Here is a 115,343-nt window from a genome sequence, read left to right on the forward strand (position 1 = left end):
CCGGTTGTAGCGCTCGAGGTCTTCGTCGACCACGGAGGCGAGGCTGCCGATGGCGCCATTGTTGACCAGCGCGTCCAGCCGTCCGTATTGCCGGCGCACCGCGTCGACGCTCTCCCGCCACTCGTCCTCGCGGGCGATATCGAGCGGCCGGGTGAGGTGCCGGTCCGGCTCGTCCAGGCCGGCGACGAGTTCGGCGCAGGCGGACTCGCCGAGATCGGTCACCACCAGCACGGCGCCTTCCGCGGCGAGACGGCGCACGATCTCCACGCCGATCCCGCCCGTCGATCCGGTCACCAGGACGACCTTGTCCCGAAGCCTCGCGGCACCCGTTGTCATCGCGACCCTTTCTGTTCCGGTGACGGCAGAGAGCTCCCGCGTCACAGTTTGTTCAGGACGTTCCGGCCGCCCACCAGCATCGCGACCGCGACGCCGCCGGTGGTGACCGCGGTCATCAGCAGGGCCATGGCGGCGACCAGCGGATAGGACCCGTTCTGCCACAGATCGAACAGCAGGGTGCCCATCACCTGGGTGGTCGAGGCCCGCACCAGCAGCGACGCCGCGAATTCGTGGGTCAGCAGGATGAACATCAGCGCGACGGCGCTGAGGATGGTGGGTCGCATCAGCGGCAGCATGATGCGCAGGTTCGTCGCCAGCGGTGACGCGCCGCTGGTCGCCGACGCCTCACTGTAGGTGTTGCCGAGCGAGAGCATGGCCGTCATCTGCATTCTGGTCGCGTACGGCAGCATCAGGACGATGTAGACCAGGATGATGACGGTTTTGGTGCCGTACAGGATCAGCGGCGGTTCGGTGTAGGTGAGCAGGAATCCGACACCGAAGATGACCGCCGGAATTCCCAGTGGCAGCGCGGTGACGAGATCGGCCAGCAGGGCGAGCACCTTGAACTGCCGTCCCCGCACCAGCAGGGTCGCCATCAGATAGCCCAGTGGTACGCAGATGACCACGGCGGCCAGCGAGGTCGACACGCTGGTGAGCACCGATTCCACGATGGCGTTGTCGGCAGCCAGCGTGCGGAAGTTGTCCAGTGTCAGCAGATCCCACGACAGCGATCCCGACCAGTAGGGCGTCAACGACACGATGACCAGACCGATCAGCGGGATGACCAGCGCGAACAGCGCGTAGACGATGATGGTGAGGGTGGCCCACAGCGACCGCCCACCAGCCGGCGCAAAGGCCTTTCCGCCGTGGGTGACGAACCGGGACTGATTGCCCAGCAGGCCCTTCTGGATCAGCACCAGCACCAGACCGAAGATCACCAGCGGGGAACCGGCCGCCGCGGCGGCGGCGAAATCCGAGGGTGATTCCGACACCCGCCGGTACATCTCGGTGGTCAGCACCTGCACGCCGTAGTTCTGGCCGAGCAGCAGGGGGCCGGTGAACTGTCCCAGCCCGAGCAGCAGGGCGATACCGCCGCCGTAGATCAGCGAGGGGCGCAGCAGCGGTAGCACCACCCGGAAGAACACGCCGACGGTCGACGATCCGCTGATCTGCGCGGCTTCGAGATGTTCAGCGCTGATGTTCTGCATTCCGGCGCTGACGAACAGGTACACGAACGAGGTCAGGCCGAAACCGGTCAGGATGATGATCCACGGCACCGTGTAGACATCGATCGGCCCGGAATCCGAACCGCTCCACCACGGTAGCTTCCGCAGCAGCACATTGAGATACCCCGGGCCCGGGGACAGCAGAAACGCCCAGCCGACGATATTGGCCACCGCCGGCATCACGATCGGCAGGATCGGAATGATCCGCAGGAAGCCGAGCCGGTCGGGCAGCCGACTCGCGGCGAAGGCCAGCAGGGTGCCGAGCACCATCGCGATCACCAGCGATCCCAGCGCCAGTGCGATGGTGGTCTGGATGGTCTCGCCGATATCGAAGCGGGTGTACTGCGCGCGATAACCGCGGGCGCCGTCCTCGAAGGCCAGCGATTGCAGCCGAATCATCGGCAGCACCACCAGATACCCGAGGACGGCCAGCAGTGCCAGGTAGCCGAGGCGTGACCGCCACTGTGCCGGGACGGCGAACGAGCGGCCCGCGGCTGTCGACAGAGTGGCCATCAGGAGTTCCCTCCCGCCGTGGCGGCCACCGGTTCGGGGGCCTCGGCCGGAGTTTCGCCCGAGGTCGGGAAGACCCGCAGACTCGCGGGCGAGAAGCTGACCACCAGCGGTGCTCCCGGCCGGCTCCCGCGCAGCGCCGAACTGTGCTGGGCCGCGGGCGCGCGCAGAATCAACTGTTCGCCGCCGGTTTCGACGGTGACATCGAAGTAGCGGCCGCCGTACTCATAGGTCACGAGTTCGGCATGCAGCGCCACACTGCCCAGCGGTACCTCGTCGGTCGTGGCATGCAGCAGGACATCGTCGGGGCGCAACCGGGCCACCGCGGCGCTGTTCTCGTCGGCACGCGCACGAACCACCGCGTGGGTGAGATCTATCGGATCTCCCGCCGCGGTGCTCCACCCGTCGTGGCCGCGGCGCAGCGACAACCGGTTGCTCATCCCGATGAACGCGGCGACATAGTCCGAGATCGGGTTCTCGAATACTCGCTCCGGCGTGTCGTACTGCTCGATCCGGCCCGATTTCATGATGGCCAGACGGTCGCCGAGCGCGAATGCCTCGGACTGATCATGGGTGACGAATACCGCGGTGAAACCGAGCTGCTGATGCAGCCGGTGGATCTGGGTGCGTACCTGGTCGCGCAGGCGGGCGTCCAGATTGCTCAATGGTTCGTCGAAGAGCACCAGATCGGGCCGCGCCACCAGGCCGCGGGCCACCGCGACCCGCTGCTGCTGGCCGCCGCTGAGCTGTGAGGGGTAGCGGTCGAGCAGTTGCGCGCAGTCGACCATGTCGGCGGCGGCCTCCACCGCGCCTTCCGCGACGGCGTCCTTCATCTTGCGCACCTTCAGCGGATAGCCGATGTTCTTGCGCACCGTCATATGCGGCCACAGCGCATACGACTGGAAGACCATGCCGATATTGCGTTTGTGCGCGGGCACGTTCACCCGGGCCGCGGCGTCGAACACGGTGTGGTCCTTGAACGTGATGGAACCGCCCTGCGGGTTCTCCAGGCCCGCCAGACACCGCAGGGTCGTGGTCTTCCCGCATCCGCTGGGCCCCAGCAGGACCAGGAATTCACCATCTTCGATGGTGAGGTCCAGCTGGTCGACGACGGTATTCGCGCCGTAGGTCTTGGTGAGGCCGGAAACGGTGAATTGCGACGTCATCTCATGCCTTCTGAGTCGAGAGTTTGGGGGTGCGGACACCGGCGGCGGTCCCGCCGTCGACCAGGAGGTCGATACCGGTGACATAGCTGCTGTCGGCGGTCGCCAGGAAGGCGATCACCGCCGCCACCTCCGCCGGGGAGCCGCGGCGCTGCATCGGAATACTGCGGACATATGTCTCCATATCGTCGGCGGCGAAACCGGGCGCCGAGGTGATCTCGGTGGTGATACTGCCGGGACAGACCGAATTGACCCGGATCCCCTGCTCGGCCAATTCCAGCGCCGCGACCTTGGTCAGTGCGCGGACCCCGGATTTCGCCGCCCCGTAGGCGCCGAGTTCGGCGGTTGCCAGGACACCGCGCAACGACGAGATGGTCACGATGGCACCCCCGCCGGTCATGGCCGCCGCGGCGGTCCGCAATCCGAGGAACGTTCCGACCAGATGCTGGTCGATCATCCGGCGGAACTGCGCGAGCGTCGTCTGCGCCAAGGGCGCCTTCAGTGCGGTCCCGGCACTGTTCACCAGTACGTTCATCGGATGCCCGGCCTGCTCCATCGCGGTCGCCACGGCGTACCAGTCGCCCTCGTCGGTGACGTCCAGATGGTGGTAGTGGGCCCGGGGGCCGAGCGCCAGCGCACGTTTCCGGCCCGCGATATCGTCCACATCGGTGAGGTGGACGGTCGCGCCCCTGGCGGCGAAGAGTTCGGCGGTCGCCCCGCCGATTCCCCCGGAGGCCCCGGTCACCAGCACGTGGGTGTGCTGCAGGGGCTCGGCCCTGTTGTCCATAGCGGTCCTTGTCGGTCGGTGTGAATCGGAGCCCGATCAGCCCTGGAAACGGCGCGCCCATTCCTGCGAGTACTCGGTGACCTTGCCCGGGGTGAGGTCGGCGGTATCCGGGGCGGCGATCTCCTGCGCCTGCACGACCGCGCCCGGGATATCCGGCAGCGCCGCGGCGTATCCGTCGTTGAGGGCGGTCTGGCCCTCGCGGGTCGTCATGTAGTCGACCAGGACCTGCGCCGCGTTCGGATGCGGCGCGACACTCAGCGCGTGGGTGTACCACGGTGTGCCCCAGGGCTGCGACGGCAGCGCCCAGTCGACCGGAGCACCGGCCGCCACCTCGGTGACCAGCGGCTGTACCGACGGGGTCGCCACGATCTCACCGGAGGTGAGCGCCTGGGCGATACCGAGCGCGCTCGGATAGATGCGCGGTTTCAACTCCGCGATCCGGTCCCAGTAGTCCTCGCCGTAAGTTCGCGCGTAGAAGCGGTAGAGATCGACGTAGGACGCGATACCGGTGGGGTTGACGATGCCGATCTTGCCCCGGTACTTCGGATCGAGCAGGTCCTGCGGGGATCGCAGACCGCCCGGTACCGCGGCGGTGTTCCAGCCGAGCGCGAAGACGGCCGCGCTACTCAGCGCGAACCGGTTCTCCAGCACACTGGTTTCCGGCCGGTACTCCGGCGCCTGCAGATGGGGACCGACCAGGTCGGCCGAATAGCTGCCCGATTGGGCCGCATTGGCGACCCAGGTCGCGTCGGTGAGCATATGGACGTCCGCCGTGCCGCGCCCGGTGCGGTTCTCCGTTTCCACTCGCGGGTTGATATCGGCGTCGGTCCCGCGCGCGAACTCGAGGTCTATGCGCGGGTACTTCGTTTCGAACGCCTTCTCCAGCCGTTCCAGGTTGGCGGGTTTCTGGCTCGAGTAGAGCAGAACGCTGCCCTCTTTTTCGGCGGCCGCCTCGACGTCGGACCAGGCGCCCGATACGGGCCCGGTGGCGCCCGGGCTCGAGCCGCACGCCGTGAGAACCGATATGACAGCGAGGGCCGTCGCGGCCGCCGTGACCTTGAACAACAACTTCATGGTGCGAATACCCACATCCCGCGAACTGAACTGATGTCAGTTTGAAACTATGCCATACCCATTGTGGTGTCAATCACTGTGTGGCAATAATATGAAGTGAATCCAGTTCAAGGAGGAACGGTGGGCTCCCCTCATATGTCGTCCCCGCTGCGGATCGGCTCCCTGACGCTGCGCAACCGTCTCGTGGCCACCGCGCACGGGTCCGGGGCGGTCAGCGCGGGTACGGCCCAGCCCGGCGACGAGGACTACTGGCGGCGCTGCGCGGCCGGCGGCGCGGCCATGGTGATCGCCGGCGGCACCGTGGTCGGCCCGGATTCGGGCAACCGCACCGGCAATATCACCGACGCCTCCGATCCCGCGGGGCTGCCCGGACTGCGCCGGCGCGCCCGGGCCATCACCGAGGAAGGCGCGGTGGCGGTCTGCCAACTGGTCCACCTGGGACGCGAAACGCTGGGCGCGGAAATCTGGGAGCATCCGGTGGCGCCCTCGCCCGTTCGCTCCCCCCGCGAACCGGTGCGGGCGCGCGTACTGTCCGACGACGATATCGACGCGCTCGTCGAAGCCTTCGTGCTCAGTTCCCGGCACGCCGCGAAGGCGGGATTCGCCGCGGTGGAACTACACGCCGCGCACGGATACCTGCTGGCCCAGTTCCTGGCCGCGGCCTCGAACACCCGACCGGACGCGGGCACCCTCACCGGACGGGCCGCGATCCTGCACCGGCTGCACACCGCGATCACCGCGTCGTGCCCGGAACTCGCACTCGGCGTGCGCGTCTCGATCGACGGCGCCGAAGAGGCCGGGCTGGACACCGACGGCCTCTGCGAACTACTGCCGCGGCTGGGCATGTTCGACTACATCAATGTGACGGTGGGCGTCCGTACCACCTACGTCCGCGATATGGCGACCGCCGGACCTCCACTGCTCCCGGAACTGCACCGGTTACGGGCGGCCACCGACCGGCCGCTGCTGGTCTCCCAGGCGTTCCGGTCCCGGGCGGATATCGAGGCGGCACTCGCCGCGGGCGCCGACCTGGTAGGCATGGCGCGGCCCTTCGTCGCCGACCCCGATATCGCGCGGAAGCTGCTGCGCGGGGAAGACAGCCGGATCCGGCCGTGCGTCTCCTGCAACGAGGACTGCCGATCGTTCACCCCGGTCCTGCTCTGCTCGGTCAACCCGGATCTGGCGCCGCCCGGGCAGCCGGCCCGCCCGGCTCGGCCGTTGCGGTTCGGTCCGGCACCGGGCCGGGGGCCGCGGGTGGCGATCGTCGGCGCCGGGCCCGCGGGATTGGAAGCCGCCTTCCGGCTGGCCCCGACCCACACCGTCACCGTCTTCGAAGCGACCCGCTGGATCGGTGGCCAGTTGCGCACCGCGGCGCAGGCGCCGAACCGGACCGGCTGGTCGGCGCTGCTGCGCTACTACCAGGAAAATCTCGGCGGCACCGCGCTGGAACTGGGCTACCGCGCGCGACCGGCGGATCTCACCGGATACGACGAGGTGATCGTGGCGACCGGCGCCACCGAAACCGCGACCCCCGGCACCGCGACGACCACCGCGGCCCTGATCGACCCCTGGCAGATATGGCCCGGTGACCGGGTGGTGGTCGTCGACGACGGTTTCGGCTACTGGCCGGCCCTCGGCGTGGTGGAGGCCGCCCTCGCGGGCGGCGCAAGCCAGGTCACGGTACTCGTGCCCGGACCGGCCGTCGCCGCGAGCATCCCGGCGGAGAGCCGGGTCCAGCTGCGGCGGCGCTTGGCGGGCCGCCCGGTGGAGTTCGTCGTCGAGGCCGCGGTGGCGGAGGTGACGCGGCATGAGTCGCAGACCGTGGTGAGCTACCGGAATCTCCTCTCCGGCCGCACGACCGAACTGATCTGCGACCGGGTGGTCGTGGCGGGCGAACGACAGGCCACCGACTGGCAGTCGTTCTCACAGGAACCGGCGCACACCCGAGTCCAGATCATCGGCGACGCGGTGGTGCCCCGGCGGGTCTCCCATGCGATCGCCGAGGGCCGTGCCGCCGCGGCTGCCGTGCTCGGCAGCGACCGCCGCTCCCGCGTCCGGGCCGGGTGATCGCCGCCGGAGCCGACCCACCTACTTCCGGAGATCGAACCCGCTCCGGTCCCCCGAGACCACCTGTCCCACGGTATCGATATCCCTTGGAGAAGACCATGACGGCAGCACAGTTCGGCGACACGGTGGCCCTGGTGACCGGAGCGGGTTCGGGTATCGGCGGCGGTGCGATCGTCACCGTGGGATCGTCGGCGGCCTTCGACACCGGCCCCGGATCCACGGCGGGCGCCCACCCGCGTAACGAGCGACAAGGAAACACGTATGCGGACAATCGACACAGATGTACTGGTGATCGGCGCGGGAATGGCCGGCCTCACCGCCGCCGCCCGATCCCTCGACCGGGGACGCTCGGTCGTGGTGGTGGAGAAGGCCGATAAGGTCGGCGGGTCGGCACGGTATGCCGGCTACGCCTGGACCGCGCCCACCCGCGCGGTGATGGACGAGGTGAACCCGGACGGCGATCCGGCACTGCGCCACGCGCTGGTCGACGGGTTCCCCGCGGCTCTCGCGTGGATCCGCGCGCTCGGGGTGCAATGCGGTGATCCGGTCCCCGTGCTCCGGTACGGGGTCGGGCATCAATTCGACACCAACCAGTACATCGACGAATGCCGGCGCCGGGTCACCGCCGCCGCGCGATTGTTCACCGGCACCGAGACCGTTCGGCTGCTGACCGAACGCAATGCTGTGACCGGCGCCCGGGTCCGCCGCCCGGATGGGACCGAACTCGAGATCCGCTGCACCGCAGTCGTACTCGCCACCGGCGGGTTCCAGGCCGATGCCGGACTGGTCGCCGAGAACATCCATCCGCAGGCGCCGGCCATGCAGTTGCGCTCCAATCCGGCGAGCGCCGGAGACGGACTGCGACTGGCCACCGGGGTCGGTGCCGCCACCGGTACACCGAACTCCGGGTTCTACGGGCACCTGGTGCCGACGCAGGTTCCGTTCCGCGACCCCGCCGATTTCGTGGCACTGTCGCTGTACTACAGCGAACACGCCCTGCTGTTCAACCTGGACAATCGGCGTTTCACCGACGAAACCCTGGGCGACCACTTGACCGCCATGCGGCTGCTCGAGCAGCCGGAGGCCCGGGGGCTGCTCGTCGCCGACGAACGGGTCTACCGCGACCGGGTGCTCGGCAGCTATGTCGAAGGCGCGGTGGCGGTCGACAAATTCGATCTCACCCGGCGCCGCGAGGGGCGTTGCGGAATCGCCGAAACCCTGGACGATTTCGCCTACCTGCCGGCGGAATGGGGTTACGACGGGGACGCCATCGCCGAACAGATCCGTGCGGTGAACGCCGCCGGGGACGTGGTGGCCCCCGCCCGCACCTACGACGCGCAGCCGCTGGACCGAGGCCCCTACTACCTCATCGAAACCTGTCCGGCGCTGACCTTCCCGTTCCACGGGATCCGCATCGACGCCGCCGCCCGGGTGCTCTCCACCACGGGCGACCCGATCGACGGTCTGTACGCGGCGGGGTCCGATACCGGCGGTCTCTACGACAACGCGTACGCGGGCGGTATCGCGCCGGCACTCGTCTTCGGCCGCGCCGCGGCCGATACTGCGGCAGACCGGCCGGTAGCGGTCTGAGCGCAGTCCCGATCGCTTTCGGGACGCAACTTTCGGAGTAGGGGCGGAGGGCACCGGCCACCCGCAGTCGCCGGGCGCCCCGCTCCGCGCCCGCGGCGCAGGCCCCGCGGGCTCACCACGGCAGCCGAGCGGCCGGTCGGGTGCGACGCGGCACCGAGGGCTCGGCCGTGGCCGGTGGCCCTACACCCGTCGCGTAGGAGACCGCTTGCACAGCAGCAGCCATTCCACATCGGCGGTGTCGTAGACCCGGCGCCCGCCCGCCGTACGCGGAATCGGCCGCCGGAAAAGCCTCTGTGGACGCTGTCGGTCGAACTCACCGGGGTGGACGGGTTCGCCGGCTCCCCGGCTCGGTACCGATGAGACCGGGCGCGGGTGCCTGTCGCGTACGCCCCCGGCCGGTACTGTGCCGGCTATGACCGAGACAAGTGGACTGCCGGATACCGCCGAACCGTTGAATGCGCGGTCGGAGGTCGAAAGGGTCCACTCGCTGCTGGCCACCTGGCTCGGCACACCCGCGTCTCCCCAGGTGCTGGACGGATTCGCCGCCGCTCAGCACGACGAATTCTCGATGGTGACGGTCGCGGGCGCGGTGGTGCGGAAAACCGAACTGCTCGCGGGACTGCACCGGGCCCGCAACAGTCGGCCGGGTCTGGTCATCGAGGTGTCGGATGTCGAGACAGTCCGCGGCTCGGCCGATCTCACCGTGGTGCGCTTCGTGGAAGAGCATCGCGACGGCGACACCAGCGAGTATCGGCGGACGACCGCGGTACTGCGCGCCGACCCGGACGAGAACCGGTACCGCTGGCTGACCGTTCACGAAACGGCGCTCGGGCCGGACGAGGTCCAGCGCTCCCTCAGCTGACCGGGTGCCCTGCCCGGGTGCGTCCCGCTGCGCGGCCGGCAGCCGGACGGCCGCACACTCACACGGAAAAGTAGGCGTCGACCCCGGCGGCGGCGAGGGCGATAACCGTGGCGGCGGCGACCGCCAGGTGGGTGCGGCGATAGTGGGTGGTCAGGACGGCCGCGAACTCGCGCAGGAAAGCGGCGGGGATGAAGTAGCGCGCGGTGCGGGCGCCGACGACCTGGGCCCGGATACCGAGCCGACGGGTCAGCGCCGCGGCGCGCAGCACATGGAAGTTGCTGGTGACGACTGTGACCCGGGCGTCGGCGGTGTCGAGCCCGTACCGGTGGAGCAGGTCCACGGTGTTGCGCAAATTCTCCTCGGTATTGCGCGAGCGACGTTCCCGGAGGATCGATGTCTCGGCGACTCCGGCGGCGACGAGGTAGGCGGCCATCGCATCGGCCTCACTGAGGGCCTCGTCGCTGCCCTTTCCTCCGGAGGTGACGAGAACCGGCGTACGCCCGGCCGCTGTTTCGGCGCGATAGACCTGGATCGCGCGATTCAGGCGGGCCGCGAGCAGCGGGGTGACCCGGTTCCGGTTCAGGCCGCAGCCGAGGACCACCACGGCGTCCGCGCCCGTCTCGTCCGGGAGTTTGCCGTAGAGCACGGCGTGCCCGGCGAAGGCGAGCAGATGCGCCAGCAGGTAGATGCCCACCAGGGTGGCCGTGGCGGCGATGAGCATCAGCCAGTGCGGTACGGCGGGTCCGCGCCGGAGGGTGAGCAACGCCGCGAGAGGCAGCACGACGAGACCGAGGCCCACGACCACCGGGGTCATGGTGATCGGCCGCACCCCTTCACGCCGGGCGACGGTGATGCCGTTTGTGAGCAGCCCGAGGCCCACCACGATCACACCGAGCGAGAACAGTGCGCCCAGGAGCACCGAAACCGATTCCGGGCCGGACGGGTCGGCCAGCCGCGCGACCGCGGCTCCCGCACCGGCGAGGACCAGCGCGACCGCCGCGAGCAGGAAGAATCCCGTGGACAACCGGCGCGGCTCCCGGCCGAGCCGGGTGGCGCCGAACACCCCGGCCGCCCAACCCGTCACGAGCAATACCGCAGGATCCACTCTCTCTCCTCCTCCACCGTTACGGTCGAAGCTGCCGCTACTCCCGCCGTATACCCGGAAAGTTGCCCGTCCTTCGCCTCAGCGCGGAGTAGGTAAGGCCCCGTGCGGGTGTGGGTCGTCCCGAAACACTCGACCGCTCGCGCACCCTCGTATGCTGCCCGCAGTACGAAGCCCGCCGTCACGTTCCCGGATCCCGCTCGGCGGAACGGATCCGGGTGCGTGCGGCGAGACGGAGGGATGTGGTCGATGCGGTGCTACAGCGCAATTGCGCGCCCGGTGTTGCCGGTGGTGGTGTCCGTGCTGATGGTGGCCGGTAGCGCCGGGTCGGCGGCCGCGGGCCCGGCGATCCCCGACCTCGGCCCGGCCGAACCTTGCTGATCCACGGCGATCTCGCCGCCACCGACAGCACCGGGCACCCCGGTCGATCGGGTCGCCGAGGTGGAGGGCCCGTGACCGGGCCGGCGGTGCCGGACCCGCGGCGGCCCGCTCGACGGGTGCCGGCAGCGGTCAGGAGCGGCGGGCGGCCCACACGGTCACGGTGAACAGGGCGACACCGAGGGCTGCCAGGCCCGCGCCGACCAGGGCCGGCGCCGTATAGCCGTAACCGGCCGCGATCACCAGACCACCCAGCCAGGCGCCGGCCGCGTTGGCGATGTTCAGGGCCGCGTGGTTGAGGGCCGCGGCCAGGGTCTGCGCGTCGGCGGCCACATCCATCAGCCGGGTCTGCAGTCCGGGCGCCAGCGCGGCGCCCGTGGCCCCGACCAGCAGGGCACCGATTCCGGCGGTGATCGGGTTGTGGGCCGCGGCGACGAAGCCGAGCAGCACGACCGTCATGGCGCCCATGGCCACGAAGATCGATCGGTCCACCCCGCGATCGGCGAGCACACCGCCACCGATATTGCCCAGCACCATACCGACACCGAAGAGCGCGAGCACCAGCGGCACCAGGCCCGGTCCCATACCCGCGACATCGGTGAGGGTGGTGCTCACATAGGTGTAGACGGCGAACATGCCGCCGAAGCCGATAGCGCCCACCGCGAGGGTCAGCAGGACCTGCGGCCGGCGCAGCGCGCCGAGCTCGGTGAGCGGATCGGTGGTCACGATCGCCGTCAGCGGCGGGACGAAGCGCAACAGCGCGACCACCGTGGCCACCCCGATCACCGCGACCACCACGAAGGCGCTGCGCCACCCGAGATGCTGCCCCAGCCAGGTCGCCGCCGGGACCCCGACCACATTCGCGGTACTCAACCCGAGCATCACCGCCGCCACGGCCTTGGCGCGCTGCCCGGCCGGGGCCAGGCTCGCCGCCGCCAGCGAGGCGACACCGAAATAGGCGCCGTGCGGGAGCCCGGAGACGAACCGAGCGGCGACCATGGTGGCGAAGTTCGGCGCGAGCGCCGAGGCGAGATTGCCGATCGCGAAGGCCGCCATAAGGACCACCAGCAGCCGCTTCCGCGCCACCTTCGCGCAGGCGGCCGCGATCACCGGCGCACCGACCACCACTCCGAGCGCATAGGCGGAGACCGCGTGCCCGGCGGTCGGCTCGGAGACCCAGAAAGCCCCGGCGATCTCGGGGAGCAGCCCCATCGTGACGAATTCGGTGGTGCCGATACCGAAGCCGCCGAGCGCGAGGGCCAGCATCGCCGGTACATGCCAGCCGGTGCGCGGAGAAGCAGCGACAGCTGTGCTCGCCGTGGTGGTAGCGGTGGAAGTCACGCTCTCGTGCAACAGGCGACCGGCGGCGAGGTTTCCGCACACCACTGTGAGTTGGGGCACCCGCGACCCGGCGCGAGTGACCGGTATGTCCGGTAGGAACGGCGTTATTCGAGGCGAGACGAATCAGCGATCATCCCGAGTGCGGCGCGGGATGATCGTGGTCACGACCGCTGGTCCCGCCGCCAACCTGCTCGCCTTCGTGGCCGCCGCCACGCTCATCCGTCGCAGTCCTCGGGCTCGGCGTGCTGTTCACCATCGGGCTCGACCTCCGGGTCGATCGATCTGGTCCGGGCAGAGCCAAGAGGAAGGCGCTGACCACTCGCGCCGCGGTCGGCGATACCGGGCCGGCGCCGGGCCGCGGCAGTCCGGCGATACCATCGCCGGGACCGTACGGCGGCGAGCCGGCGGTGCACGCGATACGTGAGCCCCGCGGACGCCGTCCGGGCGGGGCAGGATTCGGATCGAGGACTATGGATGGGCGACACGCAGATCCGTGACAGGCACCTTTCCGGACTCCGGGGCCGGATACCGATCCGCGAGTATCTTCCCGCCACGCCGGACCCGGCGGCCCCGCCGCTGCTGTGGATCCACGGTGGGGCATTCGTCTCGGGCGGGCTCGATCAGTTGGAATCACATGCGGTGGCCCTGCGGGTCGCCGCATCCGGGCGCCGGGTACGGACCGTCGATTACGCGCTGGTCCCTCGGTTCCGGGCGTGGGGGCCGCCGAAGTACCAGCCGTCGGACAACCGGTATCCGGCGCCGCTCGACGATGTACTCACCGCGGTCGCGGACCTGATGGCCGACGAACCCCGGGCCGTGCTCGGCGGTGCCAGCGCGGGCGCCTGCCTCGCCGCATCCGCCGCGCTACGGCTACGCGACTCGACTGGGCCGGGACCGGCCGGGCTGGTCCTGGCCTACGCCACCCTGCACGCCGAACTCCCCCGCCTTCCGGAACCGGTGCGCGCCCGGCTGCGCGGACGGCGCCGGATCGGCACTTTCACCCCGGACGTCATCCGGCGGATGAATCTCAACTATGTGGGCTCGGAAGAACTGCTGCGCGATCCGGACGTCTTCCCGGGCGGGGGCAAATTGACCGGGCTGCCGCCGGTGCTGCTGCTCGACGCCGCCTACGACTCGTTGAGCGCGTCGAGTACGACCTTCGCCGGGGAACTCACCGACGCCGGGATCGAAACCGAGCATGTGATCGTGCCCGGCACGCGGCACGGTTTCCTGAACCGGCCCCGATCCGCCGGGTTCCGGGACGGGACCGAGACCCTGGTGCGGTGGCTCGATCGGCTGACCTAGTGTTCCGGCCCGCCTCTTCATCGAACCGGCCGGAGCACCGTGCTCAGCGGGCGGCCGCGGCCGTCTGCCCCTCGGCCGGATGGACACCGTACTGATCGGTTTCCATCAGATGCGCGATATCGCGGCCGGCCGGGGTCATGGTCAGGTCCGACCTGGTCTCGATGAGGAATGCGCGGTACCCGGGCTGCACATCCTCTTCGGGCCCCTGGTGCAGCAGGCCCTTGGGCGTCCAGGTGACGGTCCCGGGCGTATCGACCGAACCCCACGGCGACGGCCCCATGGCGTAGCAGATGACCTCGTCGAAATCGGCGTTGTGATGGACCGGCGGGCGGCTACTGCGCCGGCTACCGGTGCCGAAGATGAAATCGTTGCCCGAGGTGCTGCTCATGAGCCGCGCGGGGGCGAGACCACCCTCCGCCACGGCGAGGCCCTGCACATGTTCGAGGTTGAAACGAACGACGAGTGGGGCGCCGAGTACATCGAGGCACGGAATGGGATCGACATCGTAGAAATACGAGGTGAAGGTATCGCCGGTGCGGACGACCACCTCGTATTCGTCGTCGACCGGTAGCCCGGGGCGGCCGTGCGGAGTGGGCCGGTCCAGGTGCAGATCGGGATTGAAGGTGCCGGGCGCGCCTTCGGGGTCGAGGTGGAGTTCGGAGGCGGTGACCACGATGAACTCGTTGATCTCTTCGGCGATCTCACCCCACCGGTAGGTGACCGCGCGCGGGATCAGGACGATATCCCCGGCCCGCACGTCGAGCGTGCCCACCTCGGTATCGAGTTCGCCGCGCCCGGACACGATGTAGTGCAGTTCGTCGGACCGGACATTGACATAACCGAAGGACATCGCGGCCGAGCGCCGATTCAGCTCGAAACCGATGCCGTCACCCTCGAGAATCGGGACCGGTAGGGCTTTCGGCTCGGCGAACACACCGGCGGGTAGGTCCCAGGTGTGGAAGCGCCGCGGCACGTATTCGCCACGGGCGTGCAGGAAACGGGGCCGGTACTGCGCGCGCACGATGGTCGTGTTCGGACCGGCGAAACCGTTGCGGGAGAAAAGCTCGATGTTGGGCGCCAGGACTTCGTCCGGCATGCAGCACCTCCGAAACTCGTTGTGCCACAGATCCTAGACCCGCCCCGGACCCCGCGCGCACTTTTGCGAACTCATCTTTGCCCAGGTATCTGTCACCGAAAGTACACTCCCCGCAGGGATTCCGGGTCAGCGCCGGAACGGCGGTACCGGCAGATCGTCACCGAAGATGTCCGGCAGATCGCGCGCCACACTGTCGGGATACCGCGCGGGCCGCTTCTCCAGAAACGACGACACGCCTTCCTTGGCGTCGGCGCTGGCACCCCGGCTGTGGATACCACGCGATTCGACCCGATGCGCGATCATCGGATGATCGGCGCCCAGCCCGCGCCACAGCATCTGCCGCGACAGCGCCACCGAGACCGGAGCGGAATGCTCGGTGATCCGGCGCGCCAGCGCATAGGCCTGTTCCAGCAGGCTCTCCGCCGGATACAGCCCGTAGAACAGTCCGGCCTCATGGGCTTCGGCCGCATCCACGAGCCGGCCCGAATACACCCAGTCCAGCGCCTTCTGCATGGACACCAGGCGCGGGAGGAACCAGCTGGAACAGGACTCCGGGACGATACCGCGCCGGTTGAACACGAAACCGATGCGAGCGTTGTCGGCCGCCAGCCGGAAATCGGCGGCCAGCGTCATGGTGATGCCCACCCCGACGGCCGGACCGTTGATCGCGGCGATGATGGGTTTACGCGATTCGAACATCCGCAGCACCAGTTCCCCGCCACCATCACGGAAGTCCTCGGTCGCCGCGCCCTCGGGGGCGACGAAGGTCTCCGCGCCGGCCGACAGATCCGCGCCGGCGCAAAAGGCGCGTCCGGCGCCGGTGAGCAGCACGGCACGGACCGCGTCGTCGCGGTCGCAGGTGTCGAAGGCCTCGATCAGCTCGTAGCCCATTGCTGTGGTGAAGGCATTGAGTTTGTCCGGGCGGTCGAGCGTGATGGTGGCGATGGAGTCGGAGATATCGAGGCGAATAGCGGCCATACGGGACAGCATGCCATCCGTGTCCCGGATATGGATCGGTTCACCGTGCGGTCGCGCACCGCACGAGAATTTCCGCCGCATCCACCGGCGGGTTGCCGCGCCGCCAGACGGCACGGAACTGCCTGGTCAGCACTACCGAATCGGCCAGCGCGACCTGATACAGCGCACCGGCGGCCAGTTCCGGCGCGGCGACCAGAGTGCTGAGCACCGCCGGCGCCATCCCGCTCCGGGCGGCGGCGACGATGGCGACCGCCGAGCCGAGTTCGGCGGCGGGCGGCGCCGGCGGACCGTAGGAGCTCAAGATCTCCTGGACCGTTTCCCGGGTCCCGGACCCGGATTCGCGCCACAGCAGTGGGGTCGTCGCCAGCTCGCGCAGGCTCACCGGATGGGTACGAGCGGCCCACGGATGTGTGGGTCCCACCACCACCAGTAGTTCGTCCGCGCCGAGCACCCGGCCGCCGAGACCGGGCGGCGGATGCGGGCCCTCGACGAATCCGATATCGGCCGCACCCGTACGCACCATGGCCTCCACCTGGGCCGTGTTGTCGACCTCCAGCGACACCGCGATATCCGGACGGACCCCGCGCAACTCGGCGAGCCACTGCGGCATCCGGTGGTCGGCAATGGTTTTGGAGGCCGCGATACGCAGCCGAGGCGTATCGGCGGTATGCAGGGCGGCGACGGTCTCGTTGAACGTCCGGGCCGCGGCGAGCACCGTGCGCGCCTGATCGACCACGGCGCGACCGGGCTCGGTGAGCGTGGAACCGGTGGGTCCCCGGTCGAGCAACCGTAACCGCAACCGCCGCTCGAGGGCACTGATCCGCATGCTCGCGGCGGGCTGGGTCATCCCGTGCCGCCGGGCCGCGGCGCCGAGGCTGCCGGTATCCGCCACGGAGACCAGCAGGTCGAGCACCGCGAGGTCGGGGGTGGTGGGCGGCAGGGTCACGACATCGATTATGGAACGCCGGTCATCAGGTTTTCTTATGAGGTCCTCCGGAATCGGTGGCTACCGGCGCGCGCCGACGTTCAGCAAGGTCACAGGGGTGAACCAGGTGTATCGCACGTTTCCGGGCCTGACGCTGGCGGCCGCGCTGGCAACCGTGGCCAGCGCACTGGCCGTTGCCGTCCCACTCGCGGGGGCTCCGGTACTGGCCTTGGCCTGCGGGGCGGTCCTGGGTGGCCGGGTCGCACGGTCGGACCGGTTCGGCCCCGGACTGGACTGGGCACGGCAGCATCTGCTGGGCGTCGCGATCGTCCTGATGGGCCTCGGCCTGCCCTTGGACGCGGTGCTCACCGTCGGCCGGGAAACCGCTGTAGTACTGCTGGGCACGCTGGGCGTGGCGGCCGTGACCGCGGTCGTGGTGGGCCGACTGCTGGCGCTGCACCGTGAATCGACGGTACTGATCGCGGCGGGGTCCGCCATCTGCGGCGCGTCGGCTATCGCGGCCGCCACCGCGGTCCTGAAACCGGACCGCGAACGGGTGGCCTACGCGCTCGGCACCATTTTCGTCTTCAATATCGCCGCGGTGCTGGTCTATCCGCCGCTCGGCCGGCTGCTGGGCATGTCGGAGCGGGCGTTCGGACTGTGGGCGGGTACCGCGGTCAACGACACCTCCTCGGTGCTGGCCGCGGGTATCGCCTTCGGCCCGGCGGCGGCGAGTTTCGCGGTGATCGTGAAACTGGTGCGCAGCCTGATGATCGTCCCGCTGTGTCTCGGCCTGCACCTGTCCGCCCGCCGCGCCGCGCCGTCGGCACCGCGCGCTCCGCTGTGGCGCAGTGTTCCGCTGTTCGTCGTGCTGTTCGCCGCGGCATCGATCGTCGCCGGGATCGGCGTGCCGCCGGTCGGCTGGACCGACGGGCTCACCGGCCTCAGTACCTGGCTCGTCGCCGCGGTCCTCGCCGCGATCGGCACCTCGCTCACCTGGCGGCGACTGCGCGCGGCCGGACCGCGCCCGCTGCTGTTCGGCGCCGTCCTCACGGTGACGCTCGCGGTGTCCGCGCTGGGATTGCAGTACGCGACGGGATGGCGCTGACATACACCGCGACGGCCGGCCCGTTCCGTCTTCCGGAACGAGCCGGCCGAGTGTTACTACTCCGGCCGCCCTACGGCGTACTGGGCCGGCAGGCCGGATGCTCCGGCGGGCACGGCGACAGAATGGTCGAGAAGTACTGGAAGGCAGCGAATACGGCGACCGGACCGCCGATGAGGAAGGCGCCGATGATGCCGCCCGCGGCGCCGAGTGTCGCCGCGCCCGCCACGCAGCCGCCGATGGTGGCCCCGACGAACGGCACCAGCAGCAGGGCGATCGGGCTGGACACCAGCGCGCCGGTCGCGGCGCCCAGGACACAGCCGAGGCTGCCGCCGAGCACCGCGCCGATCGCTCCGGCGATGGCGGCGCTCATGGTCGCGCGCTGGGTGAACACACCCAGCGCCTGCAGATCCCGCGGGGTGAACTGCTCGGCGATCTCCGTACCCGCCTGCTCGGGAGTGATCACCGGTGCGTGCACCGGCGCCACCGGGACGCCGCGGTCGCGCTGCGGGGTGAGCACCGCGATGCCGCCGTCGATCCGGGCCGCGATCGGGTAGGCGAGACCGTCCTTGCGGTAGGTCAGCGGGACCGTGGTCAGCGGTGTGTCGTCGACGGCCTTCAGGATCAGCTGGTCACCCGCCTGCTGCCATTTCCCGTTCGTGTCCACCACCGCGGAGGCACCCTCCTGGGTGATCTCGTAGGTGAGTTCCCGCGGTACGGGCGCGGGCTGGGCGTAGGCCGGGGTGGCCGCCGCGCCGAGGGAGGCCACCGCTACCGCGGCCGTCGCTACGCTGGTTCGGAATTTCATGGTGTATGTCCTCATCACTTGATCGAGGCGGGCCGCCGGCGCCGGATCGCGCCGCGGACGTATCGGTGGGCGGGGGTCACCGGCCCGCGGTGTCGACGAGATCGCCGGCGAGCACCCAGCGGTCCCCTTCGAACCGCTGGATCCGCATGGCCTCCATGGGGAATCCGTCGCCGTCGCCGGTGCGCAGGGTGATCCCGGGCAGCAGCAGATCGATCGCGACATCGTCGAGCGAGCGCATGGCGTCGCGCAGCCCCTCGCGGGTCTTGCAGGACGCGGCGTCGAATGTCTTGTGGAAGCTCTGGGCCATGGCCCAGCCCACGAGGGTGTAACCGTCGGCGGGGTCGGCGCCGGGCTGGTACCGGGCCACCTTGTCCCGGTACAGCTTCATCCCGGGATCGCCGGCCCACTGCGGATCGGCCGGGTCCTTGACGAACACCGAGGTGACGACGTTCTGCACATTCGGAAAACCGACCGGAGCGAGCACGCTCATGGTGCTGGAGACCTGGGTGAGGATGTGCAGCGGATTCCATTCGGGATTGCGCGCGTCGGCCGCCAGGGTCTGGGCGGCGAACTTCGGGGTCGCGAAGTTCAGCAGCACATCGGCGTTCGAACCGGCGAGATTGCGCAGCTGCGGATCGACCGTGGGGTCGGTGACCTCGTAGCTCTGTTCGGCGATCACCCGGACCCCGCTGCCCGCGGTGGCCTCGGTGAAGCTGGCCAGCAGATCCTTGCCGAAATCGTCGTTCTGGTAGAGGACGGCGACGGTCGCGTCCGGTTTCCGCTCCCGCACATACCGGGCGAACACCTGCCCTTCCGCGCGGTAGCTGGGCTGCCAGCCGATGGTCCACGGGTGCGCGTCGCCCACACCCCATTGCGTGGCACCACCCGCCACGAAGATCTGCGGGACCTCGCGCTGGTTCAAGTAGTCCCAGACGGCCGCCGACGTGGGCGTGCCGAGGGTGGACAGAACCGCGAACACCTCGTCCTGCTCGACCAGCCGCCGGGTCTCCTCCACGGTCTTGGGCGGCTGGTAGCCGTCATCGCGCAGCAGGTACTCGACCCGGCGCCCGTCGATCCCGCCCTGTTCGGCGTTGATGTAGTCGAAGTAGGCCTGAATCCCCTTGGGGAGTTCGGCATAGGCCGACGCGGGACCGGACAGCGGGAACACACCGCCCAGCTTCATACCGGTCTCGGTGAGCCCCGTGGTCTGCTGCCCGCGGCAGTCACCGGAGGCCACGGGGCCGCCGGCCTCCTCGCGGTCACCGCAGCCGGCGACCGCGAACAGTACCGCGGCCGCGACGGCCACAGCCTGTATCGCTCTAGTGCGCATGGGATCTTCCTTTCCCTGCTCGGTGTCCGAGCCAGTGCGCCGCCCGGCCGACGAGTCCGGCCGCTCCATTCGGCGCGAGGTACATGACCGCGATGATCAGTAGTCCGAAGACCACTCCCGGCGCGGCCTGATTGACGTCCTGGGCGATATTCGGGACGTACATGACGAACAGGCCGCCCAGCAGCGGCCCCCAGTGCCCGCCGAGACCGCCGACGACGAGCCCCGCGAGCAGCGTGATGGAGAGGGTGAGGGTGAACGAATCCGGTGAGACGTAACCGATCACCCAGATGTGGACACAGCCGGCGACCCCGGCGAACATCGCGCCCCAGGCGAAGGCCAGGGTCTTGTAGAACGCCGGTCGCACCCCCATCACCTCGGCCGCGATCTCGTTGTCCCGCACCGCGTGCAACGCCCGGCCCACCCGGGACCGCAGCAGCCCGGCGACCAGCAGGTAGCTCACCACAGTGACCGCGAGCGCCAGGAAGTACAGCCACTGGTCCTCGGCCAGGCCGCTCCAGGTCGGCGGCCGCGGTGTGTCCAGGGTCAGGCCCATGGATCCGCCGGTCACCGATTCGAACCGTTTGAGCAGTGGAACCAGGAAGATCGCGATCGCCAGCGTGACGAGGGCGAGGTACAGTCCGCGCAACCGCAACGCCGGAACACCGAGCGCGAGGCCGAGGACGAAGGCCACCGCGGCCGCGGCCGGCAGGGCCACCGCATACGGAAGGTCCCAGCGGTCCATCATGACCGCCGCGGTGTAGGCGCCGACCGCGAAGAACGCGCCGTGGCCCAGTGATATCTGCCCGGTATGCCCCACCAGCAGATTCAGCCCGAGCAGCGCGACCGCGTAGACCATGGCCAGCGACAGCTGGAAGGTATGGAACGGGGCCAGCTCGAACGGCGCCCAGCAGGCGGCCGCCAGCAGCACCGCCGCGGCAGGCCAGGACGTACCGATCCGCCTCGCCCGGACGCGCGGCACCGCCCGATCCGGGGCCGGAGCCGCCCGATCCGCTCCCACGGTGGAGTGACGAGTTCCCATATCGCTCATACCCTTTCCACCGTCGCGGTGCCGAACAGTCCCTGCGGCCGCAGCAGCAGCACGCCGAGGATGATCATCAGCGGGACACCGATCTTCAGTTCGGTGCCGATCACGTCGAGATAGGCGCCGGCCAGGGTTTCCGCGACACCGACGATCAGTCCGCCGGCCACCGCCCCGCCGGGACTGTCGAATCCACCGAGAGTGGCCGCCGCGAAGGCGTAGATGAGGACCCCGCCCATCATGTTGGGTTCCAGGAACAGCAGTGGCGCCGAGAGCACGCCCGAGACCGCGCCGACGGCGGCGGCCAGACCCCAGCCGAGCGCGAGTACGGTGCCGACCCCGATACCCACCAGCCGCGCGGATTGCGGGTTCGCGGCCACCGCCCGCATCGCCAGGCCGATCCGGGTGTACCGGAACAGCAGGTACAGCAGTGTCATCACCACCGCCACCACGACCAGAACGCCGAGGCTGCCGTAGCCGGCGGTGACACCGCCCATCCGCAGCGACCCGTCCGGGAACGGGTTGGGAAACGATTTCAGCTGATACGACCAGATCCAGCCCGCGGCCGCGTTGACGAAGAAGAACAGTCCGACGGTGACGATCACGAGGGTGAGTTCCGGGGCTCCCTCGACCGGCCGGATGACGATCCGCTCGATGAGCATGCCGCCGGCGAAGGATATGGCGACGGTGATGGGCAGCGCAGCCCAGAACGGCATCCCGTTCTCGACCAGCTGCCAGGCCAGGAAGGCCGAGAACATGGCCAGTTCGCCCTGCGCGAAGTTGACGATGCCGGTGAACCGGTAGATGAGGACGAGCGCCAGCGCCATTCCGGCGTAGAGGGCGCCGGCGCTGAGGCCTTCGACGATCTGTTGCGCGAATCCGGTCACGGTCCCACCCGATATCCCAGGTAGGACTGTGCGACCTGGTCGTTCGCCGCGATCTCGGCAGCGCTGCCGGCCAGCACGATCCGCCCGCTCTCCAGTACGTAGGCCCGGTGCGCGGTACGCAGGGCCAGCGCGGCGTTCTGCTCGACCACGATCACGGTGGTGCGTTCCGCCGCGTTGATATCCCCCACGATGCGGAAGAGCTCCTGGGTCACCAGCGGCGCGAGTCCGAGCGAGGGTTCGTCCAGGAGCAGCAGCCGGGGTCTGGACAGGAGGGCGCGGGCGAGGGCCAGCATCTGCTGCTGTCCGCCGGACAGCTGACCCGCTGTATCGCGCAACCGCTCGCGTAGGACCGGGAAGTAGCCGAGGACCCGGCGCAGATCGGCTTCGACACCGGCGCGGTCGCGCCGGGCGTAGCCGCCCAGGCGCAGGTTCTCCGCCACGGTGAGCGGGGCGAAGGTGCCGCGCCCCTCCGGGACGTGCGCCACCCCCATCCGCGCCAGTTTCTCCGGCGCCCGGCCCGCGACCTCGGTACCCGCCAGGGTCACCGATCCACGGACCGCGATCATCCCGCTGAGCGCGCGGAGCAGGGTCGTCTTCCCGGCGCCGTTGGGCCCGAGTACGGCACACACCTCCCCCTCGGCGATCGACAGCCCGATGCCGTGCAGTACCCGGGCCGCGCCGTACCCCGCGGTGAGATCGGTGACGGTGAGCAGGGGTTCGGCGTTCATGCCGCCGTCCCCAGGTAGGCCGCGACGACGGCGGGGTCGCGCTGGACCGCCGTCGGCGCGCCGTCGGCGATGACCCGGCCGAAATCCAGGCAGACGACGCGCTCACAGAGCCCCATCACGAAACCCATATGGTGTTCGACCACGAGCACGGTGAGATCGAAATCGAGGCGCAGCCCGGCGAGCAGCTCGGCGAACACGCCGACCTCCCCGTGACTCAGCCCGTTGACGGGTTCGTCGAGCAGCAGCAGCCGGGGTCCGGCGGCCAGTGCCCGGGCCAGTTCGATGCGTTTGAGCGTGCCGAAAGGCAGTCCGGCCGCGGGATGGTCGGCGACCTCGCGCAACTCGAGGCGTTCGAGCAAACCGTCCACCTGGGCACGTAGCCGGCGCTCCTCGGATCGGACGGCCGGGAGGAAGAGTCCGGCGCCGAGGAAACCCGCGCGGGCACGGTGGTGCGCACCGACGAGCACGTTGTCCCGCACGGACATACGGGTGAAGAGCCCCAGGTTCTGGAAAGTGCGGGCGATGCCGAGCCCGGTCAGGCGGTCGGGGCGCACGGTCAGCAGATCGGTGCCCTGATAGCTCACCGTTCCGGAGGTGGGGGCACAACGCCTGGTCAGGCAGTTGAACAGGGTGGTCTTCCCGGCGCCGTTGGGGCCGATGAGGCCCAGCATCGCCCCGGTGTCCACGGCGAATCCGACATCGTCGAGGGCTGTGATACCGCCGAATCGGACGGTGAGGCCGGATATGTCGAGCACAGTTCCTCCGGATGATGTGAGCGTGAGCGAAATCCTGTGTGACAGAGCACAGTCCGCCGGACCGGCTATGGGTGAGGTCAGCGTAAGAGCGGCCAGAATGAAACACATCAGCCTCCGCGTCCCAATTATCGACGGCGGAGTTGTCCACCGCGAACAAACGAACTGGGCATAATTTGATACAAACACCCGTTCGTGTTGACTTTCGCCGCGCGGCCGTGGACGATCCCCCTATGTCAGCTGGATCACAGACGGTCGACAGCCCACTTCCCGAGCGGGTGCGCATCGAGCGCACCCGGATCGCCGGCAGTATCTACGAACGCGCCGACGAAATCGCCGACCTGGGTCTTTCCGCGATACTCGCGCAACTCCCCGGATACACCGGCCGCGACGCCGAATTCCACACCGATGTGCACGAGCAGGTCGCCCGGCTGTGCCGTACCGGACTGGGCGCGCTACTGGCCACCCGCCGCGTCACCGCCGCCGATCTCGCCGATACCCGGCGCGCGGCGGTGCGCCGGGCCCGTGCCGGGCTGCCGCTGACCGACTACATCACCGCGTTCCGCCTCGGCCAGCAGACGTTCTGGAAGTCGCTGGTCGCCCACGCCGGCGACGCACCGGACGCCCGGGAGGCGACCCTGTCGATGGTCCTGCCGCTGACCCGGTATTGCGATCTGGTGAGCACCCAGGCCACCCATGCGTATCTGGAATTCCAGCGGCACCGCTCGGCCGACGCGGGCCGCGACGACCGCGAACTACTGGAATGCCTGCTCGACGGCACGCTGCCCGATCGCGGGCCGCTTCCGGCCACCGCGGCCACGCACGGGATCGGGGTGGCCCATCCCGACCGCCTCGTCGTCGTCACCGCGGCGGTGTGCGGTAACCGGGAACACCGCGCCGACACCACCGGCACCGAGGCCGCGCACCGCGTCTCCGTCGCACTCGCCCGTACCACGGTCAACGGACACCGCACGCTGGCGGTGGTCCGCGACGCCGGCACCCGCGCCCCCGAGATCGTCGCCGTCGCCGCCCTCGGCCGCACCGGGACCGCCGAGGAGCTGTGCGCGCGGCTGAAACGCACCCACGAAACCCTTACCGGTGAGGGGATCACGACCGCCGTCGGCGTCAGCACCGTCAGCGCCGGGGTCGAGTCCCTGCCCCGCGCCCGGCAGGAGGCCCGCGCCGCGCTCGACCTGCTCCCGGATGACGGCGGAGTGCTGGCACTGCCGGAGTTGAGCCCGTTCCGGTACCTGGTGCTGCGCTCCGACGAGACCGCACGCAACCTGGTCGATCCACGGATCGCTCGGACGCTCACCGATGATCAGGCCAAGGGCGCGGTCCTCGCGGACACCATCCGCGCGTTCGCCGACGCCGATATGAACCTGCGCGAGGCGGCCGAGGCCCTGCGCATCCACCACAACACCGCCAAATACCGGCTGCGGCGCATCCAGCAACTCACCGGCCGCAATATCCGAAGTGTCACCGATCTGGTGGACCTGCTGGTCGCCCTCGAACTCCGAGCCACTCCGCGGCCGGCCACCCGCGGTCTCTAGCCGCGCCACGCACCGGGCCGAAACCCGCCGCCGGGCACCGTGGGTGCGCTGCGCCGCCATGAACGGCATCCGCACCGCGGTCGACTATGCCCGTGCCCACCCGGACAGGAAAGCGATGGCGATCTGCCTCGAGCTGATATCGAATGGTTCCGGCGACATTCCGCGGCGGTGTGCACCGATTTCCATCTCTTCGAGAACTACCTCGGCTCGACCGACCGGATATCGACGACGAGGTGCGGTGTTACCTGGCGGAACTGCAGCTCACCGACAAGGTCGAGGTGCGGGACGGCCGGTGGTCCACCCTCACGCTGTCCCGAGGTCAGCGCAAACGACTGGCGCTGCTTACCGCGCTGCTCGAGGACCGTCCGATCTACGTGTTCGACGAATGGGCGGCCGACCGGGAGCCCCGGTTCCGCGAGGTCCTCTACCGGGAGATCCTGGACGGGTCGCGAGGGCACGGGAAAACGGTTGTCGTGATCACCCATGACGACCGGTATTCGATTGCGCCGACCGCATCGTGAAACGCGATGTCGGCCGGGTGGTGACACCGGTCGAGGCGAGGGAGAACTGATCACCGGCGCCCCGCGGCGGGACCGGGCAGACGAGGCCGAAACGCCGGGCGGTTCCCATACACTTCCGCAACGGCCTGGGTATCATCTCTCGCCAGACGCGAAAGGCGTACCAGCCGAGCGCTTTCGAGCAGGGGAACCCGCTGCGGCCGGTAAACAGTCGCGCCCGGTTACCGGGCGCACGACCTCAGGGGGTACCTCGAGTGACAAGGCCGAACCGGCTGCAGCCGGCGCACAGACGCGGTAGACACGCCGCCGCCGAGACCAGCGCGTCCCGGATCCCCCTCTACACCGACGAGTTCGCCGCCGATCCACACGGCTGCTACCGGCGGATGCGCGCCCGGTACGGATCGCTGGCCCCGGTGGACCTCGCCCCCGGGGTACCCGCCACCCTGGTCCTCGGCTATCGCACCGCCCTGCGCATCCTCGCCGATCCCACTCATTTCCCGGCCGACCCGCGCGCCTGGCAGCAGAAGGTACCCGCGGGCCTGCCCATCGTCGCGATGATGCGCCATCGCCCGAATACGCTGCGCACCGACGATACCGAGCACGAGCGCTATCGTTCGGTGACGGTCGCGGCGCTCGCCGGTCTCGATCCGCACGCGCTGCGCGCGATGACCGCACGGGCGGCGGTCGACCTGATCAACGAGTTCTGCGCCGCCGGCGGCGCCGATCTCCTCGACCGGTACGTCACCCCGCTGGTGTTCCGGGTGCTCGGCGAATCGGTCGGTTGCCCACCCGCCCTCGCCGACCGGCTGACGCCGGCGCTCACCGCCGTATTCGCTATGCGCACCGACGAGGACGCCGAGGCCGCGGCCGAGGCCGCCCTCGCCGAACTCGTCGCGGCCAAACGCGCCGAACCCGGTGACGACATCACCACCCGCCTCCTCGAGCATCCGGCGCAACTGTCGGACGCCGAACTGGTCGACCAACTGCTCGCCGTCTATCAGGCGGGGGTCGAGCCGACCCGTGATCTCATCGCCAACACGCTGCTGCTGATACTCCTCGACCCGCGGTTCACGACCAACCAGGTGGGCTTCGCACCGCCCACCAGGGCGGCGCTGGAGGAGGTGCTGGCGACCGACCCGCCGCTGGCACATCACAGCATCGTCTATCCCCCGCTTCCGGTGCTGATCGAGGATGTGTGGCTGCCCGCCGATCAGCCGGTACTCGTCAGTCCGGCGGCCTGCCACGACGATCCCGAACGCACGGCCGCCCACCATCCGGGTCACGGCACGGATCTGGCCTGGGGCGCCGGCGCGCACGCCTGCCCGGCGCAGGCTCGGTCCATCTCCTACCTGCTCGCCGAAGAGGCCGTCGACCAGTTGCTGGACGCCCTGCCGGATCTCCGCCCGGCATTCGGCCCGGACGAACCGGTTTGGCGCCCGGGACCGTTCCAGCGGGCGCTCACCGCCCTCCCGGTCACCTTCCCGCCCACCCCGGGCATGACCGTCCTCTGACCCGGTGGCCGCTGTTCATCGCGCATCCTCCGGCTGCCCGCCGGCCGCTGAGCCGGCCGTCCCCTGCCGCGCCGCCGGCCTGGACGGCGGTCGGTGGTCCCAGGCCGGACGCACCCCCGGCACCGCGTCCTCGACCACGTAGGAGGCGCGGGTCGAGATCGGCGCACCCGGACGGCTCACATAGGGCAGCACCCGGAAGTCGGTGCGCCATTCCTGCGCGTCCACCTCGACCCGGAGGTAACCGCGCTGCCCGTTGCAGAACTTCAGATCGGGATTGGCGGCGAGCAGTTCGGTGCCGCGACCGCCGATATCGATACCGTCGCCGCCACTGGTGATCGAGGTTCCGGTGAACTCCGCCGCCACCACCGGGGTACGGGGGTCGACGGGGTCGGCCCGTAGATCGGCGGCGTAGTTCTCGTGCCGGTCGCCGGTGAGCACCACCAGGTTGCGCACCGACCGCGCGGCGGCGGCCAGCACGGCAGCACGTTCGGCGGGATAGCCGTCCCAGGCGTCGGCGGACAGCACCGCGGCGGACCCGGCATCGTGATCGGTGCGACCGAGCACCACCTGATTACCCAGAACCTGCCAGCGCGCGGCGGAGTTCGCGAAACCGGCCACCAGCCAGTCCCGCTGGCGCGCTCCGAGTATCGAGTCACCACGACGGAACTGGCGGGTGTCCAGCATCGTGAACTCGGCCAGATCGCCGAATCGGTAGCGCCGGTGCATCCGGATCCGCGGACCGGCGGGCATCTGCGCCAGGCGCAGCGGCTGATGTTCGTACATCGCCTGGAACGCCGCCGCCCGGCGGGCCCGGAAGATCGGCGCCAGCCGATCGCGATCCACCGATACGCGTGCCGCCTCGCCCGCCCAATCGTCGGCCAGTTCGTGATCATCCATGGTGATCAGCCACGGGAACGCGGCGTGCGCGCGGAGCAGGGCGGGATCGGCTTTGTACCAGGCGTAATGCATTCGATAGCCGGCGAGGTCGCGTGGCTCGTGGCGCAGCCCGGGTTCGATCGGGGTGCCCGGGCGGCCACGTGCGATCGGATATTCGTAGAGGTAATCGCCGAGGTGCACGACGAGGTCCAGGTCTTCCGCGGCCATATGGTCGTAGGCCGTGTAGTGCCCATCGTTCCATGCCTGGCAGGAGGCTATCGCGAAGCGCAACCGGTGGACCGGATGCCCGGCCGCGGGCGCGGTCCGGGTGCGGCCGGTCGGGGAGATCGCCGGCCCGGCCCGGAAGCGGTAGTAGTACCAGCGGGCCGGTTCGAGGCCGCGGACCTCCGGATGCACCGAATGTCCCAGGGCACGGTCGGCGACGACGGCACCGCGGTGCACGACCTGCCGGAACCGGTCGTCGTGGGCGACTTCGTAGTCGACGGTCACCGGCGCGCGGCTCATCCCACCCGAACCGTCCGGGGCGCCGGGGTCGGGAACCAGCCGCGTCCACAGGACCACCCCGTCGGGGGCGGGCTCACCGGAGGCGACCCCCAGCGTGAACGGATCACCCAGGAGCCGGGGCGCCCGGAACCGCGCGCTGCCCGCCGCCGTCGTTCCGGCGAGCAGCAGGGACGCCGCGGCGCCCCCAGCGAGGAAGCGCCTGCGTGTGGTGTCCATGTTTTATGGATCTCGCACCCGGGCGACCACCCCGTGGCGCCCGGATGACGACGCGGTGACCATCGGACGAGCGTTGCCGGAGCTGTCGCGCGGCGGACTCCGGCCGCTAGGACGACACGGAGTTTCGCCTGGTGTAAAGTATCGGTATTCGCCGGTTCTCGGCCCCTCCATCCCCGTTCCGAGCATTCGATTTATGTGTAACCGTCGGTTACACATAAATATCGCTTTCGCGCCACGAGGCATGTGCCCCACACCACCCGGAGCCACCGGTCCATCGACCGCCACCACCTCCGGGCCGTTCCACCGCCCTCCACGACGGTCGACGGCCCGTACCGAACGCCGGAACTCGAGATCGGGCAGACGAACGTATTGTCGCCCATCAAATCGGCCCCCGCGCGAGGGATCCGGCTAGTACGGTATAGCCACCGCATTGCTGCGGGGTCAACGGGAGCGGTGGGAAAGGCGGGGCAGGATATGTTCGATCCGGTATCGTCGTCAACCGGAGTTGTTCCGTCGCAGGCTGATATGCCCGCTTCGGCACCGCGTGCCGGACAACTACCGAGGTATCTACGCCGGATGCGCCTCGATGCCACACCGTTGCTGGCGGGCGACACGCTCGACACGCCGACCGCCACCGGGGCCCCGACGGACCCCCTGACCGATGATCCGGCCCTGGCGTTCCGCTATCGCAGCGCCGAACCGATCGACTGGGAGGGCACCACGGTCCACCCGCTCTACAGCGAGCAGTTGTCCACCACGACAGCGGCACTCACGGTCACCCTGCTGTCGGCCACGCCGCCCGCCGGGCTGACCGGTGTCGGCATCGGTCTGTCCATGGTGGACGGGTACATCGATATCGACGGTCGCCGGCTGGCCGGTGTCGACATCTGGCGCGACGCCCTGGAGCGGGGGATCACCTTCGATCTGACCGCGAACTCCCCCGGCACGCTCTTCGTACTGACCCCGGTCTGGGCCGATGCCACCGGGGAAGCGCGGTCCTGGTCGGGAAACTACGGCATCGTGGTCGAACGCACCGATAACGACCGCACCGTGCTGTGGTGCAGTATGGGCGAGGGGCCACCGCATTTCGCGGATCTGGTGGTCGAGGTCCGCAGTACCCCGCTAATTCCGAATCCGCGGCTGTCCACTCCGGGGACAGGCATCGTACCGTCGGTATCCGTGCCCGCCACGCGCGACGCGTCCGGCGGGGGAAGGATTTCGCGCCCGGCCGCCGGCGGTACGACCACGGTCCCCGCCGGCCCGGGACATCGCGCCGCGGGCGCCGGGCACCCGGTCGCGGACAGCGGCGAACCGGAAGGCTACCCGTGCAGTCTCGCGGATCTGGTCCTGCATTCTCCGGACGTCGGCGGTGCCGATATTCTCATCGAGCCCTTGGAAGGCATCGACGAATTCTTCGACTACTCGTCCCTGTTCGACGAACCGGTCCCCGACCCCCTGCCCGCGCTCACGTTTTCCGGTCCGGCGACGCTGCTCACCGGCCCCGAACAGTGGTATCTGCGGACCTCCGAGAACAATACGGACGCCGATCCGGCCGCCACCCACGGCTGGGCCGACTCGCCGGACCAGACCGGCCTGGTCCCGGTGATCAGCGGGGCAGACCTGCCGGATTACGGCCCGGAACCGGTCCGGGAGCCGCGCACCGGCGGCGAACCGTCCGTATTCCCCCTGCCCGCCGCCTATTTCACCGTGTCGCGAGCAGCCCACGGCATCCCGGAGGATGAACCGACGGCCACCGGCGACGAATCCTCGGCGGCCGATACCATCGCCGACGGTTCACTCGCCCCGTTTCCAGCCGACAACAGCGCAGCCGCCACCGGCAGCCCGGACCGGCTCTACGATCTGGGCGCGGCGCGGTGCGCGGCGGGAGACGACGAGCAGGCCGCGCGGTGGTGGGCCGAAGCCGCCGATGCCGGGCATCTGGACGCCGCCTACGATCTGGGCGCTCTCTACTACCGGCACGACGAATTCGATGCCGCGCAACGCTGGTGGCGGGTCGCGGCCGGGCGCCGGCACATCCGAGCCATGGCATGCCTCGCCGATCTGCTCGAGCAGCGCGGCGCCGTCCCCGAGGCGCGGATGTGGCGGACCCAGGCCGTCGCCGAAGAGGTCCTCGCCAATGCCGCCCAGATCACCGACTCCTTCGCAGTGCCGACCGCGGGCCGGTGAGCGCCACCGAGCGGGCAGTTCCGCGGGCAGCGCTCATTTTCGGTGGCGGCGGCGGTCAGAGGTGGTGATACTTCCGGCAGGTCACCCCTTGACCTGAACCAATGTCGAGGTTGTTGAGTACATGACTATGGAATCCACCCGGCGCTCCGCCGCCGAGCCCGCGGCCCGTCTCGATTTCGGCGACCCCACCGTGCGAACCTTCGCGCAACTACTGGTGAACGTGCTGCTGGTGTCGTTCATCAACTTCACCGTCTGGTTCGGCATCACATTCTTCGTGTACCTGGAGACCCGATCGGTCTTCGCCACCGGGATGATCGCCGGCATCTTCCTGGTCGCCATGGCCGGCACCGGGGTGTGGTTCGGCAGCATCGTCGACCACCACCGCAAGAAGAGCGTTATGCAGGTGTCCGCGCTTGTCTCGCTGGGAATCTATGCCGTCGCGCTGGTCTACTATTCGATCACCCCGGCCGAGGAATGGCGTGATCCGGCGAGTGTCCGGCTGTGGGTCTTCGTGGTTCTCGCGATGAGCGGGGTGATCGCCGGTAGTCTGCGCACGATCGCGCTGCCCACCGTGGTCACCGCCATGTTCGACGAACGCCACCGGGATCGGGCCAACGGGCTGGTCGGGACGACGACCGGTATCTCCCACCTGGTCACCTCGGTGGCCAGTGCGCTGCTGGTGGGCTGGAACGGCATGCTGGGCGTGCTGGTACTGGCCGTCGTCGTGCTCACCGTCGCGGTGGTGCACCTGCGCGGATTGATACTGCCGGAATCGCTGGCCCAGGCCGCCGCCGCGGGCGAACCGCAACGGGTCGATCTGCGCGGGACCGTCCGGGTCATCCGCGGGATCCCCGGTATGGTCCCGCTGATCGTGTTCTCGGCGTTGAACAACCTGCTGTTCGGCGGGCTCATGGCCCTGATGGACCCGTACGCGCTGTCGATGATGTCGGTCCAGGCGTGGGGCGTCATCTGGGGAGCGCTCAGCGCGGTGATGATCGTCGGCGGGCTGCTGGTGGCCCGCACCGGGACGTCATCGAACCCGGTGCGGTTGATCCTGCTCGTCAATCTGGCCCTGTGGGCGGTCATGCTGATCTTCCCGATCCAGGATTCCGTCCTGCTGCTGATCGGCGGAATGGCCGTGTTCATGGTGCTCATGCCGTTCGCGGAGGCCGCGGAGCAAACCGTGCTGCAGAAGGTTGTGCCCTATCAGCGCCAGGGCCGGGTCTTCGGCTTCGCGCAGAGCGTCGAACAGGCCGCCTCGCCGCTCACCGCGTTCCTGGTCAGCCCGCTGACCCAGTTCTTCTTCATCCCGTTCATGACCACCGGACCGGGCGCCCGCTCGATCGGCGGCTGGTTCGGCACCGGCGAGGCCCGCGGTATGGCACTGGTCTTCGTACTGCTGGGTCTGCTCGGTCTACTCTTCACCGGCTACGCGCTGAGCAGCCGGCACTACCGGCGACTGAGCCGTAGCTTCCGCGCCGGTGCGGAGGCCGCGGCGACGACCGGCGCGGCGGGCCCGGTCGCCCCGGTCGAGCCCGGGCTCGCGGAACCGGGCGCCCTGCCCGGCCGGCGGCACGACATACCGTGCCCGCAGGGCGCGGAAACCGCCTGATCTCTCGCGGCGACGAGCCTGCGGGCCCGGCGGCCGGCGGCACCCGAAATTCGGTGGACCGGTCCGCCGGGCCTGCCTAGGGTAAGGCCCCATGGGATCTTTGGGCAGCAACGGAGTGTGCGCGGTCGGCGCGCATTACATCCGGCAGCGCACGGCAGCTCGGACTCTGCCGGTGCACCCCACACTCCGCTGACCGATCCGGGCAGTCCCCATCGCGGGACCGCTCGGCGGTAAACGGCGCCGGTTCACTCGAACCGGCGCCGTCGCGATCGTTCGGCGCCACTGCGCGCCGCCTCCTGCCCCGGCATGGGTCCGGGCGAATCAGCGTCTGTCGATTCGGCCCACTCCTCGGAGGATCCCATGTCCCGCCCTGCCCAGGGTCCGCGTGCCCGCACGTCCGCGACCCGCAAGCGGCTGTCCCAGAATTTTCTCACCGACCCCCGGATCGCTCGCCGTATCGTGCGGGCCTCCGGTATCGGCCGCGACGATCTCGTCCTCGAGATCGGTCCCGGGGACGGTATGCTCACCCGCCATCTACTCCCCGCCGCGGCCCGGGTGGTGGCCTACGAGAAGGACCCGCACTATGCCCGCCGGCTCGCCGTCCGGTACGGCGGTGACCGCCGTATCCACGTGCGGAACCAGGATTTCCGCTCGGTCGTCGCACCGCGCGAACCGTTCGCCGTGGTTGCCAACATCCCCTTCGCGGTGAGCACCGATATCGTGCGCTGGTGCCTGGCCGCGCCGCGGCTGACCTCGGCGACACTGCTCACCCAATACGAATTCGCACGTAAGCACAGCGGCGACTACGGCCGATGGACCAAATTGACCGTCACCCACTGGCCGGAGTCGGAACTGACGCTGGGCGACCGCATCGACCGCCGGGAGTTCTTCCCGATTCCGCAGGTGGACGGGGCGGTGCTGCACATCGCGCGGCGTCCCACTCCGCTCCTGCCCGCCGCGTCCCACGCGCAGTACCGGCGCCTGGTCGAACTCGGCTTCTCCGGCGTCGGCGGGTCGCTCGCCGCCTCGTTGCGTCGCGTCCACCCCGCGCGCGTGGTCGCCGCGGCGTGCGCCGCCGCCGCGATACCGACCGACGCGCCGGTGGGCCTGGTGCCGCCGGACGCGTGGCTCACGCTCTATCGACGGCTGCACGGCACGCGCGATCCCGGCCGGGGCACCGCGCGCCACTGACCCGGACACGACGACGGGGACGAACCCCGAATGGATTCGTCCCCGTCGTCCTGGGCAAGTGTCCCGTCTACACCGGCGTGAACTCGCGATCGGCGATATACGCCGGCCGCCGGGCCGGCGCGGCGAACGGTTTCTCCAGCGTGTTCTCGACACTGTTGAACACCAGGAAGATATTCGACCGCGGGAATGGCGTGATGTTGTTGCCCGACGCGTGCATGATATTCGAATCGAACAGTAGCGCCGAACCGGCCGCACCGGTGAACTGGGTTATCCCGTACTTATGGGCCAGGTCGGTGATATCGGCCTTGGTCGGCACTCCGGTCTCCTGCTCACGCAACGACTCCCGATAGTTGTCCGCCGGCGTCGCGCCCTGGCAGGGCACGAACGTCCGGTGCGACCCCGGCATCACCATCAGGCTGCCGTTGTACGGGTAGTTGTCGGTCAACGCGATGGACAGGCTCACCGCCCGAGGCGAGGGCATGCCGTCCTCGGCATGCCAGGTCTCGAAATCGGAATGCCAATAGAAACCGGTGCCGAATCCGGGTAGATAGTTGACCCGGCTCTGGTGGATGTACACATCCGATCCCAGTACCTGCCGGGCCAGGTCCACGACCCGTGGTTCCCGCACCAGCTCCGCCACCACCGGACTCAGTTTGTGCACCTCGAAAACCGAGCGCACCTGCTGCGACGATTTCTCCACGATGAGCCGGTCATCACCCCGCAGATCAGGATCGCTTGCCAGCCGGTCGATCTCGGCGGCGTACTCGGCTACCTCCTCGGGGGTCAGCAAACGATCCATGATCGCGAAACCGTCGGTATCGAACGCAGCCAGCTCCGCGTTGCCGATCCGGCCCCACACAGTCGCGTCGTGCCGCTCCTGCAGCGGCAGACGCTCGGCGGTTCTGGTCGGATAGCGATCGATCCGATTGTCTACCAACGTCGTTCGTCCTTCCTCTCAGTCGGCCGGAACGGCGATCAACGGATAAACGCCGTTCTCGTCGTGCACCTCCTGCCCCGTGACAGGAGGATTGAACACGCACAGCATCCGCATCCGTGTCCGGGTCCGCACCTCGTGCTTTTCGTGCCCGTCGAGCAGGTACATGGTGCCCGGGGCGAGGTCGTAGGTGCGGTCGTTGGTCAGGTCGTGGAGGGTGCCTTCACCCTCGACCAGCCAGACCGCTTCCACATGGTTCTGATAGTGGAAGACGTGAGAGGTACCGGCTTCGATGGTCGTCTCGTGAAACGAAAATCCGACTCCATCACCGCCCAGCACGATCCGCTTGCTCCGCCAGTTCTCGGCGCCGACATCGCGGTGGGTGCCGGTGATCTCCTCGGTGGTGCGCACGATCATCGGTAGTCTTTTTCCTTTCAGCTGCAAACGGTTTCGACGGCGTCGCTCAGAATGTGCAGGCCCTGGTCCAGTTCGTCGTCGGCGATCGTCAGCGGCGGGAGCAGTTTGACGACTTCGTCGGACGCACCCGAGGTCTCGGCCAGCAGGCCACGCTCGAACGCGACCTGGCAGACCTTCCCGGCCTGCGAGGCGTCGTCGAAGACCAGCCCGTGCACCAGGCCACGGCCCCGAGTGGACACCCCCGGAACGGCCCCGGCGATCTCCTCGAGCGCCGTGGCCACCCGCTTGCCCTTGACGAGGGTGGACTTCTCCAGTACATCATCGGACCAGAAGTGCTCCAGCGCCACCTGCGCGGTGGTGAAAGACGGATTGTTACCGCGGAAGGTGCCGTTGTGCTCACCGGGTGACCACACGTCGTGCTCCGGCTTGAACAGCACCAACGCCATCGGCAGGCCGTAACCGCCGACAGACTTGGACAGCGTCACGATATCGGGGGTGATACCGGCCGATTCGAAGGAGAAGAACGGGCCGGTCCGGCCGCAACCCATCTGGACGTCGTCGACGATGAGCAGGATGCCACGGGCGGAGCACAACGAGGCCAGATGCCGCAGCCATTCGTCGCGTGCCAGGTTCACCCCGCCCTCGCCCTGCACGGTCTCCACGATGACGGCGGCCGGACGGTCCATACCGGAGGACGAATCGTCGAGCACCCGTTCCATCCATAGGAAATCGGCGGTGGCGCCGTCGAAGTAACCGTCGTAGGGCATCGGGGTGGCGTGGTTGAGCGGGACGCCGGCGCCTGCCCGCTTCATAGCGTTACCGGTCACCGACAGTGCGCCCAGCGTCATCCCGTGGAAGGCGTTGGTGAAGCTCATGATGGTCTGCCGGCCGGTCACCTTACGGGCGAGTTTGAGGGCGGCCTCGACCGCGTTCGCACCGGTCGGTCCGGGAAACTGCACCTTGTAGTCCAAGCCGCGGGGTACCAGCAGGGTATCGCGGACGGTCTCCAGTAGTTTGCGCTTGGCAACTGTCGACATATCCAGGCCGTGCGTAATTCCGTCACCGGCGATGTAGTCGATCAGCGCCGATTTCAGCACCGGGTGATTGTGCCCGTAGTTGAGCGCGCCCGCCCCCGCGAAGAAGTCGAGAAAATCTCTACCGGACTCATCGCGCAGCCATGCGCCCTGCGCGGTCTCGAAGACCGTCGGCCAGGAACGGCAGTAACCTCGGACATTCGATTCGATTTCGTCGAAGATCGTCGTTTCGGCGGCAATCATGAGTGTTCCCTTTCGGTTTTACGGGCGATCGGGGAAATGTGGTACAGATCCTCGGCGGCATGGCTGTCCGGAAATACATTCGGTTCGAACAGCTCGCTGCGCACCATTTCGGCGCCACGGCGGCGGGCCAGCGACGCGAACATGGCGATCGAGGCGGGATTGTCGGGGGAAACGGTGGTCTCCAGCGCCTCGACGGCGCCGCCGGTCGGATGACCGGGCGCGGTGACGGTGGATACCAGCCAGTCCAGCATGGCGACCCCCAGGCCACGGCCACGCTGGTCGGCGTCCACGGCGACCTGCCAGACGAACAGGGTGCCGGGCGCCTCGGGTCTCAAATAGCCGGTCACGAATCCGACGACTCGGCTTTCACTCTCGACGACTACCGAACTGGCGGCGAAATCGCGGCACCACAGCAGGTAGGCGTAGCTCGAATTGACATCCAATACTTGCGACTCGTCGGCGATCTGCCACAGCCGCGCGGCGTCGGTGATCCGCGGTGCCCGCAGGACCACGCCGGTACTGGCGGGCTCCGCATCGGTCGCGGCGGACGAAGTGGCCGAGCCGTTGCCGGCAGTGCCGGCGGTCTGCGTGGACTCAGTGTGTAAAGACATACAACTCCGATGTCTGCGTGCAGTACTTTCCCAGGCTCACGAATTGACTCCGAGGCGACTGGTCGAGCTCTTTACAGTCGTGTTACGGGCGTGTTAACTGGCCCCTTTCGTTGAATAACCGGAATTCGGAGAACGAAACGCCCGATTCGGCGGGGCGCTCCTCACATTCCACCCCGCCGCGGCATGCGGCCGCTGTCCATGCGACCGGAGACGGTCCGCGGCCGTGCCGGACCGGGCGCAACGGCGGCCCGCGGTTACCGCTCCACGCGATACCGGCGGATCGGCGCACCACGGGCCCGAGTCGGCGGCCGCCGCGGCCACCTGCCGCACCCGCCGCGACCCGTCCCCGCTACGCCACTCCAGTAGATCCACAGCAGCGGCCGGCGCCGTCAGGGGGGTGCGGAGTTCGTGACGCTCGTCACCGGAGGGCCGCGGTTTCCGGCGGAGGCGCGCACGGACAGCCGTCGCCGCTCCGGCGGACTCCACGACAGCGGTGTCCCTCCATTTGCGCAGCTTTCGGCCACCCGCATCGGGTCCGATGCGGATCGCGCTCGTCGCGCTGTCCATGATCTAGCGCTGGACGTCCAGCCGGTGACCGAGACCGGGGACGGAGGCCACGGTTCGCGGGTCGGAGAGATCCCGCACGGCTCTGCCGCCGGGCCGACGATCGGCGATCGTCGCGTCATGGACGCCGATCGCACACAGGTGGGTAAGCGCGGCCACGGCTTCTTCGGCCACCGCGACGTCGTAGCCCTCGTTCTCGACGGCCGGGCGCACAGTACCCCGGACCCGCTCGCCGTCTTCCACGATCATCAGGTTCGCGCTCAATATTCAATCCCTTGCAGACGCACGTGGCGTGCCGCGGCGCGGGCTCGCATCCCCGTACCGACGCGACAGCCCGCTACTCAGCTTACTCGAGCAACCTTTCGGTTATACGAGTAGCCAGAATGCCCGCCGGGTAAACCCGCATAGTGAAATGCCTCACGTTCAGATGTCGCCGACGCGTTCCAAACGGAAGAAATTGCTGGGCGTGCCGTCCGGACGCATCTCCTGGTACCGGAAGTTCAGTTTCCGGGCATCGAAGGTTGCGAACCAGTCCGCCCAGCTGACCGGCTGCAGTACCGCACCGCCGTAGTGCGGGAAATCCAACCGCAGGACGCCCACCTCGCCGTCGTACTGACTGCCGGGTGTCGTTGCCGGGTTCGCACCGCGCCGCTGGGCCCACTGGCGAATGACCTCATGATTCGTGGTGACCATGGTCGTTCCGGGAGCGGCGGACAGGCCACCCTTCATGACGAACCTCCTTGCGGTAGGTGCGTACGTACTCTCCCGGCGCGACCTCGGTAGCCGCACCGGCTTTCCCGTCTTGTACCCGACTTCGCACTCTTGCAAACACAGCGGACACCGAGGTGTCCGCTGTGCCCGCCGCTCCGTCCCCCACCCGGAGTCGCCGCCGCTGCGACCGGTTCACCACGTTGCCCGAGATTTGCCGGAGCCGCTTATCGAATCATCCGGCGGCAGGAATCGGGGTCAGCGCGACTGTGATGTTATCGCTGCCACCACAGACGACGGCGTAATCCACGAGCGCCCGCGCGCCCTCGGCGATCGGCACGCCGAGCACCCGCCGCGCCAGATCGGCCGCGCCGGGCAGATAGTTCCACAGCCCGTCGGTGCACAGCAGCAGCGATCCGGGTGTATCCACGTAGTAGGTACGGATACTGTCCGCGGACCACGGCTGCTGACCGGCGTCGGCCCCCAGCCAGCGCATCAGGGTGTGCGCCCGGGGATCGGCCATGGCGGCTTTCTCGTCCATGGCGCCGGCTTCCACCAGCGTCTGTGCCCACGAATCGTCCAGGGTGAGCTTCTGCGCCCCGGCCAGCAGCTCCGGATGGCCCGATCGGGCCGGTTGTGGGGCCGCGGGCTCGCCCGCCGCCAGCCAGTAGGCACGGCTGTCGCCGATATTCGAGACGGTGATCGAGATACGCCCGCCGGTCTCGGTGCGCACGATCGCCGAGACGTAGGTGCACGACGGCGCGTCGCCATCGGGGCCGACCAGATTGCGCACCGCCTCCGAGGCCGCCGCCATCCCCGCGGCGGTGGCCTCCTCGGCCGTACGATCACCGGCCAGCGCCGCCACACACGCATCGACCCCGGTGCGCACGGCAGTGCCCGACGCGGCCTGCGGATCCGGCGAGGAGGAGACTCCGTCGCAGACCACCAGCACGATGGTCCCCGGCTCCCCGTTCTCGTCCGGTACCACCGCGGCGGCCACGGCATCTTCGTTGCGCGCGTGCAGGATTCCGCGATCGGTGACCAGACCGGCGACACCCAGATCGGCCTCGAACCGGTCCTGGACGCGGTGTGGATGCTCACAGGTGGGACAGCGTGGGCCCCGGCTCTGCGTCCCGCAGTTCACGCACACCACTTCGGCGAGCTCGTCGTCCGGCAAAGCGATCCGGTGGACACCCGAGCCCAGCGACTGCCGCGGCACGGTCGCTTCCGCGGCGGCGGCACGGCGACGGGTATCGAAGGTTTCCCGCACTCGCGGTACCGGCTCGGTCACCGCGTCGAGAATATCCGCCGGGTCGGCGCCGCCGGCGTTCGCGTCAGGGTTCATCCGGCCGCCACATTCATGAGTAGTTTCCGGTGCTCGCCGATCCGGACGAACCGGATGTCTCGGGTCCGCACACCGACCCCCTTCGTTCGACCCGTTCCGTACTGACGATCGACGATAGTACGCGGTACGCCGATGAGTGAGTTCACCCGCGCTCCCGCACCGCTCGCACCGCTTTGCGCGCCGCCACCAGCACCGGATCCCATACCGGCGAGAAGGGTGGCGCATAACCGAGATCCAGTGTGGTCATCTGCGCCACCGTCATTCCCGCGGTCAGCGCCACGGCCGCGATATCGACCCGTTTGCCCGCGCCTTCCCGGCCCACGATCTGCACCCCCAGCAGCCGGCCGCTGAGTCTTTCCGCCAGCATCTTCACCGTCATCACGGGCGCGTCCGGTAGATATCCCGCGCGACTGGTGGATTCGATGGTCGCGGTGACGTACTGCAGCCCCACCGCCCGGGCATCTTTCTCCCGCAGGCCCGTTCGCGCCACCTCGAGGTCGCAGACCTTGCTGACGGCGGTGCCGACGACACCGGGGAAGGTCGCGTACCCACCACCGATATTGGCGCCGATGATCTGACCGTGCTTGTTCGCGTGCGTACCCAGCGCGATATGCCTGCGCATACCCGAGACCAGGTCCAGCACCTCGACACAATCTCCGCCGGCCCAGATGTTGTCGTACCCCGTTACGCGCATGGCCGAATCGGTGAGCAGTCCGCCGTGGTTCCCGATCGGTAACCCGGCGGCGGCGGCCAGCGTCGTTTCGGGCACCACCCCGATCCCGAGAACCACCACATCCGCCGGGTGTTCGCGCCCGGCGGCGAACACCGCCCGGGCGCGGCCGTCGTCCCCGGTACGAATCTCGGTGACCTCGCTGTCCCCGACCACATTCACGTCCAGACCCTGCAGGGCCTCGCGTACCAGCACACCCATATCCGGGTCCAGGGTGGACATCGGCTGGGCGGCGCTGTGCACGATGGTGACCTCGTAACCGCGCCGGATCAGTGCCTCGGCCATCTCGACCCCGATATATCCGGCCCCGACCACCACCGCCCGCCGGCCGGTACCGGCGGCCAATGCCGCGATGAGCGCCTCGCCGTCGTCCAGCGTCTGCACGCCGTGAACACCGGGCGCGTCGATGCCGGGCAGTGCCGGCCGGATCGGACGCGCCCCGGTGGCCAGGACGAGGTGGTCGTACCCGGCCCAGGTTTCGTTACCGGTGGCCAGTTCCCTGCTGCGCAACCGGCCCCCGGCCACATCGAGTTCGACGACTTCGTGGCGCAGGCGCACGTCGATACCGCGCGCCCGGTGCTCCTCCGGGGTCCGGGCGATGAGATGGTCGCGCTCCCGCACATGCCCGCCCACCCAGTACGGGATGCCGCAGGCGGAATACGAGGTGAAGTGCCCGCGTTCGAACACCACGATCTCGAGGTCCGATACGTCCCGGTGACGCCGGGCCTGGGCAGCCACCGACATTCCGGTCGCGTCCCCGCCGACCACCACCAACCGCTCTGTCATGTGATCAAACTACCCAGCCGGCGCCCGATACCACCCGGACCGCTGCCCACCGGCTCGCCTCCCATCCGGTTCGTGGCGGCCCGGCGTCTCCCTCCCCAGGCCGGACCGCTCCGGTGCCCGGCCCGGGTGGCCGCCTCAGGCGGATCGGGTGCCGATGAGCGGCAGGCGGCTCGCGGCACCGCGCGCCCGGCCCCCGGAACTGGTGGTCTCGGCCCCGGCGCGGTCGGTGAAGGTCAGCATGCCGTCCTCGATCGGGCTCTTGCGCAGGTAGGAGCGATCGCGGAAATAGCTGTTGACCACCTTCCACGGGCCACCGGTCCCCTGCCGCGGCATCACCGCGTCCCCGCGCTGGATATACCCGGAACTCAGCGCCCCGCCCATCACCGAGACCTCGGAGCGGTCGGAATCGTGTGCCCGGACCACGAACCGGGTGTATCCCTTGTCGCGCATCCGGTTCAGCACCCGGCAGAAGTACTCGGCGGCCAGATCGGCCTTCAGGGTCCAGGAGGCATTCGTGTACCCGAGCACCATCAGGGCATTCGGCACGCCGTCGAGCAGGGAACCCTTGTACATGACCCGGTCCCGGGTGACCACCGGTTCACCGTCCACCTCGAGCGCGACGCCGCCCAGGATCTGAATGGTCAGCCCGGTGGCGGTGACGACGATATCGGCGTCGATCTCCTCGCCCGAGGAGACCCGGATACCGGTTTCGGTGAAGGTCTCGATGGTGTCGGTGACCACCGAGGCGTCGCCGCGGCGCAGGGCCTTGAACAGGTCGCCGTCGGGTACGACGCACAGGCGCTGATCCCACGGCGCGTACTCCGGGGTGAAATGACGCATGTCCACCCCGGGGCCGACCGCCAGCCGGACCCACTTCAGGAACATCTGCCGGGCCAGCTTGGGCTGCCGCCGCGACAGCTGGTAGCTGGCCTGCTGCACCGCGATATTACGGGCGCGCCCGATCTGATAGGTGAGCCCGGCGGACCCGACCTTCGTCATCCCCAGCGCCACCGGGTCCTCACCCGGGATGGAGGCGATATAGGTGGGCGAGCGCTGCAGCATGGTCACATGGGCGGCCTCGCCCACCATGGACGGCACCAGCGTGATGGCGGTGGCGCCGCTGCCGATCACGACCACCTTCTTGTCCCGGTAGTCCAGGTCTTCGGGCCAGTGCTGCGGATGCACGATCCGCCCGGTGAACGCGTCCTCGCCGGGGAACGACGGCCGGTGGCCGTTGTCGTAGTCGTAGTAACCGGTGGCCCCGACCAGGAAGGTGCTGGTCCAGGACTCCTCGGCGCCGGTTGCCTCCTCGAGTACCCGCACCGTCCACCGGTTGTCCGGGCCGGACCAGCTCGCCGAAACCACCTTGCGGCCGAAACGGATCTTCGGCGTCACACCGTATTCGTCGGCGGTCTCGGCGATATAGCGACGGATACCGGCGCCATCTGCGAGCATGCGGGTACCGCGCCACGGCCGGAAGCCGTAGCCGAACGAGTACATATCGGAGTCGGAGCGGATTCCCGGATAGCGGAAGAGGTCCCAGGTGCCGCCGACAGCGGTGCGGCGCTCCAGGATCGCGTAGCTGCGCCCGGTGTTCTCCTTCTCCAGGTGACAGGCCACATCGATACCGGACAGACCGGCTCCGATGATCAGTACGTCGACATGCCGCGTCATTGCGTTCCTCGTCTGCTCGTGCCCGGGGTCGTCGCCAATCATGACAGACACACCTTTTATCTGTAACCGAGAGTACTTGATAAACTCCCGGTTGCACGCCGGGTGGCGCACGCCGCTCCGGTAAGCTCTCGACGCCCGACGGATCTTCGAGGAACGGAGCCTGGATCTCCGCACCACCCCCCCGGGCCGACTATGATCTAGAACATATTTCTTCCACACCGGCATAACACGCCCCGAGGCGGGTACCACGCGCCCGCACCGATCGCCGAGCGCTGCACGCGAACGCCTCGAGCGGTCGAATCACAGTGCCGTCCAAATGGTCCCGGGTTTCGGCAGAACCCTCAGCAGCAGACCACTGTCACAGTAGCCGTGACACCACCCAACGAGGCGAGCCCGATCGGCACCACGACCCGCCACCCCGCCATCGGATTCCCGCCGCCGACCGGTCCGATGCACTCTCCCGCGGCAGGCGGCCGTCGCGCCATCGGCGCCCCAGCACGCCCAGGGTGATCAGCAGTGTCGCTATCAGCATCGCGGACCCCTCACACCCCGGCCGCCGGCACCGGGCGAGTACAAGACCCGGATCCGGCCCGCCGGGGCGCCGGCACCACCCCCGCAGCAGACCCTCCGCCGTATCACGCACCGTGTCGTCCACCGGGCACATCGTCCACGGTATGACCGCGGCAGCCCTGGTCGATTCGGTGGTCGACGGCATTCCCGGATATATCGGCACCGGATCACCGCCCGTCCTCCCGCCGGTGTGAGCCGGCCGTCGTGGTGGGTATGCCCGGCATAGAGTGAACTGGACTCGGGTCCGCACCGCGCGACCCGAGCCGACCAGGAGGATTGTTGTCGATGAAAGCCACGAAAGCCCGCGCGGGTTTGTTGATCGCGGCCGCCGTGCTCACACTGACCGGCTGTACCGAAATCGAACGGGCCATGAACAAGGGCGGCGACACCCCGTGCCGCGAGTACGTGGAGCAGGACCAGAAGACCCAGCGCGTCACCATCACCAAGTTCCTGGAGGAACAGCAGGGCGCGGAACCGAGCGGTACGAACGTGGACCTGTCCATCGCGGCGGTCAACGCGCTGTGCAGCGTGCAGGCCAACGCCGACACTCCGATCGAGCGAGCCGACGTCGCGGGTATCTTCATCCGCAAATGAGCCGGCGCGCACCGGTTTCCGAGGCGCCGTAGCGCCCGTCCGGGCGCCCCGGCCGCACACTCGTTCCGAGCCCACGAGCACACAGCGTTATACCACAAGCGTTTTCGGCCGATCACGGACACCCGCTCGCTCCGGCGACCGCAATACGCAAGAATGTGTTCGCAAAAGTGCCGGCCGCTACGAGCCGGTATCTCGGACGGCGGGTGTATCGAATCCCCGGACCGTCCGATACGGGGCCGGCGACGATGCACAAGGGAGCGAAATGTTTCATCGGATCGATTCGGCAACGCCACCGCGGTGCCACGGCACAGCACGGAGCTGCTGATGGCGTATCGCAGCGACCGGGTCGCGGTAACGGATCGGGCCCGCAACGCGTTACGTGAGTTGATCGAACAGCACGGACCCATCCTGCTGTACCTCCCGCACCGCGATTCCGCCGACCCGCGACCGGACTGGCTACCGATCCGCGATTTCCGCGCCGCCGAGGGAGATACTCTGTTCGGCCGCCTCGCCTGGCATACCGAACTGTGGATGAGCTCGGAGGCATACACCCGTTTCGAGCGCGAACATCTCACCGTGGATGTGCCCGCCGACGCCGGTCCGGCACCCGGTGGTGATTCGAACGGCGGATCGCCGCCCGAAGAGACCGCGATCTTCCTGCTCCGCGCCCGCCGGCTCAGTGCCGCGGAAGCCGCCGCGCTCGACAGCCGCAAGCGCGGCGGCCACGGCACCGCGACCTGACCCGGCCGGTCTCGGCTTGCGGTTCGGCGTATTCGAGCAGCCCTCGGGCCCGTGCCGGCGGCCCACCCCGGAAATCCCGGTCCCGCCCATCGGCGCCGCGGTCGTATCCCAGGCCGGCGCGTACCTCGGCGCCCTCGGCGGCATCCCCGGCCGGGCCGATCGGCACCGAACCCAGCGGTTCGCCGGGGAAGATCTCGTCGATCTTACGAGGTGGGCGAGCAGCGGCAGCGTCGATCGCGACCAGAGTGCGCAACCGGTCGAAGACTTCGATTTCCGGTACGGGCATCACGCCTCCTACCTGTCGGTATTCACGAGGTGAGGACAGATCTCCCCACGGTGCACCGGCCGACGGCGGCGCCGCCACGCCGCATATACCGGATTCGGTGTCAAAGTGAGTCCTGTTCAATGGGATTCGATGTGCAGGAAACCGGTCGAACGGTTACCTTGTGGCGATGTTCAGAGCGAGGCTTGGTGTCCGCGCCCGGATCCTGGCCATCGCGCTCATCCCGAGTCTGACCCTGTTGGTGGCCGGTGTGGGTGCGACGGGCTATCTGATCGACCAGGGACAACACAACCGGCAGGTGACCGAGGCGTTACGCGAGGTCTCGGGTCCCACTCGCGATGTGTACGAGGTGGTCCAGAACGAGCGCCGCCTCACGCTCGCCCATCTCGCCGGTGACCCCACCGCGGCCGCCGCCCTCACCGCGGTCCGGCCCAACACCGAACAAGCCCTCCGCGACCTGGTCGCCGGAGCACAGCGGATCCGGGAACTGCAGCCGGCGGAGATCACCGACGATGTCGGCTCGTTCACCACGCTCACCCAGCAGCTCGGCAATATCCGTACCGCGGTCGACACCCGCGCGGTGCCGACCGGTGACGCCTATACCTTCTACGTCCGGGTCCTCGATGCCTTCAGCACCGGCGCCCAGCTGTCGCACACGTTCGAGCAGAACCCGGAGGCGGTCAGCCAGCTGGGCCTGGTGTCGCGCATCATGCACGCGCTGGAAGCGGCTTCGCGCAGTCACGCCCTCGCCGGCGCGGCGCTGCGCACCGGCAACCCGGTCGCGCTACCCGACGAATTCATCCAGCAGACCGGCTTCTATCACGCCGAAACCGCCCTGCTGGCCACTCAGCTGGATCCGGAGATCGGCGAGCGGGTGCGCACCCTGGTCGACAGCCCGGAGTGGCGGCTGCTGGCCCGCACCGAGAACACGCTCATCGCCCGCAGCGTCGGAGGGGCCGACGCCGGAAACACCGCGGCCGCGCTCTCGCCGGGGCAGCTGACGGCCTGGCAGGCGGCAGCCGACCACGTCAACCAGGAGATGCTGAACCTCTGGGACGACCAGAACCAGCTCATGCAGGAGTTGTCGCTGGACGCCGCGGCCCGCACCACCAATCAGTCACTGCTGATCGGCCTGGCGGTCCTGGTGGTCTCCGCGGCCGCGTTCGGGGTATCGCTGGTCCTGGCCAACCGGTTCATCCGCCGCCTGGTGCGGTTGCGCGACCATACGCTGGCCCTCGCCGACGAACGCCTGCCCGATATGCTCGAACGCCTGCGCGCCGGGGAGGACATCGACGAGACCGCGGCAGCCGCGAAGCTCGACTTCGGCCGGGACGAACTCGGGGCGGTCGCCACCGCCTTCGAACACGCGCACGCCGTGGCGGTCAATGCCGCGATCACCGAGGCACGCACCCAGGAGGGTGTGAAGGCGATCTTCCTCAACATCGCCCACCGCAGCCAGATCGTGGTCCACAAACAACTGGAGATTCTCGACGACGCCGAACGGCGCGAAGAAGACCCGGCCATGCTGGACATCCTGTTCAAACTCGACCATCTGGCCACCCGCGAACGCCGCAACGCCGAAAACCTCACCATCCTCGGCGGCGGGAAACCGGGCCGCCAGTGGCGGGCCCCTGTACCGCTGGTCGACCTGGTACGCAGCGCGGTGGGGGAAACCCAGGACTACACCCGGGTGCGGCTGGCCCGCCTGCCCGAACTCCGTATCGCCGGCAACGCCGTCGGCGACCTCATCCATCTGCTCGCCGAACTCGTCGACAACGCCACCTCGTTCTCCCCGCCGCAGTCGCGGGTCCAGGTCACCGGTTCGGTGATCGGCAAGGGCGTGGCCGTGGAGATCACCGATCAGGGCATGGGTATCTCCGAGGAGGATCGCGAGCGCCTCAACGAACTCCTGGAGAATCCGCCGAACTTCGAGGTCGCGTCCCTGCAGAAGGATTCGCGGCTGGGTATCTTCGTCGTCGCGCAGCTGGCGGCCCGCCACGGCGTCGCGGTGCGGCTGTGGGAATCGGAATACGGCGGTGTCCGCGCGGTGGTCATCGTGCCCGGCGCTCTGCTGACCGATCCCGCCGAGGAGACCACACCGCTGACCGGGCTGTCCCGGACCCCGGGGCCGGAGGGCGGCACGGAGAACCATACCGACCCCCTCCCCGAGAGCTCCGCCGTCGCGACGCTGCTCGCCGACCGGCCCCACGAGACCGAGTCCACCGGCGATCGGGCCGAGCAGGCCGGCACCGCGGCGACCGATACCTCCGACACCGTTCCGGTCGCCCGGCCGGAGGCCACGGAGACGACCGCCGAACCGACCCTGCTGCCCGACGGTCGTCCGGCTTTACCCCGCCGTAGCAGGCAGGCTAAAGTCGCACCGCGACCGGAAGTTTCGGACGCCGCCCAGACCGCCGCAACGGCGCGGCCACGCTCGGCCGAACAGGCCAGGGATCTGATGTCGGCGATCGAGAACGGCACCCGGCAGGGCCGCAAGCCATTGCCCGCCGCAGAAGCCGGCGCCGGGAACCCGGCGGCGGATGGCGCATCCCCGGATGAACAGGAAGGCTAAGTGTCCACTTCCACACAAGGTGACCTGAACTGGCTGCTCGACGACCTGGTCGAGCGACTCGCGGGGGTCCGCCTCGCGGTCGTACTGTCCACCGACGGAATGCTGCTGGGCCACTCCTCGAAAATGGATCGCACCGAGGCCGAACATTTCGCCGCGATGTCGTCCACCCTGCACGGCTTGGCCCGTAGCGCCGGCGCGCGGTTCGAAGGCGGTGCCGTACGGCAGGCGGTGATCGAACTCGATCGCGCCGTACTGTTCGTCACCTCGGCCGGTGACAACGCGTGCATCGCCGTACAGGCCGCCGCAGACGCCAATCTCGGCATGGTGGCCTACGAGATGAACCTCACCGTTCAGCGGGTCGGCAGCCATCTGTCGACCGGTTCCCGCGGCGGGGCCGGGGCCGACCCCCAGTAACCGCGGAAACAGCAACGGTGCCATGACAGGTATGCGGGTATGACCGGGCCACGGGAACCCTGGTTCGACGACGACGCCGGACCTCTGGTGCGGCCGTACGCCATCACCAAGGGTCGCACTGTGGGCGCGGGCCACGATCTGGATATGCTCACTGTCGTGGTCAAAGCTCGTGGTGCCCCGCCGTTGCGCCGGATCGAACCCGAGTACACCGATATCGTGCACCTGTGCACGGAAGCACAAACCGTGGCGGAGGTGGCAGCCGCCTTGAAACTGCCGCTGGCGGTGACCAAGATTCTCGTCGGGGATCTGATCGGTGACGGCCATCTGATCTTCCGGGCTCCCGTGCAGATGGAGTCCGGTCCCGGCGACTTCAACATATTGCGAGCGGTACTGGATGGAATCCGAAAAATTTGACCCTGCCCGGATGGACCCCGGGGCTCCGGCTCTTGCTGCGTCGGTGAAGGTCCTCATCGCCGGCGGTTTCGGCGTCGGCAAGACCACGATGGTGGCCTCGATCAGCGAGATCCCGCCGCTACGCACCGAGGAGATGATCACCGAACTCAGTACCGGCATCGATGATCTGTCCGGTGTCGAGTCCAAGACCACCACGACGGTGGCACTGGACTTCGGCCGGATCACCATCGACAAGGACCTGGTGCTGTACCTGTTCGGCACCCCCGGCCAGGATCGCTTCTGGTTCCTGTGGGACGAACTCGCCCGAGGCGCGCTCGGCGCGGTGGTCCTGGCCGATACCCGCCGGTTGGGAAATTCCTTCGCCGCCATCGACTATTTCGAGCGGCGCGGCCTGCCCTTCCTGATCGCGGTGAACTGTTTCGACGGTGCGCCGCGGTACACGATCGACGAGGTCCGCGACGCGCTCGATCTCGACCCGTCCATCCCGGTCATGCTGTGCGACGCGCGCGACCGGGTCTCGGCGAAGAATGTGCTGCTCAGCCTGATCGAGCATCTCATCGAACGGGCCACCCGCCCGAATCTCACCACCAAGTAGGCCGGCACGGGCGGGACCGCACCGGTTCCGCCCGCCGGGGTCAGCGTGCCAGGTGGCCCGCCGCGTGGAGCTCGTCGAACAGCAACTGGTCCACCGGCGGCACCCGGGGCCGATCGCCGAAGCCGAACCACGCGAGTTCGGCGATCTCACTGCTCGCGGCCAGCGTTCCGCGATAGTCCGCGCGGTAGCAGCTCATCCGGACCCGCGCGCCGCCGTCGACCGCTTCGTAGACCCCCACCGCCTCGACCGTCTCCGGTATCAGCGCGACGGTCAGTTCCTCGGTGATCTCGCGCAGCAGCGTCTGCTCATCGGATTCGCCGGGTTCCCGTTTCCCGCCCGGGATGTAGAAGACGTCTTTCCCGCGCGGACGCGCACACAGGATCCGCCCGTCCACGATGAAGACCCAGGCGACCGTATCGATGAGTTCCCCGACCAGCTCGTCCGTCATCGGAGCATCTTATCTGGGCCAAGCTGCCACGAAACCCGTGGTCGCGGACGTACCATGCGAACGTGGCCAATGCGAATCCTCCCGCCGCGCTGCGGGTCCTGGTCTACAGCAACGACGCCGACACCCGGGGTCAGGTGATGCTGGCGCTCGGCCGCCGGCCGCATCCGGACCTACCGCCGCTGGAGTACCTCGAGGTGGCCACGGCCCCGGTGGTGTTGGAGCGGATGGATGCCGGCGCGGCCGATCTGGCCGTACTGGACGGCGAATCCGCGCCGGTGGGCGGAATGGGCCTGGCCAAACAGCTCAAGGACGAGATCCGCGGGTGCCCGCCGCTGATCGTGCTCACCGGGCGCGCCGACGATGCCTGGCTGGCGAACTGGTCGCGGGCCGAGGCTGTCGCCACCCATCCGATCGACCCGCTACGACTCACCGAGATCGTGGTCGATCTGCTGCGTCGGCGCCCGGCAGCCTGAGCGATGATTAGGTTCATTCGCTCATAAATCTCAGTCGCGAAATCGATCAAAGCCCTCCACGAATCCGCGTTCGTCCTGCCACGACAGTTGTAGGCTGTGCTGTAGCTCACATGAGCGCGGGAGATGAAATATAACCCGCGTCGACTGATCCTCCCCCAGCCCTGTGTCGAATCCGGGGACGATCCGGCGGCGCGGGGCATACCCATCACCGCCCGACCCCGTTCGCGGAACCCGGTGGCACAACCGCGGGGTTCCAGTTCGCAAGGAGGGGAAGCGCAGTCGTGAACACCGAACTGCCGATACTGGTCCTCGGCGCGGTCGCCGCCGCGTTCGCGGTGATCTCGATCCTGATCGCCGGCCTCATCGGTCCCAAACGCTACAACCGCGCCAAACTACAGGCCTACGAATGCGGTATCGAACCCACCCCGCACGCGACGGCCGGGGGCGCGGGAAACATTACCGGACAACGGTTTCCGGTGAAGTACTACCTCACCGCGATGCTGTTCATCATCTTCGATATCGAGATCGTGTTCCTCTACCCGTGGGCGGTCCATATCGATGCGCTCGGGGTGTTCGGACTGGCCGCGATGGCACTGTTCATCGTCAATGTCTCGGTCGCCTACGCCTACGAATGGCGGCGCGGCGGCCTCAGCTGGGACTGAGCCGCGAACCTCCGATCAGCCGTACCGCGCCCGGCGCGGGCCGATATCCAGGGAGTAGTCGGACATGGGTTTGGAAGAGAAATTGCCCAGTGGTTTCGTGCTCAGCACGGTCGAAGCCATGGCGGGGTACATGCGCAAGGGGTCGGTATGGCCGGCCACCTTCGGTCTGGCCTGCTGCGCGATCGAAATGATGGCCACCGGCGGTGGCAGATTCGACTCGGCGCGTTTCGGCATGGAGGTCTTCCGTGCCTCACCGCGGCAGGCGGATCTGATGATCGTGGCCGGCCGGGTCAGCCAGAAGATGGCGCCCGTGCTCCGTCAGGTCTACGACCAGATGACCGAACCGAAATGGGTGCTGGCCATGGGGGTGTGCGCCTCCTCCGGCGGCATGTTCAACAACTACGCCATCGTGCAGGGCGTGGATCATGTGGTCCCCGTCGACATCTACCTACCGGGTTGTCCCCCCCGTCCGGAGATGCTGCTCAACGCCATCCTCGCACTGCACGAGAAGATCCAAGCGACCCCGATGGGCGTGAACCGGACCGAGGCGATCCGCGCCGCCGAGGCGGCGGCGCTGGCGGCCACCCCGACCATCCGGATGGAAGGCCTGCTGCGATGAGCACCGAGGACCCGGGCTCCACCGACAGCCGCGCCGTGGAACCCGAACAGCCGATCGGTCCCGCGGACGAGGTCATCGGGGTGCGCCGGGGTATGTTCGGGATCTCCGGCAGCGGCGACACCTCCGGCTACGGCCGCCTGGTTCACCGGGTCGCGCTCCCCGGCGGCAGCGCGCCGCCCTACGGGAGCTATTTCGACACCGTCGTCGACCTGCTGCGCGCGGCCCTGGCAGCCGGCGCCGGATTCGATGCCGCGATCGAGAAGGTCGTGGTGGACCGCGGCGAATTGACCCTGCACGTGGATCGCGACCATCTGGTCGCGGTGGCGCGGGCGCTGCGCGACGATCCCGCGCTGCGGTTCGAACTGTGCCTCGGGGTGAGCGGCGTGCACTACCCGGACGAATCCGGCCGGGAGTTGCGCGCGGTCTATCACCTGAATTCGATCACGCACGGACGCCGGCTACGGCTCGAGGTGTCCGCCCCGGACGCCGACCCGCACATCCCGTCGCTGTACCGCGTGTATCCGACCTGCGACTGGCACGAACGGGAGACCTACGACTTCTTCGGAATCCTGTTCGACGGGCATCCCTCACTGACCCGCATCACCATGCCCGACGACTGGCGCGGTCACCCGCAGCGCAAGGACTACCCGCTGGGCGGGATACCGGTCGAGTACAAGGGCGCGCGGATACCGCCGCCCGATGAGCGGAGGGCATACAGCTGATGAGCGAGATCGATTACCGGCCCGGAGTCTCCGGCGGGCCGGACAGCGACGACTCCCGGGCCGCCCCCACGGCGCCCGGCCACAGCGGTGCGGACCCCACCGAACAGGTACTGACGGTCGCCGGGCAGGACTGGGACGAGGTCGCCGACGCCCTGCGCGGCGCGGGCGAGGAACGCATCGTCGTCAATATGGGCCCGCAGCATCCGTCCACGCACGGGGTGTTGCGGCTCATCCTCGAGATCGAGGGCGAAACCGTGGTCGAGGCCCGGTGCGGTATCGGCTATCTACACACCGGTATCGAGAAGAATCTCGAATTCCGCACCTGGGCCCAGGGCGTCACCTTCGTCACCCGGATGGACTATCTGTCCCCGTTCTTCAACGAGACCGCCTTCTGCCTCGGGGTGGAGCGGCTGCTGGGCATCACCGACGACATCCCCGAGCGCGCCACCGTGATCCGGGTGCTGCTGATGGAGCTCAACCGCATCTCCTCGCATCTGGTGGCGCTGGCGACCGGGGGTATGGAACTGGGCGCGCTGACCCCGATGCTGTTCGGCTTCCGGGAGCGGGAGCTGATCCTCGACGTCTTCGAGAACATCACCGGCCTGCGGATGAACCACGCTTTCATCCGGCCCGGCGGTATCGCCCAGGACCTGCCCGGCGACGCGGTAGGCAAGATCCGCGACCTGTTGACGCTGATGCCCAAACGATTGCGGGACATGGAGCATCTGCTCACCCACAATCCGATCTTCAAGGCGCGCACCCAGCACATCGGCTATCTCGATCTGACCGGCTGTATCGCGCTCGGCGTCACCGGCCCGGTCCTGCGCTCCACCGGTCTGCCGCACGATCTGCGCAAGGCCATGCCCTACTGCGGGTATGAAACCTACGAATTCACCGTCCCCACCACCGACACCTGTGACTGCTACGGCCGCTACCTCATCCGCATCGAGGAGATGAAACAGTCGCTGACGATCGTGGAACAGTGCCTGGACCGGTTGCGGCCGGGTCCGGTGATGGTGGCCGACAAGAAGATCGCCTGGCCGGCGGACCTGGAACTGGGCGCCGATGGCCTGGGCAATTCGCCGCAGCACATCGGCAAGATCATGGGGACCTCGATGGAGGGGCTCATCCACCACTTCAAGCTCGTCACCGAGGGTATCCGGGTGCCTCCGGGGCAGGTCTATGCGGCGGTGGAGTCACCGCGCGGCGAGCTCGGCGTCCATATGGTCAGCGACGGGGGCACGCGGCCCTACCGCGTGCACTATCGCGATCCTTCCTTCACCAACCTGCAGGCCGTGGCGGCGATGTGCGAGGGCGGCATGGTCGCCGATGTGATCGCGGCCGTCGCCAGCATCGATCCGGTGATGGGCGGTGTGGACCGTTGAGGGGCCATATCTCCGCCAACGCTTCGGTCTCCGCCGACCACGTGTATCGGCCACGAAGGAGAACTGAACCGATGCGGCGGTACCTCCGCCCACGCTGCGGTCTCCGCGGGACGCATGTACCGGCTTCGAAAGAGGTTCCATGACCGAGATTCTCTTGCGGCTGACTGCTCGGCCGCAGCCCTACCCGGATGATGTTCGTGCCCGACTCGAGCCGGACGCGAAAGAGATCATCGCCCGGTACCCGCAGCCCCGCTCGGCGCTGCTACCGCTGCTCCATCTGGTGCAGTCGGAAGAGGGCTACGTCAGCAGTACCGGGATCGAGTTCTGCGCGGAGTTGCTCGGGCTCACCGGCGCCGAGGTGACGGCGGTCGCCACCTTCTACTCCATGTACCGGCGCACTCCCACCGGGGACTACCACGTGGGCGTCTGCACCAATACCCTGTGCGCGGTCCTCGGGGGCGATGTCATCCTCGCGGAACTGCGCGCGCATCTGGGGATCGCGCACGGGGAGACCACCGACGACGGCGCGATAACCCTCGAGCACATCGAATGCAACGCGGCCTGCGATTACGCACCGGTGATCATGGTGAACTGGGAGTTCTTCGACAACCAGACCCCGGAATCGGCCCGCGAACTGGTGGACGCACTCCGCGACGGCCGTACCGTCACCCCCACCCGCGGCGCGCCGCTGTGCACCTTCCGGGACACCGCGCGGGTACTCGCCGGGTTCCCGGACACCCGGCCCGGCGTACTCGACGGAGACCCGGGCGCCCCGACGCTCACCGGTCTGGACACCGCGCGCGAGCAGGGTATGCGTGCACCCGAGGTACCGGACGAGGACGGTGGCCGATGACCCTGACGCCCGTCCTCAGCAAGTACTGGAATCTGCCGAATTCCTGGACCCTCGACACCTACCGAGCCCACGAGGGATACGAAGCGCTGCCGATCGCGCTCGGCATGACACCGGACCAGGTGATCACCACGGTCAAGGACGCCGGCCTGCGCGGCCGCGGCGGGGCCGGGTTCCCGACCGGTATGAAATGGGGTTTCATCCCGCAGGGCCCCGAACCCGACGGCTCGACGAAACCGCACTACCTGGTGGTGAACGCGGACGAGTCCGAACCGGGCACCTGCAAGGACATCCCGCTCATGCTCGCGGCACCGCATTCGCTCATCGAGGGTGTGATCATCGCCGCCTATGCCATTCGCGCCGCGCACGCCTTCATCTATCTGCGCGGTGAGGTGGTGCCGGTACTGCGCCGGCTGCAGGCCGCGGTCGCCGACGCCTACGCCGCCGGGCTGCTGGGTCGCGATATCCTCGGCTCCGGCTACGATCTGGAGCTCACCGTGCACGCCGGCGCCGGCGCCTATATCTGCGGTGAGGAGACCGCCCTGCTGGATTCGCTGGAGGGCAGGCGCGGGCAGCCCCGGTTGCGCCCGCCGTTTCCGGCGGTCGCGGGTCTGTACGCCAGTCCGACCGTGGTGAACAATGTCGAATCCATCGCCAGTGTGCCGCCGATCATCCGCAACGGCCCGGCCTGGTTCCGCTCCATGGGCAGCGAGAAATCACCCGGTTTCACGCTGTACTCGCTGTCCGGGCATATCGCCCGGCCCGGCCAGTACGAGGCGCCGCTCGGCATCACCCTGCGTGAACTACTCGGGTACGCGGGCGGGGTCCGCGCGGGCCGGTCCCTGAAGTTCTGGACACCCGGTGGTTCCTCGACCCCGCTGTTCACTGCCGAGCATCTCGATGTGCCACTGGACTACGAGAACGTAATGGCACAGGGTTCGATGCTGGGCACCAAGGCACTGCAGATATTCGATGACACCACCTGCGTGGTCCGTGCGGTGCTGCGCTGGACCGAGTTCTACGCCCACGAATCCTGTGGTAAGTGCACCCCGTGCCGGGAGGGTACGTACTGGCTGGTCCAGCTGCTCACCCGGCTCGAATCGGGCGAGGGCACACCCGCCGACCTGGACAAACTCCTGGATATCGCCGACAACATCAACGGCAAGTCCTTCTGCGCGCTCGGTGACGGCGCGGCCAGCCCCATCGTCTCCTCGCTGAAGTACTTCCGCGACGAATACCTCGCGCATATGACGCACGGCGGCTGCCCGTTCGATCCGGCCCGCGCGACCGCCTGGGCCGGATCCGCGGCCGGAGAGGGGATCCGATGACCGCCACTGTCCGTTCCGATTCCGCCGATCTGCAGCCGGCCGACCTGGTCACCGTCACGATCGACGGCACCACGGTCAGTGTTCCGGCCGGTACCCTGCTCATCCGCGCCGCCGAACTGATCGGTATCCAGATTCCCCGGTTCTGCGATCACCCGCTGCTCGCACCGGTCGGCGCCTGCCGGCAGTGCCTGGTGGAGGTGGAGGGCCAGCGTAAACCCGTGGCCTCCTGCACCATGACGGTCACCGAGGGCATGGTGGCGCACACCCAGCTCGATTCCGCGGTCGCGGAGAAAGCACAGCAGGGCGTGATGGAACTGCTGCTGATCAACCATCCGCTGGACTGCCCGGTCTGCGACAAGGGCGGGGAGTGCCCGCTGCAGAACCAGGCCATGTCCACCGGGCGGACGGAGAGCCGCTTCGACGGGGAGAAGCGCAAGTACCCCAAGCCGATTCCGCTGTCGACCGCGGTCCTGCTGGATCGTGAACGGTGTGTGCTGTGCGCGCGCTGTACCCGTTTCTCCCAGCAGATCGCCGGGGACCCGTTCATCGAACTGCTCGACCGTGGCGCGCTCCAGCAGGTCGGGACCGCCGCGCACGAACCGCTCGATTCGTACTTCTCCGGTAACACCGTGCAGATCTGCCCGGTCGGTGCCCTCACCGGGACCGGCTACCGGTTCCGGGCCCGCCCGTTCGACCTGGTCTCCAGCCCGAATGTCTGTGAGCACTGTGCCTCCGGTTGCGCCCAGCGCACCGACCACCGGCGCGGGAAGGTCCTGCGCCGCCTGGCCGGCGACGATCCCGAGGTCAACGAGGAATGGAACTGCGACAAGGGGCGCTGGGCGTTCGCCTACACCGGCGAGCGCGACCGGATCACCGGCCCGCTGCTGCGCGGTGCCGACGGAGCGCTGGCACCGTGCTCGTGGTCCGAGGCGCTCGCGGCCGCCGCCCGCGGTCTGCGCGCCGGCGTGGGTAACGCGGCGGTGCTGCCCGGCGGCCGGATCACCGAGGAGGAGGCGTACGCGTACGCCAAATTCGCGCGGACGGTGCTGGGCACCAACGATATCGACTTCCGGGCCCGGGCCCAGACCACGGAGGAAGCGGAGTTCCTGGGCGCCTGGGTCGCCGGACATACCGGCACCGTCACCTACGACAATCTAGAGACGGCCCCGGTCGTGCTCCTGGCGGGGTTCGAACCGGAGGAGGAATCGCCCATCGTCTATCTGCGGCTGCGCAAAGCGGCCCGGACCCGCGGGGTGCAGGTCTTCTCGATCGCCGCCTACGCGTCGCGCGGCCTGGAACGGATGTCGGGCTCGCTCGTCCCGGCGGCCCCCGGCAGCGAGGCCCGGATCCTCACCGAACTGATCGAACCGGGCGCCGAGCCCGGCCCGGCCCGGCTGCTGCGGGAACCCGGCGCGGTGATCCTGGTCGGCGAACGGCTGGCGACCGCCCCCGGTGCGCTGTCGGCGGCGATCCGGCTCGCCGCCGATACCGGCGCCGCGCTCGCCTGGTTGCCGCGGCGGGCCGGCGAGCGCGGCGCGGTGGAGGCCGGCGCGCTGCCCGGTCTGCTCCCGGGCGGACGGCCCGTCACCGACCCCGAGGCCCGGCGCCAGGTGGCCGAGATCTGGGGCGTCACCGATCTTCCCAACCGCCCCGGCCGCGATACCGCTTCGGTTCTCGACGGCACCGCGACGGTGGGCACCCTGGTGGTCGGCGGTATAGAACTCGCCGACCTGCCCGATCCCGCCGCGGCGCGGGCCACCCTGCGGGCCGCCGACTTCGTGATCTCTCTGGAACAACGGCACAGTGAGATCACCGCGTACGCCGACGTGGTGTTCCCGGTGGCCACGGCGATGGAGAAATCCGGCACCTTCCGCACCTGGGAGGGCCGCCCACGTCCGTTCGCCGCGGCGCTCACCGACAGCACCGTGCGCCGCACCGCCGCGCCGCTCTCGGATCTGCGGGTGCTGCACAGTCTGGCGGCGAAAGTGGGTGTGGCGCTCGGTCTTCCCGATACCGCCGCCGCGCGGACCGAACTCGACCGACTCGGTCCCTGGACCGGCGCCACGATCGCGCCCCCCACACGGTCGGCCGCGCCACCCGTCCGCCCCGAACCCGGCACCGCGGTACTGGCGAGCTGGCGGATGCTGCTGGACCGGGGACGGATGCAGGACGGCGAAGCAAATCTGGCCGGTCTCGCGCGTCCGCCGGTGGCCAGGTTGTCTGCGGCGACAGCCGCGGAAGTGGGCGCCGCCGACGGCGCTCCGATCACCGTGACGACCCCGCACGGCGCGGTGACCCTGCCGCTGGCCGTCACCGAGATGCCGGACCGGGTGGTATGGCTGCCCATGAACTCACCCGGGTGCTCGATCCACACCGATCTCGGCGCCCGACCGGGCGACGTCGTGACCCTGCGGCGCGCCGACCAGCGGACGGAGGCATCCGACCATGACTGATCTGTCCCTCTTCGGTCACGACCCGCTCTGGCTGGTCGCCGCCAAAGCCGTCGCCATTTTCGTTTTCCTGCTGCTGACCGTGCTGTTCGGCGTGCTGATCGAACGCAAGGTCGTGGCCTGGATGCAGATGCGGGTCGGACCCGACCGCGTGGGGCCCAAGGGGTTGCTGCAGAGCGCCGCCGACGGGGTGAAGATGGCGTTCAAGGAAGATATCGTCCCCGCGATCGTGGACAAACCCATCTTCGTGCTCGCGCCGATCATCTCGGTCGTCTCGGCCGTCCTGGCCTTCGCCGTGATCCCGTTCGGGCCGGAGGTCTCGATCCTGGGGCAGCGAACCGCCCTGCAGCTCACCGATCTACACGTCGGTGTTCTCTACATCCTTGCGGTCACCTCGATCGGTGTGTACGGGATCGTGCTGGCCGGCTGGGCCTCGGGCTCTACCTATCCACTGCTGGGCGGCCTGCGCTCCACCGCGCAGGTGATCTCCTACGAGATCTCCATGGCGCTCTGCTTCGGGGCGGTGTTCCTGCTCGGCGGCACCATGGCGACATCCGGGATCATCGCCGCCCAGCAAACCACCTGGTATGTGTTCCTGCTGCTGCCGTCTTTCCTCATCTACTGCATCTCCATGGTCGGGGAAACCAACCGGGCGCCGTTCGACCTGCCCGAGGCCGAGGGCGAACTCGTCGGCGGGTTCCACACCGAGTACTCCTCGCTGAAGTTCGCGATGTTCATGCTCGCCGAATACGTGAATATGGCCACGGTCTCGGCGCTGGCGACCACCATGTTCCTCGGCGGCTGGCGGGCCCCGTTCCCCGTCAGCCTCTGGGAGGGAGCGAATTCGGGCTGGTGGCCGCTGCTGTGGTTCACCGCCAAGGTCTGGATGTTCCTGTTCGTGTTCATCTGGCTGCGCGGTACCCTGCCGCGGCTGCGCTACGACCAGTTCATGAGTCTGGGCTGGAAACTGCTCATCCCGACCTCGCTGGCCTGGGTGATGGTGGTGGCCACCGCCCGGGTCCTCGATCTCGAGGGATATCCCGTCCGCACACCGATCCTGGCGATCGGCGGCCTGCTGCTCACCGGGCTCCTGATCGGGTTGTTCCTCCGGGCCGGGAACGCCCCGGCCACCGCGCCGGAGTTCGGTCCCGAAGACGATCTACCGGTGGGGAACGCTCCACCGGGCACGCCGGGCGGGGGTCAGGTCTTCCTGGGATTCCCGACCCCGCCGCTGCCGGAGCGGACCTCGACCATCACCTCCTCCCCCGGGTTCCTCGAACCGCTGGCAGGTTTCGCGGTCACCGCGCTCACCATGTTCAAGAAGCCCAATACCGAGTTCTATCCCGAGGAGAAGGTCCCCACCGCACCGCGCTATCACGGCCGCCATCAGCTCAACCGGCACCCCGACGGGCTGGAGAAGTGCATCGGCTGCGAGCTGTGCGCCTGGGCCTGCCCGGCCGACGCGATCTACGTCGAAGGCGCCGACAACACCGACGAGGAGCGCTTCTCCCCCGGTGAACGCTACGGGCGGGTGTACCAGATCAACTATCTGCGCTGTATCGGCTGCGGCCTGTGCATCGAGGCATGCCCGACCCGGGCGCTGACGATGACCAACGAGTACGAACTCACCGACGACAACCGCGCCGATCTCATCTACGAGAAGGACCGGTTGCTCGCCCCGCTGGCCCCGGAGATGCAGGCCCCACCGCACCAGATGCAACCGGGCAGTACCGAAGCCGACTACTACCTCGGCCGGGTGGACCCCGCGGCACCGCGGCCCACCGCCGATACCGCGCCGGGAGGTAACCGATGATCGGCGCCGGAAGGGCCCTGCTGGCCGCCGCCCCGCTGACCGACGCCGGAACCGGTGAAACGGTGCAGTTCTGGATCCTCGCCCCGCTGGCGGTACTCGGCGCGCTCGGTATGGTCTTCGCGGCCAAGGCCGTGCACTCGGCGATCTGCCTGGCGGCCACCATGATCACGCTGGCGGTGTTCTACATCGCCCAGGACGCGCTGTTCCTCGGAGTCGTGCAGATCGTGGTGTACACCGGCGCGGTCATGATGCTGTTCCTGTTCGTCCTGATGCTGGTCGGGGTCGATTCGGCGGAATCGTTGCGGGAGACGCTGCGCGGGCAGCGGATCGCCGCCGGGGTGGTCGGCGTCGGATTCGGGGTCCTGCTGTGCACGGGCATCGCGCACGGCGTGCGCCGTTCCGGAATCGAATTCCCCGCCACCGGCTTCCCGGGTCGTGACGTGATCGGCGCCCTGGCCGAACTGATCTTCGTACGCTACGTCTGGGCCTTCGAACTCACCGGCGCACTGCTGATCGCCGCCACCATCGGTGCCATGTTGCTGGCCCACCGGGAGACGTTCGGTCCGAAACTCGGCCAGCGCGAACTGTCACGCCGGCGGTTCCGCGACGCCGGGCACCGGCCCACCCCGCTGCCCACCCCCGGCGTCTACGCCCGGCACAACGCGGTGGACGTCCCGGCGCGGCTACCGGACGGATCGTTCGAGGAGCTGTCGGTCTCGACCATTCTGCGGCACCGCCGTACCCAGGCACTCACCGATGCCGCGGTGCTCTCGGTCGGCTCCGCGCCGGCCCTCGGATCCGACGACGCCCGCACCGCCCGCCCGGCCGACGAGGAAGGTATCCGGTGAATCCCGAGAACTATCTGTTCCTGTCCGCGCTACTGTTCACCATCGGCGCCGCGGGCGTGCTGCTGCGGCGTAACGCGATCATCGTCTTCATGTGCATCGAGCTCATGCTCAATGCGGTGAACCTCGCGTTCGTCACCTTCGCGCGGATGCACGCGAACCTCGACGGCCAGGTCTTCGCCTTCTTCACCATGGTGGTCGCCGCGGCCGAGGTTGTGGTCGGTCTGGCCATCATCGTCACCATTTTCCGCGCCCGCCGCTCGACCTCGGTCGACGACGCCAACCTGCTGAAGTTCTGACGTGCTCGGCTCAAGCGCGGAGGCGGTAGCGCAGTGTATCCACGCAGCGCTCCCGAGCATGCCGAAAGGACACTGACGTGGATACCGCAACGCTGTGGCTGCTGCCCGCCCTGCCCCTGGCCGGCGCTGCCGTACTGCTGCTCACCGGGCGCCGCTCCGACGCATGGGGTCATCTGCTCGCCACGGTGACCGCGCTGGCCTCCTTCGTGGTGGCGGTGATCGCTTTCGCCGGGATGCTCGGCCGTTCCGGCGCCGATCGCGCGGTGGCGCTGGATCTGTTCAGCTGGGTGCCGATAGCCGGGCTCCGGGTCGACTTCGGGCTCGCGCTGGACCAGCTGTCCATCTGTTTCGCCTTGCTCATCACCGGCGTCGGCTCGCTCATCCACATCTACTCCGTCGGATATATGAGCCACGATCTCGGCCGCCGCCGGTTCTTCGCCTACCTGAACCTGTTCCTCGCGGCCATGCTGCTGCTGGTGCTGGCGAACAACTATCTGGTGCTGTACCTGGGCTGGGAGGGCGTCGGCCTGGCCTCGTATCTGCTGATCGGGTTCTGGTACCACAAACCGTCGGCGGCCACGGCCGCCAAGAAGGCGTTCGTGGTCAACCGGGTCGGCGATATGGGTTTGGCGATCGCCATGATGATCATGTTCGCCACTTTCGGGTCCCTCGATTTCGGTGCGGTGTTCGCCGCGGCCCCCGGGGCGAGCGACGCCACACTCACTGCCGTCGGCCTGTTCCTGCTGCTGGCCGCGTGCGGTAAATCCGCCCAGGTACCACTGCAATCGTGGCTCGGCGACGCCATGGAGGGCCCCACCCCGGTGTCGGCGCTCATCCACGCCGCCACCATGGTCACCGCGGGCGTGTACCTGATCGCCCGCTCGAACCCGCTCTACGATCTCGCGCCCACCGCCCGGGTCGCGGTGGTGGTGGTCGGCGCGGTGACCCTGCTGTTCGGCGCGGTCATCGGTTGCGCCAAGGACGACATCAAGAAGGCGCTGGCCGCCTCCACCATGAGCCAGATCGGCTACATGGTGCTGGCCGTCGGCCTCGGTCCCGCGGGATACGCGGTGGCCATCATGCATCTGCTGACCCACGGCTTCTTCAAGGCGGGCCTGTTCCTCGGGGCGGGTTCGGTCATGCACGCCATGGACGACGAAACCGATATGCGGCGCTACGGCGGATTACGCACCCTGCTACCGATCACCTACGTCACCTTCGGTCTCGGGTATCTCGCCATCATCGGTGTGCCGCCGTTCGCCGGGTTCTTCTCCAAGGACCGCATCATCGAAGCGGCCTTCGCCGCCGAAGGCGCCGCCGGCCCGATCCTGGGGACCGTCACCCTGCTCGGCGCCGGCCTCACCGCCTTCTACATGACGCGGGTGATGCTGTTGACCTTCTTCGGCGAACGCCGCTGGAAGCCCGATACCCACCCGCACGAATCCCCCGCCGTGATGACGGGTCCGATGATCCTGCTGGCGCTCGGGTCGGTCGGCGCCGGCGCGGTTTTCGCCTGGGGGTCCGCGCTACAGAACTGGCTGGCACCGGTCGTCGGCGAACACCACGGTGAACCGATCCTGCCCGTCCCGGTGATCACCGGGCTCGCCCTCGCCGTGGTCGCGGTGGGCGTGGCGGTCGCCTACCGGCAATACGGGCGCAGCGCGGTCCCCGACAGCGCACCGCAGGAGGTGACCGCGCTGACCGTCGCCGCACGGCGCGACCTCTACGGCGACGCCGTCAACGAGGCCGCCTTCATGCGGCCCGGCCGTCACCTGACCCGCGCGCTGGTCTTCCTCGACAACCGCGGTATCGACGGTCTCGTCAACGGCACCGCCGCGGTCATCGGCGGTCTGTCCGCGCGGGCCCGCCGGATCCAGACCGGTTTCGTCCGTTCGTATGCCCTGTCCATGTTCACCGGCGCGGCCCTGGTGGCCGCAGCCCTGCTGGCCGTGAGGATCTGGTGAGCGCCGTGCCCTGGTTGTCCGTGCTCTGGCTGTTGCCCCTGGTGGGCGCGGCGGTCGTACTCCTGCTGCCGGCCGCGCAGCGACTACTGGCCCGCTGGGTCGGCCTGCTGTTCGCCGTGGCCACTTTCGGGGTGGCGCTGGGGGTGGCGACGGCCTTCCAACCCGGCGGCGAGCAGTTCCAGTTCGTCGAATCCCACACCTGGATACCGGCGTTCGGCGCCGGATACACCCTCGGTGTGGACGGGATCGCGCTGGTCCTGGTGCTGCTCACCGCCGGGCTGGTTCCGCTGCTCGTCATCGCCGGCTGGCACGACGACCGCGAGGTCGGCACCGGGAAACGGGTGGCACACACCTATATCGCGCTCACCCTCCTGGTGGAGGCGATGGTGCTGGTGTCCTTCCTGTCCCTGGACATCCTGCTGTTCTACGTGTTCTTCGAGGCCATGCTGATCCCGATGTACTTCCTCATCGGCGGTTTCGGGCCACGCACCGACGACGCGCAGGTCCGGCAGCAGCGTTCCCGCGCCGCGGTGAAATTCCTGCTGTACAACCTGTTCGGCGGCCTGATCATGCTCGCCGCGGTGATCGGCCTCTACGTACTCACCGTCCGGCAGGACCTCGGCGCGGACGGCGCCGGAACCTTCGACCTGCGCACGGTGGTCGCGGCCGCCAACTCCGGACAGCTCGGCGCCGGACCGGCGGTGCTCAACGCCCTGTTCCTCGGTTTCATGTTCGCGTTCGCGGTCAAGGCACCGCTGTGGCCGCTGCACACCTGGCTGCCGGACGCCGCCGTCTCCGCGACCCCGGCGAGCGCGGTGCTGATGATGGCGGTGGTCGACAAGGTCGGCACCTTCGGCATGCTGCGCTACTGCCTGCTGCTGTTCCCCGCCGCGGTCGACACCTATGCGCCGCTGGTGATCACGCTGGCCGTGATCGGCATCCTCTACGGCGCGCTGCTGGCCATCGGCCAGACCGATGTGATGCGACTCATCGCCTACACCTCCATCTCGCACTTCGGCTTCATCGTGCTCGGTATCTTCGCCATGACCAGCCAGGCCCAGACCGGCGCGACCCTGTACATGGTCAATCACGGGCTGTCCACGGCGGCACTGTTCCTGGTGGCCGGTTTCCTGGTCTCGCGGCGCGGCAGCCGGCTCATCGCCGACTACGGCGGAGTCCAGAAGGTGGCGCCGGTGCTGGCCGGAACGTTCTTCATCGCCGGCCTGGCCACCCTGTCCCTGCCCGGACTCGCCCCGTTCGTCAGCGAATTCCTGGTCCTGATCGGCACGTTCAGCAGGTATCAGGTGGCCGCGGTGATCGCCGCCGCCGCGCTGGTGCTGGCGGCGATCTACGTGCTGTGGCTGTACCAGCGGATGATGACGGGGCCGGTCCGCGAGGGCAATGAACGCATCCGGGACCTGGTGCCGCGCGAACTCGTGGTCGTGGTGCCGCTACTCGGCGCCCTGATCTTCTTCGGTGTCTATCCGAAACCGATACTGGACTTCATCGATCCCGCGGTGAACCAGACCCTCACCACGGTCGGCAGTGTCGACCCCGCACCGCCGGTCCCGGCCCATCCGGAGGCGGCGAACCCCGGAGGTGTGCGTCATGAGCGCTGAGCTGTCCGTCGATACGGTCCTGGCCGCGACCGTGCCGGCGCCGAGTATCGAATACCACGTGCTGGCGCCGATCCTCATCGTGTTCGGTGCGGCGGTCGTGGGAGTGCTGGTGGACGCGTTCTTCCCGCGCCCGTGGCGGTATCCCGCGCAGCTGGTACTGACCCTGGCGGCACTGGGGGCCGCGCTGGTCGCCGTGCTGCTGCTGTCCGGGACCGCGACGACGGCCGCGGTCGGCGCGGTCGCGGTCGACGGGGTCACCCTTTTCCTCCAGGGCACCCTGTTGATCGTCGGCATCCTGTCGGTGCTGTTCGTCGCCGAACGCGGACCGCTGCCCCGGCCGCGCTCCGGGCCGGGCACCTGGAGCCGCACCGCCGCCACCGCCGAATATGGGATGGACGCGTTTACCCCGCAGGCCTCCGCCGTCCCGGGCAGCGGGGCCGAGCGGTCGGCCGCAACCGCGGGCATCACACCCACCGAGGTCTTCCCGCTGTTGCTGCTGGCGCTGGGCGGCCTGCTGTTGTTCCCCGCCGCCAACGATCTGCTCACCATGTTCGTCGCGCTGGAGGTGCTCTCGCTGCCGCTGTACCTGCTGTGCGGTCTGGCCCGGCGGCGCCGGCTGCTCTCGCAGGAGGCGGCGCTCAAATACTTCCTGCTGGGCGCGTTCTCCTCGGCCTTCTTCCTGTACGGGGTCGCGCTGCTCTACGGCCAGACCGGCACGGTCCGCCTCGCCGGAATCGCCGACGCGCTCGCCGCCGAGACCGGCGCGCCCACCCTGGCGCTGCTGGGCGTGGCCATGCTGGCCGTGGGACTGCTGTTCAAGATCGGCGCGGTGCCCTTCCAGGCGTGGGTGCCCGATGTGTATCAGGGCGCACCGACACCGATCACCGCGTTCATGGCGGCGGCGACCAAGATCGCTGCCCTGGGCGCCCTGCTGCGCGTGCTGTCCGTGGGTGTCGCGGAGATCGCCGACGACTGGCGGCCGGTACTGGCGGCCGTCGCCGTGGCCACCATGGTGGTGGGCGCGATCCTGGCGATCACGCAGACCGATATGAAGCGAATGCTCGCCTATTCGTCCATCGCGCACACCGGCTTCCTGCTCACCGCGCTGGTCGCCGCCGACGACCGCGGCATCGCCGCGACCCTGTTCTATCTGTTCGTCTACGGCCTGGGCACCCTGGGCGCCTTCGCGATCGTGAGCATGGTGTGCGAAGCCGACGGGACGGAGGCGACGGCGCTGCCGCGCTGGGCCGGGCTCGGCCGCCGCGCCCCGTGGCTCGCCACCATGTTCGCGCTGCTGCTGCTGTCGTTCGCCGGTATCCCGATCACCGCGGGATTCGTCGCGAAATTCGCGGTCTTCCAGGCCGCGGCCGGCAGCGACGCCGGTCTGCTGGTAATCGTCGGCGTGCTGGCCAGCGCGATCGCCGCGTTCTTCTACATCCGGGTGATCGTGCTGATGTTCTTCACCGATCCGCCGGCCGACCCACCCGAGATCGTCGGTCCGCCCGCCGCGACCACGGTGGCGGGCATCGCGGCACTGGCCACCCTGGTCTTCGGCATCGTTCCGCAACCCCTGCTGGAGCTCGTCGACCGCGCCGGCGAATTCGTGCGGTAGCCCGGAGAGCGCCCCCTCCGCACGGCTCGGATGTGGGAATACGCACACTTCACATTAGTTGATTAGCGCAAGCAACAGATTTAAAGTTGATTAGCGCAAGCAACTAGATGTGGAGTACGCATGGGAGTTCCCCCCGACACCGCACAGGGCATCCTCGACGAACTGTTCCTCATCAGTCGAGCCCTCCGGCGGTCCCTCGCACAACCCGAGGAGGGCCGACTGCTGCCGGGCGGGATCAGTGTCCTGGTCAACCTGGAATCGGCCGGTCCGTGCCGGCAGGTCGACCTCGCCACCCAGATAGGTATCAGCGCCTCGGCCATGAGCCGGCACATCACCGAACTGGTCGCCGACGGTTATGTCCTGCGCAATACCGATCCCAGCGACGGGCGCGCCATCCGCGTCGAGGTCTCCCCCGCCGGCCACGAACTTCTCGTCCGGATCCGGGAATCACGGGTCCGGGGACTGCAGGAGGTCCTGGCCGACTGGACTGTGGACGACGCCGCACACGCCCACCAGATCCTGCACACCCTCCGGAGCCGACTCATCGCCCGGGACAGTCGCCACGCCGCGACCGACAACCAGAAACATCCGCACAGCTCACAGTCCGCGGACACGCAGCGCAGCGTCACCGAAGAATACGAGCCGGAATCGAAAGAGAGTCAGGAAATAGATGTCTAGTCCAGTCGAGGCGGTGACGCGGCGAGACCCCTACGCGATGAGCCACCGTGAGGTTCTGGAATCGCTCACCGGGCTACTGGCCGCGCTGTTCACCGCGCTGCTCAGTACCACGATCGTGGCGACCGCGCTGCCCACGATCATCGGCGATCTACATGCCTCGCAAACCGCCTACACATGGGTGATCACCGCCGCGCTGCTGGCCAACGCGGCCTCCACCCCCATCTGGGGCAAACTCGCCGACCTCTTCAACAAGAAGGTCCTGGTCCAGACGGCCATCGTCATCTTCGTGGCGGGCTCGGTCCTCGCCGGTTTCGCCCACGATGTGACACTGCTGCTGACCGCCCGCGTCGTCCAGGGCATCGGGATGGGCGGACTGACCGCGCTCGTCGTCGCCATTATCGGCAGTATCGTCGCGCCGCGGGAACGCGGCCGGTACTCCGGCTATATGGGCGCGGTGATGGCGGTCTCCATGTCGGGCGGGCCCATCCTCGGCGGCGTCATCGTGGACAGCCCACTCGGCTGGCGCTGGTGCTTCTTCGTCTGCGTACCACTCGCACTGATCGCGTTGTTCCTGCTGCAGCGCACACTGCGGCTGCCCACCGAACGCAAGGCCGACGTGTCCATCGACTGGCTCGGTGCCGTCCTGATGACCGCCGGTGTCTCGATTCTGCTGATCTGGGTCTCCTTCGCGGGGAAGGCCGGCTATTACGAGTGGTTCTCCCGGGAGTCGCTGCTGTACGTGGTGGCGGGCGTGGCGCTGCTCGCGGCGACCGTACGGGTGGAGGCCCGTGCGAAGTCGCCGATCGTGCCACTGCGGATCGTCACCGAGCGCACCACCGGCCTGGCGATCATCGCGTCCGTCGCGGTGGGTATCGGGATGTTCGGCGCCACCACCTTCCTCGGCCAGTACTTCCAGACCTCGCGCGGTCATTCGCCGACGATCGCCGGCATCCTGACCATCCCGATGGTCGCGGGCATGCTCGTCGCCTCGGTGGTCTCCGGTCAGCTGATCACCCGTTTCGGCAAGTGGAAAGGCTTCGTCGTCGGTGGCGCCACCCTGCTGGTGTTCGGCTTCGCGCTGCTCTCCGCGCTCGACCACGAAACCAACCTGTGGCTGGTCAGCGCGTATATCGCGGTGGTGGGCCTGGGCGTCGGCATGATGATGCAGAACCTGGTACTGGCCGTGCAGAACACGGTGAGCGTGCACGATATCGGCGCGGCCTCCAGCAATGTCGCCTTCTTCCGCACCTTCGGCGGCGCCATCGGAGTCTCGGTGCTGGGATCGGTTCTGGCGACCCGCGTCGGGGAGCTGTCGGCCCAGGGGTTCGCCCGGCTGGGTATCCAGACCTCCGCGGGTGGCGGCAGCAATCTCGACCTGGACAGCCTGCCCGCGCCGATCGCCACCATTGTGCGCGCCTCCTACGGCGACGCGACCGGCCGGATCTTCCTGATCGCCGCGGTCGCGGCGGTGGTCGCGCTCCTGGCGACCACGCTGTTGCCGAACCGCCCGCTGCGCCGCACGATCGATATCGACCCCGAGCTCGATCCGATGGGCCCCGATGACGAGCTGGACCGGACGGTCGAGGCAGCGTCCGGCGAATTCGCCCGCCGGGAACCCGCGCTGCAGAACTGAGCGGGTACCGCTCTCCCGTAGAACCCCGGGTATCACTGACTGCGATACCCGGGGTCTTCCGTATGTGGCGGCCGCGGGCGGCCCGGTGGCCGATGCCGCGCATCGGCCGCGGCCGTCCGGATCAGCTCCAGAGCACGGCGATCAGCACATTCACGATCGCCAGCCCACCCGCCGCGTCCGGCATCCATGCGGAATCCTTCCCGCGCTTGGCGTCGGCCCGGCCCATTTCGGCGAAGGCGGCCACCAGCACGGAGATCACGAGCTTGACCCCGATCTTCACCATGTTCAGGTCTTTGTCCAGAGAGGTCAGTGACTCCGCCAGGCCGACCAGCACCACCCCGGTGATGATCTGCGCCCGGGCGCCCCAGACCATCACCTCGTTCACGGTGGGCCGACCGGCGGCATATCCGCCGACCACCGCTGCCATACCGAGCAGATGGGTGACGACCACGACGTTGTAGACGATTTCCGACACGTTCACGTTGCAAGATCCTGCCAAATACGGTGCCGGTAGGGTTACCTCGAATCCCACTGCGCAAGAGCCGTACGCACCGTCGCGACAAGAGCAAGCGGTTGATCCATCATCGGATGATGACCCGCGGCCGCCAATTCGACAACTGTCGCCCGCCGCTTGAAAGATCCCGCTATTGCCGACGCGGTATCACGCTCGACCAACCCGAGCTCGCACCGGATGTACAGCGCGGGGGTGTCCACCGTCCGGAGTAGGCCGGGCATGTCGATGCTCGGCTGTGCGAGCCGCTTTCGGAACATTTCGGGATCGAACTTCCAGACCCATCCGCCGTCGGTGCGGCGTACCGATTCCTCCGCCACATGCCGGGCCACGTAAGGCAGCACCGTAGCCTGTGCCGGCTCGGTACGAAACCGGCCGCAGATTTCTTCCTTGGTCCGGTAGGCCTTCGGCTTACGCTCGAGCTGCCGGATAATGGTCTCTTCCGGCGGCTCACGGAACATCGGCGAGTCGATGATCACCAGGCCCGCGACAGAATCTCGGTGTCGAGCGCCCACGGCAGCGGTCACCCCTCCGCCCATACTGTGGCCGACGATGTACGGTCGCGCCGATATACCCCCGGCCTCGGCGGCCGCGATCACCTCGTCGGCCCAGCCGTCGAGCGGGTACTGGGAGCGTACGGCGCTGTCTCCGTGGCCGGACAGATCGAGCGCCACCACGCGATATGTTGTCGCGAGCAACGGTGCAATATGGTCCCACCAGCCCGAATGCGCCGATCCGCCGTGCACCAGGACTACGCCGGGCGTGTCGGCCCGGCCCCAGCACCGCAGATGGACAAGGCCCCCGGCCACCTCGACCTCACGATGTTCAGGCGAATCCGCGATGGCTTCCGTGAACCATCGCGGTGCCGCCACCGCAGACGTCACCGTCACTGTCACTGTCAACTCCTTCGCGGCAGTCCTACTCCATGGACCATATCCACCGGTACCACCGTCCGTTCGTGCGGATTGTGCAGGACGGGCGGGTGTCGCCACCCTGCCCGACTCTGCGGCCACCGTTGCTCTCATTGCTCGGCGGCGCCGTGCACGGTCCCTGGGTCCGATCGGTGAGCATTGCCGCCGCGCGAGAGAGCCCGCGGTCTGCTCGTGGGCCGAGCTTTTAATTCCGACGGCGATAGGGCGAGCCCCGAACCCCGACATCGCGATGTTGCTCACAATCGTCACTCGGCGCTCGACTCGGGATGGTGAACACTGGTTCACTCATCAGGGTGAACGCACGTTCACTCCGAACGAAAGGTTTCCGTGTGAGCGCGCCGGACCGCGTCGCAAAATCCGAAGGCTCACGGAGCTGGACCGTGATGGCGACCTTGGCGCTCACCGGCACCGTCGTCTCCCTCCAGCAAACGCTCGTCCTCCCGCTTCTGCCCGATCTACCCGGGCTCCTGAACACCACCGCCGACAACGCGTCGTGGCTGGTGACCGCGACCTTGCTCTTCGGGGCGGTCTCGATACCCACCGTCACCAGGCTCGCCGATATGTTCGGGAAGAAGCGGATGATGATGGTCGCACTGGCCATCATGGTGCTCGGCTCCGTCCTCGGCGCGGTCAGTACCGACCTCATCCTGATCATCATCGCTCGCGCGTTGCAGGGTGTCGGGCTGTCCCTCATACCCGTGGGTATTGCGATCCTCCGGGATGAGCTGCCGCGCGATCGCATGCCGCTCGGTGTCGCGCTGATGAGTGCCAGCCTGGCGATCGGTTCCGGCGCGGGGCTCCCCCTGTCCGGTCTGATAGCAGCGCATTTGGACTGGCATGCCATCTTCTGGGTCACCGGCGTAGTGGGAGTGGTCGTCCTTGCTGCCGTCTGGCGGGTGATCCGCGAGTCGCCGGTCAAGACCGGCGGGTCGTTCGACTACCGGGGCGCGATCATCGGGTCGGTCGCTCTGACAGCGGTGATGCTCGCGTTGTCCAAAGGGGCCCATTGGGGCTGGACCTCGGGTATCACCCTGACCATTGTCGGCGTGGGGACAACGCTCTTGATCGCCTGGGTGCCGCTCGAACTCCGGGTCCGGAATCCGCTCGTCAATGTGCGAATCGCTGCCCGTCCGGCTGTCCTGCTGGCGAACGCGGCCTCACTGCTGCTGGGCTTCGCCATGTTCGCGAATATGCTCGTCACCACCCAATTGCTCCAATTACCGGTCGGTTCCGGTTACGGGCTCGGATACGACATATTGAACACCGGGCTGTGGATGGCACCGATCGCGTTGGTCTTCGGCGCGATGGCGCCGGTATCCGCGAAGATCCTGCGCCGATACGGCCCGGTGGCGACACTGCTCACCGGAACACTCGTCATGGCGGGTTCTTATGTGGCTCGCGTGTATCTCAGCGACAATCTCTGGCAGATAGTCGTCGGCTCGGTGCTGGTGGCCGCCGGGACATCGATGACCTACGCCGCCCTGCCCACGTTGATCATGCGCGCCGTTCCGCTGACGGAATCGGCGTCCGCGAACGGACTGAACACCCTACTGCGGTACATCGGCACGGCCCTGTCCAGCGCAGTCATGGCCGCCGTGGCCACCATGAGCACGATCCGAGTCGCCGACGAGGTATTTCCCAGCTTCCAGGCCTTCACCGTGCTGTTCTGGGTTTCCGCGGCTGCCTGCGTCGTCACAGCGGTCATCGCGTTGGCCATGACCAGACTTCGCGAGACACCGGACGAGAGCAGCGAGGAACTCGACAAATCCGAACATCCGCACGAGGCGGTGGCCGGCGGAAAGGTGATCAGCCAGTCGAAGCGCCCGATCGGTCACGCGGTCGTCACCGTGTTCACACCGTCCGCGGACCACGTCGATTGGAGCCAGGTGGACTCGGCGGGCCACTTCTCGGTCGCCGTGCCCGGCCCGGGCCGCTATCTTCTGGTCACCGCAGCCGACGGATGGACACCGGACTCCCGTCTGGTGGACATCGACACCGGCGGCAGAATCGATGCGATAGTTCTGAAGGAACGGTTGATGATGGCGGGCACAGTGGTCGATGCGAGCGGGCCGGTGGACGGTGTCAATGTGGTACTCACCCGGCACACCGGCGAAGCCGTCGGCACGACCAGGACCGGCGCGACCGGAGATTACCAACTTCCACTACCGCAGAACGGGAGATACATCATCACCGCGTTCACGAGTTCCTCGTCCACCGCACGCGCAATCACGATCTGGGGATCAGCTCGTAATTTCGACCTCGAGCTTCTCGAACCCACCGCACACCTGCCGGCGACACCGCACGCCGACACGGTATCCGCGCGATGACCCGAGCCAGGGACGCCGCAGTCGCGGCGGCATCGAAACTGTTCGCGGAGCGCGGATATCGCCACGTGACCATCCGCGACATCGCGCTGGCCGCAGAGCTGTCGCCCGCAATGGTGATGAAAGTGGTGGGAAGCAAAGAGAAACTCTTTCACGAGGTGGCCGAGGTACAGCCACTCGATCTCACCGGGATCCCCGACGAGGAACTCGGCCGAGCCCTGGTCGGAAACATCATCGAACGTATGCAGACGAACGCGGTGGAGCCGTTGGGACGCGCGATCATGTTGCGACTCACCGCCCCGGACCCCGCCACGATCCAAGAGAAGTTCACCAGCGGCTACTTCGACGCGCTGACCGAACGGCTCGGCGGCGACGACGCCGAATTGCGGGCCGAGCTGGCAGTAGGCGCGCTGATGGGCCTCGCCGCCACACTGCGAATCTTCGAAGCCCCCCACTCTGCCGCACAATCCGACCAGGTGTTGCTGCGCTTCGGCGATATCGTCCAGAAGCTACTCGACGGAGACCACCGAGGAACGTCCGGTCAGGGCGGCGAAGTCTCCGGCCCGTGATCACCCGACCCCACCGAGGCAACGTGCACGGAGGTCCTGCGCATCCGCCCCGACATCAGCTCGCGGGCCGACCCGGCCGGATCGAGGGGGAGATCTGAATGAGCAGTTCGACCGGTGCGGGCCGGTGCAGCACACGATCGGAAGCGGGCCGTGGTGTGGAACGATTGACGAGGTCGGGTCGAATGTCATTCCCGCCCCTCCTCAGCGGCTACGAGACGGCCGACACTAAAGCAGGGGCACAGACCTACCAGTCGGTCGCCCCGTTCGGCGGGTCTGCACTGCACTTGAATCGCAATCACGGGCCCCAGTATGAATATATCAGTTCAGGAAGGATCGATTCCTGAACGATCAGATCACGGTCTCTACTGATCCTGGTCCGATCAACCCACGAACACGAGCATGGTCGTATGCCGACCGGAGAGCTACGCCGAGCTGTCGGGGCGAACCTCGCCCGAATACGCCAACAGCGCGGTGTGAGTCAGGAACGATTCGCACACGAAGTGCTCAAGCTGTCGCTTCGTTACGTGTCGGACTTGGAGGCGGGGAAACGAAACCTGACCTTGAAGTCGGTGGAATCCATCGCTGAGGCGCTGGGGGTTACCCCGATCGAGTTGTTGAAGCAGTAGGAGTGGACGGCTAGTTCATCCCGGAAGGGGGCGGCTATGGCCGATGAGCAAGGCCAGCTGCAGCGCTGGCAGGGGCTGAAACAGCAGGCCATCAACGGCGAAATGACTCTGGACAAGGATACGGGCGAGGCGCTGGCGGGCGAATGCGAGACGTTGCTCGACAATCTCCGCCGTCGGAGGTGTGAGGCCGAGCGCTGGGCTTCCTGTCCGGGTATGGCGGGCTGCCGTCCGCACAGGACATCAAGGGCAAATTCGAGACACTGGCGGCGGTGGACGCCACAGACCGGCTGAACGGTCTGATAGCGATTGTCGAGACCATGCGCGACACCTACCTTGCCGCTATCGGCCAACTCACAGAGACGGACCAGCATACCTCGCAAGCGCTCGGAAACTCGGGTCCGGCTTAGTCCGGAAGAGCTGGTTCCAGATCAGAGAGGTACTGCACGGCCAGTCCGCACAGGTCCGCCGGTTTATCGCCGGTCTCCATCCACGCAGTGGATACGATGAACGACCCCTGCTCGGCCCCGAATGCCGCGCGGCACCTGGTCTCGGCGGTGTTCTTCTCCCTGAACGTGATCCCCTCTCGCCCGGCGATATCGACCTCGGTGAAGTCGATCAAGTTCTCGTTCTTCTGGGTCTCGTCCATGGTGTGGGAGGTCGAATACAGCTCCACTACGTAGGTCACAGGCGACATGCCAAGGGGGTCCCACGCGCACACCCGCCATGACGACGGACCGGAAGGTGGGTCGGTTAGCACGTCTTTCGTTGTGGAGTCCAGCCCGGCCGCCGTGAGCGCAGCATCCGGCAAGTCTTGGCACACGTTGAACGGTTCGGTCACAGCTTCTGTGGCCGACACGGACGTCCCCGCCGACTCGGTCGTTCCGCATCCAGCGGTTAGCAGTAGTGCGATGGCGCTCAGCACGACTCGTAGGCGCAAGGCTCCCCCTTCGGTCCGATTGTTGCCCACGGTATCCGATCACCCCTTGAGTTCGATCTATACCTCGTGGGTATCTGGGCCCTCGTCCGATAAGTCGTCACACGGATTGAACCCAACCGTCGCCGGTTTCGCCGTGGTGGGCGCAGGTGTGTCTGATGTCCCGGTGCCGCATCCGACGACAAGTAGGGCGCCTGCGGCGGCGACAGGCATGAGGTATCGGTTCACGCCCTCCCCTTATTTCAGCAGCTCCAGCGGAGGGACCCCCAGAGATTCGGCCAGGCGCTCCACGGCTTGAACCGTGAGATTCCTGCGCCCGGCCTCTATGTCCGCTACATACCGCAGCGATAGCCCGAGAACGTCTCGGGCCAACCGCTCTTGGCTGAGTCCACGCTCATGGCGCAGCCGGGCGATGTTCTCCCCGATCGTTCGCTGTAGGTCTCCTTCGGGCACGCAATCCACCCTGGTGTTCAGGCCACGTTCCAGCCATGCCCCAATAAGAGCATGTTCTAATCAGTTCCGGAACTTATGCGAACCTGTACTTATCAGTGCATACTATTGGCGTGACTGCGTTCGAGATCCGAGTCCCACCCGATCGGGACCCATCCCACAGGGCGATACCCGCACTCCAGGGAAGTCGGAGTGCCCCGGTTCGTCGCAGAGGCACCCGCTCGCATTTCGCCACTTCAGAATCTGGAGCTGACCGCTATGCCCATACCTGCAGCCCAAACCAGGGACCACAAGCCATTCGGATTTGCCCCGGCCTCACGTGCCGTTGACTCCATGTGTCAGGAACTACCGGCACTCCCCACCAGGCCCGCGCACAACCAGTCGATGGCGGCCACCCTACGGCTCTGGCACACCCGCAACCGTAACCTCCTCGAGCGCGTCGCCGCCGGCCTCCGCCATCTCGACCACCCGGCAGCCTGCAAGAGCACCGACCCCATCCGCGGGCGAGCGCACGCGATCCACCTGATGGCCGACCACGCCAAACACGACTGCCCCCGGTTCCGGCTCGCAGCAAAGTACATCGAGGCCCAACAGTGACCGCCGGGCCGAGGGCGTGCGTCTCGGTCTCGGTACATCCATGTCGAATCGTGGAGGGGCAAGCACTGTGACGGAACCGGACGCACCGACACGGGCGGTTGCCCTCCTGCACAGCACCCACGACCCGGCCACCTATGAAGCACTGACGCGGAAACACCGGCTGGACATCGTCCACACCGTCCGCACGGATACCGTCGCTGTCCTGGCCGCGCTGATCGCCGTCCAGCACGCCCTGGAGCACGCTGCGGACGCGGTCGTGATCCCCCACGTCGGCGCCCTCGAGCCGCGCACCCCGTGGTGGGTGGTCACCCAAGCCGCCGACCTGATCACTGGAACAAAAAAGTATCCCCTGGGGTCGGCAATCACCACACAGCACAGGACCGAACAGTGATCACGCTCGGATTCGCCATCGCGATCGGCCTGCCACTCGCCGTGCTGATCCTGGCGGTGACGCTCCCCGAACGCCGAGACAAGCCGTGAGCCCTCCGCGTTCCGAGGAGACAGGTCACCGGACTTCGACGGGAAACACAACCGAACCACAGCTGAACGCACCCACAGGTGCACGAACAGTCGCGCTGAGAATACGTGCGAGGCGCCGGCCCCAGCGGCGACGATATCGCTCGCAGTGCTTACGCCCGCCCACAGCCCATGGATCGTTCCGGTGGGACGTTTGTGGCGTGAGCTCACCGGAGGACAAAGTGGTCACGACCATCGGGAGCCGGAAGTTGCTGGTTACCAGAGCTGTGCTGGAATCAGGACTGTCCAGACCTGCCCCGGCGCGAAGGGGATGGCTGTACCGGTGGGGGTTGTGTAGGTTGCGCCTGCCTGTGGGGAGGGCCGGGACCACACGGCAGGGAACGCTTGACCGTCCCGAAGTACGAGTGCGTCACCGCCACCGGTCGTCTGGGCCAGGGGTGAGACGCTGCCCGCGATATCGCTGACGGTCGAGTTCTGCACCTGCACCCTCTGCAGCACGACCGTACTCGCCATGAGCTGTCCGGTATCGGCAACGGTGTAGGCGGCACCGTCCATGGACACCAACCACCGCTGCTCTCCGGGTGACCAATCGAAACCGAACACCGTGTTCGGATACCGCGCTTCCTGATATTGCGTGGGCAGGCCACCGGCAGGCGCAGGACCGAAGTGCAGTTGCGACGCCGACGGCCAGCCGCCACCCACGGGCAACTGATCCGAGCGGACGAACAGATTGTGCGGAGCGTCGCGACTGTAGTCGCGGTAGTACGCCGCAGGCTGCCGATCGGCCGCGGCGTTCTGGAGCGACGAGCGATCGACGGAGGCAACCAGCTCAGGTGCGGCACCAGAGGATGCCAACGTCGGGTTGCCGAACTGGTCCAACAACGTCAGATCCGTTTCCCGCACGCTTCGGACAGGTCCGATCACCGGGGGTTTGTCGGTCGAGAACACGGCGGCCAACCGGCTCAAACCACCCTCGACCGGCTCGACGTAGACCACATCGGCGGCTCCCAGCCCTACCGGTGGCCGTGCCTGCGGACTGTTGTCTATCTTCGCGACCAGCACGGGCACCCCTACCCGGGAGGATGTGTCCGGGCCGGGCGGAGCGCGCTCGGGTCGGGTACCGCTACTGCACGCGAATACAGCGCACATCCCCAACGTCGTCAGGAACGCGGCAATCCACACCCACCATCGCTGTTGCATAGGGGAAACCCTCGTAACGCACCCAATTCTACGCCGCACTTGACCAGGGCAGGAGGTGACCCGGTGACACACCGCCGTCGCACTCGAAGGGCATGAGGACTTCGTCGAAGGTGTCGCCTGCTCCCCCGACGGCCCACGACTCGCGTCGGCGGGGGGTGCGACCGTGCGAATCTGGGACACGGCCACCGGAACCCAACGACCACCGGAACCCAGTCGATGCTGATCCGGTGTCACCGGGACAGAGCGTGGAACTGCGCGTGGATCCCCGGACGGCTTGATGCTGGTGCGGTGCCCATGGGACTGCGCGTGTCTGGAACCCGCTGAACGCCGAGGAGAAGTTCGTCCTGCACGGACATACCGGTGATGTGTCGGCGGTCCGCTGGGCTCCGGACAGAACCTCCCTGGCGACCGGCGGAGCCGACGGGACCGCACGTGTGTGGGCGTTCTCCCCGAGAGGAGCCGAGAGCCGCCAGGTTACCGGGCACCGCGGACCTGTGTATCGCGCCGTGCCCAAGGGTGATTCTGTCATCACGGTCGGTGCCGACACTACGGTCCGCGAATCGGACCCGGGGGCGGAGCAGCCGTCACAGGAGGTCGCCCATCACCTTGAGCCGGTCCTCGATATGTCGGCAGCGCCGGCATACGCGACCCCCTGCGCCAAGGATTCGACAGTCGCACTCTGGCGAACCGGCACCGAATGGACACGCCTGGCCACCATCGACACCGAGATGATCTGCGAAGCCGCCCAGCTATCCCCCGACGGCCGGTACATCGCCTACACGGAACACGACCGTTCTCTCTATATCGCCTTCTCGACACCCCCGCCTGCATCGGTCCGGGTGAACCACCACACCGACTGGATCACTGCGCTCGCATGGTCGCCCACGAGCCAGTACCTCGCGACGGTCTCGGACGACCGCACCGGCGCCGTGTGGCGGGTGACGTCAACCCCCGAAGGCCCACATGCAAAGCTGGTGACAACGCTCATCGGGCACGGAAACTGGCTCGATTCCGTTGCCTGGTCGCCTGAGGAGTCGCAACTAATCACCGGTAGTGCCGATCACACCGCTCGGCTGTGGATCAGGGAGACCGGAGAATCGACCGCGGTCCTACGCGGACACACCGCGCGAGTCAAAGGTGTCGCGTGGTCGGCCGACGGCACCCGGATAGCGACAACCGTACTGTCCGCCTCTAGGACACCCGGGCCCACTGCGAGATCGGAGTCATCGGCTTCCACCGGGACCGGATCACCGATCTCGAGTGGATGCCCTCCGCAGACCAGGTGATCACCGCGTCCTTCGACGGCACGGCTCGCATCTGGCCGGTCGATGTCGACCTGGACGAACTTCGCATGCGAGCCAGGGCGCGAGCATATCGATCATTGACGCCGGAAGAACGTTCGGCGCATCTGCTTACGGCTTACTGAACCGGATCTACGACCCTGACCTCCCGGCCGACGAGGTACTGCGCGGGGTCGAGTCCGAGCGCTTCCCTTTTCGGCGAGGCCCGGTAGCGTTCATTTGCTTCCTCGAACGTGTCCTCGCCTTCGTGGGAGATCAGCCAGATGTACTGGCTGTGTTCGTGATCGAGCCAGGCTCCCCCGATCTCGAAACCGAGTTCGAGTCGAAGCGGCACCACCAGATCCCGCCACTTACCCGCCCACTCCTCGAGGAGTCCGTCCCGGATCGTGTGGGTCCGCAGTTGCGTCGTACGAGGCATTATCCGTTCCTTCGTCACCAGTGCAGTTTGTTGCGACGGCCTCACGCTGCGGGAGAATCCGTAGGCGCTCCGCTCAGCGGCGGTGACGCAGGCCGTCCGCCACCTGGTCGCCCCAAGCAGTGATCTCTTTCCTCCGCACGAGACGGGCGGTGAATTCAGGCGCCGCACCCGCAAGCTTGGCCATGATGCGGGCGGGGAGCTCGGCGGCGTCGACTTCGCCTCGGTCGTGCGCGATCGCGGTGATGACGCTACGTGCAACGGCGTCCGAGGAGATCCCTTTCGAGCCGGGTGCCAGCGGGAGATGCGCGTCGGCCACGAATCCCACGTCGCGGACAGATCCGGGAAAGACCACCGACGCACTCACTCCTGATCCGTGTAGGTCCTGACGAAGCGACGCACAGAACCCGTGTAGTCCCAACTTGGTGGCCGCATAGATGGGGGCTCGAGCCATCGTGAGCCTGCCGCCGATCGACGAAACATAGGCAGCGGTGGCCGCACGCCGCTGGACGGTTCTGTCCAACCCGCCCCGAACACCAGCCCGGTCGCGGCCATGGCCCGGGCCGAAGGGTGATGCTGGCCCGTACTTCAGAAAGGGAAATCGAGTGAAGAATCGCGATCCGCGGACACTGACGCAGATCGAAGGCAAAGCTTGGCACGCACCGGGTCCGGATGCGACTCGACTCATGAAGACCGGGCACGAGCTGAGAGATGTCCCATTGACGGACCTCACCGTCGAAAACCTCCGGATCCTCCTCTCACAAAGAGTGGGCGTCGACGTACTGACTCCGGTGGCCCTGGACATCCTCGAAGCTGATCCGCTCGCCGGAGGCGACTTCTCCCCAGGCGACCTTTTGACGGCTCTTCTGCGTTGTCATTCACAGACATCCGGCTCGGCCGAACTGATCACTCGAATCGAGAAGCTGATCGAACGAATCTCGGAAAAGGGTGACCTCGAAGTCTCCGACGCGCCCCATGGCACGATCTGGACGTCGATCGACGAGTGGCGCCGGGCATAGCCGTCGATAACTGCTTCTCACCACACACAGTGCAATATGTGCCGGTACTGAAGTGCTGCTCACAGGTCAGATGCGGATTCGCGTCCAGCGTCGATCCCTGTCCGTCGATTCACCACGCGGACAACCGGCCGCGGTCCGATCAACGATGCCGTATTCGGCCCTGCCGATCCTATGGCAGGATCTCGGCACATGGCTCGCTCGACCACGACGATCACGATGAACGGCAGTCCGGTTCAGATAAGTGATGAACAGATCTTCCTCGCCACCCGCGACCAGACCCCAGGAACGCCGCAGACCTATGCAGTGTTCGTCAACAACGCTCTCTGGCCGCCGACCCAACTCGTCGGACTGGCCACCGGGGTGCAGGCAAGGTCCGGCGAGACCACCAATTACAACTCGCACGCCGCGCTGAAAGCACTGAACGAGCTGGGCTTCGCCACGTTCGAGCGCGTGGAGTACGACACGCTGGGAACCGTAGTGGTGCGCGAAAGCCGGAAGCGAACCTAGAGAGCGGATCAAGGTTGCTGATGGGGTGGTGCCGCTTCGCGGTGCCACCCCATCAGCGGTTACTCCGGCGGGCGAAGCGCACCAGACCGCCGTGGTCACCGCCGTGCTGCCCAACGGGAATGTCCTGTACTCCCTCGCGGAAGGCAGCGTGTGCCCGGTGTGCGAGATGTGAACGGTCCGAGCGGGCGAACCCGAGCTACCGCTCGTCCCAGGTAGCTGAAAGCTCCGGGCCGGATCGATGTGCGCGCGAGCGAGTAGCCGGGCCAGGCGCTCGCTGATAACCTCGCATCCATGGTCGATCCAGGGGGGAATCCGAATCCTGCCGGTGATGTCACTGTTGTGCCGGAGGAGGTTCGGGCAGTGGGACAGTTCGTTGCCGATATCGCCCGGAATCTCCGGTCCGGTCTGGATTCGGCGAGTACAGACGTCGATGCGCTGCTCGGCGACGGGTGGCGTGGCGACGCCGCGTACGAGTTCAGCGGCGGCTGGACCGAACTGCGTGACGGCGGCGTCAAGATCCTGCAGGCACTCGACGGCATGGCCGCCGAACTCGGTGTGCAGGCCGGCAGTTACCAGGCCACGGACGACGCCAACTCCCAGCAGTTCCCGAGCTTGAACCTATGAATTCCGAATTCGCCGTCGATATCGAACGACTCGACAACCTCGTCTCCCGCTTGTCGAGCCTCGCCGGCTACCTCACCGAACAACTCGACCTCATCGATGACAAGGTCGCTACCCTCGACGGAGCCTGGGAAACTGTGGCCGCCAACGCGTACCGCGACGCCCACCGCCTGTGGTCGACCGGCGCCCGTGAGTTCGCTATCGGCCTGGCCGATATCAGCGATGCCGCCCGCACCGCACACACCCGCTACACCACCGCGGCCCAAGTCAACAAAAAAATGCTCGAGGGCGGGTAACCCATGACCTGGGTGATCGACTCGGGCATGTACTACGCCGCGGCCGAGAAATGTCACCTGCTGGCCGGGGACATCTGCCTCGCACTGGGACCGTTGTCGCACACGCTGGCCCACGAATGCGGCGGTATGGCCGGCGACCACGAGACGTCCGACCCTGGACAACCGCCTACGACAGGCACGCCGCCGACATCGTCACCCTCGCCGCGACCCTGGCCAACGCGTTGCAACGCTTCGGTGATGTGCTGGCTGCCAACGGATACAACTGGTGGCATTCCAACCGCGCCATGCCAGCGGCCCCGAACCCGACCGACCGACCGCCTCCGAACCGCTATACGACTCCGGGATGGCGCTCCCCACTTCCGCCAAAGGCGACAATGGCGCCGGCCTCGACGCCGGGTCGGTCGCCGGACTTCTCGAACAGGTCGGCCGGATCCCCAACGGGGACGTCACCAAACTCGGCAAGGCCAAAGACGCCTGGAACGCCTTCGCCAACCATGCCACCATCACGGGCGCCGCGGACCGGATCAGGGGCGTCAACGCCGCCTTCACCGGTAGCACCGACCCGAACATCGAGGAGATAGAAGCCAAGCTCAACACCTTGACCCAGGCCGCCGATATGCTGGCCCATGCGTCCAAATCCCTGGTCACGCCTGTCGGCGAACACCATGACGCGCTCGAAGAAATGCGCAGGGAAATCCGGGCCGCGGTCGCCACCGCCGGAAAGGAGGTCACCGCCGCTATCGGGATCACCGTCGCTATAGTAGCGATCGCCGCCGTCGCCAGCGCAGGCCTCGCCGCCCCCGCAGCCGCCGGTGGCGGGGCCGTGGTCACCACCGAGATCGTCGCCACCACCGCCGGCATCATAAAAAACGCCGTCTCGATCAGCCGACTACTGACCATCTTCGGCGCCGTAGTCGTCGCCGGAACCGCCTCCGGCGCCTTCACCGCCATCCCCGATCTCACCACGAACGGCATCAACGCCGCCCTCGCCTCCATTGCCGCTATGGCCGTCCACATAGCCACGGACGACGATGGATCGGGTGGCAATCCAGGTCCACCCCAAACGGGCGATGACCCTGCCGAACTGGGCCAATCTATTGGTGACGCGGCTGCACAGATACCGAAAGGAGCCGGCCAGGGGCAACATATCGCGACTGAAGTAACAAAACTCGGTCTCGGCCAACAGGAAGCCGCAACCGCAGCTGAAGCAGCAGCTGAACGGGCATTCGGAGAAACCGCCGGTGTAGCAAGTCTGCCCAACGGAAATCTTGTCGTCCTTCCCACACAGCCCCAGGTAAAGGCCTGGATCGAAGTGACCCCGGATGGTGAAGTAACCTTCAAGCGGGGAACTATCGGCGGCCCTGGCTCCGATCTCGACGTGACCACCACAGGCCCTCGTTGATCACCACTCCGGAAAGGACTGCATGATATCGAACAAGCTGGGTTTGGTCGATTTCCAGCTCTACCTCTTGAAGACAATGCAACCGCCCCGGCCTGTTCTCGATTCCGCTCTGGCCCGCCTGAACAGTACAACGGAACTCATGCTCACCAGCGCCGAGTCGATATCGAAGTCGATCATGCCCGGAAAGGGTGGTACGGCGCACGCCCTCAAACCGATTCTTCATGATGCCTTGATCAACGAGACTCGCGGGCCGGAGTCGGAGACGCTTCTGTACCGGCTCCCACTATGGGAAGAGTTTGCGTTCAGACTGGAGCTCGACAATCTTCCATTCATGAAGAGAGTGGAGTTCGTCAGCTATACGGAACTCGATGAAACCGCGGCACCGTGGAAGCTGCTGGAAATAAACATAAGTGAGAAGTTCGATGAGGTTCGAGAAATAGATTCTTGGGGCACGTACAACAGCTATACTGTCCGAGATCCCGAGACCGGCAATCACCTCTTCCTCAGGTTTTCATGGGGGCTCCTTCAGGAAGTAGACACGATGGCCGATCAGCCGCGTTGAGAACAGTGGACCGCCGCAATTCATTGTGACACCACGAAGGCACAGCCAATGGCGACAGCGGCGGCCGGGACGGAGAGTACCGCGACGCTCGCGTAGAGGAACTTACGATGGGCGATCCGGGAATTTGTCCACACCTGGGCCGCGAAGCACGCTGTCGGCCCGCTATTTTCCGCCCGCGCCGGCACTGTTCGACCTCGTGATTTTCGATGAGGCGAGCCGATGCGCGATACCTCAGCCATGAGCATCCTCGACGGCGCCGACTACCACGACCTGGAGGAGGGAGAGGAGTCCACCGCCGACTACCGCTCGGCGCGAGGGTCGAAACCCGAGCTGCGCCAATACGGTTCGGCCGCCGATGAACTCCAAGCAGTGGCGAAGCAGATCAGGGAATGGCTGCAGCCGGGCAACGATGCAGACCGCGACACCATCGCTGTCCTCACCCGCGGCCTCAACGACCGCAACCAGATGGTGCGTGGACTCGCCGAACGCGGGGTCGAGGCCCGGGCCTTGGACGAAAACCCGCCGGTCCCCGGGCACGTCCAGGTCATGACAATGCACCGATCGAAAGGAATGGAGTTCTCCCGGGTGATCCTTTCCGGAATCGACGAAGCCCATGTGCCCTCGCGGGCCGGCTTCAACGGTGTGCCCGCGGAAGAGCGCGGCGAAGCGGACCTGAGAGAACGGTCGCTCTTGTATGTCGCGACGAGCCGGGCCCGTGATCAGGTGGTGGTCACCTGGAGCGGGCAGCGGTCCGAGCTGCTGGGCCGGTACACAAAGTAGCTTTCGGCGAGTCCGGCTCACCGCGAACACCCTGCCCGCCCGCCGGATCGACCGTCGCCGGATCGGGACCGCCACCACGACGGTCGATCACGGTGATCAACCACAACGGCACCCAGACAGGCCGCGACTTGTGTACCGCGCGGAAACGCAGTGCACGCCGTTTCCCCCCGCCGGTGCTCGCTTATTCCCCCGAAGAGAGTCGGCTGCGTGCGCTGTGCCGGGTCACAAGCCGGGCGCTGGTCGGCTGGGCCGTCGCCGAAGTCGAGTGGTCCGGGACCGCAGCGCGATGTGGTCTTGAACAATGGGGCAGATGAGATGTGCTGATTCGGCTCGATGCCGGTTCCAGCACTGCACGGTTCGCGACGGGGTGTGTAACGGCTCGAGGAGGTCTGCCGGTGGACGGACACGTCGCTTCGGGGCGGTTGGCCCGAGCGGGCAGGCTCGGTCGGCTCACCGCCGGGCAAGCTGCTCTCGGGGTAGGGACACGGCTGGCCATGATCGGACGGCCCGAACAGGCTCGTCGTGTTCTCGCCGAGCGCTCGACGTTGCAGGCGGCACAGCAGATGGTGGCTGTACTGGGCAGCATGAAGGGCGCGGCGATGAAGCTGGGCCAGATGTTGTCGGTGCTGGAGGTGGACCTGGTTCCCGAATCGCATCGTGAATTGTTCCGGGCGAAATTGGGCGAACTGCGTGACCGGGCACCGGTGGTGCCGTTCGCCGCCATGCGAGGAATCGTCGAGGACGAACTCGGATCGCTGAATGGCGTCTTTTCCGATTTCGATGAAATACCCGTCGCGGCGGCCTCGATCGGGCAGGTGTATCGCGCGGTGTTACGAGATGGCCGCACAGTAGCGGTGAAAGTGCAGTATCCGGGCGTCGGGGAGGCCGTGGTCGCCGACGTCAAGAATCTGCAGTTCTTCAGCAGGCTGTGGAAATCGGCGCTGCCGAGCGCGGCCGATGTCGCGGTACTCGACGAGGTCGCCGAAAACCTGATCCGCGAACTGGACTACCTACGCGAAGCGCGCTCCCAGCACCGAGTGGCCGATCGTTACCGCGGTCACCCGCTGATCGCGGTACCGGACGTGGTGGCGCCCCTGTGCACGCCCCGAGTACTGGTTACCGAGTTCGTCGAAGGAAAGTCCTTCGAGCACATGCAGAAGCTTCCCCAGCAAGAACGCGACCGGCTGGGTGAATTGATCTGCCGCTTCTACATCAACGCCCTGTTCACGGACTACGAATTCTGTGGTGATCCCCACCCGGGCAATCTGTTGCTCGCTCCCGACGGCCGGCTGACCTTCGTCGATTTCGGTCTCTACAATCGAATGGACCCCACCGATGTCGCTTTCGAACGCCGGTGCCTGCGCGCGGCGGGTGAGCACCGCGCCGAAGACCTCTACAACAATTGGGTCGGCCGCGGGATCGTCGCCCCGGACTCGGGTGTGGACACCCGGGAATGCCTCGAATACGTGTGGTCCGCCGCCGGCTGGCACCTGCTCGACGAGCAGATCACGGTCACCCCGGAACTCGCCACCGGCGCGGTGGTGCTGGCCATCGATCCACGCTCCAGCCGGTTCCGCGGCATGCGGCGCCAGCTACTCCCCCGCGAGCATGTTTTCTCCCGCCGCGCCGACCTGTTCACCTTCGCACTGCTCGGCCAACTCCGAGCCGGCAACAACTGGCACCGCATCGCTCGCGAATGGCTCTACGACGAACCGGCGACAACCGATATCGGCATCGCGCACGCCGCCTGGCGGGCCGGCGCACTACCGGGCCACTGATGCCGCCGGGTCGCCGACGGCGGGGCAGCTCGGACGGACGACGGTGCGCGAATCCATTGGTAGCGAGCGATATCATGGGCCGCTCGCAGGCAGTGAAGCAGTAGGCAGGAGTGAGCGATGCCGCCCAAAGCGGCCGGCCCGCGGCGGCGGCCGAGTCAAGAGCGCGCGAAAGCCACCAGAGAACATATCCTGGACACAGCGGCGCGGTTGTTCGGCGAGCGGGGTATCGCCGCGACCTCGACCAATCGGATCGCCACCGAGGCAGGCCTGAGTATCGGTACCGTCTACCGGTACTTCGCGGACCGTTCGGTCATGGTCGAAGAACTTCTGCAGCGGTTGCTGGAAACCATCGAGCGCCGCTTCACCCAGCGTCTGTCGACGCTGCCGCACACGGCCCTCGAAGCGCTGATCTCCGATATCCTCCACACCGTCACCGACGAACTCGTCGCCAACGCCGGCCTGGTCCGAGCCCTGGTGGGCGGCGTCCAGTTCTACAGCAGCGGCCTACCGGAGTTCGAGCCACGCCTGCATCTCCTGGTCAAAGTGATGCTGATCCAGGGCCTCGGCCCCGGCGACGACCACCGCTACGACGTCATGGCCTTCGTCTTCCTCAACACCGGATTCGCCGCGGTTCTGCGCGCTTCGGCGGAAGGCATCACCGACGAAGACCGCCGAGAAGCCATCGAGATGACAGCTCGAATGATCGGCTCGTGGCTCAACGCCGAAGCCGGGGCACCCACCGGCTCCTAGCTATCGGTGTGGCCGTCGCAGCGAGATTTAGCGGCCGCAGAACCCGCCGGTCCCACCGATATCGGCTTCCGGTCGGCGCTGGTTCGTTGCCGGGGGTCGTTTCGGTTCGCCGGTTCCCGGTGTGGTGACGCGGTACGCGTGATCAGTGCTGCGTGGAGATACCACCAGGCCTTGGCGTCGGCGATATCCAGGCCGGTGAGTTCGCCTATGCGTTGCAGCCGGTAGTCGATGGTATTGGGGTGGAGGCATAGTTGGCGGGCGGTGCGTTGCCGGTTGCGGTCGTTGGCGATGTAGGTCTGCAGTGTGTGTCCGAGGTCAGGGTGGTCGTCGAGTGGGGCGAGTCGCTGCTGCAGGACCGTCCGCCCGATCCCGGGCCGGGTGAGCTGGTATTCCATGGCCAATTCGGTGAAGCGGTGCACACCCGGGCCGAGCCCGAGGTGTTCGACAGTGTCGAGGAGTTCGTGGGCGTGACGGGTCGCAGCGGCTATCTCTTCGGTAGCGGCGAAGAGGGCAGTGGCGGTGAGCGGGATCTGCGCCGCGGCGGAGAGGTATTGCACGAGTTCGTCTATTGCCGGTTCGGCATCAGGTTCGGCGGGGAGCAGGATCGTTCCCCCGTCGACGGAGAGCAGGGACAGGGCCTTGCTGTCCGATCGGGTGGCGAGAGCCGATTGGACGCGGCGCAGTTTCCGGCGGGCGACGATGTGGCGGTCGAGTCCGGGCTTTCGTTCGTCCGGGTGGGCCGGGATCGCGACTGCGAGCACAAGGTAGTGGGATGCCACCGAGATCCCGCATTCCCGGGCTGCCGCAGCGGTGGTGTGGCCGCTGAGCAGCGCGGAGGTCAGCGTGTGGACGGCGGTCCGGTGCGCGGCGGTGAGGCTTTTGAGTTCGCGCACATAGATTTTGCTGATACTGGAGGTGACCGAATTCAGTAGTTGCACCACCGCGGTCATTCCGGTGGTGATGTCGAATCCGTGGCCGGGATGCGCTACCGGGAACAGTAGGTCCACACCTTTTTTCAGGCCTTGGTGGACTGCGTGCAGGACGGTACCGATCGGAACACCATAGTGGGCCCAGCGCGCGGCAGCCGATTCCAGCCGTTCGATCTGGTCGGGCACGGCTTCGCCGTTCAACCGCCGGATGATCCAGACCAGGCAGGACCGGGCCACCGCGGTGAGTTCGCTGCCGAGAGTGTCTTCGGGCGCGACAGCGCACGGGACGCCTGTGCGGACGAGGTGCGCCACGATCTCCCGCGCGAATCGGGGGATATCAGGTACGGGTGTGCGATGACGCGTCTCGGGTGCGCGGAGGGCGATGTTGTCGATCATTACGTGTGACCTCCTTGTCACCGCAGTGCTGAACGAAGCCCCGCAGCGGAAGGCTGGGGACCCGAGCACCCCAGCGGCAACGGATGGTGCCGCGAAGCGCTTACTCTGCTGTCACAGGCTAATCTGAGCGATTACTCACCTTCTACTCCTCTTTCGGACGGGAGTAACCCTTGCCATCAACCATTGCTGAACAGGGACAACCTTCCGATTGTCGAGAACTGTCGGCAGCTTCACTACGTCGATTTGGGTAGGTGCTCACTTTTTCATCTCGCCGGAAACGAACGCTGATCGACGAGCGACGCCCCAGCGGAAAACGTGTGAGCGCCTACGCGCCGCCACGGCGACCGGGTGCGCCCGATCCGGTCGGCGCGGAGAAGCTGCCGATCCGGTGGGTGCACCCGTCTACCGACCGGTCACAATTTCCCGGCACCTCCGATCAGCCACGGGTTGAAGGAGCATTGCAGTGCCGGAAACCGCGCGGGATCCAAGGCCTGCAGCGCGATGGACAACGCCCGGGGCGAGTACATGAGTGTCAGGTGATCCGACAGGTCCTGTTCGCAGCCGTTTTGCAGAGTGATGTTGCGGACCGTCGCACCGGGACCGGGCTGCAGGAATGTCAGATCGTAGGGGTTGGTCACCTCGTCGTAGCGGGTACCCACCACGGTGTAATCCACCCCGGCGACCGTATCCCCGGCAGCGTTGAGCTGGTTGACGAAATCCGATCCGATGGTCTGCTGGATTCCGGCGTGGCCCACGAAGAGCTCGATGAACCCGAGAATATCGATGCCGAAGTTGTTGATGGCCCGGCCCAGCGCCCCGATCCCGTCCAGGGAGGTGCCATGGTGAGTGGCGCCGAAGGTCACCAGCTTATCGACCTTGTCCGCGCCGCCCTCGAATTTGGTGTACCAGTTCGCCATCGACCCACCCTGCGAGTGAGCGACGAGATCGACTTCGGCGGCGCCGGTGGCGGCCAGCACCCGGTCCACGAACCCTGCCAGCTGCTTCGCCGAGTCCTGGATGTAGCCGGTACCCATCACACCGGGCAGCACCGATCCCACCCCGCCGCCCTGCACGAGGTTGGAGCGACCGTAGTTGAAGGTGAAGGTGCAGAACCCGGCGTCCTTGATCGGCTGACCCATGAACGCGAAACCGTTGTAGGCGTTCATCCAGGTGCCGTGGATCAGCAGCACCGGACGAGGATGCTCGGCAGTAGGTTTGCAGTTCCAGTCGTTGGCTCCCGGCGGGGCCGCATCCCCGTTGGCCAGCCCGTACCCGAAAGCGGCCAACCATGAAGTCTGCGCCGGCCCGTAACCGACAGTGTCGGAAGCGAACCCACCCGACAAACCGGAGCTGCTGCCCGATCCGCCGTAGCAGTCACCGGAACCGTTTCCCGACCCCGCACCGCTGCCGGAATTACACGCCGAACCACTGGCACTACCCGAATCGGCGATCGGCTGCCCGGTGCGCCCGGCCGCGATATAGGCTGCCAGATCTTGCTCCGTGGGCGCTGCCGCAGGCTGTGCGTGGCCACTCGCCGTGGTGAGTCCGCACGTGACCGCGGCAGCGGCCAGCAGCACGGCCGCCCGCAGTCGGGCGGAGATTGGTCTTGTCATCAAGGGCCTTCCTGGGGAGAACAGCACGGTCGCCTTCTCGTGCCGCGGAGCGGTTTTCACCACGAGCAAGCTGCGCCGACAATACGAGCGCCGGCCCTGTTTTCCGGTCGCTGCGCATATGTACTGGATACGTCACGAATTGCCGACAACTGGGTTTGGACCTGTTCACAGAGGCCGGTCGAATACCGTTGCAGCAAAGGGCTTTCGCGCCACCTGTAATTCTCTGCGGACATAGGCCCATATACCAATAGATCACTGTTGGCTTTGGTGAACAATCGGAAATACGAACAGATCACGGGACAATTACGTCGAATACACCGAATACGCGTCCCGCACAGCGGCATCGAAACGGCAACACTTTGCGTGCCCGGCTACCCAGGGCAAAAGCTTCACCGCTCGCCGACCTGCACCAGCGGCTCCTCGGCTTCCTCGAAGGACGGCGGGATCCCGCGCCGGTGCTCGTCCGCCGCGACGACCGCGCTCTCGGACTCCCCATAACGACCCCGACGGCGAAAGAGCCCGGGAGCCCACCACGAGGCACGTCCGAACATTTTCATCGTCGCGGGGACCAGCAGCAGCCGCAGAATGGTGGCATCGATGAACAGCGCTGCCACCATGCCGACCGCGATGTACTGCATCATGACCAGATCGGACAACGCGAAGGCCCCGCAGACGACGAGCAGGACGAGGGCGGCGGCGGTGATGATCCAGCCGGTGCGCGCGATACCGGCGCGCACGGCCTCGGTGGCAGTCGCGCCCGCCGCCCGTGCCTCCGCGATGCGGGCCAGCAGAAACACCTGATAGTCGGTGGACAGCCCGTAGATCACCGAGACGATCAAGACCAGCACCAGTGCCATGATCGGCTGCGGCGTGAACCCCAGCGCTCCGGCGCCGTGCCCCTGAATGAAGATCCAGGTGAGGATGCCGAGCGTGGAGCCGAGTCCGAGCAGGTTCAGGAAGCCGGCCTGCAACGGCAGCACCACCGACCCGAAGGCGAGCACCATCAGCACGGTCGTGATCAGGAAGACCAGCATGGTCATGAGCGGCAGCCGGTCCACCAGCGCGGCCACGCTGTCCTGTTCCACCGCGGGCTGCCCGCCGACCAGCACCGTTGTACCGTTCGGCACCGGCATGGACCGCAGATAGTCGAGGGTCTCGCCGGCATCGTGAGCGTCGCGCAGCACGGTCGAGGTGGTGAAAACGCCGAGATGCGACTGCGCCTGTAGGGCCGGCGGGAACGGGGCCTGCAGACCGGGTGCCGTATTCGCCCGGTCCACCACTGTCCCGATGTCGCTGGTGTCGTGGGTGATCACCACCAGATCGACCGGGTTGATCTGGCGCAGCGGGAAGATCGCGTCGAAATGCTGCTGCGCTGTGCGGGTCGGATGCTCCGGCGGCAGGAAACGTTCGGAGATCCCGCCGAACGCCATATCGCGCACCGGAACGATGAGCAGTACCAGGACCGCTATCACCGGCGCCGCGACGCGCAGCGGCCTGCGCATGACCCACCCGGCGACCCGGCCCCAGGGATTGTTCCGCTGGTCGGTCCCCGCCCGGCGGGAGTGAAAGCGGTTGAATCCCCACATATCCACCCGGCGGCCGAGGATCGCCAGGACAGCGGGCAAGACAGTGACCGAGACAGCGGCGGCCAGCGCCACCGTCACCATGGCGCCGAGCGCGAACGAACGCAGGAATCCGTGCGGAAAGAGCAGGATCACGCCCGAGGCGGCCACCACGATGGTGGCGGAGAACACCACGGTCCGCCCCGCGGTCACGGTCGCGCGCCGCACCGACTCCCCGACCTCGTGCCCGGCGGCCAGTTCCTCGCGGAACCGGCTCACGAGGAACAGCCCGTAATCGATGGCGAGGCCGAGCCCGATCATCGACACCACCGGGGAGACGAACGAGTTCACCTCCATGACATGAGTGAGCAGCCGGACGATTCCCCAGGCGCCGAGCACGGTCAGCCCACCCACGAGCAGCGGCAGCGCCGCGGCCACCACCCCACCGAACAGGAAGAACAACAGCACCGCCACCGCCGGGATCGCGATCAGCTCCATGCGCCGCTGGTCGTGTGCCATGGTGTCGTTCAGGGCCAGCGCGACCGGTTGCCCGCCGGCGACCTCCATATCGACGCCGGGAATCGTGAGCTGATCGGCGACCTTCCGATAGTTGCGCAGCACCGTGGTGTCGTCGTCACCGCGAACAGCGACCGAGGCAAAGGCGTGGTCGCGCTGCTCGGTGCCGAAGATATCCGGCAGGGCGAGTCCGGTGCCGGTGGGCCAGTAGGCGCCGTTGATCTTCGCTATCTCGGCCGGGAACCGTTTCGGCAGGCTGTCCAGGTGGGCCACCGCGGTCGCGGCGAAGTCCGGGTCGTCGATGGTCGCGCCGGCGGGCGCGTGGAACAGCAGGATCACGTCGGCGATATGGTTGCGCCCGAACGCCTCGTCCTTCAGCCGGAGAGCGCGAGCGGATTCCGATCCTGGATCGTCCCAGCCGCTGACGCTGAGCCGATCACCGAGACCGAGGCCGTAGCCGCCGAGCGCCAGCAGGGCCGCCACGACCAGCCCGAGCACGACGAACCGGCGCCGGACGATCAGATCTATCCAGCGGGTGAACTCGCCGAACAAAGCCGCCTCCCAACCGATACGCAGTTCTGGCACAGATCGCCGAACACTCGGAACATAGGCCGAGCCAACCGGTTGCACAGCGGCGAGCCGGGATGATTCGAGATCCCACAAACAGACTGTTGTTCGTTTGTGAAGTGCCCCTGAAGCATGTCGGCCACCCCGCGACGGCCATTACGCTGACGCCGTCGCCAGATGCGCGGGCCACTTTGTCCTATGCCCGTAAGTCGTTGGCTATCAATAACTTCCGACTCGGGAGGACATACATGTCGGATATCGCAATAGTTGGCATAGGGTGCCGGTTCGCGGGTGGAATAGATTCACCGGAAACCTTCTGGGATTTCGTTCTGGACAAACGTGACGGCGTGGTGGACATGCCGGCGGACCGCTGGGACTATCGCCGCTATTACGACCCGGAACCACGGACCCCGGGCCGCAGCTACACCAAGCGCGGCGCCTTCATGACGATCGATCCGTGGGAATTCGACCCGGACTTCTTCGGGATCTCCCCGCGTGAGGCGACCGTGCTGGATCCCCAGCAGCGCCTGATGCTCGAGGTGACCTGGGAAGCACTCGACGACGCCGGGATCGCGCGCCGCGCGGCCGGCGGCTCGGTCGGGGTCTACGTCGGCGGTTTCGTGGTCGACCAGTCGGTGATCGGCGTGGTCGGGCCCGCACTGTTCCACACCGATATGCACACCCCCGCCAGCGCGTCGTACACCATGCTGTCCAACCGGATCGCCTACGCACTCGACCTGGTCGGTCCCGCGCTGACGGTGGATACCGCGTGCTCGTCGTCGCTGGTTGCCTTTCACCTCGCCTGCCAGGCGCTGGAGAGCGGCGACTGCGAGGTCGCGCTGGCGGGCGGCGTCAACGTCATGCTGCAGCCGGAAACCTTCGTGCTCATGTGCAAAGGCGGCTTCCTGGCCGCCGACGGGCGCTGCAAATCCTTCGACGCCGCCGCCGACGGCTACGGCCGCGGTGAGGGCGCCGGCATGGTGGCGCTGAAGCGGCTCGACGACGCGGTGCGCGACAACGACCGGATCTACGCCGTCGTGAAAGCCACCGGATCCAACCAGGACGGCCGCACCACCGCGATCACGGTACCCAATGTGGATTCGCAGGAGTCGCTGGCACGTGCGGTATGCACCCGTTCCGGGCTGGCGCCGGAGTCGATCACTTACGTGGAGGCGCACGGGACCGGGACCCTCGTCGGCGACCCGGTCGAGTTGCGCGCGCTGGGCCGGGTCTTCGGCGCACCGGCCGGACGCACCGAATCGCTCGGAGTGGGCTCGGTCAAGTCCACGCTCGGGCACACGGAGGCCGCGGCCGGTATCGCCAGTGTGATCAAGGCGGCACTGGCCGTCCGGCACCGCACCATCCCGCCGCAGGGCTGGCTCGACAAGCCCAACCCGGATATTCCGTTCGACGAACTCGGCCTGCACGTCCAACTGGAAGCCCGGCCGCTGCCCGCCGACGCCGCCCCGATGTCGGTCGCGGTCAACGGGTTCGGCTACGGCGGCACCAACGCGCACGCGATTCTGCAGGAATACCGCCCCGCGCCCGTCGCCGAACCGGCGCCGGAGCCCGGGCACTGCGGCGTATTGCCGATCTCGGCTCGCAGTACCGGGGCGGCCCGGGCAGTGGCCGGCCGGTTCGCCGACCTGATCGCCGCGGGCGCCGACCCGGCCCGGCTGGCCGAGGCCGCCTGGACCCGGATGGCGCACCATCAATACCGCACCGGCATGCTGCTCGGCGAAACCGGCGACCTGATACACGACCTGCGCGCCTTCGCCGGCGGCCAGGGCCGGGACGCGGTGCGCACGATCGTGGCGCGAACCACCGAGCCGGTCTTCGTGTTCTCGGGCATGGGACCGCAGTGGTGGGGCATGGCTCGCGAACTGCTCAGCACCGAGGGTGTTTTCGCCGAGACCGCCGTGCAGATCGACGCCGAGTTCCACACCGTCGCGGGATGGTCGATCGTGGAGGAACTGCTGAAGCCGGAGGAAGAGTCCCGGGTCACCGGCACAGCGGTCGCCCAACCGGCCAACTTCCTGGTGCAGGTGGCGCTGGTACGCGAACTCGCGCAGTACGGTATCGAACCCGCGGCCATCGTCGGCCACAGCGTCGGCGAGGTATCCGCCGCCTACATCAGCGGCATGCTGTCACTGCGCGACGCGGTACTGGTGGCGTATCACCGGGCCCGCCTGCAGGCGCGGACCGCCGGGTCCGGCGGCATGCTCGCGGTCGGCATGTCTGCCGAACAGGCCGGCGCACTCGTCGGCGACGACCCGCGAGTGGATATCGCCGCGATCAACAGCGCGCGTGCCCTGACCCTTTCCGGTGATGCCGACCGGTTGGACGAGATCGCCGAGACGCTCACGGAAGACGGCGTTTTCGCGCGCCGCCTTCGGGTCGAGGTGCCGTACCACAGCCGCCTCATGGACCCCATCCTCACGGAACTGCGCGAAGTATTGGCGCCGCTGGAACCGCAGGCACCGGCGATTCCGTTGTTCTCCTCGGTCACCGGCGCACAGGTGACCGGCGCGGAATGGGACGCCGAGTACTGGTGCGCCAATGTGCGCGAGCCGGTGCGCTTCGCCGACGCGATCGCCGCGATCACCGCCGAGCGCCGGGTGTTCCTGGAGGTCGGCCCGCATCCGGTGCTGTCCGGCAATATTCGCGAGATCTTGCTGGGCGCGGATGTCAACGGCACCACGGTACCGACACTGGACCGCAAGCAGCCCGACTCGGAAAGCCTGCGGCGCACGTTGATCGGTCTGTACGGCGCGGGTGTGCTCGATCTCGACACGCTGTTCCCGGCGGACCGGCCCGCCACCTCGCATGTGCCGCTGCCGCGGTACCCGTGGCAGCGGACTCGACTGCACTCGGCGTTGCCCCTGTTCGAGCAGGCCCGGCTCGGCACCCCCGGCGCCTACGCCATGCTCGGCGATCCGGACGTCGAGGGCCGGCCGGACTATTTACTGCAGGTCGGTACCGAACTGCTGCCGTGGCTGGCCGACCATGTGGTGAACAACGTCAAGATCATGCCCGGTGCGGCGTATCTGGACGCGGCGCTCAGCGCCACCGCGGCACGCCTCGGCGTGGAGCGGGTGGCGCTGGAGCAGGTGCGCTTCGTCGCACCGCTGATCATGGGCGCGCCCGATGTACCGCTGGTGTCGCTGACCGTGGAGGAGACCAGTGGGCGTTTCATGATCCGTTCCCGCTCGGCCACCGGCACGGCCTGGACACTGCACGCGACCGGTCGCACACTGACCGGCAGCCACAAGCAGACCAAGGTCGAGGTGCCCGAGATCGAGGTCGGCGTCGATATCGACCCGGCGATGTTCTACACCGGCCTGGCCGCGGCGGGACTGCAGTACGGGCCGTCCTTCCAGCGGGTGATCAGTGCGCGAGTGGGACGGGACACGGCGGTCGCCACCGTGGACGGCAGTATCGCGACCGATTCCGGACACCTGGCCCATCCCGCCGTGGTCGATGCGGCGATGCAGACCGCGGCGCTGCTGTTCGCCGAAGCCCGGGTCGACGAGGGCACTCTGGTGCCGGTCGGGGTGGCGGCCGCGCGACTGGTCGCGCCGCTGCCCGAGCGGATCACCGTGGTCGCCCGGCGCGATCCCGAGGCACGGCTGCGGGCCGACGTCGATCTCCTCGACGCCGATCAGAACCTGGTGATGCGGTTGAGCGGCCTGCAGATCGGTGCGCTCACGCCCGGGCAGGACCCGCTGCGCCGCATGGCCGAGTTCTACTACGTCGAGACCATGGAGCAGCGGGACCCGCTCGATCCCGCGACGCTGCCACAGGATTCGGTGAGCACCGTGGTGCTCGCGCTGGGCGGCGCCGGTAGCCGCGCGGAGGCGCTGGCCGAGGCGATTCCCGGATCCCGGCTGCACCTCGTCGGGCTACCGGGCGAGGAGCCGGCGGCCGGTCTGGCCGCGACACTCGAGGCGGCCCGGGCCGACGCCCGCGACCGGCTGCACGTGGTGGTGGTCGCGGGGACGGTCGCCGACGATATCGCTGCCCTGTGGGCGCTGGAGCAGGTGGCGGTGGCGATCGACACCTTCGCGCATCCGCCGGATGACGAACAGGGCCCCGGCAGCGTCTACGGCGACGGCGAATGCCACGTCACCCTGGTGACCGAACGCGCGTTCGCGGTACCGGACGATCCGGCCGCGCCGGACTCCGGGCATGCCGCGCTGGCCGGGGCGCACCGGGTGTTGTTGAACGAGCAGACCGCGCTGCGGTGGCGGCTGATCGACATCGAGCCGGATACCGAAACCGCCGTGCTGGTCACCGAACTCGCCGTTCCCGGCGCGTTCTGGCGCGATAACACCGACGAGGTCGCACTGCGCGGCGGCGCCCGGTGGGCGCCGCTGGTGACCAAGCCGCTGCCCGAGCGTCTGGAACAACTCGACACCGCCGAACCGCTGACCGACCCCGAGGCCAACTTCGGGCTGGAGATGCCGCGCAGCCGGGTGCTGTCCGCGCTGGCGTGGCGCCGGTGCCCGCGCCCGGCTCCGGATCCGGGCCGGCTCGAGGTCCGGATGAAGGTCGTCGGATTGAACTACAAGGATCCGCTGAAGGTCATCGGCCTGCTCGGGGAACGGGAACTGGCCCCGACCTACTTCGGCACCGTCCCCGGTATGGAGGGCGTCGGCGAAGTGGTGCGGGTGGGCGCGGGGGTCACCGATATCGCGGTGGGCGATCAGGTCGCGATCGCCACCAAGGGCATGATGCAGCGGTTCGTCGTGGTGGACCGGGCCCGGGCGATCCCACTGCCCGCGGACGCCGATCCCGGATTCTGCACCAGCACCATCGCGTTCGGCACCGCCGAGTACGCGCTGCACGATCTGGCCCGGCTGCAGCCGGGTGAGACGGTGCTGATCCACGGCGCCGCGGGCGGTGTCGGCACGGCCGCGATCCAGGTCGCCAAGGACCGCGGGGCGCGCATCATCGGCACCGCGAGCACCGACCAACGCCGAGCACATGTGCTCTCCCTCGGCGCCGATCACGCCATCGACTCGCGCTCGCTGAACTTTGTCGACGATGTACTGGCCATCACCGAGGGCAAGGGCGTCGAAGTGGTGTTGAGCAGCGCACCGGGCGAAATCTTGCGCCAGAATTTCCACGCCGTCGCCGAATTCGGGCGCATCGTCGAGGTGGGCAAGGCCGATATCTACACCGGTGGCCTGCTGGAGCTGGCCAACTTCGACAAGAATGTCGCGTACTACTCGATGGACCTGGACCGCCTGGTCGCGGTCGACGCCCAGCGGCTGATCGCGCTGTTGCAGCGGGTCTACGAGAAGGTGCTCGCGGGCACGTACACACCCTTGCCGTACCGGATGTTCGAGACCGACAACGTGGCGAGCGCATTCGAGGAGACCATCCGCTCGACCGGCCTGAGCCGGATCGCACTGCGGATGGATGCACCGCTGCCCTCGGTGCGGCCGTATCTGCCCGGTGTCGAGATCGAAGCGGCCGGCACCTATCTGATCACCGGCGGTTTCGGCGGCTTCGGCATGGCCATCGGACGCTGGCTCACCCTGCGTGGTGCCCGGCGGCTGGTCCTGGTCGGGCGCAGCGGTGCGAGTACCGAGGGGGCACGCCGGCAGCTCGAGGCGTGGCGGACCGCCGGGGTCGAGGTGATCGAAGAACGGGCCGATGTCACCGATCCGGCGGCGATCGCCGCGATCGTGGAGCGGGCGCATACGGCCGGGCAGCCGCTACGCGGGGTGTTCCACGCGGCCGGCTCGGTGGCCGACAACCGCCTGGACGCCATGACCTACCAGGAGCTGGATATCGTCTACCGGCCCAAGGTGCACGGCGCCCGGGTCCTGCATCAGGCGGTGGCCGACGCCGGGATCACACTCGACATGTTCGTCCTGTGCTCCTCCGGTGGTTCCATGTACGGCATCTACGGCCAGTACAACTACTGCGCGGCCAATGTGGCCGTGGAGACCATGGCCCAGGCATGGGCCCGGACGGGCGAGCGCGCGCTGTGCGTCGGCTGGGGACACCTGTCCGGTGCGGCCGGTGGCATGGCCGCCGACGAGACCGCCGTCAAGTACCTCGATCTGGTCGGCTTCGACCCGATCGATATGGCCGACGCCACCGCCTACCTGGAACAGGCACTGCGCCTGGGTGCGTCGCGGGCGGCCATCATCCCGACCGATTGGGCCAAGCTGACCGGTACCTTTCCCCAGCTGACCCGCACCGGTCGCACCCTCGCGCTCGCGCAGGTCGCCGCGAAGGACACCTCGGAAATGGCCCGGTTGCGGGCCGAGGTGGCCGCGATCGAGGAGGGCAGACGGGGCGCTTTCGTGGCTCGCAAGATGGCCGAGGAGCTCGCCGTGGTGATGGGCGTACCGGTCGAATCCATCGATCTGACGGTCCCGGTCCCCGAACTCGGCCTGGACTCGCTGATGGCAGTGGAACTCGGCGCCCGGGTCACCAAAACCTTGGGCATCGATCTGATGTCACTGCAGATGGGCCGCTCGTTCAGCCTGGAACAGGCGGGGCCGAAGGTGGCCGAGCTGATTCTTGCCGGGGAAGCCGCGGACGAACCGGCGGGTCCGGGCCCGGTCGCGGCGCTCGCGAAGCCCGTATCCGGCAGTGTGGCCGAGCCGGCCCCGGTGGGAGCCATATCGTGACCGGCAGTCGTCGAAACGAGGGTGCACCATGGTCGACTTCGGTTTGATCGATGACTGGAAACCGGCACCGGGCCGGCTGACCAGCTGGGTGGCGTCACCGGAATCGGTGACGCGCGCCCGGCAGGCCCCGGCCCACCCGGCCCCGCCCTCGCACCAGCAGGAGCAGTATTTGCGCCTGGCCCACCAGCACGCCGCGGCCGAGTTCCGATACTCCGGGCTGTGCGTGGTGACCGCCGAGATCCCCACCGCCGATCTCGACCGCGAGGCGATGACGCGCGCGGTCAACGCCTTCCTGCTGCGGCACGACACTTTCCGGACCTGGTTCCGGATCGGCGCGGACGGCGCGCTCGAACGGCATCTGGTACCCGAGCGCGACGTCGAGTTCGTGCCGGTCGACTGCGGCCGGATCGACGACCCCCGTACTGTCGTGGACCACGTGCAGAAGACCACACCCGGACCGTTCGACTGGGACTGCTTCACTTTCGGCACGATCGAACGCGAGGATTCGACCACGGTCTATCTCGCGGTGGATCACCTGCACACCGACGGGTTCGGGCAGTACCTGTCCGGCTTCGACCTTGCCCTGCTCTACACCCGCGAGGTCTGGCCGGACGCACCGGACATGTTGTCACCGGCAGCCAGTTACCTGGACTACTGCACAGTCGAGCGGGCCTACACCGGGCAGATGACCCTCACCTCGCCCGGGGTCGGCAAATGGCTGGAACTGATTCGCGGGAACGACGGGAGACTGCCGTCGTTCCCGCTGGATCTGGGCCGGCGCACCGATGTGTACAACCGCAGCGCGCACCGCACGGTGACGCTGTTCGACGAGGCCACCGCCTCCCGTTTCGAACGACGCTGCCGGCGCAACGGCGCGGAGTTCGTGGGCGGTGTCTTCGCCGCGGCGGCGCTGACCGAACGAGAACTGATCGACAGCGACTACTACTTCGGCATGACCCCGGTGAGCACCCGCAGCAGTCCCGCGGAACGCGCCTCGGTCGGCTGGTATGTGACGTTGCTGCCGGTGACGTTCCCACTCGCCGCCACCTCGTTCGACCGGGTGGCCGAACTCGCGCAGCACGCCTACGAGAACGGGTTGCGGCTGGCCCCCACCTCGTTCCAGCGCGTAGTGGAATTGCTGCCCGCCGACTCCGATCTGGACTTGGAACCGGGCTGGTCCTGCCCGATGATCTCCTACGTCGATGCCCGGGAACTACTCGGCAACGAGTTCTTCGACACGGCGGGATGCGGCCTCTACGCCAATCGCGCCGCTTCCGAACAGGTTCTGATCTGGATCAACCGGCTGGCGACCGAGACCACGCTCAGCGTCATCTACCCGGACACCCCGGTGGCACACGATTCCGTCGACCGGTATGTACGGAAGCTGAAGACGGTTTTCGACATGGCCGCGCAGGAGGAAACCCCTTGATCGACAGCATTTTTCGTGATCCGGAGATTCCGGATGGAGAGAAGTCCGTCTACACCGTGAGCGTCGCGGACGGCTCCCCCGCGCTCGAGCTCGTGAGCGCGATCGGCCACGACGGCGACCAGTACCGCTCGTCTGTGCAGGTCGCCTCCACCAACGGGAGGTTCGTGATCACTGTGGACCAGCGGTTCCAGCGCGTCGAGGGCCGCCTCCTGGCGTCCACCTACCGTGCCGAAACCCGTTCCGGGGCTCAGCTGGTGAGCAGAGAGGAAGCCAACTTCCTGGGGACCACCCATCTACAGTTCGGTGGGGGAATCGCGCCCTTCCCGGCCGACCTCATGCCACTCGCCGCCGGTCTCACTCTGCTCCGCGGCCTCGATTTCACCGAGCACACCGAGGAGAACATCGCCCTCTGGCTGGCCTTCTCGGTACACATTCCGCTCATCGCGAAGGTCGAACAGCGCGCCCCGGTCGAGGTACCGGCAGGACGGATCGACTGTTGGCAGGTGCGGCTGCGACCACGACTCTCCGGATTGAACTCACTGCTGGAGAAGATGCTCAGCGGGTTCCTGCCGCCCGCCGTGGCGCATTTCGAGGTGGCCACTCCACACCGGTTGGTCCGGTTCAGCTTCCCCACCGGCCCGATGCCGTGGGATACCCGGGGGCTGATGGAGCTGACCTAGTTCGCGGGCCCACAGGGGCCGAAGAGCGATGACAATCATGAGGGCGGTTACCAGCGCGAGCCCGGCGGGCAGGGTGTCGTCACCGGCCGCGAGCATGCGCGAGTCCGCCGGGTTTCGTCACCTGGTATCGGTGCCGACCTCGTAGGTGTCCCAGGCCCACTTGTACAAGGGGTCGATCTCCTCTTCGCTGATGCCGTGGTTTTCCGCCTGATTCAGCAGCCCCATTGCCAGCTCTGAGCGCTTTACCAGCTCCAGCAACTCGTATTCGCAGGTTTCGAGGCACCCAGAAGCGCCGGCGGGCCGCGCACCTCGGGGTCGAGTGCCGGAGTGTCGAGGTGGGCACTTACCCCAGGCGATTTCGTTCCACCGGTCCGGAGCACTCGATGACCGATGGGCGGGATCGATGTATTCAGCGGACCAGGACAGCTGCCCGGCCGCGGCCGCGAGGGATCTGGTCGGCACCTGACTGCGTGATCGGCGCCGGATCGCGGCATTCGATCCGCTATGGCCCGGGGAGTTGCTGCCGGCCGGATGACCGCAACACAAAGGGAGGGAGGTGTTCGCGCTGCTGTGGTCCGGACTCGGTCCGATGGCCCTTGATCGACCGAGAACCCCTCCGGCCGTGAGAGATCCCGGGCCGCCGGGCGGCGGTCGACCTCATGGAGGTGGGTATCCCCGCGAACGGGATCCGGGAACGCCGGAGGGAAGCCGAACATATCGCGAAGCGAATACGACCGGCGCATTTGCGCGATACGTTGAAGATCGGCGGGTTGTGCTACGAGAGCATCGCCCCGATACGGGTACCGAGGATATGCGCCGCCACATGCTGCCCGTAGTCCGGAGCGATCCGGTCCACCGCGCCCCGCACCCGCCGCATCGCCGCCGGCGCGAGAGCGTCGTAGGTGCGCACAAAAGACGCCTGAGCTTGCGTGCGTAGCCAATTGGGGGGTAGCAGATCCAAGGGAAGATCCGGATCAATGCGTGGAAACGACCGCCAGACATTGACGAGCTCGGTTCGCAGTACCAGCGCCTCGGCCGGGTCCGCCCCGCCCATGCCCTCGATACCGCTCGTCCCGGTGAGGAACTCGCCGTACAACTCGGCGATACCCTCGATATCCCAGGCATCCGTGGGCTTTCCGTGACATCCGCCGATACCGTCGATACTTCCTTCGAAGACGGACGCGTGCCCGACCCCCAGCGACACGACCAGCGATTCGGCATCGCGCGCCACCGGCCGCGGCGTGATCCACAAGCCGTCGTAGAGTGGCGCGAACCCGAGCCACGACAACCCCTTGCGAAGTTGCTGACGCACGGCTCGCTGCTGTTCCGGGACCGAGAACGCTATACATGTCCAGCGTCCGGCGGCGCCACGATGCGGATCCCCGAAGTCCGCGATTCGCCGTAGACCACCCGCGAGCCGTACCCGCGTCTGCCCGGACAGGCGATAGAACGTCCGGCGGCCTTCCTTGACCGCCACCAACCGACCCTCCTTGGTCAGCCGGCTGAGCAGTGTACGACTCCCCGACACCGAGACCCCGAAGTCGCCCATCAGATCGACCAAGACACCGGACGGCGCCAGCGCTCCCTCGGCGAGCCAGTAGTCGGCCATCAGGGTGATGAGCATCTGCCGGGCCCGCGTCCCCTCGGTGAGCCGAGCGCGCATGTCCTCGAGAAACCAGTCTTGAACAGGGGAAACCATCTCGCTCCGTTCACAGGGTTGCGACACCATGAATCTATCGTAGAGCCAGGTTCAATTGCACACTCTTGACGACCGTCGAAATTTTGCCGACAATCTTCCCAGTGATGCCGGTCTCATCCCCGATAGATAAGTGGGCTGCATCACAGGACCTGGACGGGGAAAGAGGAATCAGCAGCATGGATCACTCGGTAGTCATCGAGAACCTCTCCAAACGATTTCGCCGCAGAGACGGTGCTGTGGTCAGCGCGATCGATGACGCGACGGTTCGTATCGACCGTGGCGAGTTCGTCGTCCTGCTGGGCCCGAGCGGATGCGGGAAGACCACCCTGCTGCGCTCGGTGGCCGGACTGGAGACACCGGACTCCGGGCTGATCCGGGTCGACGATCAGATCGTTTACGACAGCGCCAACCGGATCTCGGTACCGCCCGAACACCGTCGACTCAGCATGATGTTTCAGTCCTACGCCCTGTGGCCGCATATGACGGCGCGCAAAAACGTCCAGTACCCGCTCGAGAACCAACGCCAGGGACGTCTGTCGCGCGCCGCGATGAAAGACACAGTAAACGCGGTTCTCACGCTGGTGGGGATCGGCGAACTGGGAGATCAGTATCCGGCGCAACTCAGCGGCGGTCAGCAGCAGCGTGTGGCTCTGGCCCGCGCGCTCGTCAACGATTCCGACGTCGTGCTGTTCGACGAACCGTTGTCCAATGTCGACGCCAAGGTCCGTGAGCAGCTGCGGATCGAACTGCTCGCGACCCAGAAACGTCTCGGCTTCACGGCGCTGTTCGTGACCCACGATCAGTCCGAGGCGATGGAACTCGCGACAAGAATCGCGGTCCTCGACAAGGGAAAGGTCCAGCAGTTCGGCACGCCGGAACAGATCTACAATGATCCCGCGACCGAGTACGTGGCCAAATTCATCGGCACTACGAATGAACTGGCCGGGCGGCGGCAGTCCACGGGCGAGACCACTGTCTACTCGACCGACGCCGGGGATATCCACACCGGCCGGCCCGACGACCCCGAATCGGCCACTCTGCTGTGGCGGCCGGAAGCCGGGCACCTCTCCGACGAGCGACCCACCGATATGAACGGTTTCCAGGGTCGCGTCGTCGCTTCACTTTTCCTGGGGACCCACACCGAATACATCCTCGAGTCGGGAATGGTGCGGTCCCGGGTATGGACCGGTCGGCACGACCGGTTCCGCGTCGACGACACCGTCTGGATCGGGGTCCGCCCGCAGGACATGATGGTCTTCCCGCGCACCACGCACGCGCAGGCCGGCACCTCCGCGCGCGCCGGGGCCGCCTCGTGATGACGACAACCACCGCACCGGACGACAAGGGCGCCAGAAAGCGGCGCGGCATGCTCGGGCCTACCGGACGGCCGAAGAGCTTCGATACGGTCGCGCTCACCATCGCCCTCGCGCTGATCCTGTTGGTCGGCGTTCCCCTGCTCAACGTCGCGGTAGATATCTTCTGGCAGGACGGCGGCTTCGGCCTCGACGCGGTGAAGAACACTCTCGCCATCCCGGACCTCGGCGAATTGATCTTGAACACCGTGGTGGTCGTGGCGGCCAGCAGCGTCCTGGCCGTCGTCATCGGGACGCTGATCGCCTGGGCGAATGAACGCACCGATGCGCGAATGGGGTTGCTGAACGATGTTCTGCCCTACCTGCCGTTCCTGCTCCCACCGATCGCCGGCGCGGTCGGCTGGACCATGCTGCTGTCCCCCAAAGCCGGCCTGATCAACGCGTGGCTGCGCGACGGGCTCGATATCATCGGCATCCATCTCGACAGCGGGCCGTTCGATATCAACACCTGGTACGGCCTCGTCATGGTGTACACGATCTACGCCGTTCCCTATGTCTACATGAACGTCTCCGCCGCACTGACGACGTTCGACTCGAGCCTCGAGGAGGCATCGCGCCTCAGTGGCGCCGGCTATCTCACCACCCTGCGACGAGTCACCATCCCCGCACTGGCTCCCTCGATCGGCGCCGGCCTCCTACTCTGCACCTGGTTCGGCTTCGGCATGTTCTCGATCGCCGCCATCATCGGGACCCCCGCCGATATCGATGTCATCGCCGTCCGCATCGTGCACCTGCTGACCTTCTCCTACCCCCCGGAGGAAGATCTGGCGCTGGGCCTGAGCACGATCGTGATGATCTTCGTCGGACTCTCCTACTACGTGCAGTACCGGGTCCTCAGGAATTCACGCTTCAGCAGCATCGCCGGGAAGAGCACCACCCACCAGATCACTCGATTGGGCAAGTGGCGGCCGGTCGTCCGGGGCCTCGTCCTGCTCTACGTCGTCCTGTCCACGGTACTGCCGATGGCGGGACTGTTCCTCGTCGCCCTCAACGGGTACTGGACCCCGAAAATTCAATGGGATTCACTGGGATTCGACGCCTTCAGAACAGCCCTGGCAGAGGACCCGAAAACCCAGCAGGCATTTACCAACAGTTTGGGGCTGGGGCTGATCGGCGGTTTGATCGGTATCGCGGCAGCCGCGATCTTCTCTATATACCTCGCTCAGCACCGCAACAAGGCCACCCAGGCAGTGGACGCGGCGATCAAACTGCCCTCGTCGATCTCGCATATGGTGATCGCCGTCGGAATCCTGCTCCTGCTGGGCGGATCCCCGTTCTACCTCGGCGGTACCTGGCTGATTCTGCTCCTGGGCTATCTCGCGATCTATCTGCCGCAGGCGTCCATCGCCTCCGACGCGGCAGTCGCTGTCGTCGGCCGGGAACTCGCGGAGGCCTCCAAGATCAGCGGGGGCCGCGATTGGAAGACTCTCCTGCGCATCTACGCGCCGCTCATGCTTCCCGGACTGGTGGCCGGCTGGGCTCTGCTGTTCATCAGGATCGTCGGCGACCTCACGGCCTCCGCGATCCTGTCCGGAACGAACAACGTAGTCGTCGGTTTTCGGATCCTCGAAGTATTCAACGGCGGCTCCTACGCCACACTCGCCGCGCTCTCGGCCACTCTCGTGCTCGTGACCGGCGCCGTACTGCTGCTGGTCATCTGGACCTCCCGGCGGTTCGGAGTCGCGAAATCCCGCACCGGCCACTGACCCTGTGCACACCCAGATAGGGAAATCGATGAAGAAAACACTGTTCGCGGTCGCGTGTACCGCCGCATTGCTCACCGCATGCGGCACGGGCAGAACCGGCCCGACGGGCCCCGCGGCGGATCTCGACCCGGAGACCCGGGCACTGGTCACCGAGGCGCAGAACGCGGGCCCGGTCACGTTTTACAGCATGCTGGACGAGAGCGTCCTGCGGGCGATCTCCGAGAACTTCACGAACGAATACGGGGTCCGGGTCGAACCGGTCCGATTGGTCACCGCCGACCTCATCCAGCGCTACTCGGCCGAGGCGGAATCCGGGCGCAGTGCCGCCGATATCGTGCTGGTGACCGACTCCGCTTTCCTCGGCGACGCGCACGCGAAAGACTGGATCACCCCGATCACCGAACAGGATCTGCCGCCGGACACCGACGTATTCCCGAAGGAATATCTCACGCACGACGGCGCCGCAGCGGTCGTCTCGTTGATCCCTACCGAGATGGTCGTCAATTCGGACGAGCTCTCGCAGGCCCCGCAGAGCTGGGAGGTCTACGCCGATCCGCAATTCGAAGGCGACCTGATGCTGACGCGGCCGGATACCTCGCCGGCCAATATCGCCTTCTGGAGCTTGATGATCGACCGGTACGGGGAGGATTTCCTCCGCAAGATCGCCGATAACGAACCGACCTTCTCCAACAGTGCGGTCCCGCTCACCCAGGCGATCGCGGCCGGTGAGGCCGAGATCGGATTTCCGGGCGTCGCCGCGATCGTGCAGAACCTCGCCGAACAGGGTGCTCCCGTCGAAATGGTGAGCCTGGCCCCCACCACCGGGCCCGAAGCCTCGGTCGCCCTGTCCGAGAACTCACCCAATCCGGCCGGAGCCAAGCTGCTGGCCGCCTACCTGATGTCGGAAAAAGGCAACCGGCTGTTGAACGACGACTCCGACGGAATCTCCCCCTACGACACCGAAGGGATCCAGCGGTTCACCCGCGTCGGGGATATCGAAATAGCCGACGCGGCGAAGATCAACGACCTACTGGGGGTAACCGAATGACCTCGGAATCCTCGGCCGCCCGGTCGCGCCGTGACGATCACGACTTCGACCCCCAGACCCCGGAGACCTTCGACAGTGCGCACCGGCAGTTCCGCGAGCTGCGCGCACAGTGCCCGGTCGCGCGCAGCCAGGAGTTCGGCGGTTTCTGGGCGATGCTCGGGTACCCGGAGCTGCTCGAGGTCATCACCGATATCTCCCGCTTCACCACGTCGAAGCAGAATGCGATTCCCGCGTTCGCCTTCACCGGGGTACGCCCACCCCTGCATCTCGATCCCCCGGAGCATATGGCCTACCGGCGAATCATCAATCAATTCTTCACCCCGCCGAAAATGCGGGTGATCGAGCCGAAGGTCCGCCGCTGCTCCACCGAGCTGCTCGATCCGCTGATCGCCGCGGGCGATGTCGATATCGCGCTCGAGTACTCGCAGAAACTACCCGCGCATGTCTTCGCCGAGTTCTTCAATCTCTCGGTGGAGCTGAGTTCGGAGATCAAGCGTGTCAGCGGCACCTACGTCGACGCGATCCAGATCCTCGACCACGCCACGGTCCGGGGGCTCAGCCGGGAACTGTACCGAATCGCCCAGGAGATCATCGACGAACGTGCGGACGGCGAGTACTCCCCCGAGGAGGACCTGACCGCCGCGCTCCTCGCCACGACCTACGAGGGCGAACCCCTGCCTGCCGCGATGGTGCTGGGTTGCGTGCGCCAGCTCATCGTGACCGGGATGGTGGCCCCCAGCGTCTTCATCGGCAACATGTTCGTCCACCTCGGCCGCGACCAGGAACTCCAGCGCTTCCTGCGCGCGAATCCGGACAAGATCCCCGCCGCTGTCGAGGAGTTCCTGCGCCTGTACAACCCCTATCGCGGCATGGCGCGCACGGCCCGGCACGACACCACCGTGGGTGGCCGGCAAATCCGCAAAGACGATCCGATCGCACTGGTGTACACCGCGGCCAACCGGGACCCCCGAGTTTTCGACCGGCCCGACGAGTTCGTCCTGGACCGAACCAATATCAAGGACCACATCAGCTTCGGCAGGGGAACGCACAGCTGTCCAGGGGCTCCGCTCGCCCGCATCATGCTGACGGTGACCCTGGAGGAAGCACTCTCCCGCGCCGCATTCTCGCTGACGGGCTCTCCGGGAATGGCCAAATGGGCGGAATGGGGCACCCGTTCGGTACCGCTGGAATTCATCGGACTCTGAGGGGAACGAGATGACCGATCCCCGCAACGACTTCAGTTTTCGCGGCAACGACGATCCCGAGCACGTGTTCGAGGTGTATCGGGACCTCCGGGCCGCCTGCCCGGTCGCCCATACGGCCGACTACGGCGGCTACTGGGCGCTGACCCGTTATCAGGACGTCCGCGACGCGGCCCTCGACCCCGACCTGTTCATCTCCTCCGTCCGGGCGGTGGTGCCCAGCGATCCACGCGGGATCCGCAGACCGCCACTGAACTTCGACGCCCCACGCCATACGCCGTATCGACGGGCGCTGCTGAGAACTCTGTCGTCGGCGCGGGTCGAGCGGATCCTCGATTCGCTACGTCCCCGCGCCACGACCCTGTTCCGCGATTTCGTCCACGGCGACGATCGCGATATCGCGCGGACCTTCGGCACCCTGCTGCCGGCGTATGCCGCGGCAACGTGGCTCAACCTCGATGAACGCCGGGTCGAGTGGCTGGCCGCGACGGCGACCGCCTGGGTCGATGCCTGGCGCGCGCAGGACGCCGAGCAGGTCACCCGGCGGAGTGAGGAGATGTACGAAGTCGCGCGGTGGCTGGTAGCGGACAGAGCCACGAACCCGCGTGACATCACCCAGGACCCGGCGAGCTCGCTGCTGAGCGAACGGGTGGACGGCCGACCACTCGAGACCGACCTGGTCGTCGGCGCGCTCCGGCAATCACTGGTCGTCGGAATGGTGGCACCCCCGCTGCTCATCGGTGCGATCGCGGCGCATCTGGCCGCCGACTCCCGGCTCCAGGATCGGCTGCGGCGCGACGCGGACAGCCGGGCGGCCGCCGCGGAGGAGTACATCCGGTTGTTCACCCCGTACCGGGGATTCGCGCGCACGGTGAGCCGGGAGACCTCACTGCACGGCAGAACGATCCAACCCGAAGAGCCCGTCACTCTGGTGTATGCGGCGGCCAATCGCGACCCCGACGTTTTCCGGGATCCCGAATCGTTCGTACTCGGCCGCGCGAATATCGGTCAGCATCTCGGCTTCGGAATCGGCCGGCACCAGTGCGTCGGTATGCATCTCGCTCGTGGGGTGATCGGGGTCGCGCTCGACACCATCCTCGACGGGTCCGCGGAGCTCGGATTGCTGGGTGAACCGGTGCCCACCCGGATGCCGGAACTCGGCTACCAGTCCGTGCAGATAGCAGTGACCCCCACACACGCGAGCCCCCGATAGCGGGCCGCGCGCGTGGGGCCGCATGTGCCGGGCCGTGGGTGCCGATGAGGGATAGCCATGGCCCGGCATCACGCGGGATAGCCGGAAGCGCTGTCCCGCGAGTTCCTCCCAGACGCCGCGGAGGATGCGACCCGGTGACGGGCGCGGTGACCGGCGGCGCCGCACAACTCGTGGCGGTGTCACCGGACCGCGAGCCGGCACGGCAATACTCGCGAGGCAGGTCACTCGTTGAGGACCACTGCGCGCAATGCCTCTTTCAGGCTGTTCACGACCCCCTCGGGCAGCCCGCCGAAAAGCCGTTCGTGCACGTCGTCGACCAGGCGGTGCGCCTGCTCCAGCAGCTCCCGGCCGGCGTCGGTGGCCACGATCAGCTTGTTGCGCCGGTCCGCGGCATCGGCGACCCGCTCGACGAGGCCGCGGCGTTCGAGGTCGTCGATCAGCGCGACGATCTGGCTGGGGTCCAGGCCCAATGTGGCCGCGACACTTCGCTGATTGACCCCTTCGGCCTTTTCACAGGCGAGCACGAGCACCGAGTACGGACGCACCTTGAGGTCGACGGGGGCCAGCGCCCGGTTCACCTGTCCCGCCACCAAACCCCCGGCCCGGGACAGCAGAAAACCGAGGTCATCGGCCAGTTGCACCTGCCGTGATAGAGACATCAGCCCTCCTGTTCGCACCTCCGCGGGAATACAGTAGCAGAAATGAACGATTGACTTTCTCAATGATAGATGTTTACTTGTGATGAGTAACTCTTCCGAAGGAGCCGAAGTGGACTTGAGCAACAAGGTGGCGATCGTCACCGGCAGCGGACGCGGCCTCGGCCTCGCCTACGCGAAAGATCTCGCGCGCCACGGCGCCGCCGTCGTGATCAATGACGTCGACAAGGAAACCGCCGACAACGCGGTCGCCGAGATCCGCGCACTCGGTGGCCGCGCGGTTGCCGTGGTCGCCCCGGTCGGTCCCACCGAGACGGCGGAGCAACTGGTGGCGACCGCGGTCGAGGAGTTCGGCCGGCTCGACATCATGGTCACCAATGCCGGCATCCTGCGCGACGCCGTGGTGTGGAAGACGAGCGACGAGGCGTTCGACGCGGTGACCACCGTGCATCTGCGCGGCACCTTCACCTGTGTTCGCGAGGCAGTGCAGCGGTTCCGCGAGCAGGGCGAGGGTGGCCGCATCATCTGCATCGGCTCCCCCGCCGGCCAGCGGGGTAACTTCGGCCAGACGAGCTACTCGGGATCCAAGGCCGCCATCGTCGGCATGGTCCGCACCTGGGCGATGGAACTCGAGCGCGCCGGCATCACCGCGAACGCGGTCTGCCCGGTCGCGGTCACCGCGATGACCGAGACCGTGCCCATATTCCGGCCCCATATCGAGGCGGCGAGGGAGACGGGCACGCTGCCCGCCCTCCTGCGCCGGGACATCGGCATGGGCACCGTCGAGGACGCCGCCGGGATCATCACCTTCCTGGCGAGCGACGCGGCCGCCGATATCACCGGTCAGGCTTTCGCCATCGGCGGTGACCGCGTCGCCCTGTGGACCCACCCCCAGCTCAGCGGTATCAGCTACCACAACGACGGCTGGTCGGCCGAGGATCTCGCGGCCGCATGGCCGAGCCTGTCCGCACACCGCGAGTCGGTCGGCGAGGAGTTCCCCGCCGAATTGATCGGCGGCGGAAAGTGATGCGGCGATGACGACGCGCTACGAGTACGCCATCGACTTCGACCGCATCGAAGCGATCGATATCCACACCCATGTCGAGATCGACGGGTGCGGGCACCGTTCCCTCGACGACGAGCTCATGGCGGCGTCGGAGAAATACTTCAAGTCCGGTGAGGACCGGACGCCGACCATCGACTCGATCGCCGAACACTACCGCCGGCGGAACATGGCCGCCGTGGTGTTCACTGTCGACGCGCAGTCCGGTAGCGGGCACTCGCCCAACTCCGTCGAGGAGATCGCCGAGAAGGCCGCCGCCCACAACGACGTCCTGATCCCGTTCGGGTCCGTCGACCCGTGGCAGGGCCGAGCGGCGGTGCGCCGCGCCCGCCGTCTCATCGACGAATACGGGGTGAAGGGGTTCAAGTTCCACCCCAGCATGCAGGCATTCGAACCCAACGATCGGGCCTTCTACCCCCTGTACGAGGCACTGGCCGAGGCCGGTGTGCCCGTCCTCTTCCACACCGGCCAGACCGGTATCGGCGCCGGCCTGCCGGGCGGACACGGCATCAAGCTGCGGTACTCCGACCCGATGCTGCTCGACGACGTCGCCGCCGACTTCCCGGACCTCACGCTGATCATGGCGCATCCCGCAGTACCGTGGGCGGATTCCCAGATCGCGATCGCCACGCACAAGGCCAATGTCTATATCGACCTGTCCGGCTGGTCGCCGAAATACTTTCCGCCGCAACTCGTCCGGGCCGCGAACTCGATGCTGAAGTCGAAAGTGCTCTTCGGCTCCGATTTCCCGGTGATCCAGGTGGACCGCTGGATGACCGACTTCGCGAAACTCGAGATCAAGCCGGAGGTCCGGCCGCTGATCTTCAAGGAGAACGCGCTGCGCGCTCTCCACATCGAACGCTGATTCTTTCCGAAATCCCAGGAGACACCATGACCACCACGACCACCACCCGCGTCGCCACGCTGGCCGAACTCGCGGCACTCGAGGGCCAGTCGCTCGGCACGAGCTCCTGGATCGAGGTCCCGCAGCAGCGCATCGACACCTTCGCCGACGCGACCGACGACCGCCAGTGGATCCATGTCGATCCCGAGCGCGCGAAGGCGGAAAGCCCCTTCGGCGGACCGATCGCCCACGGCTACCTGACACTGTCGCTGATCATCCCGATGTGGGACGAGGTCTTGCAGGTCGACAGCGTCACCATGGCGGTCAACTACGGCCTGAACAAGGTGCGCTTCACCAACCCGGTACCCGCGGGCGGCCGCGTGCGCCTGCAGGCCACCCTGAAGAAGGCCGAGGAGCTACCGAAGAACGGTCTGCAGGTCACCGTCGACGCCCTGATCGAACTCGAGGGCGCCGAGCGCCCGGCCGTCGTCGTCGAGGCCGTGTACCGCTTCTTCGAATAGCTCCGCCCGCTTCCGCCCGCCGGAGGCGCGGGCCGCACCGCGCCTCCGGCTTTTCCCATCGAAGGAGTTCCATGCGCAACGAAGGCATCGGTTCCTGGCCGCTGCGGCGGGCCCGCCTGTCTCCCGACAAGGTCGCGCTCACCTTCGGCGGCCGGACCACGACCTACCGTGAACTCGACGACCGGGTCACGCGGTTGGCCCACGGCCTGAGCGGCCTGGGCGTCGGTTCGGGCGACCGGGTGGCCCTGCTCAGCGCGAACCACCCGGGCTATCTCGAAGCGCTGTTCGCCGCGGGACTGCTGGGCGCCACCTTCGTTCCGCTCAACGCCCGGCTGACCGCTGCCGAAATCGAGTACGCGCTGCGCGATTGCGGCGCGTCGGTACTGATCCACTCCGCCGCGACGGGCGATATCGCGACGGGCGCGGCGCACGCCGTGGACCTGCGCGGGCGCGTGGTCCTCGACGGGCCGGACGACCACGGCGCACCGGGTTACGAAAAACTGCTCGCCGCGTCCGCCGCGAGCCGTATCGACGAACCGGTCGGCCACGCCGACCCGTGCTTCATCATGTACACCTCCGGCACCACCGGGCGGCCGAAGGGCGTCGTGCTCACCCACGGCAATATCGTCTTCGCGGTGATGAACGCGGTCATCGATCTGGATCTGCACAGCGACGAGATCGCCCTCGTCTGCGCCCCGCTGTTCCATACCGCCGCCTTGGACATGGTCGCCCTGCCGACCCTGCTCAAAGGTGGAAACGTGCTCATCGAGCCGGGCTTCGACGCCGGCCGGGTGCTCGAGGTGCTCGAACACGACCGTGTCACCTACGCTTTCACCGTACCGACCATGCTCGATCAGATGACCGCACACGACCGCTGGCCCGGCACCGATCTGTCCGGAGTCCGCCGAATCCTCGTCGGCGCCGCCCCGGTACCACCCCGGACTTTGCGCACCTACACCGAACGCGGCGTGAAGATGTGCCAGGGCTACGGGCTCACCGAGGCGGGCCCGGGCACCCTCGTGCTCACCCCCGACAATGCCGAACGCAAACTCGGCACCGCCGGTGTTCCACACTTCTTCACCGACGTACGGATCGTCGATGCGGACGGCCGGGACGTCGCCCCCGGCGAGCGCGGCGAAATACAGATCTCGGGTCCGAACGTCATGCGTCGGTACTGGAACAATCCGCAGGCCACCGCGGACGCGTTCGCCGACGGCCGGTGGTTCCGCTCCGGCGATGTGGGCACGGCGGACGCGGACGGTTTCGTAACGATCGTGGACCGCCTGAAGGACATGATCATCTCCGGCGGCGAGAACATCTACCCCGCCGAGGTCGAGGCCGCGATTCTCGAGATGCCCGGCGTGACGAGTTGCGCCGTGTTCGGCGTGCCCGACCGGAAATGGGGCGAGACCGGCTGCGCGGCGATCACTCTCACGCCCGGGACCGATATCGACCACGAGCGGCTGGCCGACTTCCTGACTCCTCGCCTGGCCAAGTACAAGATCCCGAAATCGATCCTGGTCCTCGACGAGATCCCACGCAACGCGACCGGGAAGATTCGCAAGGACATTCTGCGTTCACGCTACCCACAGGGTGACACCCGGATGCCCGCGGGCGGGGCCGACGACTGAGCGCGGCGCCCCGCGACAGGCAGGCCACCGTTTGCGCCCACCGACGACCCGACTCCGGCGTCGCGGTGGTCTGCCGCCACCCGCGCACCCTCCGGGATGGCCGAGTTGCGCCGCAGCGCCGCGGGTCACGGACCCGCGGCCACCGGAGCCTGCTGAACGGCGACCGCCGACTCGGCGAAACCATGATGCCCGGCCAGCGCCGCCAACTCCGGATCGAACCGGGCGACCATCTCGCGGAAACGGAGTTCGGCCCGGGCGCCCAGGCTGTTGTACACATCGACGACCATTGCCCGGGCCTCGTCCCGTGGCCATCCGGTGGGGAGCAGTTCCGCCGGTAGGTCCGGGTCCAACCCGGGAAACACTCGCCACTCCGTGACGATTTCGGTCCGTAGCCGCAGGGCCTGCGCCGGCGATGCCGTCGACGGGTCCATGGCTTGCCATCTTGGCCGGTATCTCGCGATGAATGCGCGATACCGGTCCGCGAGCGTATCCAGTTCGAACGAACCCGGTACGGCGCCTTCGATTGTCGCGCGCGAAAGCTCATCGCCGCGCAGCACGGTCACACTGTCGATTCCCAGTCCATCCGCCAGCGCGAGGATTTCGCTCCCGCGGTCGTGCGGCGAAACCCACACAGCGTCGAAGAGCGGGGCGAAGTGGTGCCGGCGCAGCCCGTCTCGTAACGCCCGGCGCGCATCCCGGTCTCCCTCGGGTACCGAGAACGCCACCATCGTCCACTTTCCGTCCCATTCGGGAGCGCTCGCGCCGAAGGCGAACAGCCGCCGCATATGCGTGACGAGGACCTCCTGCCCGCCCGGCGGGAGCCCGTAAGCCACCACCCGGCCCTGTCGGGAGGTGGTGAGCAGACCCCGGTCTGCCACTCGGCGCACCGCGGCCCGGGCCGAGGGCGCGGTGATCTCGAACTCTTCCAAAAGCGTTACCAGCGCGCCGGATGGCAGATGTTCCGAGCGCTGGAACCAGTAGTCACCGAGCAGGGTCGTCAACAGGCGCTGCGGCTGCGCTCCCTGCTGCGCGCGCGGAAGGGCGCGTACGGATCCGGCCATCTCGGGCTCCTCACAGTTTTCGATCAGGTCACGGTAGACGATCGCAATAATTACAGATTAATTGACGGTCGTTCACGATTATGTAATAGTCACTCTGCGGAGAATATGTAACCCACACCACAATTCGCCGCGATAGAGATGCACATCGCAGGTCAGGAGCGACATTGTCGTCGACCATTCGCAAGATGCTGATCGCCGCTCTGGCGGTCGTCATGACCGGAGGACTGGCGAGTTGCGCTACCGGCGCGGCGGTCCGTCCGGTGCCCCCACGAGACGGTCCGCCGCAGCGCGGCGGAGAGGCGACCGTGGTGCTGGGCGTGGAAGCCGTGCGCGGTCTGGACCCGGCCCAGCTCTTCAACCTCACCCCGTCCGGGGACGCCAGCCGCATGGCGGCCATCTTCGGCCAACTGCTGTCCATCGACGCCTCCAGCGGGACGGTGTCGCCCGGGCTGGCGGAGTCGATGTCGACCGCGGACCACGGCGCGACGTGGATACTGCGGCTGCGACCGGGACTCCAGTTCTCCGACGGCACCGAATTCGACGCCGAGGCAGTCCTCTACAACTACCGGCGCATCCTCGACCCGGGCGTCAGGTCGCCGTTGGCCCGGCTCCTCGACGGCGTCACCTTCCGGAAGACCGATACCCACACGGTGACGTTCACGCTGAAGCGCACGAACAACAGCTTCGATCGGGTACTGGCCACGAATCTTGCGTATATCGGCTCAC

104 protein-coding genes and 4 pseudogenes (2 of these 108 only partly in view) are annotated in these 115,343 nt (G+C 67.6%); 66 read left to right on the forward strand and 42 right to left on the reverse strand.

The features are described 5' to 3' along the window. The 5 genes in view from AB0H42_RS08545 to AB0H42_RS08565 are tightly spaced (at most 41 nt apart) and all read right to left on the reverse strand, a layout consistent with a single transcriptional unit that may run on beyond the window. Positions 1-336, reverse strand: partial view of an SDR family oxidoreductase gene (locus AB0H42_RS08545; protein WP_357051844.1) — the 5' end (the start) only. 429 nt of this gene lie to the left of the window's left edge; 336 of the gene's 765 nt are visible here — the first part of the coding sequence; the start codon lies at positions 334-336; the stop codon falls past the left edge of the window. Between the two features lie 41 nt (positions 337-377). Continuing rightward, positions 378-2,075 carry an iron ABC transporter permease gene (locus AB0H42_RS08550; protein ID WP_357051847.1) on the reverse strand — a complete coding sequence of 566 codons (1,698 nt, stop codon included), beginning with the start codon at positions 2,073-2,075 and terminating at the stop codon, positions 378-380. Continuing rightward, positions 2,075-3,238, reverse strand: coding sequence for an ABC transporter ATP-binding protein (locus AB0H42_RS08555; protein WP_357051850.1), 1,164 nt, complete (start codon positions 3,236-3,238; stop codon positions 2,075-2,077). The genes AB0H42_RS08550 and AB0H42_RS08555 overlap by 1 nt, the downstream gene beginning before the upstream one ends. Before the next feature lies 1 nt (position 3,239). After that, positions 3,240-4,022, reverse strand: coding sequence for an SDR family oxidoreductase (locus tag AB0H42_RS08560; protein WP_357051853.1), 783 nt, complete (start codon positions 4,020-4,022; stop codon positions 3,240-3,242). Between the two features lie 36 nt (positions 4,023-4,058). After that, the gene (locus AB0H42_RS08565) at positions 4,059-5,096 is read right to left on the reverse strand and encodes a substrate-binding domain-containing protein (RefSeq protein WP_357051855.1); all 1,038 of its coding nucleotides are present in this window, start codon (positions 5,094-5,096) and stop codon (positions 4,059-4,061) included. A 120-nt stretch (positions 5,097-5,216) separates the two neighbouring features. Here AB0H42_RS08565 and AB0H42_RS08570 point away from each other — a divergent pair, with 120 nt between their 5' ends. The 3 genes from AB0H42_RS08570 (at position 5,217) to AB0H42_RS08580 (ending at position 9,615) form a co-directional block, all read left to right on the forward strand. Beyond that, positions 5,217-7,163, forward strand: a complete 1,947-nt coding sequence (locus tag AB0H42_RS08570; protein ID WP_357051859.1) for an FAD-dependent oxidoreductase — start codon at positions 5,217-5,219, stop codon at positions 7,161-7,163. 261 nt (positions 7,164-7,424) lie between these two features. Beyond that, positions 7,425-8,753, forward strand: a complete 1,329-nt coding sequence (locus AB0H42_RS08575; RefSeq protein WP_357051862.1) for an FAD-dependent oxidoreductase — start codon at positions 7,425-7,427, stop codon at positions 8,751-8,753. 412 nt (positions 8,754-9,165) lie between these two features. Beyond that, positions 9,166-9,615 (forward strand): hypothetical protein, encoded by a 450-nt coding sequence (locus AB0H42_RS08580; RefSeq protein ID WP_357051865.1) that lies wholly within the window; start codon positions 9,166-9,168, stop codon positions 9,613-9,615. 58 nt (positions 9,616-9,673) lie between these two features. On the opposite strand, the gene AB0H42_RS08585 is transcribed toward AB0H42_RS08580, so the two are convergent. From AB0H42_RS08585 to AB0H42_RS08595, 3 genes are all read right to left on the reverse strand, one after another. Further along, entirely contained in the window at positions 9,674-10,720 is a 1,047-nt protein-coding gene (locus tag AB0H42_RS08585) for a YdcF family protein (RefSeq protein WP_357051868.1), read from the reverse strand. 254 nt (positions 10,721-10,974) lie between these two features. Continuing rightward, a complete protein-coding gene (locus AB0H42_RS08590) occupies positions 10,975-11,136 on the reverse strand; it encodes a hypothetical protein (protein WP_357051871.1) in 162 nt (53 codons plus the stop codon). Between the two features lie 91 nt (positions 11,137-11,227). Beyond that, positions 11,228-12,361 carry an MFS transporter gene (locus tag AB0H42_RS08595; protein WP_357052266.1) on the reverse strand — a complete coding sequence of 378 codons (1,134 nt, stop codon included), beginning with the start codon at positions 12,359-12,361 and terminating at the stop codon, positions 11,228-11,230. 549 nt (positions 12,362-12,910) lie between these two features. Here AB0H42_RS08595 and AB0H42_RS08600 point away from each other — a divergent pair. Then, entirely contained in the window at positions 12,911-13,741 is an 831-nt protein-coding gene (locus AB0H42_RS08600; RefSeq protein WP_357051874.1) for an alpha/beta hydrolase, read from the forward strand. 43 nt (positions 13,742-13,784) lie between these two features. Here AB0H42_RS08600 and AB0H42_RS08605 read toward each other — a convergent pair whose 3' ends face one another. From AB0H42_RS08605 to AB0H42_RS08615, 3 genes are all read right to left on the reverse strand, one after another. Beyond that, on the reverse strand, positions 13,785-14,837 hold the full coding sequence (locus AB0H42_RS08605) for a homogentisate 1,2-dioxygenase (RefSeq protein ID WP_357051877.1): 1,053 nt from the start codon (positions 14,835-14,837) through the stop codon (positions 13,785-13,787). A 126-nt stretch (positions 14,838-14,963) separates the two neighbouring features. Further along, positions 14,964-15,815, reverse strand: a complete 852-nt coding sequence (locus AB0H42_RS08610) for a crotonase/enoyl-CoA hydratase family protein (RefSeq protein ID WP_357051880.1) — start codon at positions 15,813-15,815, stop codon at positions 14,964-14,966. Between the two features lie 40 nt (positions 15,816-15,855). Further along, positions 15,856-16,761 (reverse strand): LysR family transcriptional regulator, encoded by a 906-nt coding sequence (locus tag AB0H42_RS08615; protein ID WP_357051883.1) that lies wholly within the window; start codon positions 16,759-16,761, stop codon positions 15,856-15,858. Positions 16,762-16,798: 37 nt separating this feature from the next. Between AB0H42_RS08615 and AB0H42_RS08620 the strand changes: the two genes are divergently transcribed. Further along, complete coding sequence (locus AB0H42_RS08620) at positions 16,799-17,848, forward strand: putative sulfate exporter family transporter (protein WP_357051886.1); 1,050 nt, start codon at positions 16,799-16,801, stop codon at positions 17,846-17,848. Positions 17,849-17,918: 70 nt separating this feature from the next. On the opposite strand, the gene AB0H42_RS08625 is transcribed toward AB0H42_RS08620, so the two are convergent. The 6 genes from AB0H42_RS08625 to AB0H42_RS08650 form a co-directional block, all read right to left on the reverse strand. After that, positions 17,919-18,653 (reverse strand): hypothetical protein, encoded by a 735-nt coding sequence (locus AB0H42_RS08625; RefSeq protein WP_357051889.1) that lies wholly within the window; start codon positions 18,651-18,653, stop codon positions 17,919-17,921. Positions 18,654-18,729: 76 nt separating this feature from the next. Further along, a complete protein-coding gene (locus tag AB0H42_RS08630) occupies positions 18,730-19,983 on the reverse strand; it encodes an ABC transporter substrate-binding protein (protein WP_357051892.1) in 1,254 nt (417 codons plus the stop codon). After that, positions 19,973-21,031, reverse strand: a complete 1,059-nt coding sequence (locus tag AB0H42_RS08635; RefSeq protein WP_357051895.1) for a branched-chain amino acid ABC transporter permease — start codon at positions 21,029-21,031, stop codon at positions 19,973-19,975. The genes AB0H42_RS08630 and AB0H42_RS08635 overlap by 11 nt, the downstream gene beginning before the upstream one ends. Next, on the reverse strand, positions 21,028-21,909 hold the full coding sequence (locus AB0H42_RS08640; protein WP_357051898.1) for a branched-chain amino acid ABC transporter permease: 882 nt from the start codon (positions 21,907-21,909) through the stop codon (positions 21,028-21,030). Before AB0H42_RS08640 ends, AB0H42_RS08635 begins: the two co-directional genes overlap by 4 nt. Further along, positions 21,906-22,637 (reverse strand): ABC transporter ATP-binding protein, encoded by a 732-nt coding sequence (locus AB0H42_RS08645; protein WP_357051901.1) that lies wholly within the window; start codon positions 22,635-22,637, stop codon positions 21,906-21,908. The genes AB0H42_RS08640 and AB0H42_RS08645 overlap by 4 nt, the downstream gene beginning before the upstream one ends. Continuing rightward, the gene (locus AB0H42_RS08650; protein WP_357051904.1) at positions 22,634-23,392 is read right to left on the reverse strand and encodes an ABC transporter ATP-binding protein; all 759 of its coding nucleotides are present in this window, start codon (positions 23,390-23,392) and stop codon (positions 22,634-22,636) included. The genes AB0H42_RS08645 and AB0H42_RS08650 overlap by 4 nt, the downstream gene beginning before the upstream one ends. A gap of 230 nt (positions 23,393-23,622) precedes the next feature. On the opposite strand from AB0H42_RS08650, the gene AB0H42_RS08655 reads away from it, so the two are divergent. The 3 genes from AB0H42_RS08655 (at position 23,623) to AB0H42_RS08665 (ending at position 26,971) form a co-directional block, all read left to right on the forward strand. Next, entirely contained in the window at positions 23,623-24,942 is a 1,320-nt protein-coding gene (locus AB0H42_RS08655) for a helix-turn-helix domain-containing protein (protein ID WP_357051907.1), read from the forward strand. A 233-nt stretch (positions 24,943-25,175) separates the two neighbouring features. Next, positions 25,176-25,463, forward strand: coding sequence for a hypothetical protein (locus AB0H42_RS08660; protein WP_357051910.1), 288 nt, complete (start codon positions 25,176-25,178; stop codon positions 25,461-25,463). A gap of 251 nt (positions 25,464-25,714) precedes the next feature. Continuing rightward, complete coding sequence (locus AB0H42_RS08665) at positions 25,715-26,971, forward strand: cytochrome P450 (protein WP_357051913.1); 1,257 nt, start codon at positions 25,715-25,717, stop codon at positions 26,969-26,971. Between the two features lie 15 nt (positions 26,972-26,986). On the opposite strand, the gene AB0H42_RS08670 is transcribed toward AB0H42_RS08665, so the two are convergent. Continuing rightward, entirely contained in the window at positions 26,987-28,588 is a 1,602-nt protein-coding gene (locus tag AB0H42_RS08670; protein WP_357051916.1) for an alkaline phosphatase D family protein, read from the reverse strand. A gap of 576 nt (positions 28,589-29,164) precedes the next feature. Between AB0H42_RS08670 and AB0H42_RS08675 the strand changes: the two genes are divergently transcribed. From AB0H42_RS08675 to erm, 3 genes are all read left to right on the forward strand, one after another. Beyond that, the gene (locus AB0H42_RS08675) at positions 29,165-30,775 is read left to right on the forward strand and encodes a hypothetical protein (protein WP_357051919.1); all 1,611 of its coding nucleotides are present in this window, start codon (positions 29,165-29,167) and stop codon (positions 30,773-30,775) included. A gap of 121 nt (positions 30,776-30,896) precedes the next feature. Next, positions 30,897-32,387 (forward strand): MFS transporter, encoded by a 1,491-nt coding sequence (locus AB0H42_RS08680; protein ID WP_357051922.1) that lies wholly within the window; start codon positions 30,897-30,899, stop codon positions 32,385-32,387. A gap of 360 nt (positions 32,388-32,747) precedes the next feature. Further along, positions 32,748-33,578, forward strand: coding sequence for a 23S ribosomal RNA methyltransferase Erm (erm, locus tag AB0H42_RS08685; protein WP_357051925.1), 831 nt, complete (start codon positions 32,748-32,750; stop codon positions 33,576-33,578). A 67-nt stretch (positions 33,579-33,645) separates the two neighbouring features. Here erm and thpD read toward each other — a convergent pair whose 3' ends face one another. The 9 genes from thpD to AB0H42_RS08730 form a co-directional block, all read right to left on the reverse strand. After that, positions 33,646-34,467 (reverse strand): ectoine hydroxylase, encoded by an 822-nt coding sequence (gene thpD, locus AB0H42_RS08690; protein ID WP_357052269.1) that lies wholly within the window; start codon positions 34,465-34,467, stop codon positions 33,646-33,648. A 66-nt stretch (positions 34,468-34,533) separates the two neighbouring features. Beyond that, positions 34,534-34,929, reverse strand: a complete 396-nt coding sequence (locus tag AB0H42_RS08695; protein WP_063058599.1) for an ectoine synthase — start codon at positions 34,927-34,929, stop codon at positions 34,534-34,536. A gap of 17 nt (positions 34,930-34,946) precedes the next feature. Then, positions 34,947-36,206 carry a diaminobutyrate--2-oxoglutarate transaminase gene (ectB, locus tag AB0H42_RS08700; protein WP_357051928.1) on the reverse strand — a complete coding sequence of 420 codons (1,260 nt, stop codon included), beginning with the start codon at positions 36,204-36,206 and terminating at the stop codon, positions 34,947-34,949. Further along, positions 36,203-36,817, reverse strand: coding sequence for a diaminobutyrate acetyltransferase (gene ectA, locus AB0H42_RS08705; protein WP_357051931.1), 615 nt, complete (start codon positions 36,815-36,817; stop codon positions 36,203-36,205). The genes ectB and ectA overlap by 4 nt, the downstream gene beginning before the upstream one ends. Positions 36,818-37,387: 570 nt before the next feature. Next, positions 37,388-37,645 carry a hypothetical protein gene (locus tag AB0H42_RS08710; protein ID WP_357051934.1) on the reverse strand — a complete coding sequence of 86 codons (258 nt, stop codon included), beginning with the start codon at positions 37,643-37,645 and terminating at the stop codon, positions 37,388-37,390. Between the two features lie 159 nt (positions 37,646-37,804). Continuing rightward, the gene (locus AB0H42_RS08715; RefSeq protein ID WP_084533823.1) at positions 37,805-38,110 is read right to left on the reverse strand and encodes a hypothetical protein; all 306 of its coding nucleotides are present in this window, start codon (positions 38,108-38,110) and stop codon (positions 37,805-37,807) included. Positions 38,111-38,324: 214 nt separating this feature from the next. After that, positions 38,325-39,434, reverse strand: coding sequence for a protein phosphatase 2C domain-containing protein (locus AB0H42_RS08720; protein ID WP_357051937.1), 1,110 nt, complete (start codon positions 39,432-39,434; stop codon positions 38,325-38,327). 142 nt (positions 39,435-39,576) lie between these two features. Further along, positions 39,577-40,950 (reverse strand): FAD-dependent oxidoreductase, encoded by a 1,374-nt coding sequence (locus AB0H42_RS08725; RefSeq protein WP_357051940.1) that lies wholly within the window; start codon positions 40,948-40,950, stop codon positions 39,577-39,579. Between the two features lie 135 nt (positions 40,951-41,085). Then, positions 41,086-42,624 (reverse strand): NAD(P)/FAD-dependent oxidoreductase, encoded by a 1,539-nt coding sequence (locus tag AB0H42_RS08730; RefSeq protein WP_357052273.1) that lies wholly within the window; start codon positions 42,622-42,624, stop codon positions 41,086-41,088. Positions 42,625-43,479: 855 nt separating this feature from the next. On the opposite strand from AB0H42_RS08730, the gene AB0H42_RS08735 reads away from it, so the two are divergent. Continuing rightward, a complete protein-coding gene (locus AB0H42_RS08735) occupies positions 43,480-43,788 on the forward strand; it encodes a hypothetical protein (protein ID WP_357051943.1) in 309 nt (102 codons plus the stop codon). 324 nt (positions 43,789-44,112) lie between these two features. Next, on the forward strand, positions 44,113-44,529 hold the full coding sequence (locus tag AB0H42_RS08740; protein WP_357051946.1) for a DUF779 domain-containing protein: 417 nt from the start codon (positions 44,113-44,115) through the stop codon (positions 44,527-44,529). On the opposite strand, the gene AB0H42_RS08745 is transcribed toward AB0H42_RS08740, so the two are convergent. Further along, the gene (locus AB0H42_RS08745) at positions 44,465-44,815 is read right to left on the reverse strand and encodes a hypothetical protein (RefSeq protein ID WP_357051949.1); all 351 of its coding nucleotides are present in this window, start codon (positions 44,813-44,815) and stop codon (positions 44,465-44,467) included. The genes AB0H42_RS08740 and AB0H42_RS08745 overlap by 65 nt on opposite strands. Before the next feature lie 166 nt (positions 44,816-44,981). Between AB0H42_RS08745 and AB0H42_RS08750 the strand changes: the two genes are divergently transcribed. Genes AB0H42_RS08750 through AB0H42_RS08765 form a run of 4 tightly spaced genes read left to right on the forward strand, consistent with a single transcriptional unit; the run spans position 44,982 to position 48,807 of the window. Beyond that, positions 44,982-47,384 (forward strand): nitrate- and nitrite sensing domain-containing protein, encoded by a 2,403-nt coding sequence (locus AB0H42_RS08750; protein WP_357051952.1) that lies wholly within the window; start codon positions 44,982-44,984, stop codon positions 47,382-47,384. Next, positions 47,385-47,798 carry a roadblock/LC7 domain-containing protein gene (locus tag AB0H42_RS08755; RefSeq protein ID WP_357051955.1) on the forward strand — a complete coding sequence of 138 codons (414 nt, stop codon included), beginning with the start codon at positions 47,385-47,387 and terminating at the stop codon, positions 47,796-47,798. 39 nt (positions 47,799-47,837) lie between these two features. Further along, a complete protein-coding gene (locus AB0H42_RS08760) occupies positions 47,838-48,212 on the forward strand; it encodes a DUF742 domain-containing protein (RefSeq protein WP_063035057.1) in 375 nt (124 codons plus the stop codon). A gap of 10 nt (positions 48,213-48,222) precedes the next feature. Continuing rightward, entirely contained in the window at positions 48,223-48,807 is a 585-nt protein-coding gene (locus AB0H42_RS08765; RefSeq protein WP_036512093.1) for an ATP/GTP-binding protein, read from the forward strand. A 40-nt stretch (positions 48,808-48,847) separates the two neighbouring features. Here AB0H42_RS08765 and AB0H42_RS08770 read toward each other — a convergent pair whose 3' ends face one another. Continuing rightward, the gene (locus AB0H42_RS08770) at positions 48,848-49,255 is read right to left on the reverse strand and encodes an NUDIX domain-containing protein (RefSeq protein WP_357051959.1); all 408 of its coding nucleotides are present in this window, start codon (positions 49,253-49,255) and stop codon (positions 48,848-48,850) included. A 137-nt stretch (positions 49,256-49,392) separates the two neighbouring features. On the opposite strand from AB0H42_RS08770, the gene AB0H42_RS08775 reads away from it, so the two are divergent. The 17 genes and pseudogenes from AB0H42_RS08775 to AB0H42_RS08855 all read left to right on the forward strand — a co-directional run bounded on the left by AB0H42_RS08775 (position 49,393) and on the right by AB0H42_RS08855 (position 68,207). Beyond that, positions 49,393-49,728, forward strand: a complete 336-nt coding sequence (locus tag AB0H42_RS08775; RefSeq protein WP_357052276.1) for a hypothetical protein — start codon at positions 49,393-49,395, stop codon at positions 49,726-49,728. 281 nt (positions 49,729-50,009) lie between these two features. Continuing rightward, on the forward strand, positions 50,010-50,390 hold the full coding sequence (locus AB0H42_RS08780) for an NADH-quinone oxidoreductase subunit A (RefSeq protein WP_030519467.1): 381 nt from the start codon (positions 50,010-50,012) through the stop codon (positions 50,388-50,390). A gap of 64 nt (positions 50,391-50,454) precedes the next feature. Then, positions 50,455-51,009, forward strand: coding sequence for an NADH-quinone oxidoreductase subunit B (locus tag AB0H42_RS08785; protein WP_030519466.1), 555 nt, complete (start codon positions 50,455-50,457; stop codon positions 51,007-51,009). Next, on the forward strand, positions 51,006-51,731 hold the full coding sequence (locus AB0H42_RS08790) for an NADH-quinone oxidoreductase subunit C (RefSeq protein WP_357051961.1): 726 nt from the start codon (positions 51,006-51,008) through the stop codon (positions 51,729-51,731). The genes AB0H42_RS08785 and AB0H42_RS08790 overlap by 4 nt, the downstream gene beginning before the upstream one ends. Beyond that, entirely contained in the window at positions 51,731-53,116 is a 1,386-nt protein-coding gene (locus tag AB0H42_RS08795; RefSeq protein WP_357051964.1) for an NADH-quinone oxidoreductase subunit D, read from the forward strand. The genes AB0H42_RS08790 and AB0H42_RS08795 overlap by 1 nt, the downstream gene beginning before the upstream one ends. Before the next feature lie 139 nt (positions 53,117-53,255). Further along, the gene (nuoE, locus tag AB0H42_RS08800) at positions 53,256-53,969 is read left to right on the forward strand and encodes an NADH-quinone oxidoreductase subunit NuoE (protein WP_357051967.1); all 714 of its coding nucleotides are present in this window, start codon (positions 53,256-53,258) and stop codon (positions 53,967-53,969) included. Then, the gene (gene nuoF / locus AB0H42_RS08805; protein ID WP_030519462.1) at positions 53,966-55,294 is read left to right on the forward strand and encodes an NADH-quinone oxidoreductase subunit NuoF; all 1,329 of its coding nucleotides are present in this window, start codon (positions 53,966-53,968) and stop codon (positions 55,292-55,294) included. The genes nuoE and nuoF overlap by 4 nt, the downstream gene beginning before the upstream one ends. Beyond that, on the forward strand, positions 55,291-57,747 hold the full coding sequence (locus AB0H42_RS08810; protein WP_357051970.1) for an NADH-quinone oxidoreductase subunit G: 2,457 nt from the start codon (positions 55,291-55,293) through the stop codon (positions 57,745-57,747). The genes nuoF and AB0H42_RS08810 overlap by 4 nt, the downstream gene beginning before the upstream one ends. After that, positions 57,740-58,939: pseudogene (gene nuoH, locus AB0H42_RS08815) on the forward strand (NADH-quinone oxidoreductase subunit NuoH); the annotation flags it as partial. The gene AB0H42_RS08810 and the pseudogene nuoH, both read left to right, overlap by 8 nt. 57 nt (positions 58,940-58,996) lie before the next feature. Next, entirely contained in the window at positions 58,997-59,557 is a 561-nt protein-coding gene (nuoI, locus tag AB0H42_RS08820) for an NADH-quinone oxidoreductase subunit NuoI (RefSeq protein ID WP_357052279.1), read from the forward strand. Further along, a complete protein-coding gene (locus AB0H42_RS08825; protein ID WP_357051973.1) occupies positions 59,554-60,405 on the forward strand; it encodes an NADH-quinone oxidoreductase subunit J in 852 nt (283 codons plus the stop codon). Before nuoI ends, AB0H42_RS08825 begins: the two co-directional genes overlap by 4 nt. Next, positions 60,402-60,701 (forward strand): NADH-quinone oxidoreductase subunit NuoK, encoded by a 300-nt coding sequence (gene nuoK / locus AB0H42_RS08830; RefSeq protein WP_030519458.1) that lies wholly within the window; start codon positions 60,402-60,404, stop codon positions 60,699-60,701. The genes AB0H42_RS08825 and nuoK overlap by 4 nt, the downstream gene beginning before the upstream one ends. A 77-nt stretch (positions 60,702-60,778) precedes the next feature. Beyond that, complete coding sequence (gene nuoL / locus AB0H42_RS08835) at positions 60,779-62,665, forward strand: NADH-quinone oxidoreductase subunit L (protein WP_357051976.1); 1,887 nt, start codon at positions 60,779-60,781, stop codon at positions 62,663-62,665. Beyond that, complete coding sequence (locus AB0H42_RS08840) at positions 62,662-64,284, forward strand: NADH-quinone oxidoreductase subunit M (RefSeq protein ID WP_357051979.1); 1,623 nt, start codon at positions 62,662-62,664, stop codon at positions 64,282-64,284. Before nuoL ends, AB0H42_RS08840 begins: the two co-directional genes overlap by 4 nt. Further along, positions 64,274-65,896, forward strand: a complete 1,623-nt coding sequence (gene nuoN, locus AB0H42_RS08845; RefSeq protein WP_357051982.1) for an NADH-quinone oxidoreductase subunit NuoN — start codon at positions 64,274-64,276, stop codon at positions 65,894-65,896. Before AB0H42_RS08840 ends, nuoN begins: the two co-directional genes overlap by 11 nt. A gap of 120 nt (positions 65,897-66,016) precedes the next feature. Continuing rightward, positions 66,017-66,574, forward strand: coding sequence for a MarR family transcriptional regulator (locus tag AB0H42_RS08850; RefSeq protein WP_357051985.1), 558 nt, complete (start codon positions 66,017-66,019; stop codon positions 66,572-66,574). Next, positions 66,567-68,207 carry an MDR family MFS transporter gene (locus AB0H42_RS08855; protein WP_357051988.1) on the forward strand — a complete coding sequence of 547 codons (1,641 nt, stop codon included), beginning with the start codon at positions 66,567-66,569 and terminating at the stop codon, positions 68,205-68,207. Before AB0H42_RS08850 ends, AB0H42_RS08855 begins: the two co-directional genes overlap by 8 nt. 121 nt (positions 68,208-68,328) lie before the next feature. Here the strand turns inward: AB0H42_RS08855 and AB0H42_RS08860 are convergent, their stop codons facing one another. Together AB0H42_RS08860 and AB0H42_RS08865 are read right to left on the reverse strand one after the other, a co-directional pair. Next, positions 68,329-68,634 (reverse strand): hypothetical protein, encoded by a 306-nt coding sequence (locus AB0H42_RS08860; protein WP_357052283.1) that lies wholly within the window; start codon positions 68,632-68,634, stop codon positions 68,329-68,331. Positions 68,635-68,723: 89 nt separating this feature from the next. Beyond that, entirely contained in the window at positions 68,724-69,614 is an 891-nt protein-coding gene (locus AB0H42_RS08865; protein ID WP_357051991.1) for an alpha/beta hydrolase, read from the reverse strand. A gap of 419 nt (positions 69,615-70,033) precedes the next feature. Here AB0H42_RS08865 and AB0H42_RS08870 point away from each other — a divergent pair, with 419 nt between their 5' ends. From AB0H42_RS08870 to AB0H42_RS08885, 4 genes are all read left to right on the forward strand, one after another. Then, on the forward strand, positions 70,034-71,977 hold the full coding sequence (locus AB0H42_RS08870; protein WP_357052286.1) for an MFS transporter: 1,944 nt from the start codon (positions 70,034-70,036) through the stop codon (positions 71,975-71,977). Beyond that, complete coding sequence (locus tag AB0H42_RS08875) at positions 71,974-72,543, forward strand: TetR family transcriptional regulator (RefSeq protein WP_357051994.1); 570 nt, start codon at positions 71,974-71,976, stop codon at positions 72,541-72,543. The genes AB0H42_RS08870 and AB0H42_RS08875 overlap by 4 nt, the downstream gene beginning before the upstream one ends. 407 nt (positions 72,544-72,950) lie before the next feature. Next, entirely contained in the window at positions 72,951-73,169 is a 219-nt protein-coding gene (locus AB0H42_RS08880; RefSeq protein WP_357051997.1) for a helix-turn-helix transcriptional regulator, read from the forward strand. A gap of 36 nt (positions 73,170-73,205) precedes the next feature. Continuing rightward, positions 73,206-73,460, forward strand: a complete 255-nt coding sequence (locus AB0H42_RS08885; RefSeq protein ID WP_357052000.1) for a hypothetical protein — start codon at positions 73,206-73,208, stop codon at positions 73,458-73,460. A 112-nt stretch (positions 73,461-73,572) separates the two neighbouring features. On the opposite strand, the gene AB0H42_RS08890 is transcribed toward AB0H42_RS08885, so the two are convergent. Next, entirely contained in the window at positions 73,573-74,136 is a 564-nt protein-coding gene (locus AB0H42_RS08890) for a DUF3558 domain-containing protein (protein ID WP_357052003.1), read from the reverse strand. Between the two features lie 204 nt (positions 74,137-74,340). Continuing rightward, positions 74,341-74,565 (reverse strand): helix-turn-helix transcriptional regulator, encoded by a 225-nt coding sequence (locus AB0H42_RS08895; RefSeq protein ID WP_357052006.1) that lies wholly within the window; start codon positions 74,563-74,565, stop codon positions 74,341-74,343. 372 nt (positions 74,566-74,937) lie between these two features. Here AB0H42_RS08895 and AB0H42_RS08900 point away from each other — a divergent pair, with 372 nt between their 5' ends. Both AB0H42_RS08900 and AB0H42_RS08905 read left to right on the forward strand, forming a co-directional pair. Next, positions 74,938-75,150: a hypothetical protein gene (locus AB0H42_RS08900; protein ID WP_357052010.1), complete on the forward strand. Its 213-nt coding sequence runs from the start codon at positions 74,938-74,940 to the stop codon at positions 75,148-75,150. Positions 75,151-75,217: 67 nt separating this feature from the next. Beyond that, positions 75,218-75,541 (forward strand): hypothetical protein, encoded by a 324-nt coding sequence (locus AB0H42_RS08905; protein ID WP_357052013.1) that lies wholly within the window; start codon positions 75,218-75,220, stop codon positions 75,539-75,541. Between the two features lie 341 nt (positions 75,542-75,882). Here AB0H42_RS08905 and AB0H42_RS08910 read toward each other — a convergent pair whose 3' ends face one another. Beyond that, positions 75,883-76,827: a DUF3048 domain-containing protein gene (locus AB0H42_RS08910; protein ID WP_357052016.1), complete on the reverse strand. Its 945-nt coding sequence runs from the start codon at positions 76,825-76,827 to the stop codon at positions 75,883-75,885. A 94-nt stretch (positions 76,828-76,921) separates the two neighbouring features. On the opposite strand from AB0H42_RS08910, the pseudogene AB0H42_RS08915 reads away from it, so the two are divergent. From AB0H42_RS08915 to AB0H42_RS08930, 4 genes and pseudogenes are all read left to right on the forward strand, one after another. Beyond that, positions 76,922-77,050: pseudogene (locus AB0H42_RS08915) on the forward strand (hypothetical protein); the annotation flags it as partial. A gap of 121 nt (positions 77,051-77,171) precedes the next feature. Then, positions 77,172-77,255: pseudogene (locus AB0H42_RS08920) on the forward strand (WD40 repeat domain-containing protein); the annotation flags it as partial. A gap of 78 nt (positions 77,256-77,333) precedes the next feature. Then, on the forward strand, positions 77,334-78,113 hold the full coding sequence (locus AB0H42_RS08925) for a hypothetical protein (RefSeq protein WP_357052019.1): 780 nt from the start codon (positions 77,334-77,336) through the stop codon (positions 78,111-78,113). Next, positions 78,092-78,253: a hypothetical protein gene (locus tag AB0H42_RS08930; RefSeq protein WP_357052022.1), complete on the forward strand. Its 162-nt coding sequence runs from the start codon at positions 78,092-78,094 to the stop codon at positions 78,251-78,253. The genes AB0H42_RS08925 and AB0H42_RS08930 overlap by 22 nt, the downstream gene beginning before the upstream one ends. Here AB0H42_RS08930 and AB0H42_RS08935 read toward each other — a convergent pair. Both AB0H42_RS08935 and AB0H42_RS08940 read right to left on the reverse strand, forming a co-directional pair. Further along, positions 78,247-78,546 carry an NIPSNAP family containing protein gene (locus tag AB0H42_RS08935; protein ID WP_357052025.1) on the reverse strand — a complete coding sequence of 100 codons (300 nt, stop codon included), beginning with the start codon at positions 78,544-78,546 and terminating at the stop codon, positions 78,247-78,249. The two genes, AB0H42_RS08930 and AB0H42_RS08935, sit on opposite strands and share 7 nt — an antisense overlap. A gap of 73 nt (positions 78,547-78,619) precedes the next feature. Further along, positions 78,620-79,231: an SDR family NAD(P)-dependent oxidoreductase gene (locus tag AB0H42_RS08940; RefSeq protein WP_357052028.1), complete on the reverse strand. Its 612-nt coding sequence runs from the start codon at positions 79,229-79,231 to the stop codon at positions 78,620-78,622. On the opposite strand from AB0H42_RS08940, the gene AB0H42_RS08945 reads away from it, so the two are divergent. From AB0H42_RS08945 to AB0H42_RS08985, 9 genes and pseudogenes are all read left to right on the forward strand, one after another. Further along, positions 79,149-79,562 carry a contact-dependent growth inhibition system immunity protein gene (locus AB0H42_RS08945; RefSeq protein ID WP_357052031.1) on the forward strand — a complete coding sequence of 138 codons (414 nt, stop codon included), beginning with the start codon at positions 79,149-79,151 and terminating at the stop codon, positions 79,560-79,562. The genes AB0H42_RS08940 and AB0H42_RS08945 overlap by 83 nt on opposite strands. Before the next feature lie 189 nt (positions 79,563-79,751). Next, a complete protein-coding gene (locus AB0H42_RS08950) occupies positions 79,752-80,069 on the forward strand; it encodes a hypothetical protein (protein WP_357052034.1) in 318 nt (105 codons plus the stop codon). Between the two features lie 291 nt (positions 80,070-80,360). Beyond that, on the forward strand, positions 80,361-80,693 hold the full coding sequence (locus AB0H42_RS08955) for a WXG100 family type VII secretion target (protein WP_357052038.1): 333 nt from the start codon (positions 80,361-80,363) through the stop codon (positions 80,691-80,693). Next, complete coding sequence (locus tag AB0H42_RS08960) at positions 80,690-80,986, forward strand: WXG100 family type VII secretion target (protein WP_357052041.1); 297 nt, start codon at positions 80,690-80,692, stop codon at positions 80,984-80,986. The genes AB0H42_RS08955 and AB0H42_RS08960 overlap by 4 nt, the downstream gene beginning before the upstream one ends. 343 nt (positions 80,987-81,329) lie before the next feature. Beyond that, the gene (locus tag AB0H42_RS08965) at positions 81,330-82,388 is read left to right on the forward strand and encodes a hypothetical protein (protein ID WP_357052044.1); all 1,059 of its coding nucleotides are present in this window, start codon (positions 81,330-81,332) and stop codon (positions 82,386-82,388) included. Between the two features lie 22 nt (positions 82,389-82,410). Beyond that, positions 82,411-82,950: a hypothetical protein gene (locus AB0H42_RS08970; RefSeq protein ID WP_357052046.1), complete on the forward strand. Its 540-nt coding sequence runs from the start codon at positions 82,411-82,413 to the stop codon at positions 82,948-82,950. Between the two features lie 234 nt (positions 82,951-83,184). Then, a pseudogene (locus tag AB0H42_RS08975) lies at positions 83,185-83,730 on the forward strand (3'-5' exonuclease); the annotation flags it as partial. 395 nt (positions 83,731-84,125) lie between these two features. Beyond that, complete coding sequence (locus AB0H42_RS08980) at positions 84,126-85,508, forward strand: AarF/ABC1/UbiB kinase family protein (protein ID WP_357052049.1); 1,383 nt, start codon at positions 84,126-84,128, stop codon at positions 85,506-85,508. Between the two features lie 117 nt (positions 85,509-85,625). Continuing rightward, positions 85,626-86,258 (forward strand): TetR/AcrR family transcriptional regulator, encoded by a 633-nt coding sequence (locus tag AB0H42_RS08985; protein ID WP_357052052.1) that lies wholly within the window; start codon positions 85,626-85,628, stop codon positions 86,256-86,258. Here the strand turns inward: AB0H42_RS08985 and AB0H42_RS08990 are convergent. The 3 genes from AB0H42_RS08990 to AB0H42_RS09000 all read right to left on the reverse strand — a co-directional run bounded on the left by AB0H42_RS08990 (position 86,255) and on the right by AB0H42_RS09000 (position 91,826). Continuing rightward, positions 86,255-87,583 (reverse strand): helix-turn-helix domain-containing protein, encoded by a 1,329-nt coding sequence (locus AB0H42_RS08990; protein ID WP_357052055.1) that lies wholly within the window; start codon positions 87,581-87,583, stop codon positions 86,255-86,257. The two genes, AB0H42_RS08985 and AB0H42_RS08990, sit on opposite strands and share 4 nt — an antisense overlap. A 413-nt stretch (positions 87,584-87,996) precedes the next feature. Further along, complete coding sequence (locus AB0H42_RS08995) at positions 87,997-89,196, reverse strand: alpha/beta fold hydrolase (protein ID WP_357052058.1); 1,200 nt, start codon at positions 89,194-89,196, stop codon at positions 87,997-87,999. 389 nt (positions 89,197-89,585) lie between these two features. Further along, positions 89,586-91,826: an MMPL family transporter gene (locus AB0H42_RS09000; RefSeq protein WP_357052289.1), complete on the reverse strand. Its 2,241-nt coding sequence runs from the start codon at positions 91,824-91,826 to the stop codon at positions 89,586-89,588. A gap of 263 nt (positions 91,827-92,089) precedes the next feature. Here AB0H42_RS09000 and AB0H42_RS09005 point away from each other — a divergent pair, with 263 nt between their 5' ends. From AB0H42_RS09005 to AB0H42_RS09015, 3 genes are read left to right on the forward strand one after another with little or no spacing between them, the layout of a single operon-like run. Continuing rightward, positions 92,090-98,491, forward strand: a complete 6,402-nt coding sequence (locus AB0H42_RS09005; protein WP_357052061.1) for an SDR family NAD(P)-dependent oxidoreductase — start codon at positions 92,090-92,092, stop codon at positions 98,489-98,491. Positions 98,492-98,519: 28 nt separating this feature from the next. After that, positions 98,520-99,920 (forward strand): condensation domain-containing protein, encoded by a 1,401-nt coding sequence (locus AB0H42_RS09010; protein WP_357052064.1) that lies wholly within the window; start codon positions 98,520-98,522, stop codon positions 99,918-99,920. After that, positions 99,917-100,600: a hypothetical protein gene (locus AB0H42_RS09015; RefSeq protein WP_357052067.1), complete on the forward strand. Its 684-nt coding sequence runs from the start codon at positions 99,917-99,919 to the stop codon at positions 100,598-100,600. The genes AB0H42_RS09010 and AB0H42_RS09015 overlap by 4 nt, the downstream gene beginning before the upstream one ends. Positions 100,601-101,375: 775 nt before the next feature. Here the strand turns inward: AB0H42_RS09015 and AB0H42_RS09020 are convergent. Further along, positions 101,376-102,299 carry a PaaX family transcriptional regulator C-terminal domain-containing protein gene (locus AB0H42_RS09020; RefSeq protein WP_357052069.1) on the reverse strand — a complete coding sequence of 308 codons (924 nt, stop codon included), beginning with the start codon at positions 102,297-102,299 and terminating at the stop codon, positions 101,376-101,378. A gap of 176 nt (positions 102,300-102,475) precedes the next feature. On the opposite strand from AB0H42_RS09020, the gene AB0H42_RS09025 reads away from it, so the two are divergent. The 5 genes from AB0H42_RS09025 to AB0H42_RS09045 are packed head-to-tail and all read left to right on the forward strand — an operon-like array spanning position 102,476 to position 108,841. Beyond that, positions 102,476-103,615: an ABC transporter ATP-binding protein gene (locus AB0H42_RS09025; protein WP_357052072.1), complete on the forward strand. Its 1,140-nt coding sequence runs from the start codon at positions 102,476-102,478 to the stop codon at positions 103,613-103,615. Continuing rightward, a complete protein-coding gene (locus AB0H42_RS09030) occupies positions 103,615-105,378 on the forward strand; it encodes an ABC transporter permease subunit (RefSeq protein ID WP_357052075.1) in 1,764 nt (587 codons plus the stop codon). Before AB0H42_RS09025 ends, AB0H42_RS09030 begins: the two co-directional genes overlap by 1 nt. A 28-nt stretch (positions 105,379-105,406) precedes the next feature. Continuing rightward, a complete protein-coding gene (locus AB0H42_RS09035) occupies positions 105,407-106,426 on the forward strand; it encodes an extracellular solute-binding protein (protein ID WP_357052078.1) in 1,020 nt (339 codons plus the stop codon). Further along, positions 106,423-107,631, forward strand: coding sequence for a cytochrome P450 (locus AB0H42_RS09040; protein ID WP_357052081.1), 1,209 nt, complete (start codon positions 106,423-106,425; stop codon positions 107,629-107,631). Before AB0H42_RS09035 ends, AB0H42_RS09040 begins: the two co-directional genes overlap by 4 nt. Positions 107,632-107,641: 10 nt before the next feature. Continuing rightward, a complete protein-coding gene (locus AB0H42_RS09045; RefSeq protein ID WP_357052084.1) occupies positions 107,642-108,841 on the forward strand; it encodes a cytochrome P450 in 1,200 nt (399 codons plus the stop codon). 221 nt (positions 108,842-109,062) lie between these two features. On the opposite strand, the gene AB0H42_RS09050 is transcribed toward AB0H42_RS09045, so the two are convergent. Next, complete coding sequence (locus AB0H42_RS09050) at positions 109,063-109,500, reverse strand: MarR family winged helix-turn-helix transcriptional regulator (protein ID WP_357052087.1); 438 nt, start codon at positions 109,498-109,500, stop codon at positions 109,063-109,065. 109 nt (positions 109,501-109,609) lie between these two features. Between AB0H42_RS09050 and AB0H42_RS09055 the strand changes: the two genes are divergently transcribed. The 4 genes from AB0H42_RS09055 to AB0H42_RS09070 all read left to right on the forward strand — a co-directional run bounded on the left by AB0H42_RS09055 (position 109,610) and on the right by AB0H42_RS09070 (position 113,556). Continuing rightward, on the forward strand, positions 109,610-110,524 hold the full coding sequence (locus tag AB0H42_RS09055) for an SDR family NAD(P)-dependent oxidoreductase (RefSeq protein ID WP_357052090.1): 915 nt from the start codon (positions 109,610-109,612) through the stop codon (positions 110,522-110,524). A 7-nt stretch (positions 110,525-110,531) separates the two neighbouring features. After that, the gene (couO, locus tag AB0H42_RS09060) at positions 110,532-111,425 is read left to right on the forward strand and encodes a 4-hydroxyphenyl-beta-ketoacyl-CoA hydrolase (RefSeq protein ID WP_357052093.1); all 894 of its coding nucleotides are present in this window, start codon (positions 110,532-110,534) and stop codon (positions 111,423-111,425) included. A 26-nt stretch (positions 111,426-111,451) separates the two neighbouring features. After that, on the forward strand, positions 111,452-111,925 hold the full coding sequence (gene couM / locus AB0H42_RS09065; RefSeq protein WP_357052096.1) for a p-hydroxycinnamoyl-CoA hydratase: 474 nt from the start codon (positions 111,452-111,454) through the stop codon (positions 111,923-111,925). Positions 111,926-111,996: 71 nt separating this feature from the next. Further along, complete coding sequence (locus AB0H42_RS09070) at positions 111,997-113,556, forward strand: long-chain fatty acid--CoA ligase (RefSeq protein WP_357052099.1); 1,560 nt, start codon at positions 111,997-111,999, stop codon at positions 113,554-113,556. Between the two features lie 125 nt (positions 113,557-113,681). Here AB0H42_RS09070 and AB0H42_RS09075 read toward each other — a convergent pair whose 3' ends face one another. Beyond that, complete coding sequence (locus AB0H42_RS09075; protein ID WP_357052102.1) at positions 113,682-114,617, reverse strand: PaaX family transcriptional regulator C-terminal domain-containing protein; 936 nt, start codon at positions 114,615-114,617, stop codon at positions 113,682-113,684. 164 nt (positions 114,618-114,781) lie between these two features. Between AB0H42_RS09075 and AB0H42_RS09080 the strand changes: the two genes are divergently transcribed. Next, positions 114,782-115,343, forward strand: the 5' portion of a protein-coding gene (locus AB0H42_RS09080; protein ID WP_357052105.1) for an ABC transporter substrate-binding protein. Its footprint extends 1,019 nt past the window's final position; the window shows 562 of its 1,581 coding nt (coding positions 1-562); the start codon lies at positions 114,782-114,784; the stop codon falls past the right edge of the window.

The sequence above is a fragment of the Nocardia sp. NPDC050799 genome (genome assembly GCF_040654015.1).
Classification (GTDB): Bacteria; Actinomycetota; Actinomycetes; order Mycobacteriales; family Mycobacteriaceae; genus Nocardia.

Excerpts from the sequence above, each read along its gene's own strand:
- AB0H42_RS08550 (WP_357051847.1), bottom strand. The coding sequence starts at position 2,075 with ATGGCCACTCTGTCGACAGCCGCGGGCCGCTCGTTCGCCGTCCCGGCA.
- AB0H42_RS08555 (WP_357051850.1), bottom strand. The coding sequence starts at position 3,238 with ATGACGTCGCAATTCACCGTTTCCGGCCTCACCAAGACCTACGGCGCG.
- AB0H42_RS08560 (WP_357051853.1), bottom strand. The coding sequence starts at position 4,022 with ATGGACAACAGGGCCGAGCCCCTGCAGCACACCCACGTGCTGGTGACC.
- AB0H42_RS08565 (WP_357051855.1), bottom strand. The coding sequence starts at position 5,096 with ATGAAGTTGTTGTTCAAGGTCACGGCGGCCGCGACGGCCCTCGCTGTC.
- AB0H42_RS08575 (WP_357051862.1), top strand. The coding sequence starts at position 7,425 with ATGCGGACAATCGACACAGATGTACTGGTGATCGGCGCGGGAATGGCC.
- AB0H42_RS08580 (WP_357051865.1), top strand. The coding sequence starts at position 9,166 with ATGACCGAGACAAGTGGACTGCCGGATACCGCCGAACCGTTGAATGCG.
- AB0H42_RS08595 (WP_357052266.1), bottom strand. The coding sequence starts at position 12,361 with ATGCTGGCCCTCGCGCTCGGCGGCTTCGGTATCGGCACCACCGAATTC.
- AB0H42_RS08600 (WP_357051874.1), top strand. The coding sequence starts at position 12,911 with ATGGGCGACACGCAGATCCGTGACAGGCACCTTTCCGGACTCCGGGGC.
- AB0H42_RS08605 (WP_357051877.1), bottom strand. The coding sequence starts at position 14,837 with ATGCCGGACGAAGTCCTGGCGCCCAACATCGAGCTTTTCTCCCGCAAC.
- AB0H42_RS08610 (WP_357051880.1), bottom strand. The coding sequence starts at position 15,815 with ATGGCCGCTATTCGCCTCGATATCTCCGACTCCATCGCCACCATCACG.
- AB0H42_RS08620 (WP_357051886.1), top strand. The coding sequence starts at position 16,799 with ATGAGGTCCTCCGGAATCGGTGGCTACCGGCGCGCGCCGACGTTCAGC.
- AB0H42_RS08625 (WP_357051889.1), bottom strand. The coding sequence starts at position 18,653 with ATGAAATTCCGAACCAGCGTAGCGACGGCCGCGGTAGCGGTGGCCTCC.
- AB0H42_RS08630 (WP_357051892.1), bottom strand. The coding sequence starts at position 19,983 with ATGCGCACTAGAGCGATACAGGCTGTGGCCGTCGCGGCCGCGGTACTG.
- AB0H42_RS08635 (WP_357051895.1), bottom strand. The coding sequence starts at position 21,031 with ATGAGCGATATGGGAACTCGTCACTCCACCGTGGGAGCGGATCGGGCG.
- AB0H42_RS08645 (WP_357051901.1), bottom strand. The coding sequence starts at position 22,637 with ATGAACGCCGAACCCCTGCTCACCGTCACCGATCTCACCGCGGGGTAC.
- AB0H42_RS08655 (WP_357051907.1), top strand. The coding sequence starts at position 23,623 with ATGTCAGCTGGATCACAGACGGTCGACAGCCCACTTCCCGAGCGGGTG.
- AB0H42_RS08670 (WP_357051916.1), bottom strand. The coding sequence starts at position 28,588 with ATGGACACCACACGCAGGCGCTTCCTCGCTGGGGGCGCCGCGGCGTCC.
- AB0H42_RS08675 (WP_357051919.1), top strand. The coding sequence starts at position 29,165 with ATGCGCCTCGATGCCACACCGTTGCTGGCGGGCGACACGCTCGACACG.
- AB0H42_RS08680 (WP_357051922.1), top strand. The coding sequence starts at position 30,897 with ATGACTATGGAATCCACCCGGCGCTCCGCCGCCGAGCCCGCGGCCCGT.
- erm (WP_357051925.1), top strand. The coding sequence starts at position 32,748 with ATGTCCCGCCCTGCCCAGGGTCCGCGTGCCCGCACGTCCGCGACCCGC.
- AB0H42_RS08695 (WP_063058599.1), bottom strand. The coding sequence starts at position 34,929 with ATGATCGTGCGCACCACCGAGGAGATCACCGGCACCCACCGCGATGTC.
- ectB (WP_357051928.1), bottom strand. The coding sequence starts at position 36,206 with ATGATTGCCGCCGAAACGACGATCTTCGACGAAATCGAATCGAATGTC.
- ectA (WP_357051931.1), bottom strand. The coding sequence starts at position 36,817 with ATGTCTTTACACACTGAGTCCACGCAGACCGCCGGCACTGCCGGCAAC.
- AB0H42_RS08715 (WP_084533823.1), bottom strand. The coding sequence starts at position 38,110 with ATGAAGGGTGGCCTGTCCGCCGCTCCCGGAACGACCATGGTCACCACG.
- AB0H42_RS08720 (WP_357051937.1), bottom strand. The coding sequence starts at position 39,434 with ATGAACCCTGACGCGAACGCCGGCGGCGCCGACCCGGCGGATATTCTC.
- AB0H42_RS08725 (WP_357051940.1), bottom strand. The coding sequence starts at position 40,950 with ATGACAGAGCGGTTGGTGGTGGTCGGCGGGGACGCGACCGGAATGTCG.
- AB0H42_RS08730 (WP_357052273.1), bottom strand. The coding sequence starts at position 42,624 with ATGACGCGGCATGTCGACGTACTGATCATCGGAGCCGGTCTGTCCGGT.
- AB0H42_RS08735 (WP_357051943.1), top strand. The coding sequence starts at position 43,480 with ATGAAAGCCACGAAAGCCCGCGCGGGTTTGTTGATCGCGGCCGCCGTG.
- AB0H42_RS08740 (WP_357051946.1), top strand. The coding sequence starts at position 44,113 with ATGGCGTATCGCAGCGACCGGGTCGCGGTAACGGATCGGGCCCGCAAC.
- AB0H42_RS08745 (WP_357051949.1), bottom strand. The coding sequence starts at position 44,815 with ATGCCCGTACCGGAAATCGAAGTCTTCGACCGGTTGCGCACTCTGGTC.
- AB0H42_RS08750 (WP_357051952.1), top strand. The coding sequence starts at position 44,982 with ATGTTCAGAGCGAGGCTTGGTGTCCGCGCCCGGATCCTGGCCATCGCG.
- AB0H42_RS08760 (WP_063035057.1), top strand. The coding sequence starts at position 47,838 with ATGACCGGGCCACGGGAACCCTGGTTCGACGACGACGCCGGACCTCTG.
- AB0H42_RS08765 (WP_036512093.1), top strand. The coding sequence starts at position 48,223 with ATGGACCCCGGGGCTCCGGCTCTTGCTGCGTCGGTGAAGGTCCTCATC.
- AB0H42_RS08770 (WP_357051959.1), bottom strand. The coding sequence starts at position 49,255 with ATGACGGACGAGCTGGTCGGGGAACTCATCGATACGGTCGCCTGGGTC.
- AB0H42_RS08775 (WP_357052276.1), top strand. The coding sequence starts at position 49,393 with ATGCTGGCGCTCGGCCGCCGGCCGCATCCGGACCTACCGCCGCTGGAG.
- AB0H42_RS08785 (WP_030519466.1), top strand. The coding sequence starts at position 50,455 with ATGGGTTTGGAAGAGAAATTGCCCAGTGGTTTCGTGCTCAGCACGGTC.
- AB0H42_RS08790 (WP_357051961.1), top strand. The coding sequence starts at position 51,006 with ATGAGCACCGAGGACCCGGGCTCCACCGACAGCCGCGCCGTGGAACCC.
- AB0H42_RS08795 (WP_357051964.1), top strand. The coding sequence starts at position 51,731 with ATGAGCGAGATCGATTACCGGCCCGGAGTCTCCGGCGGGCCGGACAGC.
- nuoE (WP_357051967.1), top strand. The coding sequence starts at position 53,256 with ATGACCGAGATTCTCTTGCGGCTGACTGCTCGGCCGCAGCCCTACCCG.
- nuoF (WP_030519462.1), top strand. The coding sequence starts at position 53,966 with ATGACCCTGACGCCCGTCCTCAGCAAGTACTGGAATCTGCCGAATTCC.
- AB0H42_RS08810 (WP_357051970.1), top strand. The coding sequence starts at position 55,291 with ATGACCGCCACTGTCCGTTCCGATTCCGCCGATCTGCAGCCGGCCGAC.
- AB0H42_RS08825 (WP_357051973.1), top strand. The coding sequence starts at position 59,554 with ATGATCGGCGCCGGAAGGGCCCTGCTGGCCGCCGCCCCGCTGACCGAC.
- nuoN (WP_357051982.1), top strand. The coding sequence starts at position 64,274 with ATGAGCGCTGAGCTGTCCGTCGATACGGTCCTGGCCGCGACCGTGCCG.
- AB0H42_RS08850 (WP_357051985.1), top strand. The coding sequence starts at position 66,017 with ATGGGAGTTCCCCCCGACACCGCACAGGGCATCCTCGACGAACTGTTC.
- AB0H42_RS08855 (WP_357051988.1), top strand. The coding sequence starts at position 66,567 with ATGTCTAGTCCAGTCGAGGCGGTGACGCGGCGAGACCCCTACGCGATG.
- AB0H42_RS08860 (WP_357052283.1), bottom strand. The coding sequence starts at position 68,634 with ATGGCAGCGGTGGTCGGCGGATATGCCGCCGGTCGGCCCACCGTGAAC.
- AB0H42_RS08870 (WP_357052286.1), top strand. The coding sequence starts at position 70,034 with ATGGCGACCTTGGCGCTCACCGGCACCGTCGTCTCCCTCCAGCAAACG.
- AB0H42_RS08875 (WP_357051994.1), top strand. The coding sequence starts at position 71,974 with ATGACCCGAGCCAGGGACGCCGCAGTCGCGGCGGCATCGAAACTGTTC.
- AB0H42_RS08880 (WP_357051997.1), top strand. The coding sequence starts at position 72,951 with ATGCCGACCGGAGAGCTACGCCGAGCTGTCGGGGCGAACCTCGCCCGA.
- AB0H42_RS08885 (WP_357052000.1), top strand. The coding sequence starts at position 73,206 with ATGGCCGATGAGCAAGGCCAGCTGCAGCGCTGGCAGGGGCTGAAACAG.
- AB0H42_RS08900 (WP_357052010.1), top strand. The coding sequence starts at position 74,938 with ATGGCGGCCACCCTACGGCTCTGGCACACCCGCAACCGTAACCTCCTC.
- AB0H42_RS08910 (WP_357052016.1), bottom strand. The coding sequence starts at position 76,827 with ATGCAACAGCGATGGTGGGTGTGGATTGCCGCGTTCCTGACGACGTTG.
- AB0H42_RS08930 (WP_357052022.1), top strand. The coding sequence starts at position 78,092 with ATGCCCTCCGCAGACCAGGTGATCACCGCGTCCTTCGACGGCACGGCT.
- AB0H42_RS08935 (WP_357052025.1), bottom strand. The coding sequence starts at position 78,546 with ATGCCTCGTACGACGCAACTGCGGACCCACACGATCCGGGACGGACTC.
- AB0H42_RS08940 (WP_357052028.1), bottom strand. The coding sequence starts at position 79,231 with ATGAGTCGAGTCGCATCCGGACCCGGTGCGTGCCAAGCTTTGCCTTCG.
- AB0H42_RS08950 (WP_357052034.1), top strand. The coding sequence starts at position 79,752 with ATGGCTCGCTCGACCACGACGATCACGATGAACGGCAGTCCGGTTCAG.
- AB0H42_RS08955 (WP_357052038.1), top strand. The coding sequence starts at position 80,361 with ATGGTCGATCCAGGGGGGAATCCGAATCCTGCCGGTGATGTCACTGTT.
- AB0H42_RS08960 (WP_357052041.1), top strand. The coding sequence starts at position 80,690 with ATGAATTCCGAATTCGCCGTCGATATCGAACGACTCGACAACCTCGTC.
- AB0H42_RS08965 (WP_357052044.1), top strand. The coding sequence starts at position 81,330 with ATGGCGCTCCCCACTTCCGCCAAAGGCGACAATGGCGCCGGCCTCGAC.
- AB0H42_RS08970 (WP_357052046.1), top strand. The coding sequence starts at position 82,411 with ATGATATCGAACAAGCTGGGTTTGGTCGATTTCCAGCTCTACCTCTTG.
- AB0H42_RS08985 (WP_357052052.1), top strand. The coding sequence starts at position 85,626 with ATGCCGCCCAAAGCGGCCGGCCCGCGGCGGCGGCCGAGTCAAGAGCGC.
- AB0H42_RS08990 (WP_357052055.1), bottom strand. The coding sequence starts at position 87,583 with ATGATCGACAACATCGCCCTCCGCGCACCCGAGACGCGTCATCGCACA.
- AB0H42_RS08995 (WP_357052058.1), bottom strand. The coding sequence starts at position 89,196 with ATGACAAGACCAATCTCCGCCCGACTGCGGGCGGCCGTGCTGCTGGCC.
- AB0H42_RS09005 (WP_357052061.1), top strand. The coding sequence starts at position 92,090 with ATGTCGGATATCGCAATAGTTGGCATAGGGTGCCGGTTCGCGGGTGGA.
- AB0H42_RS09010 (WP_357052064.1), top strand. The coding sequence starts at position 98,520 with ATGGTCGACTTCGGTTTGATCGATGACTGGAAACCGGCACCGGGCCGG.
- AB0H42_RS09020 (WP_357052069.1), bottom strand. The coding sequence starts at position 102,299 with ATGGTTTCCCCTGTTCAAGACTGGTTTCTCGAGGACATGCGCGCTCGG.
- AB0H42_RS09025 (WP_357052072.1), top strand. The coding sequence starts at position 102,476 with ATGGATCACTCGGTAGTCATCGAGAACCTCTCCAAACGATTTCGCCGC.
- AB0H42_RS09030 (WP_357052075.1), top strand. The coding sequence starts at position 103,615 with ATGACGACAACCACCGCACCGGACGACAAGGGCGCCAGAAAGCGGCGC.
- AB0H42_RS09035 (WP_357052078.1), top strand. The coding sequence starts at position 105,407 with ATGAAGAAAACACTGTTCGCGGTCGCGTGTACCGCCGCATTGCTCACC.
- AB0H42_RS09040 (WP_357052081.1), top strand. The coding sequence starts at position 106,423 with ATGACCTCGGAATCCTCGGCCGCCCGGTCGCGCCGTGACGATCACGAC.
- AB0H42_RS09045 (WP_357052084.1), top strand. The coding sequence starts at position 107,642 with ATGACCGATCCCCGCAACGACTTCAGTTTTCGCGGCAACGACGATCCC.
- AB0H42_RS09050 (WP_357052087.1), bottom strand. The coding sequence starts at position 109,500 with ATGTCTCTATCACGGCAGGTGCAACTGGCCGATGACCTCGGTTTTCTG.
- couO (WP_357052093.1), top strand. The coding sequence starts at position 110,532 with ATGACGACGCGCTACGAGTACGCCATCGACTTCGACCGCATCGAAGCG.
- couM (WP_357052096.1), top strand. The coding sequence starts at position 111,452 with ATGACCACCACGACCACCACCCGCGTCGCCACGCTGGCCGAACTCGCG.
- AB0H42_RS09070 (WP_357052099.1), top strand. The coding sequence starts at position 111,997 with ATGCGCAACGAAGGCATCGGTTCCTGGCCGCTGCGGCGGGCCCGCCTG.
- AB0H42_RS09075 (WP_357052102.1), bottom strand. The coding sequence starts at position 114,617 with ATGGCCGGATCCGTACGCGCCCTTCCGCGCGCGCAGCAGGGAGCGCAG.